At 68.9% G+C, this 115343-nt stretch carries 97 protein-coding genes, 3 pseudogenes and 1 riboswitch (1 of these 101 running past the window's edge); of the genes and pseudogenes, 56 read left to right on the top strand and 44 right to left on the bottom strand.

The window, feature by feature from the left end:
* Window positions 1-1460, top strand: partial view of a phospho-sugar mutase gene (locus tag G6N66_RS04070; protein ID WP_085231527.1) — the 3' portion only. It extends 127 nt beyond the left edge of the window; 1460 of the gene's 1587 nt are visible here — the last part of the coding sequence; the start codon falls outside the window, past its left edge; the stop codon is at window positions 1458-1460.
* Here the strand turns inward: G6N66_RS04070 and upp are convergent.
* A complete protein-coding gene (gene upp / locus G6N66_RS04065; protein ID WP_085231528.1) occupies window positions 1457-2080 on the bottom strand; it encodes a uracil phosphoribosyltransferase in 624 nt (207 codons plus the stop codon). The two genes, G6N66_RS04070 and upp, sit on opposite strands and share 4 nt — an antisense overlap.
* A gap of 102 nt (window positions 2081-2182) precedes the next feature.
* On the opposite strand from upp, the gene G6N66_RS04060 reads away from it, so the two are divergent.
* From G6N66_RS04060 to G6N66_RS04050, 3 genes are all read left to right on the top strand, one after another.
* Window positions 2183-3016, top strand: a complete 834-nt coding sequence (locus tag G6N66_RS04060; RefSeq protein ID WP_232079458.1) for an alkaline phosphatase family protein — start codon at window positions 2183-2185, stop codon at window positions 3014-3016.
* A 62-nt stretch (window positions 3017-3078) separates the two neighbouring features.
* The gene (satS, locus tag G6N66_RS04055) at window positions 3079-4371 is read left to right on the top strand and encodes a protein export chaperone SatS (protein ID WP_085231529.1); all 1293 of its coding nucleotides are present in this window, start codon (window positions 3079-3081) and stop codon (window positions 4369-4371) included.
* Between the two features lie 100 nt (window positions 4372-4471).
* Entirely contained in the window at window positions 4472-5455 is a 984-nt protein-coding gene (locus tag G6N66_RS04050; protein ID WP_085231530.1) for a VWA domain-containing protein, read from the top strand.
* An 11-nt stretch (window positions 5456-5466) separates the two neighbouring features.
* Here the strand turns inward: G6N66_RS04050 and G6N66_RS04045 are convergent, their stop codons facing one another.
* Both G6N66_RS04045 and G6N66_RS04040 read right to left on the bottom strand, forming a co-directional pair.
* On the bottom strand, window positions 5467-6957 hold the full coding sequence (locus G6N66_RS04045) for a MauE/DoxX family redox-associated membrane protein (protein ID WP_332107688.1): 1491 nt from the start codon (window positions 6955-6957) through the stop codon (window positions 5467-5469).
* A gap of 30 nt (window positions 6958-6987) precedes the next feature.
* On the bottom strand, window positions 6988-7995 hold the full coding sequence (locus G6N66_RS04040; protein WP_085231532.1) for a VWA domain-containing protein: 1008 nt from the start codon (window positions 7993-7995) through the stop codon (window positions 6988-6990).
* Window positions 7996-8044: 49 nt separating this feature from the next.
* Between G6N66_RS04040 and G6N66_RS04035 the strand changes: the two genes are divergently transcribed.
* Together G6N66_RS04035 and G6N66_RS04030 are read left to right on the top strand one after the other, a co-directional pair.
* Window positions 8045-9226: a cytochrome P450 gene (locus tag G6N66_RS04035; RefSeq protein WP_085231533.1), complete on the top strand. Its 1182-nt coding sequence runs from the start codon at window positions 8045-8047 to the stop codon at window positions 9224-9226.
* Window positions 9227-9362: 136 nt separating this feature from the next.
* On the top strand, window positions 9363-9755 hold the full coding sequence (locus tag G6N66_RS04030) for a DUF732 domain-containing protein (RefSeq protein WP_085231534.1): 393 nt from the start codon (window positions 9363-9365) through the stop codon (window positions 9753-9755).
* A 3-nt stretch (window positions 9756-9758) separates the two neighbouring features.
* On the opposite strand, the gene G6N66_RS04025 is transcribed toward G6N66_RS04030, so the two are convergent.
* The 3 genes from G6N66_RS04025 to G6N66_RS04015 are packed head-to-tail and all read right to left on the bottom strand — an operon-like array spanning window position 9759 to window position 12537.
* Window positions 9759-10853: an adenosine deaminase gene (locus G6N66_RS04025; RefSeq protein ID WP_085231535.1), complete on the bottom strand. Its 1095-nt coding sequence runs from the start codon at window positions 10851-10853 to the stop codon at window positions 9759-9761.
* Complete coding sequence (locus G6N66_RS04020) at window positions 10853-12136, bottom strand: thymidine phosphorylase (RefSeq protein WP_085231536.1); 1284 nt, start codon at window positions 12134-12136, stop codon at window positions 10853-10855. Before G6N66_RS04020 ends, G6N66_RS04025 begins: the two co-directional genes overlap by 1 nt.
* Window positions 12133-12537: a cytidine deaminase gene (locus G6N66_RS04015; RefSeq protein ID WP_085231537.1), complete on the bottom strand. Its 405-nt coding sequence runs from the start codon at window positions 12535-12537 to the stop codon at window positions 12133-12135. Before G6N66_RS04015 ends, G6N66_RS04020 begins: the two co-directional genes overlap by 4 nt.
* 266 nt (window positions 12538-12803) lie before the next feature.
* Here G6N66_RS04015 and sdhC point away from each other — a divergent pair, with 266 nt between their 5' ends.
* Genes sdhC through G6N66_RS03995 form a run of 4 tightly spaced genes read left to right on the top strand, consistent with a single transcriptional unit; the run spans window position 12804 to window position 16165 of the window.
* Window positions 12804-13142, top strand: coding sequence for a succinate dehydrogenase, cytochrome b556 subunit (sdhC, locus tag G6N66_RS04010; protein WP_232079457.1), 339 nt, complete (start codon window positions 12804-12806; stop codon window positions 13140-13142).
* Entirely contained in the window at window positions 13139-13609 is a 471-nt protein-coding gene (locus tag G6N66_RS04005; RefSeq protein WP_085231539.1) for a succinate dehydrogenase hydrophobic membrane anchor subunit, read from the top strand. Before sdhC ends, G6N66_RS04005 begins: the two co-directional genes overlap by 4 nt.
* 1 nt (window position 13610) lies before the next feature.
* Window positions 13611-15365: a succinate dehydrogenase flavoprotein subunit gene (sdhA, locus tag G6N66_RS04000; RefSeq protein ID WP_085231577.1), complete on the top strand. Its 1755-nt coding sequence runs from the start codon at window positions 13611-13613 to the stop codon at window positions 15363-15365.
* Window positions 15365-16165 carry a succinate dehydrogenase iron-sulfur subunit gene (locus G6N66_RS03995; RefSeq protein ID WP_085231540.1) on the top strand — a complete coding sequence of 267 codons (801 nt, stop codon included), beginning with the start codon at window positions 15365-15367 and terminating at the stop codon, window positions 16163-16165. Before sdhA ends, G6N66_RS03995 begins: the two co-directional genes overlap by 1 nt.
* A gap of 19 nt (window positions 16166-16184) precedes the next feature.
* Here G6N66_RS03995 and G6N66_RS03990 read toward each other — a convergent pair whose 3' ends face one another.
* Entirely contained in the window at window positions 16185-18746 is a 2562-nt protein-coding gene (locus G6N66_RS03990; protein WP_085231541.1) for a serine/threonine-protein kinase PknD, read from the bottom strand.
* Between the two features lie 104 nt (window positions 18747-18850).
* Between G6N66_RS03990 and G6N66_RS03985 the strand changes: the two are divergent.
* The 3 genes and pseudogenes from G6N66_RS03985 to G6N66_RS03975 form a co-directional block, all read left to right on the top strand.
* A pseudogene (locus tag G6N66_RS03985) lies at window positions 18851-19483 on the top strand (carboxymuconolactone decarboxylase family protein); the annotation flags it as partial.
* A gap of 15 nt (window positions 19484-19498) precedes the next feature.
* Window positions 19499-20263 carry a helix-turn-helix transcriptional regulator gene (locus G6N66_RS03980; protein WP_085231543.1) on the top strand — a complete coding sequence of 255 codons (765 nt, stop codon included), beginning with the start codon at window positions 19499-19501 and terminating at the stop codon, window positions 20261-20263.
* A 93-nt stretch (window positions 20264-20356) separates the two neighbouring features.
* Window positions 20357-21418, top strand: a complete 1062-nt coding sequence (locus G6N66_RS03975; RefSeq protein ID WP_085231544.1) for an alpha/beta hydrolase — start codon at window positions 20357-20359, stop codon at window positions 21416-21418.
* Here the strand turns inward: G6N66_RS03975 and G6N66_RS03970 are convergent.
* On the bottom strand, window positions 21390-22292 hold the full coding sequence (locus G6N66_RS03970; RefSeq protein ID WP_085231545.1) for a sigma-70 family RNA polymerase sigma factor: 903 nt from the start codon (window positions 22290-22292) through the stop codon (window positions 21390-21392). The genes G6N66_RS03975 and G6N66_RS03970 overlap by 29 nt on opposite strands.
* An 88-nt stretch (window positions 22293-22380) precedes the next feature.
* Here G6N66_RS03970 and G6N66_RS03965 point away from each other — a divergent pair, with 88 nt between their 5' ends.
* Complete coding sequence (locus tag G6N66_RS03965; RefSeq protein ID WP_085231546.1) at window positions 22381-23706, top strand: aspartate aminotransferase family protein; 1326 nt, start codon at window positions 22381-22383, stop codon at window positions 23704-23706.
* A gap of 2 nt (window positions 23707-23708) precedes the next feature.
* Window positions 23709-24710 carry an SMP-30/gluconolactonase/LRE family protein gene (locus G6N66_RS03960; RefSeq protein WP_085231547.1) on the top strand — a complete coding sequence of 334 codons (1002 nt, stop codon included), beginning with the start codon at window positions 23709-23711 and terminating at the stop codon, window positions 24708-24710.
* Here G6N66_RS03960 and G6N66_RS03955 read toward each other — a convergent pair.
* Complete coding sequence (locus G6N66_RS03955; protein ID WP_232079199.1) at window positions 24661-24978, bottom strand: hypothetical protein; 318 nt, start codon at window positions 24976-24978, stop codon at window positions 24661-24663. The two genes, G6N66_RS03960 and G6N66_RS03955, sit on opposite strands and share 50 nt — an antisense overlap.
* Window positions 24979-25102: 124 nt before the next feature.
* Between G6N66_RS03955 and G6N66_RS03950 the strand changes: the two genes are divergently transcribed.
* The 6 genes from G6N66_RS03950 (at window position 25103) to G6N66_RS03925 (ending at window position 32038) form a co-directional block, all read left to right on the top strand.
* Window positions 25103-26326, top strand: coding sequence for a D-alanyl-D-alanine carboxypeptidase family protein (locus G6N66_RS03950; protein ID WP_085231548.1), 1224 nt, complete (start codon window positions 25103-25105; stop codon window positions 26324-26326).
* A 52-nt stretch (window positions 26327-26378) separates the two neighbouring features.
* Window positions 26379-26687, top strand: coding sequence for a hypothetical protein (locus G6N66_RS03945; RefSeq protein WP_085231549.1), 309 nt, complete (start codon window positions 26379-26381; stop codon window positions 26685-26687).
* The gene (locus tag G6N66_RS03940) at window positions 26681-28042 is read left to right on the top strand and encodes a sugar porter family MFS transporter (RefSeq protein ID WP_372515620.1); all 1362 of its coding nucleotides are present in this window, start codon (window positions 26681-26683) and stop codon (window positions 28040-28042) included. Before G6N66_RS03945 ends, G6N66_RS03940 begins: the two co-directional genes overlap by 7 nt.
* Window positions 28033-29154 carry an N-acetylglucosamine-6-phosphate deacetylase gene (gene nagA / locus G6N66_RS03935; RefSeq protein ID WP_085231550.1) on the top strand — a complete coding sequence of 374 codons (1122 nt, stop codon included), beginning with the start codon at window positions 28033-28035 and terminating at the stop codon, window positions 29152-29154. The genes G6N66_RS03940 and nagA overlap by 10 nt, the downstream gene beginning before the upstream one ends.
* Before the next feature lie 101 nt (window positions 29155-29255).
* Window positions 29256-30551: a triacylglycerol lipase LipY gene (gene lipY / locus G6N66_RS03930; protein WP_085231551.1), complete on the top strand. Its 1296-nt coding sequence runs from the start codon at window positions 29256-29258 to the stop codon at window positions 30549-30551.
* Window positions 30552-30670: 119 nt separating this feature from the next.
* Entirely contained in the window at window positions 30671-32038 is a 1368-nt protein-coding gene (locus G6N66_RS03925; RefSeq protein ID WP_163645777.1) for an HNH endonuclease signature motif containing protein, read from the top strand.
* Here the strand turns inward: G6N66_RS03925 and yhjD are convergent, their stop codons facing one another.
* Window positions 32039-33064 (bottom strand): inner membrane protein YhjD, encoded by a 1026-nt coding sequence (gene yhjD, locus G6N66_RS03920; RefSeq protein ID WP_085234205.1) that lies wholly within the window; start codon window positions 33062-33064, stop codon window positions 32039-32041. It abuts the gene before it with no gap.
* Between the two features lie 6 nt (window positions 33065-33070).
* Window positions 33071-34102, bottom strand: a complete 1032-nt coding sequence (gene trpS / locus G6N66_RS03915; RefSeq protein WP_085234204.1) for a tryptophan--tRNA ligase — start codon at window positions 34100-34102, stop codon at window positions 33071-33073.
* Between the two features lie 129 nt (window positions 34103-34231).
* On the opposite strand from trpS, the gene G6N66_RS03910 reads away from it, so the two are divergent.
* Window positions 34232-35038, top strand: coding sequence for an alpha/beta fold hydrolase (locus G6N66_RS03910; protein WP_085234209.1), 807 nt, complete (start codon window positions 34232-34234; stop codon window positions 35036-35038).
* Here the strand turns inward: G6N66_RS03910 and G6N66_RS03905 are convergent.
* Window positions 35035-36264: an NADP-dependent isocitrate dehydrogenase gene (locus tag G6N66_RS03905; protein ID WP_085234203.1), complete on the bottom strand. Its 1230-nt coding sequence runs from the start codon at window positions 36262-36264 to the stop codon at window positions 35035-35037. The two genes, G6N66_RS03910 and G6N66_RS03905, sit on opposite strands and share 4 nt — an antisense overlap.
* 119 nt (window positions 36265-36383) lie before the next feature.
* Window positions 36384-36502, top strand: a riboswitch (SAM riboswitch).
* Window positions 36503-36543: 41 nt separating this feature from the next.
* On the opposite strand from G6N66_RS03905, the gene G6N66_RS03900 reads away from it, so the two are divergent.
* From G6N66_RS03900 to G6N66_RS03890, 3 genes are read left to right on the top strand one after another with little or no spacing between them, the layout of a single operon-like run.
* Entirely contained in the window at window positions 36544-37899 is a 1356-nt protein-coding gene (locus tag G6N66_RS03900; protein WP_085234202.1) for a bifunctional o-acetylhomoserine/o-acetylserine sulfhydrylase, read from the top strand.
* A 12-nt stretch (window positions 37900-37911) separates the two neighbouring features.
* Window positions 37912-39051: a homoserine O-acetyltransferase MetX gene (metX, locus tag G6N66_RS03895; protein WP_085234201.1), complete on the top strand. Its 1140-nt coding sequence runs from the start codon at window positions 37912-37914 to the stop codon at window positions 39049-39051.
* Window positions 39048-39788: a class I SAM-dependent methyltransferase gene (locus G6N66_RS03890; protein WP_085234208.1), complete on the top strand. Its 741-nt coding sequence runs from the start codon at window positions 39048-39050 to the stop codon at window positions 39786-39788. Before metX ends, G6N66_RS03890 begins: the two co-directional genes overlap by 4 nt.
* Window positions 39789-39850: 62 nt before the next feature.
* Here the strand turns inward: G6N66_RS03890 and G6N66_RS03885 are convergent, their stop codons facing one another.
* Entirely contained in the window at window positions 39851-40525 is a 675-nt protein-coding gene (locus G6N66_RS03885; RefSeq protein WP_232079198.1) for an alpha/beta fold hydrolase, read from the bottom strand.
* A 107-nt stretch (window positions 40526-40632) separates the two neighbouring features.
* Here G6N66_RS03885 and G6N66_RS03880 point away from each other — a divergent pair, with 107 nt between their 5' ends.
* Complete coding sequence (locus tag G6N66_RS03880; protein ID WP_085234200.1) at window positions 40633-41367, top strand: class I SAM-dependent methyltransferase; 735 nt, start codon at window positions 40633-40635, stop codon at window positions 41365-41367.
* Here the strand turns inward: G6N66_RS03880 and G6N66_RS03875 are convergent.
* The gene (locus G6N66_RS03875) at window positions 41364-42797 is read right to left on the bottom strand and encodes an FAD-dependent oxidoreductase (protein ID WP_232079197.1); all 1434 of its coding nucleotides are present in this window, start codon (window positions 42795-42797) and stop codon (window positions 41364-41366) included. The two genes, G6N66_RS03880 and G6N66_RS03875, sit on opposite strands and share 4 nt — an antisense overlap.
* Window positions 42798-42965: 168 nt before the next feature.
* On the opposite strand from G6N66_RS03875, the gene G6N66_RS03870 reads away from it, so the two are divergent.
* Entirely contained in the window at window positions 42966-43409 is a 444-nt protein-coding gene (locus tag G6N66_RS03870; protein ID WP_085234198.1) for a DUF732 domain-containing protein, read from the top strand.
* Here the strand turns inward: G6N66_RS03870 and G6N66_RS03865 are convergent.
* Window positions 43406-43696, bottom strand: a complete 291-nt coding sequence (locus G6N66_RS03865) for a DUF3017 domain-containing protein (RefSeq protein WP_085234197.1) — start codon at window positions 43694-43696, stop codon at window positions 43406-43408. The two genes, G6N66_RS03870 and G6N66_RS03865, sit on opposite strands and share 4 nt — an antisense overlap.
* Entirely contained in the window at window positions 43693-44538 is an 846-nt protein-coding gene (locus G6N66_RS03860; protein WP_085234196.1) for a bifunctional methylenetetrahydrofolate dehydrogenase/methenyltetrahydrofolate cyclohydrolase, read from the bottom strand. Before G6N66_RS03860 ends, G6N66_RS03865 begins: the two co-directional genes overlap by 4 nt.
* A 48-nt stretch (window positions 44539-44586) precedes the next feature.
* Between G6N66_RS03860 and G6N66_RS03855 the strand changes: the two genes are divergently transcribed.
* From G6N66_RS03855 to G6N66_RS03845, 3 genes are read left to right on the top strand one after another with little or no spacing between them, the layout of a single operon-like run.
* Window positions 44587-45789, top strand: coding sequence for an NADH:flavin oxidoreductase (locus G6N66_RS03855; RefSeq protein WP_085234195.1), 1203 nt, complete (start codon window positions 44587-44589; stop codon window positions 45787-45789).
* Between the two features lie 23 nt (window positions 45790-45812).
* Window positions 45813-48428, top strand: coding sequence for an FHA domain-containing protein (locus G6N66_RS03850; RefSeq protein WP_085234194.1), 2616 nt, complete (start codon window positions 45813-45815; stop codon window positions 48426-48428).
* 10 nt (window positions 48429-48438) lie between these two features.
* Window positions 48439-50880, top strand: a complete 2442-nt coding sequence (locus G6N66_RS03845; RefSeq protein WP_085234193.1) for an ATP-binding cassette domain-containing protein — start codon at window positions 48439-48441, stop codon at window positions 50878-50880.
* Between the two features lie 21 nt (window positions 50881-50901).
* Here G6N66_RS03845 and G6N66_RS03840 read toward each other — a convergent pair whose 3' ends face one another.
* From G6N66_RS03840 to G6N66_RS03825, 4 genes are read right to left on the bottom strand one after another with little or no spacing between them, the layout of a single operon-like run.
* Window positions 50902-51492: a GTP-binding protein gene (locus tag G6N66_RS03840; RefSeq protein ID WP_085234192.1), complete on the bottom strand. Its 591-nt coding sequence runs from the start codon at window positions 51490-51492 to the stop codon at window positions 50902-50904.
* Entirely contained in the window at window positions 51473-51847 is a 375-nt protein-coding gene (locus G6N66_RS03835; RefSeq protein ID WP_085234207.1) for a DUF742 domain-containing protein, read from the bottom strand. Before G6N66_RS03835 ends, G6N66_RS03840 begins: the two co-directional genes overlap by 20 nt.
* 6 nt (window positions 51848-51853) lie before the next feature.
* Window positions 51854-52264: a serine protease inhibitor gene (locus tag G6N66_RS03830; RefSeq protein WP_085234191.1), complete on the bottom strand. Its 411-nt coding sequence runs from the start codon at window positions 52262-52264 to the stop codon at window positions 51854-51856.
* Complete coding sequence (locus G6N66_RS03825) at window positions 52261-54900, bottom strand: sensor histidine kinase (RefSeq protein WP_085234190.1); 2640 nt, start codon at window positions 54898-54900, stop codon at window positions 52261-52263. The genes G6N66_RS03830 and G6N66_RS03825 overlap by 4 nt, the downstream gene beginning before the upstream one ends.
* A gap of 283 nt (window positions 54901-55183) precedes the next feature.
* Here G6N66_RS03825 and G6N66_RS03820 point away from each other — a divergent pair, with 283 nt between their 5' ends.
* Window positions 55184-55648, top strand: coding sequence for a tRNA (cytidine(34)-2'-O)-methyltransferase (locus tag G6N66_RS03820; RefSeq protein WP_085234189.1), 465 nt, complete (start codon window positions 55184-55186; stop codon window positions 55646-55648).
* Here G6N66_RS03820 and G6N66_RS03815 read toward each other — a convergent pair whose 3' ends face one another.
* On the bottom strand, window positions 55649-56293 hold the full coding sequence (locus G6N66_RS03815) for a nitroreductase family protein (RefSeq protein ID WP_085234188.1): 645 nt from the start codon (window positions 56291-56293) through the stop codon (window positions 55649-55651).
* 22 nt (window positions 56294-56315) lie between these two features.
* On the opposite strand from G6N66_RS03815, the gene G6N66_RS03810 reads away from it, so the two are divergent.
* On the top strand, window positions 56316-56726 hold the full coding sequence (locus G6N66_RS03810) for a TIGR03667 family PPOX class F420-dependent oxidoreductase (protein WP_085234187.1): 411 nt from the start codon (window positions 56316-56318) through the stop codon (window positions 56724-56726).
* Window positions 56727-56731: 5 nt separating this feature from the next.
* On the opposite strand, the gene G6N66_RS03805 is transcribed toward G6N66_RS03810, so the two are convergent.
* The 3 genes from G6N66_RS03805 to G6N66_RS03800 all read right to left on the bottom strand — a co-directional run bounded on the left by G6N66_RS03805 (window position 56732) and on the right by G6N66_RS03800 (window position 61349).
* On the bottom strand, window positions 56732-57568 hold the full coding sequence (locus G6N66_RS03805) for an oxidoreductase (RefSeq protein ID WP_197747034.1): 837 nt from the start codon (window positions 57566-57568) through the stop codon (window positions 56732-56734).
* Between the two features lie 26 nt (window positions 57569-57594).
* Window positions 57595-57942: a hypothetical protein gene (locus G6N66_RS29090; protein WP_197747033.1), complete on the bottom strand. Its 348-nt coding sequence runs from the start codon at window positions 57940-57942 to the stop codon at window positions 57595-57597.
* A gap of 104 nt (window positions 57943-58046) precedes the next feature.
* Window positions 58047-61349 carry an error-prone DNA polymerase gene (locus G6N66_RS03800; protein WP_085234185.1) on the bottom strand — a complete coding sequence of 1101 codons (3303 nt, stop codon included), beginning with the start codon at window positions 61347-61349 and terminating at the stop codon, window positions 58047-58049.
* Between the two features lie 228 nt (window positions 61350-61577).
* On the opposite strand from G6N66_RS03800, the gene G6N66_RS03795 reads away from it, so the two are divergent.
* From G6N66_RS03795 to G6N66_RS03765, 6 genes and pseudogenes are all read left to right on the top strand, one after another.
* Entirely contained in the window at window positions 61578-62924 is a 1347-nt protein-coding gene (locus G6N66_RS03795; protein ID WP_085234184.1) for a wax ester/triacylglycerol synthase domain-containing protein, read from the top strand.
* Window positions 62925-63045: 121 nt separating this feature from the next.
* Window positions 63046-64152 carry a trehalose-phosphatase gene (gene otsB / locus G6N66_RS03790; RefSeq protein WP_085234206.1) on the top strand — a complete coding sequence of 369 codons (1107 nt, stop codon included), beginning with the start codon at window positions 63046-63048 and terminating at the stop codon, window positions 64150-64152.
* Between the two features lie 202 nt (window positions 64153-64354).
* Window positions 64355-66109 (top strand): PE family protein, encoded by a 1755-nt coding sequence (locus G6N66_RS30325; RefSeq protein WP_163645776.1) that lies wholly within the window; start codon window positions 64355-64357, stop codon window positions 66107-66109.
* A pseudogene (locus G6N66_RS30565) lies at window positions 66016-68061 on the top strand (PE family protein); the annotation flags it as partial. The gene G6N66_RS30325 and the pseudogene G6N66_RS30565, both read left to right, overlap by 94 nt.
* Before the next feature lie 1188 nt (window positions 68062-69249).
* Window positions 69250-70179: a hypothetical protein gene (locus G6N66_RS30560; protein WP_163645773.1), complete on the top strand. Its 930-nt coding sequence runs from the start codon at window positions 69250-69252 to the stop codon at window positions 70177-70179.
* 63 nt (window positions 70180-70242) lie between these two features.
* Window positions 70243-71637, top strand: a complete 1395-nt coding sequence (locus G6N66_RS03765) for an APC family permease (protein WP_085233577.1) — start codon at window positions 70243-70245, stop codon at window positions 71635-71637.
* Here the strand turns inward: G6N66_RS03765 and G6N66_RS03760 are convergent.
* Window positions 71634-72506, bottom strand: a complete 873-nt coding sequence (locus G6N66_RS03760) for a MaoC/PaaZ C-terminal domain-containing protein (RefSeq protein WP_085233576.1) — start codon at window positions 72504-72506, stop codon at window positions 71634-71636. The genes G6N66_RS03765 and G6N66_RS03760 overlap by 4 nt on opposite strands.
* Before the next feature lie 95 nt (window positions 72507-72601).
* Between G6N66_RS03760 and G6N66_RS03755 the strand changes: the two genes are divergently transcribed.
* The 3 genes from G6N66_RS03755 to G6N66_RS03745 all read left to right on the top strand — a co-directional run bounded on the left by G6N66_RS03755 (window position 72602) and on the right by G6N66_RS03745 (window position 76435).
* Window positions 72602-73321: a histidine phosphatase family protein gene (locus tag G6N66_RS03755; protein ID WP_085233575.1), complete on the top strand. Its 720-nt coding sequence runs from the start codon at window positions 72602-72604 to the stop codon at window positions 73319-73321.
* Between the two features lie 44 nt (window positions 73322-73365).
* On the top strand, window positions 73366-75366 hold the full coding sequence (locus G6N66_RS03750) for an SDR family oxidoreductase (protein ID WP_085233574.1): 2001 nt from the start codon (window positions 73366-73368) through the stop codon (window positions 75364-75366).
* Window positions 75367-75442: 76 nt separating this feature from the next.
* Window positions 75443-76435: a nucleoside hydrolase gene (locus G6N66_RS03745; RefSeq protein WP_085233603.1), complete on the top strand. Its 993-nt coding sequence runs from the start codon at window positions 75443-75445 to the stop codon at window positions 76433-76435.
* On the opposite strand, the gene G6N66_RS30315 is transcribed toward G6N66_RS03745, so the two are convergent.
* Entirely contained in the window at window positions 76432-77268 is an 837-nt protein-coding gene (locus G6N66_RS30315) for a PPE family protein (protein WP_085233573.1), read from the bottom strand. The genes G6N66_RS03745 and G6N66_RS30315 overlap by 4 nt on opposite strands.
* Before the next feature lie 221 nt (window positions 77269-77489).
* On the opposite strand from G6N66_RS30315, the gene G6N66_RS03735 reads away from it, so the two are divergent.
* Complete coding sequence (locus G6N66_RS03735) at window positions 77490-77957, top strand: hypothetical protein (protein ID WP_085233572.1); 468 nt, start codon at window positions 77490-77492, stop codon at window positions 77955-77957.
* 36 nt (window positions 77958-77993) lie between these two features.
* Window positions 77994-79163: an alpha-hydroxy-acid oxidizing protein gene (locus G6N66_RS03730; protein ID WP_085233571.1), complete on the top strand. Its 1170-nt coding sequence runs from the start codon at window positions 77994-77996 to the stop codon at window positions 79161-79163.
* A gap of 24 nt (window positions 79164-79187) precedes the next feature.
* On the opposite strand, the gene G6N66_RS03725 is transcribed toward G6N66_RS03730, so the two are convergent.
* Complete coding sequence (locus G6N66_RS03725; RefSeq protein ID WP_163645772.1) at window positions 79188-80765, bottom strand: DNA polymerase Y family protein; 1578 nt, start codon at window positions 80763-80765, stop codon at window positions 79188-79190.
* On the bottom strand, window positions 80762-81436 hold the full coding sequence (locus G6N66_RS03720) for a hypothetical protein (protein ID WP_085233602.1): 675 nt from the start codon (window positions 81434-81436) through the stop codon (window positions 80762-80764). Before G6N66_RS03720 ends, G6N66_RS03725 begins: the two co-directional genes overlap by 4 nt.
* A gap of 135 nt (window positions 81437-81571) precedes the next feature.
* On the opposite strand from G6N66_RS03720, the gene G6N66_RS03715 reads away from it, so the two are divergent.
* Window positions 81572-82147 carry a hypothetical protein gene (locus G6N66_RS03715; RefSeq protein WP_372515884.1) on the top strand — a complete coding sequence of 192 codons (576 nt, stop codon included), beginning with the start codon at window positions 81572-81574 and terminating at the stop codon, window positions 82145-82147.
* A gap of 28 nt (window positions 82148-82175) precedes the next feature.
* On the opposite strand, the gene guaA is transcribed toward G6N66_RS03715, so the two are convergent.
* Window positions 82176-83747, bottom strand: coding sequence for a glutamine-hydrolyzing GMP synthase (guaA, locus tag G6N66_RS03710; RefSeq protein WP_179968250.1), 1572 nt, complete (start codon window positions 83745-83747; stop codon window positions 82176-82178).
* 49 nt (window positions 83748-83796) lie between these two features.
* Window positions 83797-84450, bottom strand: a complete 654-nt coding sequence (locus tag G6N66_RS03705) for a winged helix-turn-helix transcriptional regulator (RefSeq protein WP_085233568.1) — start codon at window positions 84448-84450, stop codon at window positions 83797-83799.
* A gap of 80 nt (window positions 84451-84530) precedes the next feature.
* Here G6N66_RS03705 and G6N66_RS03700 point away from each other — a divergent pair, with 80 nt between their 5' ends.
* The 5 genes and pseudogenes from G6N66_RS03700 to G6N66_RS03680 all read left to right on the top strand — a co-directional run bounded on the left by G6N66_RS03700 (window position 84531) and on the right by G6N66_RS03680 (window position 91042).
* Complete coding sequence (locus G6N66_RS03700) at window positions 84531-86081, top strand: MFS transporter (RefSeq protein WP_232079195.1); 1551 nt, start codon at window positions 84531-84533, stop codon at window positions 86079-86081.
* A gap of 42 nt (window positions 86082-86123) precedes the next feature.
* On the top strand, window positions 86124-86945 hold the full coding sequence (locus G6N66_RS03695; RefSeq protein WP_085233566.1) for a class I SAM-dependent methyltransferase: 822 nt from the start codon (window positions 86124-86126) through the stop codon (window positions 86943-86945).
* Window positions 86930-87751, top strand: a complete 822-nt coding sequence (locus G6N66_RS03690; protein WP_232079194.1) for a class I SAM-dependent methyltransferase — start codon at window positions 86930-86932, stop codon at window positions 87749-87751. Before G6N66_RS03695 ends, G6N66_RS03690 begins: the two co-directional genes overlap by 16 nt.
* A gap of 129 nt (window positions 87752-87880) precedes the next feature.
* Window positions 87881-88673, top strand: a pseudogene (locus tag G6N66_RS03685) (beta-phosphoglucomutase family hydrolase).
* On the top strand, window positions 88670-91042 hold the full coding sequence (locus tag G6N66_RS03680; RefSeq protein ID WP_085233563.1) for a glycoside hydrolase family 65 protein: 2373 nt from the start codon (window positions 88670-88672) through the stop codon (window positions 91040-91042). Before G6N66_RS03685 ends, G6N66_RS03680 begins: the two are co-directional and overlap by 4 nt.
* Before the next feature lie 15 nt (window positions 91043-91057).
* Here G6N66_RS03680 and G6N66_RS03675 read toward each other — a convergent pair whose 3' ends face one another.
* The gene (locus G6N66_RS03675) at window positions 91058-91705 is read right to left on the bottom strand and encodes a C39 family peptidase (protein WP_139825265.1); all 648 of its coding nucleotides are present in this window, start codon (window positions 91703-91705) and stop codon (window positions 91058-91060) included.
* An 84-nt stretch (window positions 91706-91789) separates the two neighbouring features.
* The gene (locus tag G6N66_RS03670; RefSeq protein ID WP_085233561.1) at window positions 91790-92356 is read right to left on the bottom strand and encodes a TetR/AcrR family transcriptional regulator; all 567 of its coding nucleotides are present in this window, start codon (window positions 92354-92356) and stop codon (window positions 91790-91792) included.
* Window positions 92357-92419: 63 nt separating this feature from the next.
* Here G6N66_RS03670 and G6N66_RS03665 point away from each other — a divergent pair, with 63 nt between their 5' ends.
* Entirely contained in the window at window positions 92420-93331 is a 912-nt protein-coding gene (locus G6N66_RS03665) for a TauD/TfdA dioxygenase family protein (RefSeq protein ID WP_085233560.1), read from the top strand.
* A 4-nt stretch (window positions 93332-93335) separates the two neighbouring features.
* Here G6N66_RS03665 and G6N66_RS03660 read toward each other — a convergent pair whose 3' ends face one another.
* Window positions 93336-95072 (bottom strand): FAD-dependent oxidoreductase, encoded by a 1737-nt coding sequence (locus G6N66_RS03660; RefSeq protein ID WP_085233559.1) that lies wholly within the window; start codon window positions 95070-95072, stop codon window positions 93336-93338.
* Window positions 95073-95405: 333 nt separating this feature from the next.
* Between G6N66_RS03660 and pks2 the strand changes: the two genes are divergently transcribed.
* Genes pks2 through G6N66_RS03645 form a run of 3 tightly spaced genes read left to right on the top strand, consistent with a single transcriptional unit; the run spans window position 95406 to window position 103650 of the window.
* Window positions 95406-101570 (top strand): sulfolipid-1 biosynthesis phthioceranic/hydroxyphthioceranic acid synthase, encoded by a 6165-nt coding sequence (gene pks2 / locus G6N66_RS03655; RefSeq protein ID WP_269474923.1) that lies wholly within the window; start codon window positions 95406-95408, stop codon window positions 101568-101570.
* Between the two features lie 22 nt (window positions 101571-101592).
* Entirely contained in the window at window positions 101593-103344 is a 1752-nt protein-coding gene (locus tag G6N66_RS03650) for an AMP-binding protein (protein WP_085233600.1), read from the top strand.
* A gap of 60 nt (window positions 103345-103404) precedes the next feature.
* Window positions 103405-103650, top strand: a complete 246-nt coding sequence (locus G6N66_RS03645; RefSeq protein WP_085233599.1) for a type II toxin-antitoxin system Phd/YefM family antitoxin — start codon at window positions 103405-103407, stop codon at window positions 103648-103650.
* A 222-nt stretch (window positions 103651-103872) separates the two neighbouring features.
* Here the strand turns inward: G6N66_RS03645 and G6N66_RS03635 are convergent, their stop codons facing one another.
* Window positions 103873-105000, bottom strand: a complete 1128-nt coding sequence (locus G6N66_RS03635) for a GuaB3 family IMP dehydrogenase-related protein (protein WP_085233598.1) — start codon at window positions 104998-105000, stop codon at window positions 103873-103875.
* 14 nt (window positions 105001-105014) lie between these two features.
* A complete protein-coding gene (gene guaB / locus G6N66_RS03630) occupies window positions 105015-106610 on the bottom strand; it encodes an IMP dehydrogenase (RefSeq protein WP_085233557.1) in 1596 nt (531 codons plus the stop codon).
* A 125-nt stretch (window positions 106611-106735) separates the two neighbouring features.
* Between guaB and G6N66_RS03625 the strand changes: the two genes are divergently transcribed.
* A complete protein-coding gene (locus G6N66_RS03625) occupies window positions 106736-107149 on the top strand; it encodes a DUF5319 domain-containing protein (RefSeq protein ID WP_085233556.1) in 414 nt (137 codons plus the stop codon).
* Window positions 107150-107158: 9 nt separating this feature from the next.
* Here G6N66_RS03625 and G6N66_RS03620 read toward each other — a convergent pair whose 3' ends face one another.
* From G6N66_RS03620 to G6N66_RS03610, 3 genes are all read right to left on the bottom strand, one after another.
* The gene (locus G6N66_RS03620; RefSeq protein WP_085233555.1) at window positions 107159-107965 is read right to left on the bottom strand and encodes an anti-sigma-D factor RsdA; all 807 of its coding nucleotides are present in this window, start codon (window positions 107963-107965) and stop codon (window positions 107159-107161) included.
* Window positions 107958-108533, bottom strand: a complete 576-nt coding sequence (gene sigD, locus G6N66_RS03615) for an ECF RNA polymerase sigma factor SigD (RefSeq protein WP_085233554.1) — start codon at window positions 108531-108533, stop codon at window positions 107958-107960. The genes G6N66_RS03620 and sigD overlap by 8 nt, the downstream gene beginning before the upstream one ends.
* A 77-nt stretch (window positions 108534-108610) precedes the next feature.
* Window positions 108611-109450: a hypothetical protein gene (locus G6N66_RS03610; RefSeq protein ID WP_085233553.1), complete on the bottom strand. Its 840-nt coding sequence runs from the start codon at window positions 109448-109450 to the stop codon at window positions 108611-108613.
* Window positions 109451-109820: 370 nt separating this feature from the next.
* Here G6N66_RS03610 and G6N66_RS03605 point away from each other — a divergent pair, with 370 nt between their 5' ends.
* Window positions 109821-110117, top strand: a complete 297-nt coding sequence (locus G6N66_RS03605; protein WP_085233552.1) for a WhiB family transcriptional regulator — start codon at window positions 109821-109823, stop codon at window positions 110115-110117.
* Here G6N66_RS03605 and G6N66_RS03600 read toward each other — a convergent pair.
* Together G6N66_RS03600 and G6N66_RS03595 are read right to left on the bottom strand one after the other, a co-directional pair.
* Window positions 110114-110530 carry a Rid family hydrolase gene (locus G6N66_RS03600; RefSeq protein ID WP_085233551.1) on the bottom strand — a complete coding sequence of 139 codons (417 nt, stop codon included), beginning with the start codon at window positions 110528-110530 and terminating at the stop codon, window positions 110114-110116. The genes G6N66_RS03605 and G6N66_RS03600 overlap by 4 nt on opposite strands.
* Window positions 110531-110534: 4 nt before the next feature.
* Entirely contained in the window at window positions 110535-110915 is a 381-nt protein-coding gene (locus G6N66_RS03595) for a hypothetical protein (RefSeq protein ID WP_139825264.1), read from the bottom strand.
* A 177-nt stretch (window positions 110916-111092) separates the two neighbouring features.
* Between G6N66_RS03595 and G6N66_RS03590 the strand changes: the two genes are divergently transcribed.
* Window positions 111093-111494 carry a hydrogenase gene (locus G6N66_RS03590; RefSeq protein WP_085233549.1) on the top strand — a complete coding sequence of 134 codons (402 nt, stop codon included), beginning with the start codon at window positions 111093-111095 and terminating at the stop codon, window positions 111492-111494.
* 370 nt (window positions 111495-111864) lie between these two features.
* Here G6N66_RS03590 and G6N66_RS03585 read toward each other — a convergent pair whose 3' ends face one another.
* The 4 genes from G6N66_RS03585 to G6N66_RS03570 all read right to left on the bottom strand — a co-directional run bounded on the left by G6N66_RS03585 (window position 111865) and on the right by G6N66_RS03570 (window position 115300).
* Window positions 111865-113076 (bottom strand): FAD-dependent oxidoreductase, encoded by a 1212-nt coding sequence (locus G6N66_RS03585; RefSeq protein WP_085233548.1) that lies wholly within the window; start codon window positions 113074-113076, stop codon window positions 111865-111867.
* Window positions 113077-113157: 81 nt separating this feature from the next.
* A complete protein-coding gene (locus tag G6N66_RS03580) occupies window positions 113158-113409 on the bottom strand; it encodes a type II toxin-antitoxin system RelE family toxin (protein WP_085233547.1) in 252 nt (83 codons plus the stop codon).
* The gene (locus G6N66_RS03575; protein ID WP_085233546.1) at window positions 113406-113678 is read right to left on the bottom strand and encodes a type II toxin-antitoxin system Phd/YefM family antitoxin; all 273 of its coding nucleotides are present in this window, start codon (window positions 113676-113678) and stop codon (window positions 113406-113408) included. The genes G6N66_RS03580 and G6N66_RS03575 overlap by 4 nt, the downstream gene beginning before the upstream one ends.
* A gap of 119 nt (window positions 113679-113797) precedes the next feature.
* Window positions 113798-115300, bottom strand: coding sequence for an adenylate/guanylate cyclase domain-containing protein (locus G6N66_RS03570; RefSeq protein ID WP_085233545.1), 1503 nt, complete (start codon window positions 115298-115300; stop codon window positions 113798-113800).
* Window positions 115301-115343 lie beyond the last annotated feature (43 nt).

Genomic DNA, 115343 nt, shown 5'->3' with positions numbered 1-115343 from the left:
GCGGGCCGGTGCGCGGCGGACCGGACGCGATGAACGTCGCGGTGGTGCTGCGGGCGACCTGGGCGGTGGCGCGGGTGCTCGGAGACCGGGTGGGGTCGCTGGTGGTCGTCGGGCGCGATGCCCGGCACGGCTCGGCGGCCTTTGCCACCGCGGCGGCTGAAGTTCTTGCCGCCGAAGGCTTTTCGGTTCTTCTGCTGCCCGGTCCGGTGCCCACGCCGGTGGTGGCCTTCGCGGTTCGTCACACGGGTGCGGCCGCCGGGATACAGATCACCGCCTCGCACAATCCGCGCGGCGACAACGGGTACAAGGTGTACGTCGACGGCGGGCTGCAGATCATCTCCCCCACCGACCGCGAGATCGAAAGCGCAATGGCCGCTGCGCCTTTCGCCGACGAAATCGCTTGCCAGCCCGTTCACCCCGCCGAAGCCACCCTCATCCAGGACTACATCGAGCGCGCAGCCGGGGTGCGACGATCGGACCGGCCGGTGCGCTCGTTGAGGATAGCGCTGACACCGCTGCACGGCGTGGGTGGCGCCGTGGCCGTCGAGGCGTTGCATCGCGCCGGCTTCGAACAGGTCCACACTGTCGGGGCGCAGTTCGCGCCGGACCCCGACTTTCCCACCGTCGCGTTTCCCAACCCGGAAGAACCGGGAGCCACCGACGCGCTGCTGACGCTGGCCGCGGACACCCGCGCCGACGTCGCGATCGCGCTGGATCCCGACGCCGACCGATGCGCGGTCGGGATACCGACGGTGTCGGGTTGGCGGATGCTGTCCGGCGACGAAACCGGTTGGCTGCTCGGCGATTACATCTTGGCGCATGAGAAATCCGAGAACCCCGTCGTGGCCAGCACCGTGGTGTCCTCGCGCATGCTGGCGGCGATCGCCGCACACCACGGCGCCACCCACGTCGAGACGCTCACCGGCTTCAAATGGCTGGCGCGTGCCGATGCAGACCAGCCCGGCACGCTGGTGTACGCCTACGAGGAAGCGATCGGACACTGCGTCGATCCCGCCGCCGTGCGCGACAAGGACGGCATCAGCGCGGCGGTGCTGGTGTGCGACCTGGTGGCGGCGCTCAAGGAGCAGGGCCGTTCGGTGCCCGAGGCGCTCGACGAACTCGCCCGCCGGCACGGCGTGCACGACGTCGCCGCCCTGTCGCGTCGGCTCGCCGACCCGCAGGAGGCCGAGGATGTGATGCGGCGGCTTCGCGCGGCCCCGCCCGAACGCCTGGCGGGCTTCGACGTCGAGACCACCGATATCACCGACGCGTTGATCTTCACCGGCGGCGACGACGACACGTCGGTCAGGGCGGTGGTGCGGCCGTCGGGCACTGAGCCAAAGCTGAAGTGCTACACCGAGGTTCGGTGCGCGGTGACCGGCGAGCTGGGCCGCACCCGGGATCGTGCGGCGGCGCTGCGCGACGAGCTGGTCGCCGAGATGCGGCGCCGGTTGAACTAGCGCGGCCCGAACTGCCGGTCGCCGGCGTCGCCGAGGCCCGGGACGATGTAGAAAATCTCGTTCAGGCCGTCGTCGACGGCGGCGGTGAAAACCCGCACGTTCGGTGCTGTCTTCTCAAGCGCCGCAAGGCCTTCCGGCGCGGCCACCACACAGAGCACGGTGATGTCCGTCGCGCCGCGGCGCAGCAACAGCTCAATGGTGTACGTGATCGACCCGCCGGTGGCCACCATCGGGTCGAGAACCATCACGGGCAGATCGCTCAGATCGTCGGGCAGCGACTCCAGATACGGCACCGGTCGCGCGGTGTCCTCGTCGCGGGCCACGCCGACGAATCCGACGCGGGACTCCGGAATCACGGCATGCGCCTCGTAGACCATGCCCAGGCCGGCGCGCAGCACCGGAACCAGCAAGGGTGGTTTGGCCAGCCGCGATCCGACCGTCTCGGCCATCGGCGTACGGATTGGGACCGGCGCACGCGGGGCGTCCCGGGTGGCCTCGTAGACCAGCATCGACGTCAGTTCCCGCAGCGCGGCCCGGAAGACCGCATTGTCGGTGCGCTCGTCGCGCAGCACAGTGAGCCGCGCGGCGACCAGCGGGTGGTCGATGACGCTCACGTCCATGGGCTTTGACCCTATATAACAATCGGGGCTCGCTGCGCTGACACGCGTGCGCCCGTCCCGCCGGTCGCCGAAATCCGTTCATATACTCCCCCGGTGCGAGGCCTGCGGATCTTCGGAGCGGCGTTGTTGGCGCTGGTTGCGCTGGCCTGCCCCGTGCCCCCTCGGGTGCTGGCCGCGGGGGTGCTGCCGACCCCGTCGCACGTGGTGATCGTGGTCGAGGAGAACCGCGGCAACATCATCGGCAACAAGTCCGCGCCCTTCATCAACGCGCTGGCCGCCGGCGGCGCACTGATGACGCAGTCGTTCGCCGAGGCGCACCCCAGCGAGCCGAACTACCTCGCGCTGTTCGCGGGCGACACCTTCGGCCTGACCAAGGACTCCTGCCCGGTGAACGCCGGCGCCGCACCCAACCTGGCCTCCGAATTGCTTTCTGCCGGTTACACATTCGTTGGCTATGCCGAAGACCTGCCGGCCGTCGGATCGCCGGTGTGCAGCGCGGGCAAGTACGCCCGCAAGCACGTGCCGTGGGCGAACTTCACCAATGTGCCGCCGGCGAACTCGGTGCCGTTCTCGGCGTTTCCGATGGGCAACTACGCCAACCTGCCGACGGTGTCGTTCGTCATTCCCAACAACGACAACAACATGCACGACGGCTCGGTCGCCGCGGGCGACGCCTGGCTGAACCGCCAGCTCGTCGGCTACGCCAACTGGGCCCGCGCCAACAACAGCCTGCTGATCCTGACGTGGGACGAGGACGACGACGGACCCCGCAATCAGATCCCCACGGTGATCTACGGCGCCCACGTGCAGCCGGGCAGCTACAGCGAACCGATCACCCACTACAACGTGCTGTCCACGCTCGAGCAGATGTACGGGCTACCCAAGACGGGCAAGGCGGCGACCGCCTCCCCAATCGCCAGCATTTGGAGCGCGTAACCGCTACCGGACCGGGCGGACCGCATCGTCGCCGGGGCCAAGCCGTCGCTATTGTGTGCCGCATGGCCGACCTCGTACCCATCCGCCTGAGCCTGTCCGCTGGTGACCGCTACACCGTGTGGGCGCCTCGGTGGCGCGACGCCGGGGACGAATGGGAGGCGTTCCTGGGCAAGGATGAGGACCTGTACGGCTTCGAGACCGTCGCTGACCTGGTGGCATTCGTCCGTGTCGATTCCGATAACGATCTCGTCGACCACCCGGCATGGGCCGACCTGACCACCGCCCACGCGCACACCTTCGAACCGGCGAAGGACAAGGAGTTCGACCTCGTCGCCGTTGAGGAGCTGGTGGCCGAGAAGCCGACCGAGGAGTCGGTGAACGCGCTGGCGGGCACGCTGGCGATCGTGGCTTCCATCGGATCGGTATGCGAGCTGTCGGCGGTGTCGAAGTTCTTCAACGGCAATCCGGACCTGGGCACGGTGTCCGGCGGCGTCGACCACTTCACCGGCAAGGCCGGCCAGAAGCGCTGGAATGCGATCGCCGCGATCATCGGGCGAGGCTGGGACGACGTGCTCAGCGCGATCGACGAGATCATCAGCACGCCCGACGTCGACGCCGACGCCGCCGCCAAGGCCGCCGACGAGCTGGCCGAGGAGCGCGAAGAACCCGAAGAGCCCGAAGAGCCCGAAGAGACGGACGCCGCCGAAGCCACGGAGGAGCCCGAGGACACGGCGGACCAAGACGACGAAGACGACCAAGAAGAAGACGACGCCCGCGCCGAGGGCGACACCGTCGTCCTGGGCAGCGAAGAGGACTTCTGGCTGCAGGTGGGCATCGACCCGATCCGGATCATGACCGACTCCGGCACCTTCTACACGCTGCGCTGCTACCTGGACGACGATCCGATCTTTTTGGGCCGCAACGGCCGGATCAGCGTGTTCAGCTCCGAGCGGGCGCTGGCGCGCTACCTCGCCGACGAACACGACCACGACCTGTCGGACCTGAGCACCTACGACGACATCCGCACCGCCGCCACCGACGGCTCACTGACCGTCGACATCACCGACGACAACATCTACGTGCTCAGCGGGCTGGCCGACGATTTCGCCGACGGGCCCGACGCCGTGGATAAGGACCAGCTCGAGCTGGCCGTCGAGCTGCTGCGCGACATCGGCGACTACTCCGAGGAAAGCACCGTGGACAAGACGCTGGAACCGAGTCGGCCGCTGGGCAAGCTGGTGGCCTGCGTGCTGGAGCCCGACTCGGTGAGCAGGCCGTCGCCGCCGTACGCCGCAGCGGTACGCGAGTGGGAGCAGCTGGAACGGTTCGTGGAGTCGCGGCTGCGGCGCGAGTAGGCGCGCGACCGGCCGCGTTTGACGGACCAACGAGACTGCTCTTTACTGGCGGCAGCGTCCGCCGGTCGTAGTCAACGCTGTCAACGGGAAGGTGTGCCGAGTGTCGCTTCCCGGAATCGGCCCACTGCCGCTGTACGGGTTTCAACGCCCGGGCATGCTGCTGTTCGCCGTGGTGCCGCTGGCGCTGCTCGGCGTGTACGTCGCCGTCCAGGCCCGCCGCCGGCGCCGCCTGCACCGGTTCACCGAGGCCCCGGTCCCGCAGTCGCCGTGGCGGCATCTCCCGATCGCCGTGTCGCTGCTCGCCCTGTTACTGCTCACCGTGGCGCTGGCCACCCCCACCCATGACATGCGCATCCCGCGCAACCGCGCCGTCATCATGCTGGTGATCGACATGTCCAATTCCATGCGGTCCACCGACGTCGCCCCCACCCGGCTCAAGGCCGCCGAGGACGCCGCCACCCAATTCGCCAAGCAGCTGACGCCCGGCATCAACCTCGGCCTGGTCGGGTTCGCCGGCACGCCCTACCTGCTGGTCCCCCCGACCCCGCAACACCAGGCGACCACCGAGGCGTTAAAGAACCTGCAATTCGGCGACGGCACCGCGACCGGCGAGGCCATCTTCACCGCCCTGCACGCGATCGAAGCCACCGCCGTGGCCGGTGGCGACACGCCGCCGCCGGCGCGCATCGTGCTGCTGTCCGACGGCGGGGAGAACCGGCCCACCGACCCCAACGATCCGCACGACGGTGTCTTCACGGCGTCGCGCTTGGCCAAGGATCACGGGGTGCCCATCTCGACGATCGCCTTCGGCACCAAGAACGGCGACATCGTCATGAACGGGCAACGCGTCGCCGTCCCGGTGTCGACGGATCAGATGAAGAACGTCGCCAAGCTGTCCGGCGGAAAGTCCTACTCCGCCACCAACATTGACGAACTGAACAAGAGCTACAACGCCATCGAGAACGAGATCGGGTACCGCATCGTGCCGGGCCCCGGGAGCGCGGGATGGCTGCGCCTCGGCGTCATCGCCGCGATCGTCGCCGCGGGGTTGTCGCTGTTGATCAATCGACGGCTGCCGACTTAGCCGCTCTTCCCCTATTTCGCGGGGCAGGGCGGGGGAAAGGTGACCGGCTTGCCCACCCGATCCATCGCCGTTCGGAGCTGCCGCATGCCGGCCTGATACATCTCCGGGCTGGCGGCCGACCAGATCGTCGAGGTGCAGGTGGCGGTGTCGCAGCCGCCGCCGAACGTGATCGACGGGCCGGTTTTCACCGTCACGCACTGGCACTTGGCGCGGGCCGGGTTGCGGGGATCGATCTCGCATTCCACGTCGAGGCAGTTCGCCCAGGGCGCCGCGGACGGGCAGCTGAGCACCGCGAAGTTGGTGTTGATGTTGACCGTCGAGAAGGCCGACCGGATCTTGCTGCCGGATTGCGCCCGTTCGGTGCAGTTTTTCGATCCGATCGAGTTGCCGTTGACGACGACGCAATCGCACACCGAAATGGTGGGATCGGTGGGCGAGGGCACGCACGGCGCGGTGGTGCACAGCGCGAAGGTCTGCTCGCACATCCAAACGTCCTCGACCTGAAGGGCTTTGGCGTTGCTCGGGTGATCTGCTGCGCACGCCGCGGCGACGGGAAGAACGCCGGCCGAGGCCAAGCCGGCCGACGCACGACGCAGCAGGCCGCGCCGGGTGAACGTGCTCTGCGTAGAAAGCCGCACCGCGCGGTCGACGAGTTCGCGGATGGGTCCGGCCCCGCTCGCCGCGTCCAGCCTGCGGCCGGCGTCGATGAGGACCGCGCTGGGCGTAGCGGTGATGTGATAGGCGGCGAACGCGGCCCGACGCTCGTCGACGAGCTCCAGCGGCACCGCGTCGCTCGCCGCACCGGCATTGATCACCGCGACGGTGATGCGCCCGGGCAGGTCGCGCTGCCAGCCGAGGACCTCGGGCAGCAGGGCATCGCAAGCGCCGCATCCCGGTTGGCTGAAGACCAGAACCAGCGGTCGGCGGTCCTCTTGCAGCCGGTCCAGGGTCCAGATGTGCCCCGCCCGGTCGGGCAATGCCAGGTCGGCCGCCGGGGCGCCCGGGCGTGCGGTCCAGCGCGCGTACAACGCCGGCCCCAGCCACAGCGCCAGCATGGCGATCGCGATAGCGGCCAGCGGCCCGCCGAAGTGACCATGCAGCGCGACGAACACGGCCAGCGCCGCGAAGAACGCGTTCCTGGCCAGCGTTGACCAGCCCGCCGGTCCCGATGACAGCCGGCCGAAGCAGTGGCATTCGAGCGCCCGGCCGCGGGCCAGGCTCGCCAGCACCACCGCGCTGAACCCGGTGAGCATGACCAACGCCACCGTGGCGGCGACGGCCGAGTACCCGGTCGCCCGTCCCGCGAGCCACACTCCCGCGAGCAGTGCCAGTGCGACTGCGAACTCGGCGCAGGCCAGCCCCCAACCCACGACCGCCGCGGTCCGGCGCGGAACCCCGACGGCTGCGATTGCCCGCCGCGCCCCGTCACGATCCGCCAGCTTCGAAGCGGCGGCGACAGCGAACATTGCTCCCAGAAGTGCCTGTGCTAGCAGAACTTTCACGAACCTCCGCCTTCGAGTGGTGAGTGAGCGCTAGGCCGGCAGCCTGCGGTTGAGGACCAGGCCGGCCAGCACGGCGCCGGCCAGGACGACCGCGCCGAGCAGCATCCAGGCCGCGCTGGCGTCGCCGCGCACGGTTTCGTAGCCGATCTGCTTCTGCAGCGTCGTGTAGACCTCTTTGAGCGATTCCAGGCTGTCGGCGTGGAAGGACTGGCCGTCGGTGATCTCGCAGATCTTCTGCAGGGTTTGATCGTCGACCGGAACCGGAATGGTGGCGCCGTTGTAGACGACGGTGCCGTACGGCGTCCCAAAGGAAATCGTGGAGATCTGCACGCCCTCGGACTTGGCGGCCCGGGCCGCGGTGAACGCGCCCTGCGGCGCGTTGGGGTCCAGCGGGACGTTCTCGGCGCCGTCGGATTCCAGCACGATGCGGGCCGGCGGCGGGCCTTCGCCGCCGCCCATCACCGCGCCGACGGTGGCGATGGCCTGCAGCGCGGTGAAGAGGCCTTCACCCGTCGCGGTCTTCGGCAGCGGCTGCAGGCCGTCGATCGCCGACTTCACCGCGCCCCGGTTGGTCGTCGGCGGCACCAGCAGCGTGGCGTTGGCGGCGAATTGCACCAATCCGAGGTTGATCGCCGGCGTGAGCTGGTCGGCGAACTGCTTCCCGGCCTCCTTCGCTGCGGCCAGCCGGCTGGGCGGCACGTCGTTGGCCGCCATCGACTCCGAGACGTCGATGACCAGCACCACGACGGCGCGGTTGAGCGGAATCCGGATATCCGACGTCGGCCCGGCCATCGCCGTGGTCAGCAGCACCAGCGAGGTGACCAGCAGGATCGTCGGCACATGCCGCCACCGGCCCGGGCCGGCCGGCGCGACCCGCGCCAGCACCTCCATGTTGGCGAACCGCAGCACCCGCCGCCGGCGGGCAAACTGCAGCGCGACGTAGGCGCCCGTGACCAGCAGCACGATCAGCAGGAACAAGAAGAACCAGGCGTTCTGGAAGCCCGTCAGCGACACGGGCCCCAGCAGGGGCAACTTCACCTCACCAACCTATGGCCGCGCGGCCCGGCGTCAAGCTTCAATAGTCGACATGTTGCGCGGTGGTACTGCGACCGGGGCGCCGACGTTGTCGCTCGATCTCTACGGCAGGGAAGCGCTGGCCAACCCCGTTGAAACCTACCGCCGCATCCGCGACGCCGGCGCCGCCGTGTGGCTGCCCAAAAACCGGCTCTGGGTCATGGGCCGCTATTGCGATGTCCGCCAGGCCCTTGGCGACGATCAGAACTTCGTCAGCGGCCGCGGTGTCGCCGCCAATCCGTTGACCAATGCGCTGACGGCCGGTACCACCCTGGCCAGTGACGGCGAAGCTCACATCAAGCGGCGCCAGCAACTGTGGCATTCGCTTTCGGCCAAGGCGCTGTGTGCCGTCGATCCGCTGCTGCACGCCGAGGCGGCCACGCTCATCGACAAGCTATGCGCGCGCGACGATTTCGACGGCGTTTCCGAATTCGCCGCGCACCTTCCCATCCGGGTTGTGGCCGATCTGGTCGGCGTCGACATCGACCACATCCGGATGCGCAAATACGGCCGCGCCGGGTTCGACACGTTGGGCCCGGCCAACCTGCGCGCCCTGGCGGCGATGCCGGACGGGTTGCGCTTCTGGTATTACGCGCGGTCCATTCGTCCGGGGAACGCGAAGCCCGGCGGCTGGGCGGCAGCCCTGCTCAAGGCGGGCCGGGAGGGCACGGTGAGCCAGGCGGAGGCCAAGGCCATGGTGCTCGACTTCATCGGCCCGAGCCTGGACACCACGATCCTGGGAGCGGCCCAACTGCTGTGGAGCCTGGGCAGCAACCCCCACGCCTGGGAAGAACTCCGCAGCAATCCCGCCCTGGTGCCGGCCGCCACGGTGGAGGCGATTCGGCTCTGCTCGCCGGTGCGCGGATTCACGCGAGTGGTCAAGCAGGACACCGCAATCGACGGCACCACCCTGCGCCGCGGTCAGCGGGTGGCGTTGCTTTACGCGTCGGCCAACATGGACGAAACCCAATTCGACCGACCCGAGGTCTTCTCGCTGCACCGAAAAGGCACCCACCTCGGTTGGGGTTTCGGCGCCCACAGTTGCATCGGCATGCACCTGTCCAAAATGGAAATGCACGCGCTGCTGCACGCGATGATCCCCGAAGTCGCCCGCATCGAGGTCGCCGACCCAGTCCCGTTGCTGAACAACACGCTGCAGGGGTTCGCATCGCTGCGCGCGAAATTCCGCCGCTAGCCCCTCCTTGCGCTAAGCCAGATGTTTTCCAAAATTGCCCGGCGATTTCACCTGACTACGTCTACTGTTTTCGGCGGGCCGGAGAATAGCTGGCCTAGGAATTGACCACATCGTTTCTCGCTAAGGGGCTCTCGGTATGGCAAATGGTGTCGGCATCATCTGGGCGGCGATCGCGCCGCGGAGGGTTGCGACGGTTGGTGCTGCCGTCCTGGCGGTCGCAGCTTCCACGGCCGTCCCCGGCGCGAATGCCGCTCCGCCGCCGGGATGCGTCCCCGTGCCGGGACAGCCCACCCGGGGTTGCGCGATCCGTGCGTTCGTGGCCGACATCAATGCGGCCGGTCTCAGGGACTCCCGGGGTAACACGGTGGCCGTGGATCAGGCCCTGGATATGTGCGGCCTGATGGACGGCGGCCTCACCCCCCAGGAGATGGCGAACAACTTCTTGGCCGACAATCCGGGGCTGGGGCCCGACAGGGCCACGCAGGTCGTCACGATCGCCATCAACGATCTGTGCCCCTGGCACCACTGATAATCAGCCGATCAACACGGCGTAGCGCGGCTTGATCACGTCGTCGATGAGCGCCAACCGTTGGTCGAACGGAATGAACGCCGACTTCATCGCGTTGATGGTGAACCGCTCCAGGTCACTCCAGCCGTAGCCGAACGCCTCGACCAGACGATGCATCTCCACGCTCATCGTGGTGTCGCTCATCAACCGGTTGTCGGTGTTGACGGTCACCCGGAAGCGAGCCCGGGCCAACAGGTCGAACGGATGCTCGGCGATGCTTCTCACCGCGCCGGTCTGCACGTTCGAGCTGGGACACAGCTCCAGCGGAATTCGCTTGTCCCGCAAGATCGATGCCTGCTGACCCAGCCTGATGATCTTGCCCTTGGGGCCGTCGACGACGTCGATGTCGTCGACGATCCGCACCCCATGGCCCAACCGGTCGGCACCGCAGAACGCGATCGCTTCATGAATGGACGGCAGCCCGAATGCCTCCCCCGCATGAATTGTGAAGCGCGCGTTGTGGTCTCGCATGTACTCGAAGGCGTCCAGGTGCCGGGTGGGTGGGTTGCCGGCCTCGGCGCCGGCGATGTCGAACCCGACCACGCCCTTGTCTCTGAATCGGATTGCCAGCTCGGCGATTTCGCGAGACACCGCGGCGTGCCGCATCGCCGTCACCAACAGGCGCACCGTGATGGGACGGCCCGCCGCGGCGCAGGCCTGCTCACCGGCGGCGAAACCCAACAGCACGGAATCGACGATCTCGTCGAAGGACATCCCCCGGTCGATGTGTAGTTCGGGGGCGAACCGCACCTCGGCGTACACCACCGAGTCGGCGGCCAGGTCTTCGACGCATTCGTAGGCGACGCGGTACAGCGACTCGGGCGTCTGCATCACCGCCACGGTGTGCGAGAACGGCTCCAGGTAACGCTCCAGCGAGCCGCTGTGCGACTGGGTGCGAAACCAGGTTGCCAGCTCGTCGGCGTCGGTAGCGGGCAGCCCGTCGTAGCCGAGCTGGTCGGCGATGTCCAGCACGGTGGCCGGCCGCAGCCCGCCGTCGAGGTGATCGTGCAGCAGTGCCTTGGGCGCCTGCTTGATCTGCTCCAGCGACAGCGACGTCATCAGCTGATCCGATCGATGATGAGTGGTCTGGTCCCCGGCGCGCTGTCGCCGGTATCGCCGATGCTCCACCCGCCGTCCAGTTCGGCCAACGCGGCCTCGAAGCGCTCCGGGGTGTCGGTGTACAGGGTGAATACCGGTTCGCCGGCGACGACGGGTTCCCCGGCGCGCCGGTGGATCCGCACACCCGCGCCCGCTTGGACCCGCTCGCCCGGGCGGGACCGGCCCGCGCCGAGCCGCCACGCTGCCAGGCCCACGGCCATCGCGTCGATATCGGCCATCGTCCCGTTACGGTAGGCGATCACGTTCTCCGAGCATGCACCGCGTGGCAACGGCGCCGACGGGTCGCCGCCCTGCGCGCGGACCAGGCGGCGGAATCGGTCCATCGCGGTGCCGTCGCGCAGCGTCTGGGCGGGATCACGGGCCTGCGCGCCGGCCAGCTCGAGCATCGCCTCGGCCAGCCGCAAGGTCAGTTCCACCACGTCCGGCGGCCCGCCCCCGGCCAGCACGTCGATCGCCTCGGCGACTTCCAGCGCATTGCCGACGGCGGCGCCCAGCGGGCCGTTCATGTCGGTCAGGAACGCCTGGGTGGGCACCCCGTGCGCGGCGCCCAGCTCCACCATGGTCTGCGCGAGTTCACGACTGGCCGCCTCGGACTTGAGCAGGGCGCCGGCGCCGACCTTGACGTCGAGCACCAGCGCATCGATGCCCTCCGCCAGCTTCTTGCTCATCACCGAGCTGGCGATCAGCGGCAGCGATTCGACCGTCGCGGTGATATCGCGCAGCGCGTACAACCTCTTGTCGGCGGGCGCCAGCTGCCCCGCGGCGAAGATCGCCGCACCGACGTCGCTCAATTGCTCGCGCACCCGCTGCGGGGACAACTCGGCGCTGAAGCCCGCGATGGCTTCCAGCTTGTCCAGCGTCCCGCCGGTATGGCCCAGCCCCCGGCCGGACGCCTTGGGCACCACCGCGCCGCACGCCGCGACGACGGGTATCAACGCCACCGTGGTCTTGTCCCCCACCCCGCCGGTGGAATGCTTGTCCACGGTGACGAACGGGAAGTCCATCCGCTCCCCCGACGTCAGCATCGCCGTTGTCCACCTGGCGATCTCACCGCCGTCCATGCCGCGCCAAAAGATCGCCATCAACAGCGCCGCCATCTGTTCCTCGGCGATCCGGCCGTCGGTGTAGGCGTCGATGACCCAGTCGATGGCGGCGTCCGATAGCCGGCCGCCGTCCCGCTTGGTCCGGATCACCGTCGGCGCGTCGAACCCCAAGTCGGTCAAGAAGGTTCCCGAGCTAGATCCTCAGGACCGAAGGCGTCGGGCAACAGGTCGTCCAACGGGCGCGCCCCGCTCGGATGGTCGATCAGCAGCTCGGGCCCGCCGTGCTCCAACAGCACCTGACGGCACCGCCCACACGGCATCAGCGCGGCCCCGTCCGGGCCGACGCAGGCCAGCGCCACCAGCCGGCCGCCGCCGGTCGCATGCAGCGCGCACACCACGCCGCACTCGGCGCAGAGACCAAGGCCATATGAGACATTCTCCACATTGCAGCCGGTGACCACCCGGCCGTCGTCGACCAGGGCCGCCGCCCCCACCCGGAACCCCGAATACTTCGCGTATGCACCAGCCGAAGCCTGTATCGCCTTGTCCCGCAGCATCTTCCAATCAATGTCACGCGACATATCGATCACGCCCCGACCCGTTCATCAGGCATCCCGCAACCATAACTCGGCGACAACCCACCGGTTGCCGATCTTTTTCGCTGGTATCGCGTGCATCCGAACAGCATCGTGTCACGTTAAGCTCGATTGCCCGGCTTTAGTTGATAAGGCGGTCCGGGGCGGTCTTAGGCGGTGATAACTCGGTGAGCAATCAGGCCCCAACCGTGGATCCGGCATCAGCACGCAAGCGGCGACCACCGCGCACCCTGTACCGCGGAGACCCCGGCATGTGGTCGTGGGTGTTGCACCGCATCAGCGGTGCGACGATCTTCTTCTTCCTGTTCGTCCACGTCCTGGACGCCGCGATGCTGCGGGTGAGCCCGCAAACGTACGACGCGGTGGTGGGCGACTACAAGACGCCGCTCGTCGGCGTGATGGAGTACGGCCTGATCGCCGCCGTGCTCTTCCACGGGCTGAACGGGATCCGGATCATCCTGATCGACTTCTGGTCGCAGGGCCCGCGCCACCAGCGGCTGATGTTCCTGATCGTCGGCATCGTCTTCCTGTTGCTGATGGTTCCCGCCGGCGTGGTCACCGGCATTCATATCTGGGAGCACGTGCGATGAGCAGCCCCGACCTGCAACTCGGACGGGGCCAGACCGCGCCGGTGCGGCAACGCTTCCACGACCGCCCGGCCAGCCTGGACAATCCCCGCTCGCCGCGCCGGCGTGCCGGCATTCCCAACTTCGAGAAGTTCGCCTGGCTGTTCATGCGCTTTTCCGGGGTGGCGCTGCTTGTCCTGGCGGTCGGACACCTGTTCATCATGCTGATGTGGGACGACGGCGTGTACCGCATCGACTTCAACTATGTGGCGCAGCGCTGGGCGTCGCCGTTCTGGCAATTCTGGGATTTGGCGCTGTTGTGGCTGGCCCAATTCCACGGCGGCAACGGCCTGCGCACCATCATCGACGACTACAGCCGCAAGGACAGCACCCGGTTCTGGCTCAACAGCCTGCTGCTGTTGTCGATGGGGTTCACGCTGGTGCTGGGCACCTATGTGCTGCTGACGTTCGACCCGAATGTCGGAGGCTGACGTGATTCAGCAACACCGGTACGACGTGGTGATCGTCGGCGCGGGCGGCGCCGGGATGCGGGCCGCGGTGGAGGCGGGCCCGCGCGTCCGTACCGCGGTGCTGACCAAGCTGTACCCGACCCGCAGCCACACCGGCGCCGCGCAGGGCGGCATGTGCGCCGCGCTGGCCAACGTCGAAGACGACAACTGGGAATGGCACACCTTCGACACCGTCAAGGGCGGCGACTACCTCGCCGACCAGGACGCGGTGGAGATCATGTGCAAGGAAGCCATCGACGCCGTGCTCGACCTGGAAAAGATGGGGATGCCGTTCAACCGCACCCCCGAGGGCCGCATCGACCAGCGCCGCTTCGGCGGGCACACCCGCGACCACGGCAAGGCGCCGGTGCGCCGGGCCTGCTACGCGGCCGACCGCACCGGCCACATGATTCTGCAGACGCTGTACCAGAACTGCGTGCGCCACGATGTGCAGTTCTTCAACGAGTTCTACGCGCTGGACCTGGTTTTGACGCAGACCCCGACGGGGCCGGTCGCCACCGGCGTGGTCGCCTACGAGCTGGCCACCGGCGAGATCCACGTCTTCCACGCCAAGGCCGTGGTGATCGCGACCGGCGGTTCGGGCCGGATGTACAAGACGACCTCCAACGCGCACACGCTGACGGGAGACGGCATCGGCATCGTGTTCCGTAAGGGACTTCCGTTGGAGGACATGGAGTTTCACCAATTCCATCCGACCGGCCTGGCGGGGCTGGGCATCCTGATCTCCGAGGCCGTGCGCGGCGAGGGGGGCCGGCTGCTCAACGGGGAGGGCGAGCGGTTCATGGAGCGCTACGCGCCGACGATCGTCGACCTGGCGCCACGCGACATCGTCGCCCGCTCAATGGTTTTGGAGGTCCTGGAGGGCCGCGGCGCCGGCCCACACAAGGACTACGTCTACATCGATGTGCGCCACCTCGGCGAGGACGTGCTGGAGGCCAAGCTGCCCGACATCACCGAGTTCGCCCGCACCTACCTCGGCGTGGACCCGGTGCACGAGCTCGTTCCCGTGTACCCCACCTGCCACTACGTGATGGGCGGCATCCCGACCACCGTCACCGGACAGGTGTTGCGGGACAACACCTCCACCGTCCCGGGCCTGTATGCCGCGGGCGAGTGCGCGTGCGTGTCGGTGCACGGCGCCAACCGGCTGGGCACCAACTCGCTGCTGGACATCAACGTCTTCGGCCGCCGGGCCGGCATCGCGGCCGCCGGGTATGCGCGCGGCCACGACTTCGTCGACATGCCGCCGCAGCCGGAGGCGATGGTCGTCGGCTGGGTCGCCGACATCCTGTCCGAGCACGGCACCGAGCGCGTCGCCGATATCCGTGGCGCCCTGCAGCAGTCGATGGACAACAACGCCGCGGTGTTCCGCACCGAGGAGACGTTAAAGCAGGCGCTCACCGACATCCATGCCTTGAAGGAGCGATACGCCCGAATTACGGTGCACGACAAGGGAAAACGGTACAACAGCGACCTGTTGGAGGCGATCGAGCTGGGTTTTCTGCTGGAGCTGGCCGAAGTCACGGTGGTCGGCGCGTTGAACCGCAAGGAATCCCGCGGCGGGCATGCGCGCGAGGACTACCCGAACCGCGACGACGTCAACTACATGCGTCATACCATGGCCTACAAACAGGGCACCGATCTGCTCAGCGACATCGCGCTGGACTTCAAGCCCGTCGTGCAGACTCGCTACGAACCCAAGGAACGGAAGTACTGATGAGCGCCGAGTCCGCCGAGCCAGAGGTCGAAACGTTGGAACCGCCGCTGCCACCGGTCCCGGAGGGCGCGGTGATGGTGACGGTGAAGATCGCCCGGTTTAACCCCGACCAACCCGACGCGTACGCGGAAACCGGTGGCTGGCAAAGCTTTCGGGTGCCGTGTCTGCCCAGTGACCGGCTGCTCAACCTGCTGATCTACATCAAGGGCTACCTCGACGGCACGCTGACGTTCCGGCGGTCCTGCGCCCACGGGGTATGCGGGTCGGACGCCATGCGGATCAACGGCGTCAACCGGTTGGCGTGCAAGGTCCTGATGCGGGACCTGCTTCCCGACAAGCCCGGCAAGCCACTCACCATCGCGGTAGAACCCATCCGCGGGTTGCCGGTGGAGAAGGACCTCGTGGTCGACATGGAGCCGTTCTTCGACGCCTACCGCGCGATCAAGCCGTACCTGATCACCACCGGCAATCCGCCTACGCGCGAACGGATTCAGAGCCCGACCGACCGCGCCCGCTACGACGACACCACCAAATGCATCCTGTGCGCGTGCTGCACCACCAGCTGCCCGGTGTTCTGGCACGAGGGCCAATACTACGGCCCGGCGGCGATCGTCAACGCGCACCGCTTCATCTTCGACAGCCGCGACGAGGCCGCCGCCGAGCGCCTCGACATCCTCAACGAGGTCGACGGGGTGTGGCGTTGCCGAACCACCTTCAACTGCACCGAATCCTGCCCGCGCGGCATCGAGGTCACCAAGGCGATCCAAGAGGTCAAGCGCGCGCTGCTGTTCTCGCGCTGACCTTGCGCGAGCAGACGGCCTAGCTCGGCGGCAGCTTCAGCACGCGGTTGTTGCCCGTGTCGACGACGTAGACATTCCCTGCGGGGTCAACGCTGATGCCCTGGGGATGATTAAGTCCGTTGAACGGCAGTACTTTCGATGTGTGGGAGGCCTTCATAAACGCCATGACGCGGTTGTCGCCGCTGTCGGTTACGTACACGTTTCCGCCGGTGTCGACGGCGACGTCCTCCGGATGCCCGACCACAAAGGGCAACACGGTCGGAACTCTGCCCGCCCAAGGCAGTTTCAGCACCCGCTCGTTGTCCCGATCGATGACGAAGAGGGCGCCGTCGCGAGCCGCCGTCACCGCCGAGGGCCCCGCCAGGCCGACGAACGGCAGCTCCGTCTGCGTGGTGGAATTCCCGAGCAGCTGCACCACCCGGTTGCGCGCGGAGTCGGTGACGACGACGGCGCGTTCGCTGCTGGGCTGGTGCCAATCGAGCGCCACACCCGTGGGTTCGCCGAGGTCGGTGAACGGCAGCACGATCGGGTTGGTCGTCCCGGCCGTCAGCTGTATCACCCGGTGACGAGCGGGCTCGGTGACCTCTAAGTCACCGGCATCGTCGACCGCAATATCGGCGGGCTGCTCCAGGCCGGCCAGCGGTATCACGACCTGGTTGGTCGAGCCCGCGGCCAGTTCCAACACCCGGTTATTGCCGGTGTCGGTGACGTAGACGTCTCCCTTCGCATCCACCGCGACCTCTTGGGGGTTGTCCAGACCGGCAAACGCCAGCACGACCTGATCCGGCGGCGGGGCCGAATGAAACGGGAACCGATGGGTGATTCGCAAGAACGCGGTTACGGCGATTACCGCAACCGCTAGCACCGCGGCGGCGGTCAGAATTCCGCGGCGACGAGTACGCGCCGACGACATCGCGGGTGCGGTGTCCGCCTCCCACGTCGCGGCGTCGCGGATTACGGTTGGCGCGGCCTGAACGGAGCCGTCGGAACAATCGGTGAGGGCGGCGCGGGCAGCGACGGCCAGTTCACGGGCCGACTGGAAGCGGTCCTGCGGTTCCTTGGCCATGCCTCGCGCGATCACCGCGTCGAACCCGACGGGAATCGCGGGGTTGAAGCTGCTGGGCTTCGGCGGCTCGGACCCGCGATGGGCGGCGGCCAACCCCTCCACACCGCCACCGCTGAACGGCAACCGTCCGGTCAGGCACTCGTAGAGCACACAGGCCAGCGAGTACACATCGGCACGGGCGTCGACGTTCTTGCCGGAGCCGAAGCGCTCCGGGGCCATGTACGCCGGGCTTCCCGGGGCGACGTTCGTCATCGTGAGGCGACCGGCATCGGCCTCATGCACCAGCCCGAAATCGATCAGATACACAAAGTCTTCGCCGACCATCAGCAAGTTCGACGGCTTCACGTCGCGGTGCACCAGGCCGGACTTGTGGGCCGCATCCAGCGCCCCGGCCACCTGTTCGACCACCCGCACGGCCCTCTGCGGGCTCATCGCCCCGTCGCGCTTGAGCACCTTGTTCAGATCGACGCCGTCGACGATCGGCATCACGAAATACAGGCGCCCGTCGATCTCACCCGTCTCGTAGATCGGGATGATGTTCGGGTTGGCCAGCCGGCCCGCGCCGTAGGCCTCGCGGCGAAAGCGCTCCTGAAAGCCCGGCTCGGCGGCCAGTTCCGGCTGCAGCAGCTTGACGGCCACGTCCCGGTCCAGCGCGGTGTCGTGGGCCCGATACACCGCGCCCATGCTGCCCTGGCCGAGCTTCTCGAACAGCCGATAGCGACCGAACTCCACCTCGGTTGCCGGCGCCTCCCCGCGCGCGGGGACGGGGAGGGCGGTCAGGGCGTTGTGCGCGGCCGCGGACAACTCGCGGGCCGTTTGATAGCGGTCGTCGGGGTTTTCGGCCATGCCGCGGGCGATCACCTCGTCGAAACCCACCGGAATGGACGGGTCGATATCGGTGGGTTTGGGCGGCCCGTCGTCGCCGGTGACCGCGGGCCGGCCCGTCAGGCACTCGTAGAGCACGGCGGTCAGGGCGTAGATGTCGGTGCGGGCATCGGCGTCGTCGGTGCCAGTCGGTGCCACGCCGAAATCGATCACGTACACGAATGCGCCGCCCACCAACAGGTTCGACGCCTTCACATCGCCGTGCACCAGCCCGGCCACGTGGGCGGCTTCCAGTCCGGAGGCGGCCTGCACGATGACCCGCGCCGCCACCGACGGGTGCATGGGCCCGTCGCGGTCCAGCAGATCCTTCACGGTGATGCCGTCGACGACGGCGGGCATCACCAGATAGAGCCGCCCGTCGATGTCGCCGGCGTCGTAGATCGGGATGATGTTCGGATCGTTGAGCCGGGCCGCAATGGACACTTCCCGCCGGAACCGCTCCTGGTAGCCGGGCTCGGCAACCAACTCGGGCAGCAGGACCTTGACGGCCACGTCGCGGCTCATCATCGTGTCGTGGGCCTGGTACACCGTGCCGGTGCTGCCCGACCGCAGCACCTTGAGCAACCGATAGCGCCCGAAGGTCTCGCCCTCTGAGCCCTCCACCCCGACCGAGCCTCCCACTCCGTCCACCGCAAGCCTCCTTCGAGCAAACGAAGTGGTGCCCGGATGCTATCAATCCGACCGGCGCGGGCCGGCCGGTTTGCGTCGGCGAAATTATCCGCACGACGACGCCGTCACACTGCGCCGAGCTGCGTCGTCTATGGGGCATGACCACCAAAACCCGTATCGAACCCCTACCCCCGAAACGCGCCGGGCTGATGACGCGCGCCATGTACCGGGTCGCCAAGCGGCGCTATGGCCAAGTGCCCGAACCGTTCGCGGTCGTCGCCCATCACCGCGCTCTGCTGATCGCCAGCGCGGTGCACGAGACCATGGTTGAGCGCGCCTCGCGCGCACTGCCGGCCAGCGTGCGTGAGCTGGCGGTGCTGTGGACCGCGCGCCAGATCGGCTGTTCGTGGTGTGTCGACTTCGGATCCATGCTGCAGCGCCTCGACGGCCTCGACGTGGAGCGGCTCACAGAGATCGACAACTACGCCACCTCACCGGCGTTCACCGACGACGAACGCGCCGCCATCGCCTACGCCGACGCGATGACCACCGACCCGCACACCGTCACCGACGAGCAGGTCGCCGACCTGCGGGCCCGGTTCGGCGATGCCGGGGTGATCGAGCTGACCTACCAGATCGGGTTGGAGAACATGCGGGCGCGGATGAACTCGGCGCTGGGCATCACCGAGCAGGGCTTCAATTCCGGTGACGCGTGCCGGGTTCCGTGGGCCAGCGATGCGTCGCCGGCTCCCCGCTAGCGCGACGGTGCCGACATGCGGGTATGGGACCTTGGACCGGGTCGGCTGTTGGTCGCCGGCGCGTTCGCCGACCTAGCGCTTCACCACCACCCCGCGGTTCAGATCACGCTGGCCGGACAGGCGCCGCTCACCCTCACCCGCGCCGACGGCGTGCACGACGAATGCCGACTCGTCGTTATCGGTAGCGGTGTACGCCATGCCGTTCGATCCGATCCGACATCAACCGCCCTGACGCTCTATATCGGCCCTCATGCGCCGCAGGGGGTCGCCCTGAACACACTGTGCCGCAACCACTGTCGGGATACCGGCATCTGGATCGCCGATGACGCAAAGGAACTGGCCGATGCGACGGCCGCAACCCTGGCCACCGACGGCCCACAAGCCGCGGCCGAGTTTCTTGTCGACCAGCTCTGCGGTTCCCATGACAGCCGACCCGATAGGCCGGCATCGGTTCACCCCCAACTGCGCCACGCGATTGACGTCGTGTCGAGCCAGGTGCCGCACCCGGTCGACGTGGCCTCGGTCGCGAGGATCGTTGCGCTGTCGCCGGATTATCTTGGGCGACTGTGCAAACGGCAGACCGGTGTTTCGTTCTCGGCCACCATCCGGTGGGCGCGCCTGGTGACCGCCGTCAACCATTTGGCCGACGGCCGTTCGGTGACCGATGCCGCTCACCTGGCCGGGTTCGCCGACGGCTCGCACGCCAACCGGGTGTGCTGGGAGATGGCGGGGGCGGCTCCGATCGACTTCGCGCGATCGGTTCGAGACTTACGGATCTGACGGTTTCGTTCAAGTAGGCCGGTCGCGGTTGGTCCACGCTGAGGAGATCAGCGTCTGCACAAGACAAACCGACGAAGCGAACGGAGAATTCTCATGACAGCACCGCTAGGCGTGCGAACCAAAGCCGCGGTGGTCCGCTCCCTCTTTGCGTTGCCCGCACCGGTACGCCGGCTGTTGGCGGGGCCGCCGATGCGGATCGACGGGCAGGAACTCGCGCGGGACGCACAATTGGCAATCCGCGTCAAAAACCTTTCGGGCGCTACGGATTCGGGCGCGACTATCGAAAACGCGCGGGCACAGTATGAGAGACTCGCGCTGATCATCGGGTACGAATCGCCCGCTCCCATTGCGGCGCGAGAAGTGCTGATCACCGCCGACCACGGTGACATCCCCGCCACCCTGTACACCACCGCCGATCTGCCGGAGCCGTCGGGGCTGCTGGTGTATTACCACGGGGGCGGATTCACGATGGGATCGCGCGCAAGCCACGACCCGGTCGCCCGCTTCCTGGCCTACCACGCAGGGGTGCGGGTGCTGTCGGTTGAGTACCGACGCGCCCCCGAACACCGGTTCCCCGCCGCCGTCGAGGACGCCATCACCGCGTTCGGACACGCGCATCGCCACGCCGCGGACCTGGGCGCGGACCCCGATCGCATCGCGGTCGGCGGCGACAGCGCGGGTGGCAATCTCGCGGCGGTGACCGCGCAACAGGCGGCGCAACGCTGCGGTGCGGTTCCGGCGTTTCAGTTGCTGATGTATCCACCGACCGACATCGGTACTCGCCGGCCCTCGCGTGAGCTGTTCGGCCAGGGCTCCACTATCACCGAACAGGACCTCGATCAGGTGCTGGCCAATTACCTGCCGCCGGGGACGGACCTGCGCGATCCCCGGCTGTCGCCGTTGCACGGCAAGGTGGGCGACCTGGCGCCGGCGTACATCGCCACCGCCGGTTTCGACCCCCTCCGCGACGACGGCCAGGCATATGCGGACACCCTGCGATCCGCCGGAGTCCCGGTTGTGTTGGGCCACCAGCCCGACCTGCCCCATGGCTACCTCAACCTCGTCGGCCTCGGCGGCCGGTTCGCCGAAGCCGCCGCCGAGGCCGCCGCGGCCCTGCGAGCGGGCCTCAAGACTGCCGCAGCGGGGACCCGGTGAACTTGTCCGGGTTGGCGATATCCCAGATGGCGCAGACCTTTCCGTCGCGCACCGTCATGGCGGTGATCCGCGGCGACATATCGCGATGCCCGTCGGTACCGGCGAAACCTGTTGAGTAAGCACCGAGTTCGCCGTTGATGAATGCCAGCTGATTCCGGGTGAAGAACGCCGGGCCGTAGCGGCGGGCCAGGCCGAACATGAACCGGGCCACCTTGTCGGCCCCGTGGATAACGTTAATTGCCGTGGACGCCTTGCCATTTGCGTCACCGGTCAGCGTCACGTCGGGATGCAGCAACGCCACCACGGCCTCCAGGTCGCCTTCGGCCATGGCGGCCATCAGCCTGCCGACCACCTCGTTGTGGCGGGGATCCGGTTTCGGTGCCGGCTCGGCGGAGACGGCCTTGCGGGCCCGCGATGCAAGCTGACGGGCGGCCGCCTCGCTGGTGCCCAGCACGTCCGCCACTTCGGCGAAGGGCATCGCGAACCCGTCGTGCAACACAAACGCGACCCGTTGGTCCGGGCTGAGCCGCTCCAACACCACCATCGCCGCGAATCGGGCATCCTCGGCGGCCACCACGGCGGAAAGCGGATCATCCTCCCCGAACGACGTGACGACCGGTTCGGGCAGCCAATTGCCGGTGTAAGCCTCCCGCCGGTGCGCCGCCGAGCGCAACCGGTCCAGGCCGAGGCGGCTGACGACGGTGGTCAGCCAGGCCCGCAGGTCGACGATGGCGGCGCGCTCCTGCGCGTCCCAGCGCAGCCACGCCTCCTGGACGATGTCCTCGGCGTCGGCCACGGTCCCGGTCACCCGGTAGGCGACCGCCATCAGATGCGGCCGCAGGGCCTCGAATTCGCTGACCTGGGTGGAGGTCATGCGGCCAGCCTAGCGGTACTCCCGCGAACGTAACCCCACTGCGATTTTCGGCTCGATCTTTCGCAGGGGCGTTACGCTCGCGGACACCATGACTAGAAATCTGTGGCTGCATTTCGCCCGCCAAGGCCCGGGGTTCAGCCCGCCCGTCATCGTTCGCGGCGAGGGCGTCACCATTTACGACGACCGCGGCAAGAGCTACCTGGACGGGTTGTCGGGGTTGTTCACGGTGCAGGTCGGTCACGGCCGCGCCGAGCTCGCCGCCGCGGCCGCCCGGCAGGCCGAAACGCTGGCGTTCTTCCCGCTCTGGGGGTACGCCACCCCGACGGCGGTCGAACTCTCCGAGCGCCTGGCCCGCTACGCACCCGGCGACCTGAATCGGGTGTTCTTCACCACCGGCGGCACCGAGGCCGTCGAAACCGCGTGGAAGGTGTCCAAGCAGTACTTCAAGCTGATCGGCAAACCCGGTAAGCACAAGGTGATTTCGCGCGCGGTCGCCTACCACGGCACCACTCAGGGCGCGCTGGCGATCACCGGCCTGCCGAAGTACAAGGCGCCGTTCGAGCCGGTGACGCCCGGCGGCTTCCGGGTGCCGAACACGAACTTCTACCGCGCGCCCGAACCGTTCCACAACGACCCGAAGGCCTTCGGCCGGTGGGCCGCCGACCGCATCGCCGAGGCGATCGAATTCGAGGGCCCCGACACCGTCGCCGCGGTGTTCTTGGAACCGGTGCAGAACGCCGGCGGGTCCATCCCGCCGCCGCCGGGCTACTTCGAACGAGTCCGCGAGATCTGCGACGAATACGACGTGCTGCTGGTGTCTGACGAGGTGATCTGCGCGTTCGGCCGCATCGGGTCGATGTTCGCCTGCGACGACTTCGGCTACGTGCCCGACATGATCACCTGCGCCAAGGGCCTGACGTCGGGGTACTCGCCGCTGGGCGCGATGATCGCCAGCGACCGGCTGTTCGACGCGTTCCACGACAGCGACACCATGTTCCCGCACGGCTACACCTTCGGCGGTCACCCGGTGTCGACGGCCGTCGCGCTGGCGAACCTGGACATCTTCGAGCGTGAGGGCCTCAACGACCGCGTGCGCCAACAGTCGCCGGCGCTGCGCGCCACCCTGGAGAAGCTGTACGACCTGCCCATCGTCGGCGACGTCCGCGGCGAGGGGTATTTCTTCGGCATCGAACTGGTCAAGGACCAGGCGACCAAACAGACCTTCACCGACGAGGAACGCCGCGCGCTGCTGGGCCGGGTGTCGTCGGGCCTGTTGGAGGCCGGGTTGTATTGCCGCACCGACGATCGCGGCGATTCCGTCATCCAGCTGGCCCCGCCGCTGATCAGCGGTCAGGCCGAGTTCGACGCCATCGAATCGATGGTGCGCGCGGTGCTGAGCCGAGAGAGGGTCTAGCCATGCCGAAGCCACGCATCAACCCGGTCCGGTGGCAGCCGCCGCCGGTCGACCCGCTGCCGCACCTGCCGGCCCCGGCGATCACCGTGGTCCCGGTCCCCGGCAACGGGCCCGAGGACGTCGTCGTCGACGCGGCCGGCCGGCTGTGGACGGGCCTGGAGGACGGGCGCATCGTGCGGCTGCCGGCCGACGGCGGCGAGCCCACCGTGGTGGCCGACACCGGCGGGCGCCCGCTGGGTCTGCACGTCGCCCGCGACGGCCGGGTGCTGGTCTGCGACAGCCATCGCGGCCTGCTGGCGCTGGACCCGGCCAGCGGCGCCCTGGACGTCCTCGTCGAATCGGTCGGCGGAAGACGGCTCAAGTTCTGCTCGAACGTCACCGAAACAGCCGACGGCACAATCTATTTCACCGAATCAACGAGCGACTTTCATTTCGAGCACTACACCGCCCCGATCGTCGAGGCCCGCGCAACCGGCGGCCTGTACCGGCTCGGCACGGACGGCACCGTCACCACGCTGGCCGACGGGCTGTACTTCGCCAACGGGGTGACGCCGACCGCCGACGGGTCGGCGCTGGTGTTCGCCGAGACGCAGGCACGCCGGCTGTCGAAGTTCTGGTTGACCGGGCCGCGGGCCGGATCGGTGACGCCGTTGGCGGTGCACCTGCCCGGAATGCCCGACAACCTGTCCACCGGCGCCGACGGCCGCATCTGGGCCGCGCTGGTCGCCGAGGCGAACCCGGCGCTGGAATCCCTGTTCCCGCGCGCCCCGATCATCCGCAAGGTGGTGTGGCGCCTGCCCGAACGGCTGCAACCGAAGATCAAGCCGGAAATCTGGGCGGTCGCGTTCGATCCCGACAGCGGCGCGGCCGTCGCGGGCCTGCGCACCACGCATCCCGACTTCGGCTCGGCCACCGGTCTCGTCGAGGCGGCCGGCAGGCTGTGGCTGGGCACGATCAGCTTCCCGGCGGTCGCTTCCGTCGACCTGGCAGCCACCTCGCTGTAAAGCGGCGACCGGGCTCGGCGTGCTCGGTCGCCGCGAGTCGCCGTTTGACCGCGTCGCTCGCCACCAGCAGGTCGCCGTTGTGCCCCGGGCCCGGATTGCGCAGGAACCGCGCGACCACCTCGCACAGCCGGTCGAGCGCCGCTCGCAGATCCGGATCGGACGCCGCGTCGCGGTGCTGCGTCAGCTCGGCCAGCACCCCGTCGAGTCCCGGGCGCCGCACCTGGGTCGCCTTCTCCACCTGCTTGAGCAAGCCCTTGACCGATCGCACGGTTGTACTCTGCCCGACTTTGCCGCGCGGGGCGCGTCGGGGCGACTTTGCGACAACATCCGCCTCAGCAGTCACAGCGCGGCTCCGCGCAATCGGGTGCCCGATCGCCTAATCTGCACAGACAATGAGCTTCCTACGTTCGGCATCATGCCTGTTCGCGGCCGCTTTCTTGGCGCTCGGGCCCGGTTTGGCCGCCGCCCGGGCCGAGCCAAGCCCCGGGCCCAACGCGGGCCCACCGAGTTGCCCGTACCGGGAGGCCACGCCGAAGGCGGTGGACTCCTCCGAGGTGCCGACGGCCGGGGACCCGCCGCTGCCGCTGCCGGTGCCGGCCAAGCCGGTCGGCGGGGAGGCGCTGAGTGGCTGCGACGTCATCACCGCGCCCAACACGGCGCCGCCGCCGGGCGATGTCTCCGCCGAGGCCTGGCTGGTGGCGGACCTGGACAGCGGCGCGGTCATCGCCGCGCGCGACCCGCATGGCCGGCACCGCCCCGCCAGCGTCATCAAGGTGCTGGTCGCGATGGCGTCAATCAACGCGCTGCCGCTCAACAAGTCCGTCGTCGGGACCGCCGACGACGCGGCCGCCGAGGGCACCAAGGTCGGCGTCGACGACGGCGGCACGTACACCGTCAATCAGCTGCTGCACGGCCTGCTGATGCACTCCGGCAACGACGCCGCGCACGCGTTGGCCATGCAACTCGGCGGCATCGAGCAAGCGCTGGAGAAGATCAACGTGCTCGCCGCCAAACTGGGCGGGAAGGACACCAGGGCGGCGACGCCGTCGGGACTGGACGGGCCCGGCATGAGCACCTCGGCCTACGACATCGGCCTGTTCTACCGATACGCGTGGCGCAACCCCACCTTCGCCGACATCGTCGCGACCCGCACCTTCGACTTCCCCGGCCACGGCGACCACCCCGGCTATGAGCTGGAAAACGACAACAAGCTGCTCTACAACTATCCCGGCGCGCTGGGCGGCAAGACCGGCTACACCGACGACGCCGGCCAGACCTTCGTCGGCGCCGCCAACCACAACGGGCGACGGCTGATGGCGGTGTTGCTGCATGGCACCCGGCAGCCGATCGCGCCCTGGGAGCAGGCCGCACACCTGCTGGACTACGGCTTCGGCACCCCGCAGGGCACCCAGGTCGGGACGCTGATCGAGCCCGATCCGTCGTTGCTGCCCAAGCCGACGGATCCCGCGGCCCGGCAGGTCAACGTCGACGCCGCGGGCCTGATGTCGTCGGCCGAGGCGCTGCCGGTGCGGGTGGGCGTGGCGGTGGCCGGCACGATCATCGTGTTCGCGTTGATCATGGTCGCGCGCTCGATGAACCGCCGGCCGCAAAACTGAGAAACTTTTCTATTCGTTGACCGGCTCGCGCTGCCTGTGACAGCGTATCGACGTGACCGAAGCCCTGTACGAGGATGCCGGCCTGGTGCTCGACGAGGACGGCATCACCATCCGGCGCTACTACTTCCTGCTTTCCACACCAAAGCGCGTCGCCTACAACAAGATTCGCGGCATCAGGGCCAAGCCGGTGGGCTGGGCGTCGTTCACCCGGCGCATGTCGCGTTACCGGCTGCCGCGGGATGTGCAGCGCGCGACCAAACAGACCCTGCTGATCCTCGAGCTGGGCCGCTGGTTCAAGCCGTGCATAACTCCCGAGGATCCCGCGAAGGTGATCGCGCTGCTGAAGACCCGGGTCTGCTGAGCGCTGAGGTGCGTCGGAGACTGTCGGTCGGCCTCCCGGCGCTGATCGCGGCCAGTATCGGGCTGCTCTATGGTTACGACCTCTCGTGCATCGCCGGGGCGCTGCTGTTCATCACCGACCAATTCGGTCTGACGACATCCCAGCAAGAGCTGTTGACGACGATGGCGGTGCTCGGCCAGATCGGCGGGGCGCTCGTCGGCGGCAGGCTCGCCGATGCGATGGGGCGAAAAAGGTCGACGGTGCTGATTGCCGTGTGCTTTGCGCTGTTCGCGTTGCTCGACGCGCTCTCGGTCTCGATGCCGATGCTGCTGACGGCCCGGCTGTTGATCGGGGTGACCATCGGGGTGTCGGTGGTCGTGATCCCGGTGTACGTCGCCGAACTGGCACCGGCCGCGTTGCGCGGCGCGTTAGGAACCGCCTATCAACTCGCCATCGTCGGCGGGATCATCCTCGGCTACCTGGCCGCCTACCTGCTCGCCGACACGCACAGCTGGCGCTGGATCTTCGGGCTGGCCGCCATCCTCGCGGCGCTGCTGTTGCCGTTGTTGATGCGGCTTCCGGAGACCGCGCGCTGGTATGTGCTCAAGGGCCGGGTCGCCGACGCCCGCCGGGCCCTGCTGCGCGTGTCGTCCGAGGCCGGCGTCGAACCGGAGCTGGCCGAGATCACCGGCGCCCTCGACGCGGCCAAAGGCCCCGCCACGAGCGGGCTGTCGGAGATGCTGCGGCGGCCGTATCTGCGGGCGACGGTTTTCGTGATCACGCTCGGCGTGCTCTCGCAGATCTCGGGCATCAACGCGATCATCTACTACAGCCCGCGGTTGTTCGAAACCATGGGCTTCCAAGGCAATTTCGCGAAGCTGGGGGTGCCGGCACTGCTGCAGATAGGCGCCGTGGTGGCCGTGTGCGCCGCGATATTCCTTGTCGACCGGGTGGGCCGGCGCCCAGTCCTGTTGTGCGGCATCGCCATGATGGTCGTCGCCGACGCGCTGCTGATGGGCGCTTACGCGGGCAGGTTCGCCGTGATGTACGGGGTCGTCGGCGTGTTGGTGTTCCTCGTCGGCTTCAATTTCGGCTTCGGCTCACTGGTTTGGGTGTACGCCGGAGAGGCCTTCCCCACTCGCCTGCGGTCGACCGGGTCGAGCACGATGCTGACGTTCACCCTGACCGCCAACGCGATCATCGCCGCCAGTTTCCTGACGATGACGCATTCACTCGGCGGCGCAGGAACTTTCGCCGTGTTCGGGTGTGTCGCCGTCGCCGCCTTGGTGCTCGTCTACCGGTATGCGCCGGAGACCAAGGGCCGCCAGCTCGAGCAGATCCGGCACTTCTGGGAGAACGGCGGCCGATGGCCGTAGTCAGCGCGGGGACCGTGGTTTTATCCGGACAGGTGTGCCGGCCGGGCTGGCTGGAGATTTCTGGCCGGCGGATCGCCAACTGCGGGGCCGGTGAGCCGCCCGCGCCCGTCGACGCCGCCTTCCCCGATTCCGTTGTGGTGCCAGGGTTTATCGACATGCATGTGCATGGCGGTGGCGGTGCCTCCTACACGTCGGCCGACGGTATCGCGGCCGCTGCGGGGTTCCACCGGCGCCACGGCACCACCACCACGCTGGCCAGCCTGGTCACCGCCGGACCCTCGGAACTGATTGCCGGCGTGCGGGCGTTGGCCGAGGCGACCCGCCATGGCGTCGTCGCGGGCATCCATCTGGAGGGGCCGTGGCTTAGCCCGGGACGTTGTGGCGCACATGACCCTTCGCTTATGCGCGATCCCGACCCGGCCGAGATCGACGCGTTACTAGCCTTGGGCGACGGCACCATTCGGATGGTCACGCTGGCACCCGAACGGCCTGGCAGCGAGTGGGCGATCCGGCGCTTCCTCGACGCGGGAGTCGTTGTCGCCGTGGGACATACCGACGCGACGTACGAACATGCTTGCCGCGCCCTCGATATGGGCGCGACCGTCGGCACGCATCTGTTCAACGCGATGCCGCCGCTGCATCATCGCGACCCCGGGCCCGCGCTGGCGCTGCTGCAAGACCAGCGGGTGACCGTCGAGCTGATCGCCGACGGCGTGCACGTGCATCCCGCGGTGGTGCGCGCGGTGATCGAGGGCGCCGGTCCCGAGCGGGTCGCTTTGGTCACCGATGCGATCGCCGCGGCCGGTTGCGACGATGGAGCGTTTCGGCTCGGCACGGTCGCGATCGACGTCGCGTCCGGCGTGGCGCGGGTGCGTGGAACGTCGACGATCGCCGGCAGCACCGCCACCATGGATGCGCTCTTTCGTCAGGTGGCCGCGCCCGGTTTGGATGCGGCGCTGGCCGCCGCGGTGCGGATGACGTCGGCCACGCCGGCGCGCGCCCTCGGGCTTTCTGCTGTGGGTGAGCTGCGGGCCGGCTACGACGCCAATTTCGTTGTGCTGGACCGTGAACTTCGGGTGACGGCAGTCATGGCCGGCGGCGAGTGGGTCTAAGGCCTCCGCCCCGTCGCTCGAGCGGCTATGCCGAATAGCCACCACCCGGAAGCACGCCGCGATAGGATTCAGCGTCTTTGCGTGACGGCGGGAGGTTTCCCATGTCATATGTCATCGCGGCGCCGGAGTTCATGACGGCGGCGGCAACGGATCTGGCGAATGTCGCCTCGTCGCTCAACGAGGCCACCGCGGCGGCGGCGCCCTCGACCACTGGGGTGGCGGTCGCGGCTGCGGATGAGGTGTCCGCTGCCGTCGCGACGTTGTTCTCCCGGCACGCCGAGGCGTTTCAAGCGGTCAGCGCGCGGGCGGCGGCGTTCCATGCCCAGTTCGTGCGGGCTTTGAACACCGCTGGGGACGCCTATATGGCCGCCGAGGTGGCGAATTCCCAGGCGGCCAACAACCTCGTCACCAATATCTTCGGATCGCCGCCCACCGCATTCCCGGCAACACAGGGAGCGATCTTCACCGGCACACCGTCATTATCGGCCAAGGTTCAAAGCGGTTTCCTGTTTGCGCTGCAAGGTCTCGCGCGCTACCTCCCGCCCAGCCTCACCACTCAACTGAGCCGTCTCACCGGCGCAGTTTTTTCGCTGGAGTTCAGCAACACCCCGCCCAAGCTCTTAACGATGTTGCTGGGGGAAACGGTCCAGCACACCACATTTGACGGGATGCCCGTCCTGCAGATCACGCCAGCTCACCCGTCCGGCCACTACGTAGTGGCCCTGCCCGGCGGCGATTACTCCCTCGAGCCGTCATTCTTCAACTGGCTCGATTACACGCTGATGGCAAACCAGACCGGCGCGACCATCGAGGTGCCGTTCTACCCGTTGGTGCCACAAGGAGGTACCGCCGAGGTGGTCGTACCCGAAATTGCCAGCTTCATCTCCATGCAAATCGCTCAGCACGGTGCCCCCAACGTCAGCGTGACCGGCGACTCCTCGGGCGGCAACCTCGCACTAGCGACCGTCGAATACATGGTGGCCAACAACGAAACCGTACCGGGGTCAATGGTTCTGGTATCTCCATGGCTCGATGTGACTAATAGCAATCCCAACATCGCGCTCACCCACGATCCCCTGGTCAATTCGCCGTTGATTAGTGGGCTGATTGGGGGGAATCAACCAAACGTCCCCTCGGAATGGGCAGGCAACCTTCCCGAGACGGACTATCTGGTGAGTCCGCTGTACGGGTCACTGAAGGGACTGCCGCCAACCTATGTCTACGACGGATCCCTGGATTCGGTGACACCCGACGGGATCGTGCTGCAGCAGGAAGCCGTAGCGCAGGGCGCTCCCATTAGCTTCATATTCGCCAGCGGCCAAGTCCACGACTGGGTTTACCTCACCCCAGACGGTTTCGAGTTGCTTCCGCAGATCTACCGGGAGCTCGGTCTTTAGGCATCGCGGCGGCGAATGCATTAGACGTTGGGCAGCGATAGTTGGTTCCATTTATTTTTCTTTAATTCCATTGCGCCGCTTGGGATTTTCTTGTCGGTGGGTGTTCGTAGAATTCGGGCATGGGTTGCAGCAGCCGCGAGGAGATCGTCGAGGTTCTCGACGCGCTCGATGGTGTGCTGGACCGGTTGTGCGCGTTGAGCTTCGACGCACTGACCACCCCGGAACGGTTGCGCATCCTGCAGCGCCTGGAACGCGGCATGCGCCGCCAACGCACACCCCAGCACGCGCTGATCAACCAACTCGACGCCCAAGCCCGCCCCGAAGAGCTCGGCGGCACACTGTGCGGCGCGCTGGCCGACCGGCTGCGCATCACCAAACCCGAAGCCAGCCGCCGCGTCGCCGAAGCCGAAGACCTCGGACAGCGGCGCGCGCTGACCGGAGAACCGTTGGCGCCGCTGCTCACCCACACCGCCGCCGCCCAACACGACGGCCTCATCGGCGACGCCCACGTGCGCGTCATCCGTGACTTCTTCGCCCACCTACCCGCCGTCGTCGATGTGGGCACCCGCGCCGCCGTCGAACTCGTCCTGGCCGACAAAGCCACCGAGTACCGCCCCGACCAACTCCGCGAACAAGCCCGCCAACTCATGGACTGGCTACACCCCGACGGCGACTATTCCGACGAGGAACGCGCCCGCAAACGCGGCATCATCCTGGGCAAGCCCGACTACGACAAAATGTCGCGCATCAGCGGGCTGATCACCCCCGAGCTACGCGCCTTCCTCGAGCCCGTGCTCGCCAAACTCGCCGCCCCCGGCACCTGCAACCCCGACGACGACACCCCCGTCGTCGACGAGCAACCCGACGACGACGCGGTACGCCGCGATCACCGCTCCAGCGCCCAACGCAACCACGACGCCCTACTGGCCGGCCTGCGCGCCCTGATCGCCTCCGGCGAACTCGGCCAGCACAACGGGCTGCCGGTATCGATCATCGTGACCACCACCCTCAAAGAGCTCGAAGCCGGCGCCGGCCAGGCCCGCACCGGCGGCGGCAGCTTGGTACCGATGTCCGATGTCATCGGCTGGGCCGCCCAGGCGCACCACTACCTGGCCATCTTCGATGGCACCAAGCCCTTAGCACTGCACCACGGGAAACGCTTCGCCTCCCCCGCGCAGCGGATCATGCTGTGCGCCAAAGACCGCGGCTGCACCCGCCCCGGCTGCGACGCGCCGGCCTACCACAGCCAAGCCCACCACGTCAGCGGCTGGACCAACACCCACCGCACCGACATCGAAGACCTCACCCTAGCCTGCGGACCCGACAACCGACTCGCCGAGAAAGGCTGGACCACCCGCAAAAACGCTCACGGCGACACCGAATGGATCCCACCCCCACACCTCGACTACGGCCAACCCCGCACCAACACCTACCACCACCCCGAAAAACTGCTTCGCGATGAAGACGACGACGACGAACCCGGGTGACTATCGACGCCGGTGAGTCAGCCGCGAGAAGGTCAGCGCCCCAACGGCTCCCACGGCCATCGCGGTCAGCGCCTGACGCAGGCTCAAGCCCTCGTCCACCACGCGGGGGGAAATGACCGCTGGCGCAGGGGGTTCGACGGGGATGGCCTTCGGATCTTGCGATGCGGTGGCGGCCCAGGCGGCGGAGAACAGCAGCAGATAGGCGGTGATATTGGCGAACACCATTAAACCCAATACCGGACCGAACGTGGCGCCCGCCGGGCTGCCCAGCACCTTCTGCAGATAGATCGATCCGACCTGCTTGAACAGTTCGAAGCCAACCGCCGCGATCAGGCCCGCCCGCATCGACGCGACCAGGCTGACCGACTTTCGCGGCAGCCTGGCGATCATCCAGGTGAACAGCAGCCACGACACCAGCAGCGACACGAAAATCGAAGCGACCTGAAAGATCACGCCGAACACCGAATAGTTCGGTATATGAAGCCATCTCAGCACGGCGGCCATCGGGCGGGCATGACCCAGCGCGCTCAGGGCGAGCGTGGCCAGCAGCACCAGGAACGTCCCCAGAATCGCCAACGAGTCGGACAGCTTGCCACGCACGTAGCCTTTCGAGTCGACGGGCTGATCCCACCACATCTCGGTCAACGCGGCCCGCAGGTGAGACATCCAGCCAAGCCCCGCCCAGGCCGCGGTCGTCAGGCCGATGACACCGATCGACGTCCGCGCCCGGATCGCCGAGTCGATCAACTCGATCAGCTGTTGCCCGAACTGGCTCGGCACCTCTGCCCGGATGTGGCCGTCGATCTCGTTCAGCAGCTCGGGCCGGCGCGACAACGCGAACCCGACCACCGCGAAACCGACCATCAGCAAAGGGAATAACGCGAAAATCGTGTAATAGGTCAGACCGGCGGCGAAGAACCCGCCGTTGCGATCGTCGAAGCGCCGGTAGGCGCGGATGATGTGGTCGAGCCACCCGAATCGAGCCCGCAGCCGATCAAGGATCCCCGGTTTGGCCGGTTCGCTCATTGGTCATCACTCCCGGTGCGGAAGGAACCCGAGCCGATCGTAGACCCGCTGAACGGTTTTGCTGGCCACCTCGTGGGCGCGCCGCGCGCCGGCCGCGAGCACGGCCTCCAATTCGGTTTCCTCAGCCATCAATTCGTCGACCCGGGCCTTGATCGGGCTGACGAACTCGACGACGGCCTCGGCGGTGTCCTTCTTCAGGTCGCCGTACCCGCGCCCGGCGTAGCCGTCGACCAGGCTGTCGACAGCTACCCCGGTGACCGCCGACTGAATGGTCAGCAGGTTCGACACGCCCGCCTTGGCCTCGGGGTCGTAGCGGATCTCCCGTTCGCTGTCGGTCACGGCGGAGCGAATCTTCTTGGCGGACAAGGCCGGATCGTCGAGCAGGTTGATCAACCCGGCATCGGTGGCCGCCGATTTGCTCATTTTCGAGGTCGGATCGGCGAGGTCGTAGATCTTGGCGGTGGCCTTGGGGATGAGCACATCGGGAACCACGAACGTGTCCGGGAAGCGGCTGTTGAACCGCTGCGCGACGTCGCGCGCCAGCTCCAGATGCTGGCGCTGGTCCTCACCGACCGGCACCAGGTTGGTGTCGTAGGCCAGCACGTCGGCGGCCTGCAGCACCGGGTAGGTGAACAAGCCGACCGTGGTGGAGTCGCTGCCCTGGCGTACCGACTTGTCCTTGAACTGCGTCATCCGCGAGGCCTGCCCGAACCCAGTGAAGCAACCCAGCACCCACGCCAACTGGGTGTGCGCCGGCACGTGGCTTTGCACGAAGACGGTGGAGCGCGCCGGATCGATCCCCAGCGCCAGGTATTGCGCGGCGGTGACCAGCGTCCGGTGTCGCAGCGCAGCGGGGTCCTGCGCGACGGTGATGGCGTGCAGGTCGACCACGCAGAAGAACGCGTCCCAGTCATCCCCCGCCTCGTCCTGCAGCCCGACCCACCGCGCGACGGCGCCCAACGCGTTGCCGAGGTGAAGCGAATCGGAGGTGGGCTGCACGCCGGAGAAAATCCGGCCGGATCCGGTAGCGGTGCTCATGATGCCCCGATCTTGTCATGCGGGCCGTCCAGCACCGTTCGGCATGTGGTTTCGGTACCGGCGGTACCGGGTAATGTCCGGGGCATGACGACGCGCGCCCCGATCCACCTCGGCTCGGGAGAGCCGGTGCTGATGCTGCACGGATTCCTGATGTCGCAGACCGTATGGGACCCGGTGGCGCCACTGCTCGCGGACACGGGCCGCTACGAGGTCTTCGCCCCCACCATGGCCGGTCACAACGGCGGGCCGTATGCGGGCACCTGGCTGCTGAGCTCGTCGGTGCTGGCCGACCACGTCGAGCGACAGCTCGACGAACTCGGCTGGGACAGCGCGCACCTGGTGGGCAACTCGCTGGGCGGCTGGGTGGCGTTCGAGCTCGAGCGGCGCGGGCGGGCGCGCAGCGTGACCGGCATCGGCGCCGCCGGCGGGTGGACCCGGTGGAGCCCCGTCAAGTTCGAGGTGATCAGCAAGTTCGTCGCGGGCATGCCGCTGCTGGCGCTGGCCCGGCTGCTCGGCCCGCGGGTACTTTCGCTGCCGCTCAGCAGGCGGCTGGCGACATTGCCGCTGACGGCCACGCCGGACGGCATCAGCGAGCGCCAATTGTGCGGCGTCGTGGACGACGCCGCGCACTGTCCGGCCTACCTGCAGCTGCTGGCCAAGTCGGTGCTCGATCCCGGCCTGCTGCAGTTGGCGGACACCGCCGTGCCGGTCCAGCTCGTGCTGTGCGAAAAGGACCGTGTGGTCCCCGCGAGCCGGTTCAACCGGCACTTCACCAAGTTCCTGCCACCGGGCACCAAGACCGTCCGGCTGGACGGCGTCGGGCACGTCCCGATGTTCGAGGCGCCCGAGCGGGTCGCCGCCGTCATCTCCGACTTCATCGAGGAGTGCGGCACGCGGCGCGAGGCCGCCAAGCGCGCGGAGCCACCGGCCAGTTAGCTCGCCAGCGCCTGCTGCAAATTCTCGGCGATCGAGTTGAGGAACTCCTCGGTCTGCTGCCACTGCTGGTCCGGGCCGATGAGCAACGCCAGGTCCTTGGTCATCTTCCCGCTCTCCACCGTCCGGATGACGACCTCTTCGAGCGTCTTCGCGAACTCGATCACCTCGCCGGTGCCGTCCAGCTTGCCGCGGTGCTGCAGCCCGCGCGTCCAGGCGAAGATCGAGGCGATCGGGTTGGTGGAGGTCGGCTTGCCGGCCTGGTACTGCCGGTAGTGCCGGGTGACGGTGCCGTGCGCGGCCTCGGCCTCGACGGTCTTGCCGTCGGCCGTCATCAGCACCGACGTCATCAGGCCCAGTGAGCCGTAGCCCTGCGCGACGGTGTCGGACTGCACGTCGCCGTCGTAGTTCTTGCAGGCCCACACGTAACCGCCCTCCCACTTGAGGCAGGCGGCGACCATGTCGTCGATCAGCCGGTGCTCGTACGTCAGCCCCTCGGCCTCGAACTGCTCCTTGAATTCCTCGTCGTAGATCCGCTGGAACTCGTCCTTGAACATGCCGTCGTACGCCTTGAGGATGGTGTTCTTGGTGGACAGGTACACCGGCCATCTGGCGTTGAGGCCGTAGGCGAACGACGCGCGCGCGAAATCGCGGATCGAGTCCTTGAAGTTGTACATCCCCATCACGACGCCGCCGTCTTCGGGGATGGCCACCATTTCGTGCACGATCGGCGCGCTGCCGTCGGCGGGGGTGAAAGTTATTGAGACGCTGCCCGGCCCGTCGACCTTGAAGTTGGTCGCCCGGTATTGATCACCAAAAGCGTGACGGCCGATGACGATTGGCTTGGTCCAGCCCGGAACCAGCCGCGGCACGTTGGATATCACGATCGGCTCGCGGAAAATGGTGCCACCCAGAATGTTTCGGATAGTTCCGTTGGGTGACAGCCACATCTTCTTGAGGTTGAATTCGGCGACCCGGGCCTCGTCGGGCGTGATCGTCGCGCACTTGACGCCCACACCGTGCTTCTTGATGGCGTACGCCGCGTCGATGGTCACCTGGTCGTCGGTGCGGTCGCGATGCTCGATGCCCAGGTCGTAGTAGTCCAGGTGGATGTCGAGATACGGCAGGATCAGCATGTCCTTGATCAGTTTCCAGATGACCCGCGTCATCTCGTCCCCGTCCAGCTCTACGACCGGGCCCTTGACTTTGATCTTGGGTTGGTGGGACATCGAGAGTCCTTCAGCTTCGGCGAGCGGCTACTCGTCGGGCCAACACTACTAGCAGGTCAAACGGCCCGGCAGCGGTCCTCGTTGACATCGAGTCGGGGAAATGAGATAAGCTTTCGATCGGTCATGAGTGCCAGCGTCAAGCCCCGGCTTGCTGGCCGGCAACCCTCCAACCGCGGTGGGGTGCCCCGGGTGATGACCCGGTTGAGTAGCCACCTCGGCTACGCGGCAAGCGCGGGTCCTCCGAGATGGACCCCTGAGTAGACAGGGATAGTTCCGTTCATGACCGCTGACAACTCGGCAAGCAGCACCGAGACCGATCCGACCGCGCATTGGTCCTTTGAGACCAAGCAGATTCACGCCGGCCAGAGCGCCGATGCGGCCACCCACGCGCGTGCGCTGCCGATCTACCAGACCACCTCCTACACCTTCGACGACACCGCGCATGCGGCCGCGCTGTTCGGGCTCGAGGTGCCGGGCAACATCTACACCCGGATCGGCAACCCGACCACCGATGTCGTCGAGCAACGCATCGCCGCGCTCGAAGGGGGCGTGGCGGCGCTGTTCCTGTCCTCCGGGCAGGCCGCGGAGACGTTCGCGATCCTGAACCTGGCCGGCGCGGGTGATCACGTGGTGTCCAGCCCACGGCTCTACGGCGGCACCTATAACCTGTTCCACTACTCGCTGGCCAAGCTCGGCATCGAGGTCAGCTTCGTCGAAGATCCCGACGACCTGGATTCCTGGCAGGCGGCGGTGCGACCGAACACCAAGGCGTTCTTCGGCGAGACCATTTCCAACCCGCAGATCGACATCCTGGACACCCCCGGGGTTTCCGGGGTGGCCCACGCCAACGGTGTCCCGCTGATCGTCGACAACACGATCGCCACGCCGTACCTGATCCAGCCGTTCACCCAGGGCGCCGACATCGTCGTGCACTCGGCGACGAAATACCTCGGCGGGCACGGCTCCGCGATCGCCGGGGTCATCGTCGACGGCGGCACCTTCGACTGGACGCAGGGCCGCTTCCCCGGGTTCACCACCCCCGACCCGAGCTACCACGGCGTGGTGTTCGCCGAACTGGGACCGCCGGCGTTCGCGCTCAAGGCCCGCGTGCAGTTGTTGCGCGACTTGGGTTCTGCGGCATCCCCGTTCAACGCCTTCCTGGTGGCGCAGGGCCTCGAGACGCTGAGCCTGCGCATGGAGCGGCACGTGTCCAACGCGCAACGAGTTGCCGAGTTCTTGGCCGGCCGCGACGACGTGGTGTCGGTGAACTACGCCGGACTGCCCGGTTCACCCTGGCACGAGCGGGCAAAGCGGCTGGCGCCCAAGGGAACCGGAGCCGTGCTGGCCTTCGAGCTGGCCGGCGGCATCGAGGCGGGCAAGGCGTTCGTCAACGCGCTCAAGCTGCACAGCCACGTCGCCAACATCGGCGATGTGCGCTCGCTGGTCATCCACCCGGCCTCGACCACCCACGCTCAGCTCAGCCCGACCGAGCAGCTGGCCACCGGTGTCAGCCCGGGGCTGGTGCGGCTGGCCGTCGGCATCGAGGGCATCGACGACATCCTCGCCGACCTGGAGCTCGGCTTCGCCGCGGCCCGCAAATTCAGCGGCGAGTCACAGACGGTGGCTTCGTTCTGAGGGGGGTTTGACATGACGATCTTCGACGTGCCGACGCAGACGCTGCCCGCCGAGGGCGAGGTCGGGCTGGTCCACATCGGTTCGCTGACCACCGAAAGCGGTGCGGAGATCGACGACGTCTGCATCGCCATCCAGCGCTGGGGCAAGCTGTCGCCGGCGCGGGACAACGTGGTGGTGGTGCTGCACGCGCTGACCGGGGATTCGCACATCACCGGTCCGGCCGGGCCCGGGCACCCCACGCCGGGCTGGTGGGACGGCGTGGCCGGCCCCGGTGCGCCGATCGACACCGACCGCTGGTGCGCGGTGGCCACCAACGTGTTGGGCGGGTGCCGCGGATCCACCGGCCCCAGCTCGCTGGCCCGTGACGGAAAGCCTTGGGGTTCAAGGTTTCCGCTGATATCGGTGCGGGATCAGGTGGAGGCGGACGTCGCCGCGCTGGCGGCGCTGGGCATCACCGAGGTCGCGGCCGTGGTCGGCGGATCGATGGGTGGCGCCCGGGCTTTGGAGTGGATCGTCAGCTACCCGGACCGGGTCCGCGCGGCGCTGCTGCTGGCGGTCGGCGCGCGCGCCACCGCCGACCAGATCGGCACCCAGGCCACCCAGATCGCCGCCATCAAGGCCGACCCGAACTGGCAAGGCGGCGACTATTACGACACCGGCCGCAGCCCGGATGCCGGGCTGAAGATCGCCCGCCGCTTCGCGCATCTGACCTACCGCGGCGAGGTGGAGCTCGACACCCGCTTCGGCAACGACGGCCAGGGCGACGAGGACCCGGTGACCGGCGGCCGCTACGCGGTGCAGAGCTACCTCGAGCACCAGGGCGACAAGCTGGTGGACCGCTTCGACGCCGGCACCTACGTGACCCTGACCGAGACGCTGAGCAGCCACGACGTCGGCCGTGGCCGCGGCGGGGTCGAAGCGGCGCTGCGCGGGTGCCCGGTGCCGGTGGTGGTCGGCGGCATCACCTCCGACCGGCTCTACCCGCTGCGCCTGCAGGAGGAGCTGGCCGAGCTGTTGCCGGGCTGCGCCGGGCTCCAGGTTGTCGACTCCCTGTGTGGACACGACGGGTTCCTGGTGGAATCCGACGCGGTCGGCGAATTGATCCGGCAGACACTGGAATTGGCCGACAACAAGGGCGCGTGTACACGGTGACCCGCTCGAGGCACGACCGCTCCCTATCCTTTGGTTCTGCGGCGGCTGCCTACGAGCGCGGGCGCCCGTCGTATCCGCCGGAGGCGATCGACTGGCTGCTGCCCCCCGGCGCCCGCAGGGTCCTGGACCTGGGCGCCGGCACCGGCAAGCTGACGACCAGGCTGGTCGAGCGCGGCCTGGACGTGGTGGCGGTCGACCCGATTCCCGACATGCTGGAAGTGTTGCGCGCCTCGCTGCCGGACACGCCCGCGCTGGAGGGCACCGCGGAAGAGATTCCGTTGGAGGACAACAGCGTTGACGCTGTGCTGGTCGCCCAGGCCTGGCACTGGGTCGACCCCCAGCGCGCCGTGCCCGAGGTGGCCCGGGTGCTGCGGCCGGGCGGCCGGTTGGGCCTGGTGTGGAACACCCGCGACGAACGGCTCGGCTGGGTACGCGAGCTGGGCAAGATCATCGGTAGCGATGGCGACGGTCGCCGCTTCAACGTGACACTGCCCGAGCCCTTCACCGAGGTGGTGCGCCATCAGGTCGAGTGGACGAATTACCTTACCCCGCAAGCCTTGATCGACCTGGTGTCGTCGCGCAGCTATTGCATCACCTCGCCGGCCGAGGTGCGCACCCGCACCCTCGACCAGGTGCGCGAGCTACTGGCCAGCCATCCGGCGCTGGCGAATTCGGCCGGTTTGGCGCTGCCCTACATCACCGTGTGCATCCGCGCGACGCTGGGCGGGACTGCTTAGCTAGCTGTACAGCCGACACCGGTCCACCAATATTTCGGCGAGCCGTTCCGGCTCGCTCACCATCAGCATGTGGCAGGTCTCGATCTCGACGAGCGTCTGCACTCCCCCCAGTGCGGCAATGTTTTTGCGTTGCAGCTTGGGCGTGATGGCGCGATCGCGCAGGGTGAGAATCCAGGTGGTGGAATGTCGTCAGGCATGCCGCGCCAAGACATCTTCTCCGTGAGCAGGCGGAGCGATTCCGGGTAGAGCTTGCCGGTCATGAATCGGCGACGCTGCGCGGGGACTCCATTCAGATATCCGAATCGAGCCAGCCATCGAGGTGTTTCGCTCGGCACGCCCCTCAACACGAAGCGCCGGGCCGTCGCCGCAAGCAGCCAGGGCAACCCGTCAACGATCGATGCGCCTTCGGGTGGAAGGAAGGAGGCAGCGAAGATCATTTCGCGCACCCGCTGTGCGCCGAGTTTGGTGGCGACCCCGGGCAGCGTCATGCCCCCCATCGAATGACCGACCAGGACGATGTCCTGCAACCCGGCACCCTCGATGCCGCCCACCACCGAGCCGACAAAGTCGGCGTAAGTCAGCTCCCTCAGGTCCCCCGGCTTGTCTCGCCGCCCGGGCAGGTCGAGGGCCAGCACGGTCAACTCCGGTGCCCGACGGTGGATTTCCTCGACGGCGAGGTCCCACGAATCGGCGGCCAGTCCGCCCCCGTGCACTAGAACCAAAGCAGGCAGTGCCACGGTGAGCCTCCTTCAGCGACGTGGGCCCAGGCGGATCCTAAGGCGCGCGACAGACCCCGTGGTAAGTTCCCGGACTGTCATACCTGCTCGTGGTGCGGAGGCTCACGATGGTCACACGGCGATGGAACGAGTCGGACGAGGCCAAAGCCAGCTACGTCAGGGACCTGTTCTCGGCCCTGGCGAAGCGCTACAACGTGATGACCGATTTGTGGACGCTCGGGCTGCACCGCCTGTGGAAGCGCCAGGCCATGGCGCAACTCGCCCTGAAGCCCGGCGAACACGTTTTGGACGTCGCCACCGGGACGGGTGACCTGGCGTTGGCGGAGGCCGCGGCCGTCGGGCCGGAGGGCCAGGTCGTGGGCGTCGACTCCTGCGTGCCGATGCTCGAAGTCGCCCGGCGACGCGAGCATGGCGGCGCCGGCTTCCAGGTCGATTTCCAAGAGGGCGACGCGATGCGCCTGCACTTCCCGGATGCGACGTTCGACGTCGTCACGATCGGCTTCGGGCTGCGCAACGTCGCCGACCGCGGCCAGGCGCTGCGCGAGTTCCGCCGCGTGCTGCGGCCGGGAGGGCGGTTGATGGTGCTCGACTTCAGCACCCCGACCTCCAAGGGGCTCAAAGCCCTGCACAATTTCCTCTACTTCGGGGTGATGCCGAAGGTGGGCCGGGCCGTGGCCTGGCATCGCGACGCCCACCACTACACCGCCGACTCGATCCGCACCTGGTTGACGCGCGACCAGTTGAAGGCGGCGATGACGGAGGCGGGATTCGTTGATGCCCACTACGTCTCGCTGAGCACCGGGTTCGCCACGATCCATTTCGGTTCGCGCGCGGCCAGTTAAAAATCCAGCCCCGAGAACATCACCTTGTTCGGGTCGTACTTCTGCCGCACGGACGTCAACCGCGACAGGTTCGGACCGAAGTACCGGGCCGCCGGGGTGCCGGGCTCCAGGTAATTGACGTAGCCGCCGACCGAATACGGTTGCACCGCTTGGTGTGCGGCGCTGACCCACTCGGTGGCGGTCGAGGTTGGACCGGACGTCTCGACGTACCACTGCGCGACGGCGGACTGCGTGCGCCACGGAAAGGCCGTCGCCGCGGATTCCACGTCGCCGACGGCGCCGCCCAGCGCGTCGACGATCACCGACGCGCCTCCCGCCCCCGACTGCCATTTGCCCATCGCGGCCACAATGGCTTGGGCCGCAGCGGAATTCAGTGTGCCGATGACATCGGAGCCGGCCACGAAGCCGCGCGGTGCACTCGTCGGGCTGCCCCCGGCCAGATACATCACCAGATCCATGCGGCTGAACTTCTTGTTCTCAATTGCGCTGGGCGCCAAGCCAACTGCCGCCTTGATCGCCTCGGCGACGGCTGGGCCGGAGCCCGCCGGACAGGTCGCCAGGATGTGGCAGTCGCTTTGGTCCGCGCTGACCGAGAGATCGGCCAGACCCCAGGTGTTCCGGTCGGCCGCGCTCAGCCACGACTGCCAGCCGGCCAGCACCTGGGCCGCCGCCGACGGGGCGAACGTGATACGGACGACGTCGCTGTCGGCGGTCGGGAAGGTGGCGAACGTCATCGACGTCGTCACGCCAAAGTTGCCGCCCCCGCCGCCGCGCAGCGCCCAGAACAGATCGGGGTGGTCGTTGGCCGACGCGGTGACCACCTCGCCGCTGGGCAGCACCACGGTCGCCGACTGCAGCGCGTCGCAGGAGAGCCCCGCGTGGCGGACGTCGGCGCCCAGCCCGCCGCCGAGCGTCAAGCCCGCGATGCCCACGGTCGGGCAGCTGCCGGCGGGAATCGCCCGGCCGGCTTTGGCCAACGCCTGATGGATGGCATACAGCCCGGTCGCCGCCGGCACGGTGACGTGCCCGCTGGCTGCGTCGAAGCTCACCCCGCCGGGCAGCCCGCGCAGGTCGAGCACCATGGATCCGGGCGCGGTCGAGGCGCCGATGTAGGAGTGCCCGCCGCCGCGCGGGGCGATTTTGAGGTTGTTGGCCGCCGCGAACGCGACCGCCTTCTGCACGTCCTGCTGCGAGGTCACGACGACGACGGCCGCCGGCGACGAGCCGTCGTAGCGGGAGTTGAAGACCCGTTTGCCCGCGGTGAAGGCCGACCCGTCGGAGGGCAACAGGACGCGGCCCCCGATCGTGGACGCCAAGCCGGCCCACCCGCCGGCCGGGTCCGCCGCCGCGCGCACGGCGCCCCACGCGCCCGAACCCGCCAACGCCGCGACGGCACCGCGAAGAAACGTCTGGCGCGAAAAGGTGGTCATGCGGCGCGATTTTCCGCCATTAACCGACATCCCGGGCGCGCGACGCGCACGAAACGCATAGTGCGCAAACCTTTATCCCGCCGTGTTGTGAATGTGACTGTTGTCGATCAGAGTTCCTTGAGTGATCCGAGTGCCCACAGCGCACTCCTAGACAGAGGGGGGCCTGTAATGAAAGCACTCGCAGCGACGCACCGGTGGATCTGGCTTTTCCGGCATCAACCGCTGACCATTCGCCTGCTGGCCGCGACGGCCGCACTGCTCACGGTGGCCGCGGCGTTCGCGGCGCCGGCCGAGGCGAACCAGGTCGACGACGACTTCGTCGCCGCCCTGAACAAAGCCGGCGTGCACTACGGCGATCCGGCCAACGCCGTCGCGTTGGGCCAATCCGTGTGCCCGATGCTGGCCAAACCCGGCGCGAAGTTCGCCGAGGCGGTGGCAAAGGTGGAGGGTGGCGGCATCTCGGCGGGAATGGCCGGCATGTTCGCGCAGATCGCGATCCAGATGTACTGCCCCCAGATGATGGCGCAAGTCGCCCACGGCGAGATCCCCTCGATGCCGGGCATGCCGGGCATGCCGGGCGTGCCGGGCGTGCCGGGCATGCCGGGGATCTAGCCGGTCCCCAACGGGTCGATGGTCCAGGCGATGTAAACCATCGCCGCCGCAACGGTGCTGGTCGTCAAGAAGTCGACGCCCTTGCTGCGCACCACCAACAGGCCGGCGCGCTCCTCGGACAACACCAGCCGCAGCATCGCCGCCACCGCGACGCCGACACCGATCAGCAACGAGCCGCGACGCCAGAAGTTGGCGCCCACCAGGGCCAGCGCGGTCGCGAAGATCAGGCCGACCACCACGATCGGCCATTGGGCCTGAACCCGGGCCGCGGCGGCCCGCCCGCTCATTGCTGTTCGGCCCGCTCTACGACGTTGGTCAGCAGGAACGCCCGGGTCAGCGGGCCGACGCCGCCGGGATTCGGCGACACGTACCCGGCCACCTCCCACACATCCGGGTGCACGTCGCCGGTGAGCTTGCCGTCCACCCGGCTTACCCCCACGTCGACGACCGCGGCGCCGGGACGCACCATGTCGGCGGTCAGCAGGTGCGGCACCCCCACCCCGGCCACGATGATGTCCGCCTGCCTGGTCAGCGCGGCCAGGTCACGAGTTCCGGTGTGGCACAACGTAACCGTGGCGTTTTCCGAGCGCCGCGTCAGCAGCAGGCCCAACGGGCGACCCACCGTCACCCCGCGTCCGATGACCACCACGTGCGCGCCGGCGATCTCGACGCCGTAGCGCCGCAGCAGGTGCACGATGCCGCGCGGGGTGCACGGCAGCGGCGCCGGCTCGTTGAGCACCAGCCGGCCCAGGTTGGTCGGGTGCAACCCGTCGGCGTCCTTGTCCGGGTCGACGCGCTGCAGCGCTGCGTTCTCGTCGAGATGCTTGGGCAGCGGCAACTGCACGATGTAGCCGGTGCATTCGGGGTTGGCGTTGAGCTCGTCGATGGTCTCGTTGAGCTTGGCCGTGGAGATGTCGGCCGGCAGGTCGCGGCGCAGCGAGGTGATCCCCACCTTCGCGCAGTCGGCGTGCTTGCCCCGCACGTACGCCTGCGAACCGGGGTCGTCGCCGACCAGGATGGTGCCCAGCCCCGGCGTGCGGCCCGACTCGGTCAGGGCGGCCACGCGTTGCGTCAGGTCGACGAAGATTTCGTCGCGGGTGGCCTTGCCGTCCAGTGTCTGTGCGCCCACGGCTGACAGTCTTTCATGGCCTTTCCCGCCAGCGCGTACGCTCCTGACATGTCTGCAGCCCCGGACGTGTTCAGCGAGGCCAAGCTCGGCCCGATCACCTTGCGCAACCGCATCATCAAGTCGGCGACCTTCGAGGCGCGCACGCCCGGCGCGCTGGTCAGCGATGACCTGATCGAATATCACCGGCTGCCCGCCGCCGGCGGCGTCGGCATGACGACCGTCGCCTACTGCGCCGTGTCGCCGGGCGGCCGCACCGAAGGCAACGGGATCTGGATGCGACCGGAGGCGGTGCCCGGGTTCCGCCGGCTCACCGACGCGATCCACGCCGAGGGGGCGGCCGTCAGCGCGCAGATCGGCCACGCCGGCCCGGTCGCCAACGCGCGATCCAACAAGGCCACCGCGCTGGCGCCGGTCCGGTTCTTCAATCCGATCGGCATGCGGTTCGCCAAGAAGGCGACCCGGCAGGACATCGACGACGTGATCGCCGGGCACGCCAACGCCGTCCGCCTGGCCATCGAAGCCGGCTTTGACGCCGTCGAAATCCATTTGGGCCACAACTATTTGGCGAGCGCGTTCCTCAGCCCGCTGATCAACCGCCGCGACGACGAGTTCGGCGGATCGCTGCAGAACCGGGCCAAAGTCGCCCGCGCCATGGTCATGGCGGTGCGCCGCGCCGTCGAGAAGGAGGGGACGCCGATCGCGGTAACCGCCAAGCTGAACATGGCCGACGGGGTGCGCGGCGGGATCAGCACCGAAGAGTCCCTGACGACGGCCAAATGGCTGGAGGAAGACGGCGGCCTGGACGCGATCGAGCTCACCGCGGGCAGCTCGCTGGTCAACCCCATGTACCTATTCCGCGGCGACGCGCCGCTGAAGGAATTCTCCGGCGCGTTCAAGCCCCCGCTGCGCTGGGGCATGCGGATGACGGGCACGAAGTTCCTGCGCGAGTACCCCTACCAAGAGGCGTACCTGCTGCGCGACGCCAAGCTGTTCCGGGCCGAACTCAAGATGCCGCTGATCCTGCTCGGCGGCATCACCAACCGGGAGACCATGGACCTGGCCATGGCGGAGGGATTCGAGTTCGTCGCGATGGCCCGCGCGCTGCTGGCGGAGCCCGACCTGATCAACCGGATCAAGGCTGACGGCGCGCAGGTGCGGTCGGCGTGCACGCACTGCAATCGGTGCATGCCAACCATCTACAGCCGGACCACGTGTGTGGTGACCGGCGCGCCGGACACAGCTGCCCCATAGCGCCGAGCGTTAAGGTTGGTGCAATGACTCCGCCAGCCCCACCGGCGCTGACCGTTCGGTATGACGGGTCGGAACGCACATTCGCGGCAGGCCACGACGTCGTGGTCGGACGCGACCTTCGGGCCGACATGCGCATCACCCACCCGTTGATTTCGCGCGCCCACCTGCTGCTGCGCTTCGATCAGGGCCGGTGGCTGGCGATCGACAACGGCTCGCTCAACGGGACCTTCGTCAACGGCCGGCGGGTGCCGGTCGTCGACATCCAGGACGGCCAGAGCATCAACATCGGCAATCCCGACGGGCCGGCGCTGCGGTTCGAGGTCGGACGGCACCGAGGGATGGCCGGGCGCCCGCCCCAAACCGCGTCGATGCCGATTGCCGGATCCGCGACCGCGTGGTCGCAATCGGGTCCACCGGGGCCGCCCGCGCCGCCCGCACGTCCCCCGACGTGGGCCGGGCCGCCGCCGCCGCGGCCCCACGCCGGCCCGCCCGGCGGGCCCCCGCCCGCGCCAGCCGGGCGAGCACCCGCCCCGCCGCCGGCCAATTTCCCGCCGCACCCGCAGCTGTCGGGGGTGGGCCAGGTGGGCTCGGCCCATGCCCCCCAGACCCAGATGGCGCCCAGCAGCAGCACGGCCAAGCCGGGCGAGACGTCGGTGTCCAACCTGGCCACCAAGATGTTTCAGGCGCTGCTGCCGTCCCGCTCCGGGGCGATGCGCAAGCCGACCGGCTCGACCACCATCGGCCGGGCCACCGACAACGACATCGTCATCCAGGACGTCCTGGCGTCGCGGCATCACGCGTTCTTGACCCAGACCCCGCTGGGCACCGAAATCCGCGACGCCCACAGCGTCAACGGCACCTTCGTCAACGGCGTGCGGGTCGGGTCCGCGGTGCTCTCCGAGGGCGACGTGGTCACAATCGGCAACGTCGACCTGGTCTTCACCCGCGACACCCTGGTGCGGCGCACCGAGGCGGCGACCCGCTCCGGCGGCCTGGAGGTCAACTCGGTCTGCTTCACCGTCGAGCGCGGAAAGCAACTGCTGGACCACATTTCGTTGACCGCGCGGCCGGGCACGCTGACCGCGATCATCGGCGGGTCCGGCGCCGGCAAGACCACGCTGTCGCGGCTCATCGCCGGCTACACCACCCCCAGTTCCGGCTCGGTCACGTTCGAGGGCCACAACATCCACACCGAGTACGCATCCATGCGAAGCCGGATCGGGATGGTCCCGCAGGACGACGTCGTGCACCGCCAGCTGACCGTCAACCAGGCGCTCGGCTACGCCGCCGAACTGCGGCTGCCGCCCGACACCAGCAAGGCCGACCGCGACCAGATCGTCGCGCAGGTCCTCGAGGAACTCGAGCTGACCAAGCACGCCGACACCCGGGTCGACAAGCTGTCCGGCGGGCAACGCAAACGCGCCTCGGTGGCCCTGGAGCTGCTCACCGGGCCGTCGCTGCTGATCCTGGACGAGCCGACCACCGGCCTGGACCCGGCGCTGGACCGGCAGGTGATGATGATGCTGCGCCAGCTGGCCGACGCCGGCCGCGTGGTGCTGATCGTCACGCACTCGGTGTCCTACCTCGATGTTTGCGACCAGCTGCTGCTGGTGGCGCCCGGCGGCAAGACGGCGTTCCTGGGTCCGCCCAACCAGATCGGCGCGGCCATGGGGACCACCAACTGGGCCGACATCTTCGCCAACGTGGGCGCCGACCCCGACGAGGCCAACCGCCGCTTTCTGGCCGAAAACAAGCCCCCGGTGTCGGCGCCGTCGCAATCCAGTCCGGGCGACCTCGGCGAGCCGGTGCACACCGACGTCCTGCGCCAGTTCTCCACGGTCGCGCGCCGCCAGATCCGGCTGGTGATCTCCGACCGGGGCTACACGGTGTTCCTGGCGCTGCTGCCGTTTCTCATCGGCATCCTGACGCTGACCGTGCGCGGCAACAGCGGGTACGGCATGAGCGATCCGCTGGGCAACAATCCCGCCCAGCCGGACCAGATCCTGGTGATGCTCAACGTCGGCGCGGTGTTCATGGGTACCGCGTTGACGATCCGCGACCTGATCGGCGAGCGTCCCATCTTCCGCCGCGAGCAGGCCGTCGGACTGTCGACGGCGGCCTACATGGGCGCCAAGATCGTGGTGTTCTCGGTGTTCGCGATCGTGCAGGCGGCGATCGCGACGGCCATTTCGATAATCGGTTGGGGCAAGCCACTTTCGGGCGCGGTGCTGCTCGGCAACGTCGACTTCGAGCTGTTCGTCGACGTCGCCGCGACCTGTGTCGGCGCCGCGCTGCTCGGCATGGCGTTGTCGTCGCTGGCGCAGTCGCAGGACCAGATCATGCCGATGCTGGTGGTGTCGATCATGTCCCAGCTGGTGTTCTCCGGCGGCATGATCTGGGTGACCAACCGGCTGGTGCTCGACCAGTTGTCCTGGGTCACGCCCGCCCGCTGGGGCTTTGCCGCGTCGGCGTCGACGATCGACACCCACCGGCTGATTCCGGGTCCCACCGATCCGAAGGACCAGCACTGGGACCACAAGGCCAGCGCATGGCTGTTCGACATGGCGATGCTGGGGGTGTTGTGCATTTTCTACAGCGCGATCGTGTGGTGGAGGATCCGGCTCAAGCGCCGGCGCTGAGCGGGTGAATATGAACCGACCCGCCCAACCGGTGCTGACGGTTCGCGCGCACCAGTCCGAGGGCAGTTTCGCGCCGGGCCGCGACGTGGTCGTCGGCAGCGACGTGCGCGCCGACCTGCGGGTGGCGCACCCGCTGATTGCGCGCGCCCACCTGCTGCTGCGCTTCGATCAGGGCCGGTGGTTGGCGATCGACAACAACTCGCTGAACGGGATGTTCGTCGGCGGCCGGCGGATGCCGAGGGTCGACATCCAGGACGGCCAGACCATCAACATCGGCAAGCCCGAAGGGCCGCAGCTGACCTTCGCGGTCGGACACCACACCGGGACGGTCGGCCGGCTGCCGCCGGTTCCGGCCGCCGAATCCACCGCACGCATCCGCCGCAGCTTCCGTCAGGGCCCTGTGCCCCAGGTGCCCGACACGGAGCGCACCGCCGCCATCCCGGTCATACCCGCCACGGGGGACTCGGTGTCAGCGTTTCAGACCCGGAAGCTGAATGTCGGCGGGCCGCGGGCGCGACTGCGGGCACCGGCGGGCGCGGCGCGGATCGGCCGGGCGACCGACAACGACATCGTCATCGCCGACGTGCTGGCCTCGCGCCATCACGCGTATCTGGCGCCTCGCACATCCGGGCCGCTGGGCACCGAGATCCGCGACTCCAACAGCATCAACGGCACATTCGTCAACGGGGTACGGGTGCAATCGGCCGTGCTGACCGAGGGCGACGTGGTCACGATCGGCAACGTCGACCTGGTGTTCAGCGGCGGCGAACTGGTTCGCCGCGCCGAGGCGGCGACGCGTACCGGCGGCTTGGAGGTGCGCGACGTCGGCTTCAGCGTCGGCGACAAGACGCTGCTGCAAAACATCACGCTGACCGCGCGGCCCGGCACGGTGACCGCCATCATCGGCGGGTCCGGCGCCGGCAAGACCACGCTGTCGCGGCTGATCGCCGGATACGCCAGCCCCAGCTCCGGCTCGGTGACCTTCGAGGGCCACGACATCCACACCCAGTACGCGTCGCTGCGCACCAGGATCGGGATGGTTCCCCAGGACGACGTGGTGCATCGCCAGCTGACCGTCACCCAGGCGCTGGGCTACGCGGCCGAGCTGCGGCTGCCCCCCGACACCAACCGAGCCGATCGGGAACGCGTCGTGGCCCAGGTGCTCGACGAGCTGGGGCTGACCGAACACGCCGACACCCGCGTCGATCAGCTCTCCGGCGGCCAGCGCAAGCGGGCCTCGGTCGCCCTCGAACTGCTCACCGGCCCGTCGCTGCTGATCCTCGACGAGCCCACCTCGGGGCTGGACCCGGCGCTGGACCTGCAGGTCATGACGATGCTGCGGCAGCTGGCCGACGCCGGTCGGGTGGTGTTGGTGGTGACGCACTCGCTGACCTACCTGGATATCTGCGATCAGGTGCTGCTGATGGCGCCCGGTGGCAAGACGGCGTTTCTGGGCCCGCCCGGCCAGATCGGCGAGGCGATGGGCACCACCAACTGGGCGCACATCTTCGCCAAGGTGGGCGCCGACCCCGACGAAGCCAACCGCCGCTTTCTGGCCCGCAACCGGCCCGGATCGTCGGGACCGGCTCGCGCCGAATCCAGACCCGCCGACCTCGGCGCCCCGGCGCGCACCAGCAGGAGCCGCCAGTTCTCCACGATCGCGCGGCGCCAGGTCCGACTGGTCGTCGCCGATCGCGCCTACTTCGTTTTCCTGGCGTTGTTGCCGTTCATCATGGGCGGCCTGGCGCTGACGGTTCCCGGCAACACCGGGTTCGGGGTCGGCGCGCCGAACAGTGCCACGCCCGACGAGGCGGCGCAGATCTTGACGCTGCTGTCGATCGCCGCGGTGTTCATGGGCACCGCGCTGACGATCCGCGACCTGATCGGCGAGCGCCCGATCTTCCGGCGCGAACAGGCGGTCGGCCTGTCCACCGGGGCCTACCTGAGCGCCAAGATCATGGTGCTGTGCGTGTTCGCCAGCCTGCAGGCGGCGATCACCACCGTCATCGTGGTCCTCGGCAAGGGCGCGCCCACCGAAAGCGTTGTGCTGGTGGGTAATCCGACCTTCGAGCTGTTCGTCACCGTTGCCGCGACGTGCGTGGCCTCGGCGGTCCTCGGGTTGCTGCTGTCATCGATCGCGCGCACCAGCGAGCAGATCATGCCGCTGCTGGTGGTCTCGCTGATGCTGCAGCTGGTGCTCGCCGGCGGCCTGATCCCGGTGACCGGACGGATCTTCCTCGACCAGCTGTCCTGGGCGGTGCCGTCGCGGTGGGGCTACGCGGCGTCGGCGTCCACGGTGGACCTGCGGGCGCTGGTGCCCGGTGCGCTGCTCCCCCAGGACAGCCACTGGGCGCACACGACGGGCGCGTGGCTGGTCGACATGGCGATGCTGTGCGCGCTGACGGTGGCCTATGCCGTCATCGTGCGGTGGCGCCTGCGGCTCAAGCGCTGACGGTTCCCACCGCGAGTCGGGCTATTGGCTGGACGTCAGGCAGTGCATCGCGTATTCGCTCACCGCGATCAGCGCGTCGGTCGCCGACCGGCGGTCCCTGGCATCGACGCTGACGATCGGAATGTGCGGGGGCAGCGTCAGCGCCTGACGCACCTCGCGCATGGGATACCTTGGCGCACCGTCGAATTCGTTGACGGCGATCAAGAACGGCAGCTTGCGGTTCTCGAAGAAGTCCACGGCCGGGAAGCTGTCCTGCAGGCGACGGCAGTCGACCAGCACGATCGCGCCGATGGCCCCGCGCACCAGGTCGTCCCACATGAACCAGAACCGGCGCTGGCCCGGGGTGCCGAACAGGTAGAGCGCCAGGTCGTCGGCCAGGGTGATCCGGCCGAAATCCATTGCCACCGTGGTGGTTTGCTTGTGCGGCGTGGCCTCGAGCATGTCGACGCCGACCGAGGCGTCGGTGACCATCGCCTCGGTGCGCAGCGGCATGATCTCCGACACCGCACCGACGAACGTGGTCTTGCCCGCACCGAACCCGCCCGCGATGATGATCTTCGTCGACGCGGTCGGGGTCGCTTTGGCGCGCGGGTCAGAGTGCCTTAAGGCCACGCAGCGTCCTTCCTATGAGTTCGCGGCGCTCGTCGAGGGTCGAATGGTCGGTCAACGTCGCGTGCACCCGAAGGTAGCCGGACATCACCAGATCTCCGACCAAGACGCGCGCGACACCCACCGGTAAATCCAGCCGGGCCGAGATCTCGGCGACCGAAGGGCTTTCGACACAGAGCTGAATGATCTTGTCTTTCATGTCGTTTGGTGGCCATTTGTGGGCGAGTGCCGCCTGCAGCGTCTGCACCGGCGCCTCGAGCGGAAGGTCGACGCTGGTGTCGGTGCGTCCGGCCGTGAGCGTGTAGGGGCGAACCAGGTTCGCCTCACGCGCGGGGGCGAGCCGCTCGGGTTCGTTCATGGGGGCTCACGACTGCACGCGGGGGGCGGACTGCACGACGCCGCCTACCTGCTCGACAAGGATCGCCATCTCGTAACCGATCTGGCCGATATCGCACGACGAGACGGCCAGCGTCGCCAAATGCGAGCCGTCGCCGACGTGCATCAACAGCAGATATCCCTTCTGCATCTCGACCACCGATTGCAGCACCGGCCCGCCGTCGAACAGCTGCGCGGCGCCGGTCGACAGGCTAGCCAGCCCGGAGGCCACCGCCGCCAACTGGTCGGCCCGTTCCCGCGAGAGCCGCTCACTGGCCGCGATGGGCAAGCCGTCGACCGACACCAGCAGCGCGTGCGCCACCCCGGACACCTCGCGGGCGAACTTCGACACCAGCCAGCCCAGCGAGTTGTTGGCATTGTTCGGCGCGTGCACTGTCATTCCTGCTCGTCCCCGTCGGTTTCGCGGGCATGCGACCGCGCGCTGTGCACGCCGCCGAAATGGCTGCCGATCGAGGCCCGAACCGCCTCGGGGTCGCGCACCGCGGCGGCGTGCTGCGGCTGGCGGGCTCGGTCGGGATCGTCCTCGTCGGGCCGGTCGGCGCCCCGCGCCGCCCCCGCCCCCGGCACCAGCTGGGCTCCGGGTGTGCGCACCGGCAGGCCGTGGTCGGTGTGCGAGTCGACCGGCTTCGTGTCGGTGGCCTCGGCGGCCAGCGACCAACCGCGGTCCCACACCGACTGCCAATCCAGGTCGGGGCTCTGCACCAGATCGTGCGGGTCGCTCAGCCACTCCGCGAGCATGTTTTGGTAGATCACGTCGTCGTCGGCGTCCGGAGTCACGGGCTCGGCCGCTTGCGCCAGTGGCCGGGCGGCAAAGAAGCCCGAGGTGTCCGACGGCGCCTGCGCCGGCTCGGCCGGCTCCTGCTGGACGCCGTTCTTCTCCCACCACGGCGTGGCCAGCTCGCGGCGTTGCCGTTCCTCTTTCGGCTCGGCAGGAACATCGGTGATGCCGCTGGACCCCGGGGTGCGGCGCGGCAGCACCGTGACCGGCGGCTCGTACCCGTTGCGGTGCGCCGCGGCGGGCGCGGGCGACACGGCGTCGGGCGGCTGCACCGGCGCGGGAGGCAGCACCCGGACGCGCGCCTGCGGGACGGCCGCCGGAGCCGGTGCCGCCGCGACGCCCTCGACGAGCACCGACGGCGGCAGGTACACCTCGGCGGTGGTGCCGATGCTCTCCTCGCCGGGTGCGGGGCCGCGCAGACCCACCCGCAGTCCGTGCCGGTCGGCCAACCGGCCCACCACGAAAAGGCCCATGTGGCGGGCATTCTCGGGGACGGGGTCGGGTGCCATCGCGCCGCCCGACTGCAGCCGCATGTTGGCGATGCGCCGATCGCCGTCGTTCATGCCCAGCCCGGAGTCGGACACCCACAGCAGCACCCCGCCGTCGCCGCCGCGCGCGGCCGAAACCCGCACCGGCGTCGTCGGCGGCGAGTAGCGCAGCGCGTTGTCGATCAATTCGGCCAACAGGTGGATGACGCTGCCGACCGCCGAACCCACCACGGTGCTGTCGGGGACGCCGGCGAGTTGGACGCGGCGATAGTCCTCGACCTCGGACACGGCGGCGTTGATCACCGTCGACAGGGCGACCGGCTCGCGCTGATCGCGGGATAGCTGCGCGCCCGCCAGCACCAACAGGTTGGCGCTGTTGCGGCGCAGCCGCGCCGCCAAGTGATCCAACCGGAACAGGCTGTCCAGGCGGTCGGGATCCTCCTCGTCGCGCTCCAGCCGGTCGATCAGCGACAACTGCTGGTCGACCAGCGAACGGCTGCGCCGCGACATGGTCTCGAACATGTCGTTGACCAGCAATCGCAACCGCGCCTCGTCCCCGGCCAGCAGCAGGGCCTGGGCGTGCAGTTCGTCCACGGCGTGGGCCACCTGGCCGATTTCCTCGGTGGTGTAGACCGCCAGCGGCGCGGGCACCGGCTCGCCGCCGGCCCGGATTCGGGTGATCTCGTCCTCGAGGTCGGTGTGGGCGACCTTCAGGGCGCCGTCGCGCAGCACCCGCAGCGGCCGGACCAGCGCACGCGCCACCAGCAGCACGACGACCAGCGCGACCAGGATGACGGCCAGCATCAGACCGGTGTCGCGCATCGCGGCCTCGCGCCGGGCCGTGGCCGCCGCCTGCACCGACTTGGTCACCGAGGCGGTCGCGTCGGTGACGATCTGTTCGGCGATGCCGTCGGTGGTGTGGATCGATTGCAGCAGCTGGGAGTTGTTCACCAGCGCGCTGGCCGGATCCGACATGATCGCCATCCGGGTCACCATCTGCTGCTGCAGCGTCTTGGCTTCCGGAGAGCCGGCGCCCAGCACCTCGCTCATCCCGAACAGCGTCGAGGGCTCGGTGCCGGCCAGGGTGATCATCGAGGTGCGCAGCTCCGGCTCGGGCAGGTCGTTGCCGCGGGTCACCAGGATTTCCTGCATCGTCATCTGTCCGCGGGCCCCGACCGCCCGGCTCAGGCCCTGCGCCTGCGCCCGGATCTGCTCGCTGTCGACGCGCACCGACGCGTTGATCACGTCCTCGGCCGTCAACAGGATCGGCGCATAGGTGGTCACCCGGTCTCGCAAACTGATGTTGTTGGCCAGCACCTTGTCCAACAGCGCCTGCCCGCCGTTGAGCAGGGTGCTCACGCCCGACCGGACGTCGGGGATCACGTTGGTGTCGGCCAGCCGGGTCTGCAGCTCGTACTTGCGCGCCTCGTAGTTCTTCCGGGCGCCCTCGACGTCGTGCCCGGTGGAACTGGCGAGCAGCGCGACGTCGAGCGACGACATGTATTTGGTGATCGCGGGGATCACGTCGGCGCGGGTGGCGGCCAGCCGCAGGCCGCTGGCGCTGGCCATCGCGTTCTCGACCCGCAGCCCGCCGAAAATCGTCGCCAGCACCAGCGGAACCACCACGATTGCCAGGACTTTCGACCCGACGGGCCAGTTGCTCAGCGCCCAGGGCCGGGGGCGTTTCGCCGGCTTGTCAGGCGGAGCCGCGGCCGCGGCCGGAGCGGCCGGCCCGGCAAACATCGTCACCGGACCGCCTCCGCGTGAACGGCCGCAGCGCTGAGTTTTGGTGCCCGGAGAAACGCCCGGAAAAACGACAGAGTCATGAAACTTCCTGCTTTGTTCCGCCCGCACCAGGCGCATGCACTCGAGGAGCGCTCTGGACTTCGCTGCCTGGCAACCCTGCGAGTATGACAGCCCGCGGTCGCGGTCACCACTGCCGTTCCTGGGCGGTTGGACTCAGCAAACCCGGCAGCGATTGCGTCCGCTCTTAGCGGTTGGGGCACGCGCATGCCTGCAAGGATTCCGTGTTGTGTTCCGTCTGCTGTTTTTCACCCCGCGCATCGCGCCCAACACGGGCAACGCCATCAGGACCGCGGCGGCCACCGGGTGTGAGCTGCATCTGGTGGAGCCGTTGGGCTTCGACCTGTCCGAGCCCAAGCTGCGACGGGCCGGGCTGGACTATCACGACCTGGCGTCGGTCACCGTGCACGCGTCGCTGCCCGCCGCGTGGGAGGCGCTGTCGCCGGAGCGGGTGATCGCGTTCACCGCGCACGCGGACACGACGTTCGCCGACGTCGACTACCAGGCCGGCGACGTGCTGATGTTCGGGCCGGAACCCACCGGGCTGGACGCCGCCACCCTGGCCGACGATCACGTCACCCAGCAGGTGCGCATTCCCATGCTGGCGGGCCGGCGGTCGCTGAACCTGTCCAACGCCGCCGCGATCGCGGTGTACGAGGCGTGGCGGCAGCACGGCTATTCCGGCGCCGTGTGATTACCAGCTGTTCCAGTGCGTGAGCTGCTCGGCGGGCAGCCGCTTGGCCGGCCGGAAGTCGGTGCCCTTGGTGTAGGCGATGGGAAACAGGCCGCCCTGACTGAACTTGTCGTAGGGAATCCCGAGCACGTCGGCCACCCGCTTCTCGCCGTCGCCGAGCAGGTGCAGCGTGGTCCAGCAGGAACCCAGCCCCCGCGAGCGCAGCGCCAGGCAGAAACTCCAGACCGCGGGAAACAGCGACGCCCAGAACGACACCCCGCCCAGCGGCTGCTTGTCTTCGCGACCGAAGATGCACGGGATCATCAGGACCGGCGCCTCGTGCATGTGCTCGGCGAGGTAGGTCGCCGAATCGCGGACCAGGCCCATTCGTTCACCGCGCGTGTCACCCTCGGGGTATTCGACTCCGGGCGCGCTCAGGTAGCCGCGGGCGTTGGACAGGTAAACGTCGCCGATCGCCTTCTTCTTGTCGGCGTCCTCGACGAACACCCATTGCCAGCCCTGCGAGTTGGAGCCGGTCGGTGCCTGCAGCGCCAACTCGAGGCATTCCATCAGCACGTCGCGGCCCACCGGCTTGTCGAAGTCGAGGCGTTTGCGTACCGAGCGGGTGGTGGTGAGGACTTCGTCGACGGACAGGTTGAGGGTCATGTGTGGAGGCTACCGTTACGTCATGAGCGTCGAACTGACACAAGAGGTTTCCGACCGGCTGACCGCCGACCACTGCGGGTGGCTGACCACCGTCGCCAAATCGGGGCAACCGGTGCCGCGGCTGGTCTGGTTCTACTTCGACGGCGCCGACCTGTTCGTGTACTCGATGCCGCAGGCGGCCAAGGTGGCGCACATCAAGGAGCACCCGCAGGTGAGCCTGAACCTGGATTCCGACGGCGACGGCGGCGGCGTCATCGTCATCGGCGGGACCGCGACGATCGATGCCACCGGCGTCGATGGTCGCGACGACGGCCCGTACTGGGCGAAATACCGCGCCGACGCCGAGCGGGAGGGCCTGACCGAGATGATGGGCGACTTCACCACCCGCCTGAAGATCACGCCCACGAAAGTCTGGACGACCCCGACCGCGTAGCGCGCTCAGTCGTGGTCGGTCGAGAGCGACACGGCCCGCCAGGTATCGATGTCGGCCTGCAGGTCGGCGATCTTGGCCTCGACCGCGGCGACGCAGTCCGTGCCCAGCAGCAGGTGCACGGGCGGCTCGGCCGCAGCAGCGATGTCGACGATGGCCGCGGCGGCCTTGATCGGATCGCCGGGCTGGGCGTGGTTGACGTCGGCCGCATGCGCGCGCATCGCCCCGGCGGTGGCCTGGTAGTCGGCGATGACGGTCTGCTCGGTGTCGAGGCTGGACGCGTCGAGGAAGTCGGTGCGGAAATAGCCGGGTTCGACGATGGTGACCCAGATGCCGAGGGGCTTGAGTTCCTTGGCGAGCGCCTCGCTGAACCCCTCCACGGCGAACTTGGTCGAGCAGTAGACGCCCCACCCAGGCGAGCCGAGCAACCCACCGACCGAACTGATGTTGATGATGTGGCCGGAGCGCTGGCGACGCATGATCGGCAGCACGGCCCTCTGCATGGTCAGGGTGCCAAATACGTTGACCTCGTAGACGGCTCGGGCCGCCGCGTCGGAGGCCTCCTCGACGGCGCCGAGCAGGCCCCGGCCGGCGTTGTTGACCAGCACGTCGATCCGGCCGAATTTGTCGACGGCGGCCTCGACGGCGGCCTCCGCCTGATCGCCATTGGTGACATCGAGGTCGACGGCAAGCAAGCTGTCGCCGGCGTCGGGAAACTCGGCGGGAATCTGGCCGGCGCGGCGCGCGGTCGCGACCACGCAATCACCCTGACCCAGGATCTTGCGCGCGATCTCCAACCCGAAACCGCGGGACGCCCCGGTGAGGAGCCAAACCTTCTGCGGCACTTCGCTATTCCTTGAAGCCACCGAGGTCAGTTCGGCGGCGGTGGTGGCGGCCCGTCGGGCGGAATCGCGCCGCCGCAGCCGCCGGGCGGGGGCGGTCCGGGCAGAGGTTCGTCGCCGCTGACGCAGTCGTAGTAGAACTGGGGGCCGACTATCCAGGTTTTCATCCACTGGTGCCAATACGACCCGTCGGGGTATTTGTCGCCGTCGCACACGGCCAAGTTGCCGTACCCCCATCGACCACCCGGGCAGAAGCCCTTCGTCATGTCCGGCTGGTGCGGGTCGGGCGGATCCGCGCTGGCAACCGCGGGAGAAAGAACAAGCGCCGCAGCACAACCCAATATCGCAGCGCCACGGCGAGCGAGCTGGAATTTCATGTCGACTCCTTGGTGAAAGCTTGTGGATGAGGCGCGGCAATGAGCCGAAGTCTACGGCGCGCGGACGCCGGAAGTGGACGATCGACGCACGGATTGACGACGGCCTAGCGGAAGTCGCGCGATTTCGAACCGACCGTCAGGCTGATGCGGCCCATCCGCTCGGCCACGACGGTGATCGCGCCGCTGGCGTTTTGGACCTGACCGCGGATCAGCAGCGCGGGCGCGGTGTGCGCGAGCTTGCGGTGTCGCGCCCACACCCCCGGCGTGCAGAGCACGTTGACCATTCCGGTCTCGTCCTCGAGGTTGAGAAACGTCACGCCCTGCGCCGTCCCGGGCCGCTGCCGATGGGTCACCGCGCCGGCGATCAGCACCCGGTCGCCGTCGGGCACCGATCCCAGCGCGTCGGCGGGGACCACGCCCAGCGCGTCCAGGTCGGCCCGCAGGAACTGCGTCGGATAGCTGTCCGGGGAGATGCCGGTGGCCCACACGTCGGCGGCGGCCAACTCCAGCTCGCTCATCCCCGGCAATGCGGGAATGTGCGACGACGAGCCCACGCCCGGTAGCCGGTCCGGGCGTTGGGTGGCCGCGGCCCCGGCCGCCCACAGGGCTTCCCGCCGGGACATCCCGAAGCAGCCCAGCGCCCCGGCGGTCGCGAGCGCCTCGGTCTGTGGCACGGAGAGCTGCAGCCGGGTCGTCAGATCGAGCAGAGAGGCGAAGGCGCCGTTGGCTTTTCGCTCCTCGACCAGCTTTTCGGCCAGGTCATCCCCGATGTGGCGGACGGCGCCCAGGCCGAGTCGCACTTCGGTTCCCGCGTTCTCGAGGGTGGCGTGCGCCTGGCTGGCGTTGACGTCCGGGCCGTGCACTGTCACGCCGTGCCGGCGCGCGTCGGCCACCAGCGACTGGGGCGAATAGAACCCCATCGGTTGCGCACGCAGCAGCGCGGCGCAGAACGCCGCCGGGTGGTGCAGCTTGAACCACGACGAGTAGAACACCAGCGACGCGAAGGACAGCGCGTGGCTTTCCGGAAAGCCGAAGTTGGCGAAGGCCTCCAGCTTTTCGTAGGTCCGGTCGATCACCTCGTCGGCGGCGCCGTGCAACGCGCGCATGCCCTCGTAGAACCGGCCGCGCAGCCGTCGCATTCGTTCGGTGGAACGTTTGGATCCCATCGCGCGGCGCAACTGGTCGGCCTCGGCGGCCGAGAAGCCAGCGCAGTCCACCGCCAGCTGCATCAACTGCTCCTGAAAAAGCGGCACCCCCAACGTCTTTCGCAGCGCCGGCTCCATCGACGGATGGTCGTAGACCACCGGGTCGAGGCCGTTGCGCCGCCGGATGTAGGGGTGCACAGACCCGCCCTGGATGGGTCCGGGCCGAATCAGCGCGACCTCGACCACCAGGTCATAGAAGATTCGCGGCTTGAGCCTGGGCAGCGTGGCCATCTGCGCCCGCGACTCCACCTGGAACACGCCGACCGAATCGGCACGGGCCAGCATCTCGTACACCGCCGGCTCGGACAGGTCGAGCTTGGCCAGGTCCACCTCGATACCTTTGTGCTCGGCCACCAGGTCTATCGCGTAGTGCAGCGCCGAGAGCATGCCCAGCCCGAGCAGGTCGAACTTCACCAAACCGATTGCCGCACAGTCATCTTTGTCCCACTGCAGGACGCTGCGGTTTTCCATGCGCGCCCACTCCACCGGGCACACGTCGGCGATCGGACGGTCGCAGATCACCATCCCGCCGGAATGAATGCCCATGTGCCGCGGAAGATTCCGAATCTGGGTGGCCAGGTCGATCACCTGCTCTGGGATGTCGGCTAGAAGATTCGAGTCGGGCGAGTCGGCCAGCCCGTTCCACTGGCTGATCTGCTTGCTCCACGCGTCCTGCTGGCCCTGCGAGAACCCCAGGGCGCGGGCCATGTCGCGCACCGCGATCCGCCCCCGGTAGGTGATGACGTTGGCGACCTGGGCAGCGTAGTCGCGGCCGTATTTGTCGTAGACGTACTGGATGACCTTTTCACGTTGGTCGGATTCGATGTCCATGTCGATGTCGGGCGGCCCGTCGCGGGCGGGCGACAAGAAGCGTTCGAACAGCAGCTCGTTGGCCACCGGGTCGACGGCGGTGACGCCCAGGGCATAACAGACCGCGGAGTTGGCCGCCGAGCCCCTGCCCTGACACAGGATGTTGTTGTCCCGGCAGAACCGGGCGATGTCGTGGACCACCAGGAAATAGCCCGGAAATTTCAGTTGCGCAATGACTTTCAATTCATGCTCGATCTGGGCGTAAGCGCGAGCCGCCTGGTCGGCGGGCCCGTAGCGGTCCCGCGCGCCGGCCATGGTCAGCCGGCGCAGCCAGCTGTCCTCGGTGTGCCCGTCGGGCACGTCGAACGGCGGCAGCTGCGGCGCGATCAGCGCCAGCCCGAATGCGCACTGCTCGCCGAGCTCGGCGGCGGCGGTCACCGCATCGGGCACATGCGCGAACAGCCGGGCCATCTCCTCGCCGGACCGCAGGTGCGAACCCCCGCGCGGGGCCAGCCACCCGGCGGCGGCGTCCAGGGACTGCCGCGCCCGGATCGCGCCCATCGCCATGGCCAGCCGGCTGCGCGACGGATGCGCGAAATGCGCGGCGGTGGTGGCGACGACGCCGACCCCGAAGCGCGGCGCCAGCCCGGCCAGCGTGGCGTTGCGTTCGTCGTCGAGCGGTTGCCCGTGATGGGTCAGCTCGATGGACACCCGGCCCGGCCCGAACCGGTCCACTAGATCGGCCAGCGCCCGTCCCGCCGCGTCCGGGCCGCCCTCGGAAAGCGCTTGGCGCACATGACCTTTGCGGCATCCGGTGAGGATGTGCCAATGTCCGCCGGCCGCCTCGGTCAGCGCGTCGAAGTCGTAGCGGGGCTTACCCTTTTCGCCGCCGGCCAGATGCGCGGCGGCCAGCTGCCGCGACAACCGACGGTAGCCTTCCGGGCCGCGGGCCAGCACCAGCAGATGCGGGCCTGGCGGATCCGGCTGCTCGGTGCGGGCTTGCGATCCCAGTGACAGCTCGGCGCCGAACACGGTACGCACGTCAAGTTCCGCGGCCGCCTCGGCGAACCGCACCGCGCCGTACAGGCCGTCGTGATCGGTCAGCGCCAGCGCACGCAGATCTAGTCGGGCGGCCTCCTCGACCAGTTCCTCCGGGGTGCTGGCGCCGTCGAGAAAGCTGTACGCCGAATGCGCGTGCAGCTCGGCGTACGAGACGGACGACCGGGCCGCCCTCTCGCCGCCGGGCGGCTCATACCTGCCGCGCTTGCGCGACAAGGGAACATCGTCGTTGAGGTCGTGGGGCGCAATGGGCGGCGCACCGGCGTGGCGCGGCTTGCCGTCGAGCACCCGCTCCATTTCCGCCCAACTCGGCGGGCCGTTGAACCATCCCACGCGCGATAGTCTATCGAAAGTATGTTCGATATAGAAGTACGGGCCGAACGGCCGCATACCTTGGAACGGCCTGAGGGGAATTTGCCGTCGGCGGCGGCCGCGAGACTGTCGCTGCAGTTAAACGCATATTTAACAACAAAACACGTTCTTAACCTGCCAGGCCTATCGCCGGGCGGGCCCTCGCCGGATACTGGTACACATTGAAAAAACGACTTTCGGGGATGGACCGTGGCACAGCTGATGGCACCTGACGCCGGCTATCTCAAGGCTCAGGATCCGGCTCGGCGGGCGAGCTTGGCGATCGCCGCGGTCGCGGTCGTCGACGGTGCAGTCCCCGACTACGATCTGCTCAAAACGACTCTGGCAGAACGAATCCAGGCGATACCGCGGTGCAGGCAGGTGTTGCTGACGCATCCGTTCGATGGTGGCGAGGACTGGACGGACTATCCGGGATTCGACCTCGCCCACCATGTCCGCCGGGTGGCCCTGCCGCAGCCGGGCGACGACGCCGAGTTGTTCCAGGCCATCACCCATGCCCTGGAGCGCCCGCTGGATCTGGACCGTCCGCTGTGGGAGTGCTGGATCATCGAAGGCCTGCGCAACAAGAAGTGGGCGATCCTGATGAAGGTGCACCACCGCATGGCCGACGGCGTCTCGGCCGCACACCTTCTTACCCGGCTCTGCGACGACGCCGACGGCGACATGTTCGCCAATCACGTTGGAGTCAAACCGGTTTCGGAGACGCCCACGCGGACCTGGGCCGAGACCTTGCTGCGGGCTTCGGCCGGCGCGTTCACGCGCGCGGCGGAAGCCGTGATCTGGCCCGGCGCGCAGCTATCGCGTCCGGTGACCACCATGCGGCGGTACGGCACGGTGCGGGTTCCCGTCGCCGCGGTCGACGCGGTCTGCCGCAAGTTCGGCGTGACCGCCAACGACGTCGCCCTCGCCGCGATCACGGAGGGCTTCCGTACCGTCCTGCTGCACCGGGGCGACGAACCGCGCGCGGGGTCGTTGCGCACGTGGGAGACGGTCGGCCATCGCCGGTCGGTCATGCTGCCGTACCTGCCCGTCGAGCACAGCGACCCGGTGCAGCGCCTGCGCACGGTCCACGCCCGGCTGAAGGTGGGGCAGACCGAGCCGCCCAAGCCGCTCACCTACGCGCCATTCATGTTGTGCGCCAAGGCGGTTCACACTCTGCTGACTCGGCCGCCCGAAGCCCGCGTCGTGACGTTGGAAACCAACGGTTCCGGGCCACGGCACCGGTTGGCGCTGATGGGCAGGAAGGTGGACGGCCTGCTGCCCATCCCCCCGACCGCGCCGCAACTGAGCACCGGCGTCGCGGCGCTCAGCTATGGCGATGAGGTGGTGTTCGGGATCACCGCCGGCTACGACGACGGGGCCGAGCTCGAACAGCTCGCGGCCGGTATCGACCGGGGCGTCGCGCAGCTGGTGGCGCTCAGTCAAGACTCCGTGCTGCTGTTCACCAGGGACCGTCGCAAGGCCTCGCCGCCCCCGCTCACCATCAGCGCGCAGCGACGGCACCCGTCGGCGCCGACTACGCGAGCGCGACGCTGACCCACCCAGGCCCACACGGGCCGCGGTGGCCACCGTGAGAAGGTTGGTCGTGGTCACGTTCGAGCCGGTCGTCATCGACCCGCGCCGCCACGACGCTGTCTTGTTCGCCCTCGACGCGGCGATGGCCGACTCCGATGCCGCGGTGACCCTGCTCCGTCGGCTCCAGGGCATCGGTGTCGGCACCGCGCGCGTCGCCGTCCCGGCGTCTGCGAGCGCACTGGTCGAGCTGGCCGATCGACTGAAAATGCGCCCGGGCCGGTGCGTCGTCGTCGCCACACACCCCACCGATGTCGAGTCGGCGCGCGCCGGTGGGTTCGCGTTGGTGATCGGTGTCGACGGTGATGCACTGGGCCGCAGCGGCGCCGATGCGGTAGTCGCCGGCTTGGGAGACATCAGAGTCCGCACCGGAGACCAACGGATGTCCGAGCTGCCCGACGCCCTACAGGCCGCGGGCCTGATCGACGACCTCGCCTCCCGACGGCCGGCGGTGTTTTTCGACTTCGACGGCACACTGTCCGACATCGTGAATGATCCCGACACCGCCACGCTCGTCGCGGGCGCGGCCGAGGCGCTGCGGGAACTGGCCGGGCGTTGTCCTGTCGCGGTGCTGTCCGGCCGTGACCTCGCCGACGTGACCGAGCGCGTCGGCCTGCCCGGCATTTGGTATGCCGGCAGCCATGGTTTCGAGTTGACCGCACCCGACGGAAGACACCACCAGAACGACGACGCGGCGGCGGCCATACCGGTGCTGGAGCGCGCCGCGGCGGAGCTGCGCGACCAACTCGGATCGATTTCCGGTGTTGTGGCGGAACACAAGCGCTTTGGGGTCGCGGTGCACTACCGCAACGCCGCCCGCGACCGTGTCGGCGAAGTGACCGCGGCGGTGCGGGCGGCCGGCCAGCGCGACGTGCTTCGCGTCACCACCGGCCGCGAGGTGATCGAGCTGCGACCGGACATCGACTGGGACAAGGGGAAGACGCTGCGCTGGGTGATCGATCACCTGCAGCGGGCAGGTTCGGGCCCGGTTATGCCGATCTTTCTCGGCGACGACATCACCGATGAGGATGCGTTCGACGCGGTTCGCCCGACCGGTGTGCCAATCGTGGTACGGCATTCCGACGATGGTGACCGCGCCACCGCCGCGTTGTTCGCGCTGGACAGTCCCGCGCGGGTCAGCGAGTTCGCCCGGCGGTTGGCGCAACAGATAGCCCACGCCCGGGCGACATAACGGACGACAACTCGATATCCGGGCCCGTTCTTCCGACGCTCGCGTGAATTAACAGACCGCAATTCCGACCAGTCATCGGTTTCCCTGCGAATAGTCTGGAAACTTGCATCAAAATCTACGTCCAGACATATGAGCTTCGGTATCCTCCCACGGTCGAACGGGAGGTCAAGCCGTGTCATTGGTGTTCGCGAACCCAGAAGTTATGGCAATTGCGGCAACCGAATACGCCGCTGTCCAATCCGCGATCAGCGATGCGACCGCAGCGGCCACCGCCCCGACAACACAGATCGAAGCGGCGGCCTCCGACGAAGTGTCGTTGGCGATCTCGCGACTATTCGGCGCCTACGGCCACGAGTATCAGGCGCTCAGCAAACTGGTGGCAAGCTTTCACCAGCAATTCGTGCGGGCCCTCAACGACGCCGGCAACGCGTATGCCGGCACCGAGGCCGCCAACGGCTCGCCGCTGCAGGCGCTGGCGCTGTTTTCGCCGGTCAAAGACCTGACGGGTCGCCCGCTGTTCGGCAACGGCGCCGCTGGGGCGCCGGGTACTGGGCAGCCCGGCGGCGACGGCGGATGGATTATCGGTAACGGCGGCGACGGCGGGTCCGGCACCACCGGCGCCGACGGCGGGGTCGGCGGGGCGGGCGGATCGGCGGGGCTGTGGGGCCATGGAGGTAATGGCGGCGCTGGCGGAACCGCTACCGGTGTCGGCGGGACCGGTGGGGCCGGCGGGGCCGGCGGGGCCAACGGGTGGATCGGCGGCGGCAACGGCGGGTCCGGCGGAAGCGGGGGAACCGGCGGGACCGGCGGTAACGGGGGGGCCGGAGGTGCCGGTGGCGCCAACCGGCAGCTGTTCTCGCTCACCGGCGTCGGCGGCGTCGGCGGTCCCGGCGGTGTCGGGGGAAGCGGTACCGACGGCGCCTCGAGCCCGACGGCGGGCGTGAGCGGGGCGGCCGGCGGGGACGGCGGAAACGGCGGGATAGGTGGGGCGGGCGGGGCCAACCAGGCGCTGTTGGGCGGGGCCGGCGGCGCTGGCGGCCTGGGCGGTAGGGGCGGCGACGGCGGCGCGGGCGGCAACGGCGGTTCGGGTCTGGGTGCCGGCATGGTCGGCGGCGATGGCGGCGCCGGCGGCCACGGTGGCGACGCGGCGGCCGGCGGCTTGGGTGGCGCGGCGGGAATCTCGGGACACGCCGGTGCCGCCGGCGCGACCGGCGCTGGCGGTAACGGTGGAACCGGCGGCAACGGGGGGGCCGGCGATGCCGGTGCCGTTGGCGGCAACGGCTTCAACGGCGGCGCCGGCGGGGTCGGCGGTGTGGGTGGCTCGGCCGGGGTCGGGGGCACCAACGGCAACGGTGGTCAGGGCGGCAACGGCGGGAGCGGCGGGGCGGGCGGTGCGGGTGCCGATGGCGTGGACAGTGACGGGGGGTCGGGCGGCGCCGGCGGCAATGGCGGTAATGCCGGCGCCGGCGGGGCGGCCGGCGTCGGCGTGGGCGCGGCGGGCAAGGCGGGCGACGGCGGCGTGGGCGGCGACGGCGGCCTGGGCGGCAACGGCGGAGCCGGCGATGCCGGGGGTGCCGGCGCCAACGGCTTCGACGGCGGCACCGGCGGGAGCGGCGGCCAAGGCGGGGCCGGCGGGTCGACCGGCGCCGGCGGCACCAACGGCGTCGGCGGCAACGGTGGCGGCGGCGGCAAGGGCGGCGCGGCGGGCGACGGCGGCAGCGGCTTTGGTGGCAGCGGTGCCGGTGGCATCGGCGGCAACGGGCGGGGGCGGAAGCGGTCACCGGCGGCGCCGGCGGGGCCGCGGGCAACGGCGGCGATGGCGGCAACGCGGGCAACGGCGGCAACGGCGCCAAGGGCTTCCTCCTGCTTGGCAACGGCGGCGACGGCGGCGCAGGCGGCCAGGGTGGGGCCGGCGGGTCCGCCGGTACCGGCGGCACCAACGGCGATGGCGGCCTAGGCGGTGTCGGCGGCACCGGAGGCGGCGGTGGTGGTCTCGGCGGGTTCGGCGGCTTAGGTGGTCACGGCGGCAATGGCGGCAATGCGGGCACCGGCGTCGGCGCGGCTGGTAATGGCGGCAACGCGGGCAATGGTGGCGTGGGCGGCCACGGCGGGGCCGGCGCCACAGGCAGCAATCCGGGTGAGGCCGGCGGCGCCGGCGGCAACGGCGGCGCCGGCGGCGCGGGCGGCCAGGGTGGTGCAACCACCGGCAGTGGCATCAACGGCAACGGCGGCACCGGCGGCACCGGCGGCGACGGCGGCGCCGGCGGCCATGGGAGCTCCGGTGTCGGCTTCGGCCTGTCCGGCGGGGCCGGTGGCAACGGCGGCGACGGCGGCGGCGCCGGCCAGGGCGGCGCCGCCGGTACCGGTGGCGTCGGTGGTAGCGCGGGCAGCGCCGGCACCGGCGGCACCGGCGGTGACGGCGGTGACGGGGGGGCCGGCAGCAACGGCGGCGCCGGGGAGTCCGGTTTTGCCGGCGGGGCCGGCGGACAGGGCGGCCACGGCGGCGCCGGCAATGGCGGCACCAACGGCGACGGCGGCACCGGCGGCAACGGCGGTGCGGGCGGCAACGGCGGAGACGGTGCCGACAGCACCGGCGTCGGTTCGGCCGGCGGCAACGGCGGGACCGGCGGCGCCGGCGGCCAGGCCGGGGCCGGCGGCGTCGCCGGCACCGGCGGCACCGGCGGGGCGGCGGGCAGCGCGGGCAATGGCGGCCAGGGCGGCAGCGGCGGCAACGGTGGGGCCGGCGCGGCGGGTGCTGACGCCACCGGAACCACCGGTGCGGCCGGCGGGGATGGCAGCGCGGGCGGTGACGGCGGCGCCGGCGGGGCCGGCGGCGCCGCCGGGGCGGGCGGCGTCAACGGCAACGGCGGCGCCGGGGGCGTCGGCGGCACCGGCGGCAACGGCGGCACTGGGGAACTGGCGCCGCCGACACCGGGTCCGGCGCGGGCGCTGGCGGCACCGGCGGCACCGGCGGAGCGGCCGGTGCCGGCGGACTGGGCGGAGCCGCCGGCAGCGGCGCCGGCGCCGCGGGCACCGCGGGGCGGTCGGCGACGCGGGCACCGGCGGCAACGGCGGGACCGGCGGCCAAGGCGGCGCCGGCAGGGCCGGCACCGACGCCACCGGAACCACCGGCGCGGCCGGCGGCGACGGCACCGCGGGCGGACAGGGCGGCACCGGCGGACCGGCCGCCGGCGCGGGCGGCGTCAACGGCAACGGCGGCACCGGCGGAACCGGCGGCACCGGCGGCAACGGCGGCACCGGGGGAACCGGGGCCGCCGACAGCGGCGCCGGCGCGGGCAACGGCGGCACCGGCGGCACCGGCGGAGCGGCCGGTGCCGGCGGGCAGGGCGGAGCCGCCGGCAGCGGCGCCGGCGCCGCGGGCACCGCAGGGACAGTCGGCGACGCGGGCACCGGCGGCAACGGCGGGCAAGGCGGCCAAGGCGGCGCCGGCAGGGCCGGCACCGACGCCACCGGAACCACCGGCGCGGCCGGCGGCGACGGCACCGCGGGCGGACAGGGCGGCACCGGCGGGACCGGCGGCGCCGCCGGCGCGGGCGGCGTCAACGGCAACGGCGGCACCGGCGGAAACGGCGGCACCGGCGGAAACGGCGGCACCGGCGGTGCGGGCGCCCCGGACACCGGCAAGGGCGCGGGCACCGGCGGAAACGGCGGCAACGGCGGCAACGCCGGCGCCGGCGGCAGAGGCGGCAACGCCGGTGCGGGCGGCGGGACCGCCGGCACCGCGGGCGCCAACGGCCACTTCGGGGTCGGCGGCAACGGCGGGCAAGGCGGCCAGGGCGGGGACGGGATGTCCGACGTCAGCGGCCTGGCCGGCACCGCCGGCGGGCAAGGCGGCCAAGGTGGCAATGGTGGCAGCGGCGGGCTCACCGGCGTCGGCGGCGACGCCGGTAGCGGCGGCGATGGCGGGGCCGGCGGCAACGGTGGCGCCGACACCGGCACCGGTGGGGTCACCGCCCCGGGTGGCGGTAACGGCGGGAACGGTGGGGATGCCGGCACCGCCGGCACCGGCGCCACCAACGGCAATGCCGGCAACGGCGGTAACGGCGGCAAAGGCGGCAACGGTAGCGACGCGAACACCGCCACCGCCGCCGGCCTGGCCGGCGACAACGGCGGCCAGGGCGGCCAAGGCGGCAATGGCGGCAACGCCGCCGGCGGTGTCGGCGGCAACGCCGGTGACGGCGGCGACGGCGGCAACGGCGCCAACGGCGGCACCGACACCGGCACCGGCGGGGCCAGCGCCCCGGCCGGCGGGAACGGCGGTGACGGCGGGAATTCCGGCACCGCCGGCACCGGCGCCACCACCGGCAGCGGCGGCAACGGCGGCGCGGGTGGCGACGGCGGTGACGGCAGCACCGGGATCGCCAACGGCGCGACCGGTGATGCCGGCGGCAAAGGCGGTTCCGGTGGCAACGGCGGCAACGCCGGGGTGACCGGCAATGGCGGCCAAGGCGGCAACGGCGGCGCCGGCGGCAGTGGCGCGAACGTCACCGGCACCGACAGCGTGGCCGGCAACGGCGGCGACGGCGGCGACGCCGGCGCGGGCGGGCACGGCGGGGAGCAGAGCGGCAACGCCGGGGACGGCGGGACCGGCGGCAACGGCGGCACCGGCGGCGACTCCGGAACAAACAGCACCCCCGCCAGCCAAGGCACCGGCGGCAACGGCGGCAACGCCGGCGCCGGCGGAAACGGCGGGGACGCCGGGCTCGACGGCAACGGCGGCACCGGCGGCCAGGGCGGGACCGGCGGGACGGGCGGAGCGGCCTTTGGAGGGTTTGCCCCGGGACCGAAGGCCAGCGGCAACGGTGGGGCCGGCGGCGACGGCGGGAGCGGCGGCACCGCCGGGGTGAACGCGGGCACCGCGGGCGTCGGCGGCGACGGAGGCGACGGTGGATTCGGCGGGCACCTTAGCGGCAGTGGCGGGACCATCGGCACCGGGGGCGCCGGTGGCACCGGCGGTGACGGCGGCAACGCCGGGCTGGTCGGCGACGGCGGCAACGGCGGCAACGGGGGCGCCCGCCGATAACGGCGGCGGCGGCAATGGCGGCAACGGCGGGGCCGGCGGCACGCAATCCGGCAATGGCGGCAACGGCGGCAACGGCGGCGACGTCAACGTCGCCAGGGGCAGCGGCGGCAACGGCGGCAACGGCGGCAACGGCGGCGACGCCCTGGGCACCGGCAACGGCGGCAACGGCGGTAACGGCGGCGCGGGTCCGCAGCCCAGCGACTTCACCGACCACCCCGGCAACGGCGGCAACGGCGGCAACGGCGGCAACGGCAACGGCGGCACCGGCGGCACCGGCGGGGCCGGCGGGATCAACGCGAACGGCGACGGCACCCCCGGCGGCACCGGCGGCACCGGCGGCAAATCCGGGGACGGCGGCCGGCGCCGGCGGGGCCGGCGGCAACAATAACGGGCCGGCCGGCGGCCAGGGCGGGAACGCCGGAAGCGAAACCGGGGGCCCAGGCCGGGGCGGCAACGGCGGCGCCGGCGGGGCCGGCGGCAGCGGCGGTTCGGCCGAGGGCAGCGGCGGCGACGGCGGGGACGGCGGCAGCGGCGGCAGCCAAACCGCCAAGAACGCCGGCGACGGCGGCCAGGGCGGCGCCGGGGGCAGCGGCGGCGACGCCCCCATCAACGGCGACGGCGGTAACGGCGGCGCCGGCGGCACCGGCGGCAACACCAACAGCACCCAAGCCAGCAGCAACGGCGGCGACGGCGGCCAAGGCGGCAACGGCGGCACGGGCGGGTCATTCCAAGGCAACGGCGGGGGTGGCGGCCAGGGCGGAGACGGCGGCAACAACACCGGGACGGGCACCGGCGGCAGCGGCGCCCTCGGCGGCGACGGCGGCAACGCCCAGTTCATCGGCAACGGCGGCGACGGCGGCGACGGCGGCGACGGCGGCGCGCCCGACGGCACCGGCGCCGCCGGCGGCACGGTCCGCGACCCCGGGACGCTGTCGGGCACGCGGGGAACCGACGGCAACCATGGTTCCGATGGCGGGCCCTAACGGTTAGGCAACTTGTGGCACCGTTGACGTCATCAGTGCTACCGCTGCCCGTGGCGGTACGACCTGCGGACAGGACGGTGCGCGATCAGCAAGCTCGGCTTCTGGAGCGTCGTCCTGCTCGGGATCAACGCGATCATCGGGGCGGGCATCTTCTTGACCCCGGGCACGGTGATCAAGCTCGCCGGACCCTACGCACCGCTGGCCTACATTCTGGCGGGCCTCTTCGCCGGCGTCATGGCACTGGTGTTCGCCACAGCGGCCCGATACGTGAAAACCAATGGCGCGGCCTATGCCTACACGAGGGCCGCATTCGGTGAACGCATCGGCATCTATGTCGGTGTCACGCACGCGATCACGGCCTCGATCGCCTGGGGAGTTTTGGCGTCGCTGTTTGTGTCGACCCTGTTGGATGTGCTCTTCCCCGGCCAACATTGGGCCGAAGGTACCGAGCTGTTCAGCGTCAAGACCCTGACCTTTCTCCTCTTTATCGCGGTGCTGCTGGCCATTAACCTGTTCGGCAACCGGGCGATCCGGTGGGCGAACGGAATTTCAACCATCGGAAAGGTTTTCGCGCTTTCGTTGTTTATCGCCGGCGGGCTGTGGCTCGTCGTCACCCAGCACGTGAACAATTACGCAACGTCGGCGGCGGCCGTCGAAATCCACAGGGACGGCGTCGCCGGATTGACGCTTGCCACCATAGCCGCGCTGTACGCGTTCACCGGTTTCGAATCGATCGCCAATGCCGCCGAGGAAATGCACACACCCGACCGGAACCTGCCGCGCGCCATACCGCTGGCGGTGTTGACCGTCGGCGCCATTTACGTGCTCGCCGTGGTGGTCGCAATGTGCCTCGGAGCCGACAAGATCGTGGCTTCCCGCGACACCGTGCAACTGCCCGCCGCCGTCGCAAACGAGACGTTTCGGACCGTCATCGTCATCGGCGCCTTGGTGTCGATGTTCGGCATCAACGTGGCCGCGTCGTTCGGCGCCCCGCGACTGTGGACCGCGCTGTCCGACCGCGGGATTTTGCCGATCCGCTTGTCAGACAAGAACAAATTCGGCGTACCGATGCTCGCTTTCGGAATCACCGCATCCTTGGCGTTCGCGTTCCCGCTGGCCCTTCGGTTCAACAGCGTGAACCTCACCGGCCTGGCGGTGATCGCCCGGTTCATCCAATTCATCGTCGTGCCCATCGCTCTCATGGCATTGGCACGCGGTCGGTCACCAGAACACGCCGCGGTCAGGCGAAATGCGTTGACCGACAAGGTGTTACCGGTCGTCGCGGTCGTGGTATCGGTGGCGCTGGCGGCGTCCTTCGACTACCGGACCATCCTGCTGACGCCGCAAAAAGGCGTCAACTACTTCTCGATCGCGCTGATCGTGATCACCTTCGTCGTCGTGCCCGCGGCGACCTACCGGCACTATTACCGTCAGCGGCAACGGCTTCCGAGCAACTAACTCTCGGTGTATTCCACCTCGCCGTCGTCGAGCACCACCCGCGTTTCGGCGCCGTCGACGCCGGCGACCTCGGTGCGATACACCGCCTTGCCCGGCCCCGTGCGCCAGATCAGCGTGCTCAACGTCTCCCCGGGAAACACCGGCGAGGTGAACCGTGCGGAGATCGAGGTGATGTTGGCGGCCACGCCCTTGCCCAGCTCGCTGACCAGCGCGCGGCCCGAGACGCCGTAGGTGCACAGCCCGTGCAGGATCGGCTTGGGGAACCCGGCCATCTCCTTGGCGAACCAGGGGTCACTGTGCAACGGATTGCGGTCACCGGACAGGCGATAGATCAGCGCCTGATCCTCGCGGGTGGGCAGGTCGATGCGGGCGTCGGGTGCGCGGTCCGGGAACTCGGGTGCGACGGGTCGCTGGCCGGGCACTCCCCCGAACCCGCCGGCCTGACGGATGACCGCGGTGCTCATCGTCTCCGCGACCAACTCGCCCGTGTCCGGATCGGTGCCGCGGCCCCGCAGCATGACGATGGCGTTCTTGCCCTCGCCCTTGTCCTGGATGTCGGCGACGTCGGAGACCACCGACAGCTTCCCCGAGGGCGGCAGCGGCGCATGCAGCTTGATGGACTGCGAGCCGTGTAACAGCAAGGCCCAGTTGAACTTTCCGATCAGCCCGCCCGCCCCAAACGCCGGGCAGGCGATCACCGCGTAGGTCGGCAGCACCTGCTGGGGAAGGTCGTGGCTGTTCTCGGTGGTGAACGACAAGTCCTCGAGCCCGGCGCCGATACCGAGCGCGTAGAGCATGGTGTCCCGGTCGGTCCATTCGAACAGCATTGGTTCGGTCTTCGCGCCGATGGCTGTCGGGTCGATCGCCATGCGGATCTCCTCTCGATTCCAGAAGGCAAGCTTTCCTGCAGCTAACCACTACCAAACCCTTCACAACGAGGCGGTAGGCAAGGCAGGCTATTGAGATGCGTAACCGCACCGACTGGAAGGCCGCCAAGGTTCTGGCCGTGCTCGCCGCCACGATTCTCGTCGGTGCCTGCGGCGGAACACCGCAGGCGCGCAACATCACCGTGACGTTTGTCCGAAACGCTCAGTCCCAGGCCGACGCGGACGGCGTCCTCGATACCAACGTCCCCGGCCCCAGCCTCACCGACGAGGGCAAGGGGCAGGCCCAGCAGTTGGTGCACCAACTCCGGCACAGCGACTCCAACGGCCCCGCGGATGCCATTTACGCCTCGCCCATGGCCGAAGCGCAGCAGACCGCCGGGCCGCTGGCCAGCGAACTGGGCAAGCAGGTCGAAATCATTCAGGGCCTGCAGCCGCTCAACGCCGGCTGGTACAACGGCAAACCCCAATCGATGGCCAATTCGACCTACATGGTGGCGCCGACGAACTGGTTGAACGGCGACGTCGGCGACAGCATCCCGGGCTCGGTGAGCGGCAAGGACTTCAACGACCAGTTCACCGCCGCCGTCCGCAAAATCTACGACAGCGGCCACAGCAAGCCGGCGGTGTTCTCGCAGGGCACCGCGATCATGGTGTGGACGCTGTTGAACGTGAAGAACCCCAAGGACAGCCTGCTGACCAGCCATCCGCTGCCCAATGCCGGCCGGGTGGTGATCACCGGTAATCCGATGGACGGCTGGACGCTGGTGGATTGGGACGGGATCCGCAGCTTCAACTGACCGGCCCGGTTGACGCGCGGCGTGAGGGCCGCCACGATGGGCGCATGCGGTATGTCGTTACCGGCGGTACCGGGTTTATTGGGGGCCGCGTCGTTTCACGCATCTTGGACACCGAGCCCGACGCGCGGGTGTGGGTGCTGGTTCGCCGCGCGTCGCTGGGGCGATTCGAACGACGGTCGGTGCGCTGGGGCGAACGGGTAAAGCCGCTGGTCGCAGACCTGACTGAACTCGAGTTGACCGACGCGACCATCGCCGAGTTGGGCGAGATCGACCACGTGGTGCACTGCGCGGCGATCTACGACATCACCGCCGGCGACGCCGAACAACGGGCCGCCAACGTCGAGGGGACCCGCGCCGTCATCGAGCTGACCAAGCGGCTAAGTGCGACGTTGCACCACGTCTCGTCGATCGCGGTCGCGGGCGACTTCGCCGGCGAGTTCACCGAGGACGACTTCGACGTCGGCCAGCGGCTCCCGACGCCCTATCACCAGACGAAGTTCGAGGCCGAGCTGCTGGTGCGCTCGACGCCGGGGCTGCGGCACCGCATCTACCGTCCGGCGGTGGTGGTGGGCGACTCCCGCACCGGCGAGATGGACAAGGTCGACGGACCGTATTACTTCTTCGGCGTGCTGTCGAAGCTGGCCGTGCTGCCCCGGCTGACCCCGCTGATGCTGCCCGACACCGGCCGCACCAACATCGTCCCGGTCGACTATGTGGCCGACGCACTCGTCGCGCTCATGCACGCCGAGGGCCGGGACGGTCAGACCTTCAACCTGACGGCGCCGAAAACCATTGGGCTGCGCGGCATCTACCGCGGCATCGCCCCGGCGGCCGGACTGCCGCCGCTGCGCGGGTCGCTGCCGCGGTCGGCGGCCGCACCGGTGCTCAAGGTTCGCGGGCGCGCCAAGGCGCTGCGCAACATGGCCGCGACTCAGGTGGGAGTGCCGCCGCAGATTTTCGACGTCGTCGATCTCAAACCCACGTTCGTCGCCGACCAGACCCGAAAGGCATTGCAGGGTACCGGAATTGAGGTTCCCGAGTTCGCCGACTACGCGACGCGGCTGTGGCGATACTGGGCCGAGCACCTTGACCCCGATCGGGCGCGCCGCGACGACCCGAAGGGCCCACTGCGCGGCCGGCACGTCATCATCACCGGTGCCTCCAGCGGGATCGGCCGGGCGTCGGCGCTGGCCGTGGCGGAGCGAGGTGCGACCGTATTCGCGCTGGCCCGCAACGCCGACGCCCTCGACGAGCTGGTCGTTGAGATCCGCGCCAAAGGTGGTGCGGCGCACGCCTTTACCTGCGACGTCACCGATTCCACCTCGGTGGAGCACACCGTCAAAGACATCCTGGGCCGATTCGGCCACGTCGACTACCTGGTCAACAACGCCGGCCGGTCGATACGCCGCTCGGTGGTCAACTCCACCGACCGGCTGCACGACTACGAACGGGTGATGGCGGTCAACTACTTCGGGGCGGTGCGGATGGTGCTGGCACTGCTGCCGCACTGGCGTGAACGCCGATTCGGCCACGTCGTCAACGTGTCCAGCGCCGGCGTACAAGCGCGAAATCCCAAGTACAGCTCGTATCTGCCGAGCAAGGCCGCGCTGGACGCATTCGCAGACGTGGTCGGATCGGAGACGCTGTCCGACCACATCACGTTCACCAACATACATATGCCCCTGGTGAAGACGCCGATGATCGCACCCTCCCACCGGCTCAACCCGGTGCCGGCCATCAGCCCCGAGCGTGCGGCGGCCATGGTGGTGCGCGCACTGGTGGACAAGCCGGCGCGCATCGACACCCCGATAGGAACGCTGGCCGAGGCCGGCAACTACTTCGCGCCCAGGACGGCCCGGCGGTTCTTGCATCAGCTGTATCTGGGCTATCCGGATTCGGCTGCAGCACTGGGCATTTCGGTGCCAGAGTCGGAGCCAGACCACACCGAGGCTCCCCGGCGTCCCAAACCGCCGGCACGCGCCGGCACCCGCGTGCCCAAGCCGGTCAAGCAGCTGGTCCGGCTGGTGCCCGGCGTGCACTGGTAGTCACGGGCGGATACCCGGGGAGGCTCTCGGCACCCTGCCAGCATGGCCCCCAGGAAGCGGCACTAACGTGGTCGCGGTGAAAGCGCCCGTCTTCGTCGACGTCGACACCGGGGTCGACGATGCCCTGGCGTTGATCTACCTGCTGGCCAGCCCGGACGCGCACGTCGTCGGGATCGCCTCGACCGGCGGAAACGTTGCGGTGGAACAGGTTTGCGAGAACAACTTCGGGCTGCTTGAGCTGTGCCGGATCACCGACGTGCCGGTCTCGAAGGGCTCCAGCGAGACACTGGCGGGCGCGATCCTCGCTTCCTCGGCCGTGCATGGAACGAGGGGCTTGGGGTATGCCGACCTGCCGCCTTCGAAACGCCGACTCACCGACTACGACTCCGCGGCGGCCTGGGTGCACGCCGCGCACGATTTCGCCGGTGAGCTGATCGGCGTGGCGACGGCACCGTTGACCAATCTGGCGCTGGCGCTGCGCGCCGAGCCGGCGCTGCCGACGCTGTTGCGGCGGCTGGTGATCATGGGCGGCGCCTACGATTACCGCGGCAACACCAACCCGGTCACGGAGTGGAACATCGGCTTCGACCCCGAGGCGGCGGCCGAGGTGTTTGCGGCCTGGTCGGTGAATGCCGTTGCACCACAACAACTTCCAATCTTGTGCGGCCTGGATCTGACGCGCCGCATCGCGATGACGCCGGAACATCTCGCGAGGCTGGCGACCGCCGCCGGGTCAAACCCGGCCAATCCGTTGATCCGGGTGATCGAGGACGCGACGCGGTTCTATATGGAGGCCTATCACGGCCTAGGCCACGGGTTTGTGGCGCATCTTCACGATCCGCTGGCCGCCGCGGCCGCGCTGGACCCGCAGCTGATTACAACCCAGGCCGCGACGGTCGACGTCGAGCTGACCGGAACCCTGACCCGCGGCATGACGGTAACCGACTGGTCGGGGCGCTGGGGCCGGGAACCCAACGCGCACATCGGCGTTGGCGTCGACCCCTTGGTGTTCTTCGACCGGTTCATCGAACGGGTAGGCCCGTTCGCGCGGCGCCTGGACGCAAACTAGGGCCCTAACGCGACACCCAACTGACCTATGGACACACCGATCAGCTCCGGAACGAAGGTGGCATTCGCCGATACCAGAGCGAGCGTTGCGCCGACGTTGACAAGCGCCGCGGCGACGACGTCGGTGGCGGCATTGCCAAGTTGGAGCTTGGTCAGGGCGGTCCCCGCCGCGGTGAGGTCGGTCCTGGTTATCTGGCGCGCCGCAGTAGCGGTGTTCCGGTTGAGGTCGATCTGCTGATTGATCGCGACGACGTCGTTGTTTATCACGGCTTGCAGGGCCACCTTGAGCTTGCTGGGCGTTACCGCGGCCGGGTTGGGCAGCGCCTGGTGCGATGAGGCCAGCTGTTCGGCCACCGCCGAAGCCGCGCCGTGGTAGCCGGCCAGCGCGGTGACATTGTCGGCCCACATCCCCTCATAGGCGCCTTCGGTGGCGGCGATCGCCGGGGCGTTGAAGCCGAACAGGTTCGACCGCACCAGGGACACGAATTGGGAGCGGTTGGCCGCCACCGCCGCCGGATGCGTCACCGCCGCCTTGGCCGCCTCGAAGATTCCGGCGATGGATGTGGCGTGCGTGGCCGAGGCCTCGGCGTGACCCGCCGCCGCACTCAGCCATTGCCAATACTGGGTGGCCACGGCCGCCATCGCCGCCGACGCCGCGCCCTGCCACGACCCGTTCACCAGGTCCGAGACCACCGACGAAAACGAGTCCGCGGCCGAACTCAGCTCGCTGCCCAATCCGGCCCAGGCCGCCGCGGCGGTCAGCATCGGCCCCGAGCCCGCGCCGGAATACATCTGCGTCGACGTCACCTCTGGTGGCAACCCCGCAAAACTCATCTGCAGCCGTCCCTTCCTCGCGTTAATCGACGATCAGTTAACAACTCCCGTTACGCGAGACGGCCGGGCCACCAACCGCGCTAGCAAACCGGTGGCATCAATGTAGAACCGATCGGAGCCGCACGCCCGCGTTTTCACCAGTTCGCCAGCGGTTACTCCCCGTCCGTGCAGGTACTCGGTTCATTTCGGGGTGCCGACCGGCTTCAATCGAGCGGCCGGCCATGATCTTTCGCCGCATTGAGCTGCTGCGCGCGGCGTGGGGCGCCGCGCTGTTGGTCGCGCCCGGCCTGGTGCTTGGCCGGGTGCACGGGGTGCGGGTCGACCGCAAGGCATTGGTCGTCGCGCGCATCCTGGGAGCGCGACAACTCCTCCAGGCGGGGCTGTCGGGGATCAATCCCAGCCCGGAAATGCTCGCGGGCGGGGTTTGGGTCGATGCCGTGCACTCGTTGACCGCCCTAGGCCTGGCGGTTGTCGACCGCAGCCGAGCGCGGGCGGGCGTCACCGACTGCGTCGTCGCGGCGGTGTGGGCACTGCTGGGTTGGCACCACCTGAGCGCCGGCAGAGCGGCTCAGGTCGCCATCCGCGGCCGGGACCGGTTAGCGCGCGCCGTGGTGGGCGCCCTTCCCGGCGGTGGCATCCTGATGCGTCAAGCGGACAGCACACGCGCGGAACGGGAGCGAAGCGTTTGACCGTTTCGTGACCCGATCCCCGGGTACCCGCGAGCCATGGCATTCGCCGAGTATCAGAACGAGCTCTATCAGCAAGGCCAGGCCGGCCGGCAGCCGCCGTACCCGATTAGGTTCGCGGAGCTGGAGGCCAAGGCGGCCGCCGCGATGCCGCCGAAAGTGCTGGGGTACGTCGCCGGCGGCGCCGGCGACGAGCTCACCCAGCGGGCCAACGTCGACGCCTTCAAGCGCTGGGGTCTGTTCCCCCGCATGGGGATCGCCCCGGCCGAACGCGAACTCTCCATCGAACTGTTCGGCATCACCTTGCCCTCACCGATTTTCATGGCCCCGATCGGGGTGATCGGCGTGTGTGCCCAGGACGGCCACGGCGATTTGGCGGCGGCCCGCGCGTCGGCCCGCACCGGCGTGCCGTTCTGCGTGGGAACGCTCACCTCAGATCCGTTGGAAGACATCGTCCCCGAACTCGGCGACACCCCGGGCTTCTTCCAGCTGTACACGCCCCCGGACCGAGAGATGGCGGCCAGCCTGGTGCATCGTGCCGAGGCGGCCGGTTTGAAGGGCATCGCGGTCACCCTCGACACCTGGGTCACCGGGTGGCGGCCGCGCGACCTGAGCGCCGGGAATTACCCTCAGGTGCCCAGCGGGTGCCTGGCCACTTACACCTCCGATCCGGTATTCCGCGCCAGCTTGCAACCCGGTGAGGATGCCACCGCGGCCGCCGTGCGCAAGTTGCCGATCTTCGGCGGTCCGTTCAGGTGGGACGATTTGGAGTGGCTACGGTCGGAGACCAGCCTGCCGCTGATGGTCAAGGGCATCTGTCACCCTGACGACGTCCGACGGGCGAAAGACCTTGGCGTTGATGGCATTTACTGTTCCAACCACGGCGGGCGGCAAGCCAACGGCGGCCTACCCGCATTGGATTGCCTGCCGGGAGTCATCGAGGCCGCCGACGGACTGCCGGTGCTGTTCGACTCGGGCATTCGTAGCGGGGCCGACGTCATCAAGGCCCTGGCGATGGGGGCGACCGCGGTGGGGATCGGCCGCCCCTACGCCTACGGTCTGGCGCTCGGCGGTGTCGACGGCATCGTGCACGTGCTACGTTCCCTGCTGGCCGAGGCGGATCTGATCATGGCCGTCGACGGATATCCGTCGCTCAAGGACTTGACACCCGCGGCATTGCGCCGGGTGGAATACGCTATGGCACTTTAACCCATTGCGCCCCAAAAGATTTCGCTACTCGTATCGTCCTTCCAGATACCACCGCCGCTGGCGGTAGCACAGCAGCAGCGCGCGCTCGCCCTCCAGCAACACCTGCGCCCGGGCCGTGCGCCCCTTTGCCAGGTCGGTATCCCACCACCGCTCATCGACCGTCCACGGTCCCGCCCACCAGCGCAGCCGATCCTCACGACCGCGAACAGCCAGTCGCGCGGGGTCGGCGGAGAACATCCCGCGGCTGGTGACACGGATCGGATTTCCTTGGGCGTCAAGCAATTCCACCGGATCGTCGAGCAGCACCGCCGGTGACGGCTGGGGCAGTTGGCCGGGCCAGGGCCGATCCGGGTCGGCCCGCGGTTCCGGCTCGTCACCCAGCGGGGTCAGCGTGATGCGTTCGGCCGGCCCGCGACCGCCGGACAGCACCGGAACCTGCACCGCCTCCGGACCGAGCAGACCCTGCACCCGCACCAGCGCCCGGCGGACCCGCAGCCTGTCCTCCTCGCCGAGGCCGCCCCAAAGCGGCAACTGCAGCGCCTCGGCGGACACCACCTCCACCGCCTGCAGCCGCAGCAGTGTCACCGGCCCCGAGGGCCGGTGCCGAGCGACTCGGTTGTTCAACCACCCGTCCAGTTGCCAGCGCACCCGGTCGGCGGTGGCATCCTCGGTCAACGGCTCGGCGCAACGCCAAACCCTTTCCAGCTCTTCGCCGTTGGCGGTGACGGCGTGAATCGCCAGCCGGGTACATCCCACGCCGGCGGCCATCAGGGTCTGATGCAGACTGCCGGCCAGCGAGCGTCCGGCGAACGCCGCGGCATCGACCCGGTCGATCGGCGGATCGCAGTCCAGCACCGCCTCGAGTTCCGGCGGCGGCTCCCGGCCGGACGGTCCCCGCTCGGGTTCGCCGCGGGCGAACCGGTGGGCGGTTATCCCGTCGGCACCGAACCTGGAAGCCACGTCGGTACGCGACAGCGCGGCGAACTGCCCGATGGTGCGAATCCCCAACCGCCACAACAGATCCGCCAGCTCTTCACGACCCGGGCCGGACAGGCTCGGCTCGGCGGCGAGCTGCCGGATCGAGAGCGTCGACAAAAACTTCGCGTCACCGCCGGCCTGGACGACACGGCCGGCGCGCGCGGCGAAGACCGCGGTGGACAGCTGGTCGGCGATACCGACCTGACACTCGGCGCCGGCCACTGAACTCACGGCGACCGCGTCGATCAGCCGTTCGGCCGCCCGCTCCTCGGACCCGAAATAGCGGGCCGCCCCGCGCACCGGCAACACCAACAGCCCGGGCCGCAGCACCTCGGCGCGGGGAACCAGGTCGTCCACCGCCGCGACCACCCCCTCGAAGAAGCGGGCGTCGCGGTCGGCATCGGCGGTCGCGACGTGCAGTTGCGGACACCGGGCGGCCGCCTCCCGGCGCCGTAGCCCTCGCCGCACCCCCGCCGCGCGGGCGGACGCTGAACAGGCCACCACCCGGTTGGCCAACGTGACCGCGACCGGAGCCGTCGCGGACAGGCCCGCGGCCGCCGCGACCGCGACCGCGGGCCAATCCAGGCACCAGATCGCCAGCACCCGAGAGGAGCTGCCCGTCATCCCGTTCTGGCCCGGCCGATCGTCCGCCCGCCCGCACACACCCCGCTGACCTGCAGCCGCACCCCGCTGATCCGCCCGAATCCGCAGGCCGGCGCGCCCCGGCCGCCCGCGGTGATGGCCGTGATGTCGTAACCGCACACCCGGGCCTGCAGCCGCGTCGGCGCCCCTTCCCAGTCGCCGTCGGTGACCAGCAGGGTGCACCCTTTGGCGCGCGCGCGGGCCACCACCGCCCGCGCGCGGGATCGCGGCACCCGGCGTCCGCCAAGACCCAGCGCCACCAAATCCATGCCGTCGATGAGCACCGCGGCCACCTCCACCGGGTCGGTCCCGGGATCGGGTATCACCGCGAGCCGGCTCAGATCCGCCCCCATCTCCACGGCGGCCAGCAGCCCGATATCGGGCTGGCCGACGATTGCCGCGTTGCCCCCGGCCGCCGTCACCGCGGCCACCATGCCCAGCAGCAGCGACCGGGCCCCCGTCAACACCGCCACCGTCCCCCGGGGCAGGGGGGCCGGCAGCACCTCGGCTAGCCACGGCGGGACGGCCAGCCCGGCTTCCGCCTCGGACGGGGGTACGGCCGCCTCGGCCCGCCTTCCGGAAAGAACGGCCATCTTCCGGCGCAGCGACTCAAGCTGTTCAGCGCGTTGTTCGGAGGCCAAAGCAGCCGTCATTTCGAGCCTCCTACCAGCACTTTTAATAAGACTTTCGAATGCATGTTCGATACTGTTGTCGAGTAAACACCCACCCTCCGACAACCGTCAAGAAACGTGAGAGGCTGCTTTATGCGCTCGGTGCTGGTGGGGCTGATGGTGCTTTCCGGCGGCTTTTTCCTGCCGTCGGCGCCGCCCCCAACCTGTCAACCGGCGGAGCTCTTCATCACCGACAACACGGATCCCCTGTTCGAGATCCGGGCCGACGTGACGATCGCGCTGGCCGGCGCCGCGGCGACGGGATCGACCCCGCTCGACGGCGTGTATTGGTCGACCCGGCTGCAGCAGACCACCGCCGAACGATCGCGCGAATTCCATCTCTGCAGTCCCGACGAGCCCACCTTGCACGCCCTCGCCGAGGCGCTGCGCACGCAGTTCCACCAGGAAGCGGTGCTGACCTTCGACTACCTGCCGCAGGACGCACCCGACGCGCACGCGGTCGCCGTCACCGTGCCCGACGTCGACCTCGCCCACTTCCGCGACGCGCTGGTGTCCGATTCGACCGCGCGGCGTCGTTTGCGGGGCGGATCTGTCGCCCCGGCCGAGCACACCTTGATCCTGATCACCGACACCGCCGATCTCGACGTCGCCCGCCGACTCGTCACCGAGGCCGGCGGGCGCTGGGATGCGGCCACCATCGCCTACGGCAGGCGGGAATTCGTGGAGGGTTGACGGGCGCGACGTTCACCCACGCGCTCAGCTACTCCCACTCGATGGTGCCGGGCGGCTTGCTGGTGATGTCCAACACCACACGGTTGACCTCGGGCACCTCGTTGGTGATGCGGGTCGAGATGCGTTCCAGCACCTCGTAGGGCACCCGGGTCCAGTCGGCGGTCATGGCGTCCTCACTGGACACCGGGCGCAGCACGATCGGGTGCCCGTAGGTGCGGTTGTCGCCCTGCACGCCGACCGAGCGGACATCGCCGAGCAACACCACGGGGCACTGCCAGATCTGGTTGTCCAGGCCCGCCGCGGTGAGCTCCTCACGCGCGATCGAGTCGGCGCGCCGCAGGGTCGCCAACCGCGCCGCGGTGACCTCCCCGACGATCCTGATCCCCAGACCCGGACCCGGAAATGGTTGGCGCGCAACGATTTCCTCGGGCAGCCCCAACTCCCGCCCGACGGCGCGCACCTCGTCCTTGAACAGCAGTCGCAGCGGTTCGACGAGTTTGAACTTCAAATCGCCCGGCAGGCCGCCGACGTTGTGGTGGCTCTTGATGTTCGCGGTGCCGCTGCCCCCGCCGGACTCCACCACATCCGGATACAGCGTGCCCTGCACAAGAAACTCGACTTCTTTGCCGTCCAACACATCCCGCACGGCGCCCTCGAAGGCCCGGATGAACTGCCGTCCGATGATCTTGCGCTTGCCCTCGGGGTTGCTCACCCCGGTGAGCGCCTCGATGAAGGTGTCCGACGCGTCGACGGTGACCAGGTTGGCGCCGGTGGCGGCGACGAAATCGCGCTGCACCTGTGCGCGCTCACCCTCGCGCAGCAGCCCGTGGTCGACGAACACACAGGTCAACCGATCGCCGATGGCGCGCTGCACCAGCGCCGCGGCCACCGCGGAATCCACCCCGCCGGACAGCCCGCAGATCGCATGGCCGTCACCGATCTGCGCCCGCACCTGTTCGACCAGCGCATTGGCGATGTTCGCGGCCGTCCAGTCCGCGCCGAGCCCGGCGAAGTCGTGCAGGAACCGGCTGAGCACCTGCTGCCCGTGCGGGGTGTGCATCACCTCCGGGTGATACTGCACCCCGGCCAGGCTCCGCTCCCGGTTCTCGAAGGCCGCCACCGCCGCGCCCGCGGTGCTGGCGACCACATCGAATCCGTCGGGGGCGGCGGTGACCGCGTCACCGTGGCTCATCCAGACCGGCTGGACCTCAGGAAGTCCCGAATGCAGCTCTCCGCCAAGGACTTTCAGTTCGGTGCGGCCGTACTCACTGGTGCCGGTGTGCGCGACGGTGCCGCCGAGCGCCTGGGCCATGGCCTGAAACCCATAGCAGATCCCGAATACCGGCACGCCGAGCTCGAACACGGCGGGATCGAGCTGCGGGGCCCCGTCGGCGTAGACACTGGACGGTCCGCCGGACAGCACCAGCGCCAAGGGATCACGGGAGCTGATCTCCTCGACCGAGGCGGTGTGCGGGACGACCTCGGAGTAGACCCGCGCCTCCCGTACGCGGCGGGCGATCAGCTGCGCGTACTGCGCGCCGAAGTCGACCACCAACACCGGGCGCGGCGCAGCGGCTTCGGAATCACCAGGTTCTGCCACCCCGCAAGCTTAATGGGCGCAGCATGACTGCTCCTTGTGGGCGACGCTGTTACAGCGAAAGCGCCGTGCGCAGTGCGTCGATGTCGCGTTGCTCGCCGTCGAAATCGATGCGCCGCAGCGCCGCCTTGCGCTTGGCGTCGGTCGGTCCGAAGCGCGACGTGTAAAGGTCTGCCGCGCTGGCGGTGATCGTCACCGCGGGCTCTGCGCGTGCGGCCGCGAGGTGCCCGTGGTCGACCGAGAACTCGAAACGGCGGCCATCGATGTCCACGCGGCAGGTCGTGGTCAAGCCGGCGGCGGCGGCCGGATCGAAGGGCAACAAGACGCCGGCCAGAAATCCGTTCAAGGGCGAGACCGGGCCTGGTTCGCCCGAATCGTCGACGGGCGCCAGCCGGTCCACACCCAGCAGCGCGATACTGCGCAGCACCGGCAACACCTTTCGCCAGCCGAAGTCGCTGAGCGAGTAGACGGTACGTCCGATGGGAGCCGGCAGGTCGGCACGGTCGACGAGCCCGGCGTCCTGCAGTTCCTTGAGTCGTTCGGCGAGCAGGTTGGTGGCGATGCCGGGCAGTTGCGCGCGCAGGTCGCCGTAGCGGCGGGGCCCCCCGACCAGTTCACGCAGGATCAGCAATGTCCACCGCTCGCCCAGGACGTCCAGCCCCAACGCGATGGGGCAGTTCTGGTTGTAGGTCCTGCGAGTGGCCACAGAAAGCCATCATACCTGCTAAGACAACTTTCTCAAGTCCTTACTTGATTTGTTTGTCTAGTGGCTTTAGTGTTTTGTCCATGCGCCTCATCTTCCGCGACAAACCCATCGCCGCACTCGCCGTCATCAGCCTGAGTGTCTTCGTCATCAGCGTCGACGCCACCATCGTCAACGTCGCGCTCCCCACGCTGTCGCGCGAACTTGGCGCCGACACCGCACAGCTGCAGTGGATCGTCGATGCGTACACCCTCGTCATGTCCGGGTTGCTGCTCTCGGCCGGCAGCCTCGGCGACCGCTACGGCAGACGCGGCTGGCTCAGCTCCGGCCTGGCGCTGTTCGCGATCACCTCTGTCATTGCCGCACAGGTGAATTCGGCGGACGCGCTCATCGCGGCACGCGCCGCCATGGGCGTCGGGGCGGCGGTGATCTTCCCCACCACCCTGGGACTGATCACCAACATCTTCACCGAACCGGCGCCGCGCGCCAAGGCGATCGGCGTGTGGGCGGCCATGGTGGGCGTCGGGGTGGCGGTGGGACCGATCAGCGGCGGCTGGCTGCTCGAGCACTTCTGGTGGGGCTCGATCTTTTTGGTCAACCTTCCGGTCGCGGCCCTGGCCATCACCGGTGCGGTCCTCTTCGTGCCCACCTCGCGCGACCCGGCCGCGCCGCGTGTGGACATCCCCGGTTTGATCCTGTCCGCGCTCGGCGTAACCGCCTTGATCTACACCGTCATCGAGGCGCCGACCTGGGGATGGACCAGTGCTCGCGCTGCGATCGGATTCGCTTTGGCCGCAACCATTCTGGTTGGCTTTGCCCGGTGGGAACGCCGCAGCACCCACCCCATGCTGGACATATCGGTGTTCCTCAACCGTCGATTCTCCGGCGGCAGCCTGGCGGTGACCGCGGGCTTTCTGACCCTGTTCGGGTTCATCTTCGTCATCACCCAGTACTTCCAATTCATCAAGAACTACAGCGCATTCGAGAGCGGGGTGCGGTTGCTGCCGGTGGCCGGATCCATCGCATTGGCCAGCGTTCTGGGGCCCCGACTCGTCGAACGGATCGGCACCACCGCCGTCGTCGCCGCCGGATTGACCGTGTTCGCCGCCGGCCTGGCATGGGCATCCACGGCCAGCGCCGTGACTCCCTATGACCAGATCGCCATGCAGATGCTGTTGCTCGGGGGCGGCCTCGGCCTCACCACCGCGCCGGCAACCGAGGCGATCATGGGATCGTTGTCGGCCGACAAGGCCGGGGTCGGCTCGGCCGTCAACGACACCACCCGCGAGTTGGGCGGCACCCTCGGCGTCGCCATTGTCGGCAGCGTCTTCGCGTCGGTGTACTCGGGTCGGATCGGCTCCGCGCCGGCGCTCACCGCGCTGCCGGCCGATGTGCGTTCGGCGATGGGCCGGTCAATGGCGGTGGCGCACAAGGTCGCCGAGCAGCTGCCGACCGCGCAAGCCACCGGTATCCACGACGCGGTCAATGGCGCGTTCCTGGACGGCCTGCAGGTGGGCTCGCTGGTCTGCGCCGGCATCGCGCTGGCCGCGGCGATCATCGTGGCCTGCCTACTGCCCGCCCGGGTGCGTCAGACCGCCGCATTCCCCACGACCCCGTCACCGGCGCGCGCTTGATGCCAAGCGGCCCAGGATAACTCGACAGAAAAGGAAGAACCCATGAGTACATCGACCGGCAGCACCTACGTTCTGGGCCACGCCGACGTGGAGGTGCAACGGCTGCTCCTGCAGGGCCGGCTGTACAACGACTACACCGAGCACGCACTGCGCCTCGCCGGGCTGCGGGCGGGCATGCGAGTCCTCGATATCGGGTCCGGACCCGGTGACGTGTCGTTCGTCGCCGCCCGGCTGGTCGGCCCGACGGGGACCGTCCTGGGTGTGGACGCCGCCCCGGCCATGGTCGAGCTCGCCAGCGCCCGTGCCGCCGAACAGGGGCTGTCCACAGTGCATTTCACGCAGGCCGCGGTCGGCGAGATCGACCTCGACGAACCGGTGGACGCGGTCATCGGCCGACTGATCCTGATGCACCTGCCCGACCCGGTCGGCACGCTTCGGCACCTCAGCTCCTTTGTGCGCCCCGGCGGGGTGGTCGCGTTCTCCGAAAACGACATGAATGGGACGACCAGCATCCCGGCCATGCCGCTGTTCGAGCGGGTGTCGGCGGGCATCATCCGCGCCTTCGAGGCGATGGGGCTCAGCACGCGGTTCGGCACCACGCTGCACCGAGTCTTTGCCGACGCCGGTCTGGGTGCGCCGCGCCTGACCGTGGGCACGCCGATCGGCACCGCCGCCGACACCGACATCCTGGCCTATGCCGCGGAAGTGTGGCGATTGGTCTCCCCCATCGCCGACCGAAATGGCTTCGCCATCGACGAAGTCAGAAATATCGACGAGTTCGTGCCGAGATTCCGCGAAGAGGCGCTGGCGGCCAACGCCCTCATCACGATGCCCCCGATGATCACCGCATGGGTGCAGAAATGAATACCATCGCCGAGCAATACTCGACCGGCCTGTCGCGCGACAACATCGAGCAGGCACTCATCGCCGCCGGCAAGGACCTCGGCCACCTCGCACCCGCGGACCTGGCCATGCTGGAGGACTTCCACACCATGGGCCGCATCGCCACCAGCCAGCTGGTGGACCTGGCCGGGATCACCGCTGCGAGTTCGGTGCTCGACGCCGGCAGCGGCGTCGGCGGCACCGCCCGCTACGTCGCGGACCACTGCGGCTGCTCGGTGACCGCCGTGGACCTCACCGACGAATACAGCGACACGAACCGCTGGCTCAATCGACTCGTCGGACTCGACGACCGGATATCCGTGCGCCAGGCGGACGTTACCGAACTTCCCTTTCCCGACGGCACTTTCGACGTCGCGATCAGCCAGCATGTGCAGATGAACGTGGCCGACAAGGGCCGCCTGTACTCCGAGGCCCGCCGGGTGCTGGTGAGCGGAGGACGACTTGCACTGTGGGACATCGTGATTGGTGACGGAGCCGAACTCGACTACCCCCTGCCGTGGGCCGACCTGCCCGAATACAGCCACCTGGTCGCCGGCGACGAGTTGCGCGGCGCCGTCGATTCCGCCGGCTTCGACGTCGAGCAGTGGAACGACCTCACCGACCAGGCCGGGGCGCTCATGAAAGCCATGCTCTCCCAGCCACCGAGCCCGCTGGGATTGCACGCGTTCGTCACCGACTTCGCGCGCAAGGCCGAAAACCTCACCGTCGCCCTGGCGGACGGACGACTGCGAGTGGTCCAGGGTCTGGCGCGCGCGATCGGCGGCTGAAGCCCACGCGATCCTGACCGCCGTCGGGTACTTGCTGTTCTTGGCCCGAACCTGATTCTCGCGTCGACGCTCCGCGCAGGCCTCGCCGGTCGACTCGACCCCGACATCTCTGGCGACGCGCAGCCAAGCATGGTGGAGTGGTATCGCCCGACTACTCCGCAACCCGAGAGTGAGGTCCCCCGTGCTGGGTCTGCCCGACAAGGTGCGTGCGTGCCTGTTCGACCTCGACGGCGTGCTCACCGACACCGCCAGCGTGCATACCAAGGCATGGAAGGCCATGTTCGACGCCTTCCTGCAGCAGCGGGCCGAGCGCACCGGGGACCAATTCGTCCCGTTCGACGCCGGCGCGGACTACCGCAAATACGTCGACGGCAAGAAACGCGAAGACGGCGTGAAGTCGTTTCTGGACAGCCGGGGAATCGAGCTGCCCGAGGGCAACCCCGACGACTCCGGCGACAAGGAAACGATCTACGGGCTGGGCAACCGCAAGAACGACGCGTTCCAGAAGGTCCTGGAACGAGACGGCGTCGAGGTGTTCGACGGCTCGCGGCGCTACCTGGAGGCGGTCTCGGCCGCGGGTCTGGGGATCGCCGTGGTGTCCTCGAGCGCCAACACCCGCGAGGTCCTCGAGATCACCGGTCTGGACCGGTTCGTCCAACAGCGCGTGGACGGGATCACGTTGCGCGAGGAGCACATCAAGGGCAAGCCGGCCCCCGATTGCTACCTGCGCGGGGCGCAGCTGCTCGACGTGCCCCCCGACGCGGCCGCCGTATTCGAGGACGCGTTATCCGGCGTGCAGGCCGGTCATGCCGGTAACTTCGGCTACGTGGTGGGAGTAGACAGAGTGGGCCAGGCCGAGGACTTGCGCCGCAGCGGCGCCGACGTGGTGGTGACCGACCTGGCCGAATTGCTGCGGTCATGATCACCCAGGACGCGTTCCCCGTCGAACCGTGGCAGGTGCGCGAGACCCGGCTGGATCTGAATCTGATCGCCCAGTCGGAATCGCTGTTCGCCTTGGCCAATGGGCACATCGGGTTGCGCGGCAACCTCGACGAGGGCGAGCCGCACGGCCTGCCGGGCACCTACCTCAACTCGTTCTACGAGATCCGCCCCTTGCCGTACGCCGAGGCCGGCTACGGCTATCCCGAGGCCGGCCAGACCGTCGTCGACGTCACCAACGGCAAGATCATTCGCCTGCTGGTCGGCGACGAGCCGTTCGACGTCCGCTACGGCAAGCTGCTCTCCCACGAGCGCGTCCTGGACATGCGCGCCGGGACGCTGACCCGCAACGCGCACTGGAGTTCGCCGTCGGGCAAGCAGGTCAAAGTGACGTCGACGCGGCTGGTGTCGCTGGCCCAGCGCAGTGTCGCGGCCATCGAGTACTGCGTCGAGGCCGTCGACGAATTCGTTCGCGTCACCGTGCAGTCCGAGCTGGTCACCAACGAGGACCAGCCGGCAACCTCGGCCGATCCGCGGGTGGCGGCGATCCTGGACAACCCGCTGGAAGCCGTCGACCACGAAAACACCGAGACCGGAGCACTTCTCATGCACCGGACCCGGGCCAGCGCCCTGATGATGGCCGCCGCGATGGATCACGAGATCGACGTGCCCGGGCGGGTGGAGTTCAGCACCGACGCCCGCGCCGACCTGGCGCGCACCACGGTGATCTGCGGGCTGCGCCCGGGCCAGAAGCTGCGCATCGTCAAATACATCGCCTACGGCTGGTCGAGCTTGCGCTCCCGCCCGGCCCTGCGCGACCAGGCCGCCGCCGCCCTGCACAGCGCGCGCTACAGCGGATGGCAGGGACTGCTGGACGCGCAACGCAAGTACCTCGACGACTTCTGGGAGAACGCGGACGTCGAGGTCGAGGGGGACGCGGAATCCCAGCAAGCGGTGCGGTTCGGGCTTTTTCACCTGGTTCAGGCCAGCGCCCGCTCCGAAGGCCGGGCGATCCCCAGCAAGGGGCTCACCGGGACGGGCTACGACGGCCACGCCTTCTGGGACACCGAGGGTTTCGTGCTCCCGGTGCTCACCTACACGCTGCCGCACGCGGTGGCCGACGCGCTGCGGTGGAGGGCCTCGACATTGGACCTCGCCAAGGAGCGGGCGGCCGAACTCGGCCTCGATGGCGCGGCCTTCCCGTGGCGCACCATCCGTGGGCAGGAGTGTTCGGCGTACTGGCCGGCCGGCACCGCGGCCTGGCACATCAACGCCGACATCGCGATGGCCTTCGAGCGGTACCGCATCGTGACCGGGGATCAATCCCTCGAAAAGGATTGTGGCCTCAGGGTTTTGGTCGAAACCGCCCGGCTGTGGATGTCGCTGGGGCACCACGATCGCCACGGCGTCTGGCACCTCGACGGCGTCACCGGCCCCGACGAGTACACCGCGATCGTGCGCGACAACGTCTTCACCAACCTGATGGCGGCGCACAACCTGGTCACCGCCGCCGACGCCTGCGTTCGTGATCCGGATGCCGGCGCGGCACTGGGGGTGACCACCGAAGAAATGGCCTGCTGGCGTGACGCGGCCAACGCGGTCCACATCCCCTACGACGAGGGACTGGGTGTCCATCAGCAGTGCGAGGGCTTCACCACCTTCGCGGAGTGGGATTTCGAAACCAACGCCACCTACCCGCTGCTGATGCACGAGGCCTATGTGCGCCTATATCCGGCGCAGGTGATCAAGCAGGCCGACCTGGTGCTGGCCATGCAATGGCAAAGCCACGCGTTCACGGCCGAACAGCGGGCCCGCAACGTCGACTACTACGAGCGGCGCACCGTGCGCGACTCCTCGCTGTCGGCCTGCACCCAGGCGGTGATGTGCGCCGACGTCGGCCACATGGAGCTCGCCCACGACTATGCCTACGAGGCCGCGCTGATCGACCTGCGCGACCTGCACAGCAACACCCGCGACGGCCTGCATATGGCGTCGCTGGCCGGGGCGTGGATGGCGCTGGTCGCGGGCTTCGGCGGCCTGCGCGACGACGACGGCATCCTCGACATCAATCCCCATCTGCCCGACGGCATCTCCTGCCTGCGGTTCCGGTTGCGCTGGCGCGAGTTCCGGCTCACCGTCGACGCCAACCACTCCGACGTCACCTACACCCTGCGCGACGGTCCCGGCACCGAGTTGACCATCCGCCATGCCGGCGAAGAACTCACGCTCTGTACGGATGCGCCGACAACCATTGCGGTGCAACCGCGTAAGCCGTTGCTGCCGCCACCGCCCCAGCCGCCCGGCCGCGAGCCGATGCACCGGCGGGCCCTGTCCGGGACCCCCACGATTTAGGCGGTAGCCAGCGGGCTACCTGGTGACAATGGCGTAGTTACCGCTGGTGGCCCACGATCGCTCGAACACGGCGAGGGGGACCTGCTCGTCGCGGCCGGCATTGTTGCCACTGTCGTTGAGGTGCACCACATCCGCGTTGGTGTCCCCCTTTATTTCGATGCCCGTGACGACGACGAAGTGGTCTTGCTTGGAGCGGTCGCCGCGCTCGTTCCACAGGATCGGGCCGTTGGCGCCGGCGATCACCTTGTGCCCCCGAGCCAGCGCCTGTTCGATTGCCCCGATCGAGCTGGGCGCGGCGTCGGATCCGACGCCGTAGCGTGCCAGCAGCAGCGCGATGTCCATGCTGTTCGTCGAGCCCCCGGGCGTCCAGATCGGCCCGGGGTGCGCGATGCTCTGGGTGCTCTGCGCGGTGGCATTGATCTGCTGCTCGTCGGGCTCACGACCGGTCACCTCGCCGATCACGTCGGCCGCGGCCATCTCCCCGCAGTTGGAACCGTGCTGCCGGCGCCAAAACGGCGCCGCGGCACCGGGATCGCCGTACATCTGGCCGTCGCGGCGTGGGGACGGCGCGGCGTGCGCCGTGGGTGTGACTGTGGTTGTGGCACCGCAGAATCCGATCACTCCGACGATGCCCAGTAGCGCTATCCGCCTTGCCGTTCGCATGGCACGAGAATCCGCGACGGCACTATCCGGGTTCTTGGCTGATGCTTGCGGAATCCTTGCGCCGCAGCTAACGCGCCCGCGCGTTTAGTGGGGTTCGAGAATGCGGCCGACCTCGCCGTCGATCGCCGCGCGCAATTCGTCGTCGGTCAGCTCGTCGAGACCGGTCGACGCCCGCAGGAAGGGCTCGAACAGCCGCCAACCGAATTGCAGGGCAGCGGCATTGGCGAGCGCCAGCCGCGCGCTGCGGTCGTCGGTGTGGCGCGGGCGTATGCCGTCGAGCAGTTGCGACATGCCGGGGAACTGCGTCTGCAGCTGCCCCACCGGATATCCGTCGAGCAACGCGCGCGCGATCACCCGCATGTGCCGGTCGACGGATCGCTGCACCTGCGCGGGCGACGCGTCGGTTCGCCGCAAGCTGTTCGTGGTCGCGCTGAGGTGATCGAGCACGGCGCCGACGAGTTGGTCCTTGGTGCCGAAGTGCCGAAACACCAGTCCATGGTTGACCTTCGAGCGGGCGGCGATGTCGCGGATCGACGTCGCGGCCGGGCCTCGCTCCGCGAACAACCCGGTGGCGGCCTCCAGGATCGCCGCGGCGACCTCTTCCCGCCCGGTGGGAATGTTGCGGGTGGCACTTGCCGAACGCGTAGTCATGTGACTACACTAGCGCATGTAGTCAGCTGACTACATCTAACTGTGGCTAAAAGGACGAGAGCAATGACCGACCAGATCACCGTCACCAAACTGGGCAGCCAGATCGGCGCGCGCATCGACGGGGTGCACCTGGGCGGTGACCTCGATCCGGACACCGTTGAGGAGATCCGGGACGCGTTGCTTTCCTACAAGGTGATCTTCTTCCGTGGCCAGCACCACCTCGACGACGAGCAGCAACTCGCGTTCGCCCGGCTGCTGGGCACGCCGATCGGCCATCCCGCCGCCGGTGTCTTGGCCGCCGCCGATGCCCCGATCATCACGCCGATCAACTCCGACTACGGCAAGGCGACGCGCTGGCACACCGACGTCACCTTTGTGGCGAACTATCCCTCGGCCTCGATCCTGCGCGCGGTCACGCTGCCCAGCTACGGCGGCTCGACGCTCTGGGCCTCCACCGCGGCGGCCTACGACGCCCTGCCCGAGCCGCTCAAGTGGTTCGTCGACAACCTGTGGGCGCTGCACACCAACCGCTACGACTACGTGGATGCTGAAGCCACCACGTCGACGGCTTCGATGACAGAAGCTCAGCGCGCATTCCGGCAGGCCTTCGAGAAGGCGGATTACCGCACCGAGCATCCCGTGGTTCGGGTGCACCCGGAGACCGGTGAGCGCACGCTGGTGGCGGGTAATTTCGTGCGCGGCTTCGTCGGCCTGGACAGCTACGAGTCGACCATGCTGCTGGAACTGCTGCAGCGACGAATCACGATGCCCGAGAACACGATTCGCTGGAATTGGGATCTAGGCGACGTCGCCATCTGGGACAACCAGGCAACTCAGCACCGGGCGATCGACGATTACGACAACCAGCATCGGCTCATGCATCGGGTCACCCTGATGGGCGACGTACCCGTCAACGTGCACGGGCAACGCAGCCGAGTGGTCAGCGGCGCGCCGCTGACGGCGCTCGCGAGCTGAATCGTCACCCGGCGCTGCTGATCGGGTCGATCGGCAGCCAGCGCAGCGCGCCCGGCGCCGTGTCCGGCACCACCGGGTGCGCGGGCGGGATCGGCTCCAGCCTGCGGTAGGTGTCCCCCTGCAGCGGCCGCTGGTCGATCTCGCCCTTGTTCGGCCACAGCGAGGCGGCCCGCTCGGCCTGCGCGGTGATGGACAGCGACGGGTTGACGCCCAGGTTCGCCGAGATCGCGGCCCCGTCCACCACGAACAGCGTCGGGTAGCCGTAGACCCGGTGGTACGGGTCGATGACGCCGTGTTCGGCGCTGTCACCGATCACCGCGCCACCGAGGAAGTGCGCGGTCAGCGGGATGTTGAACAGCTCGCCCCAGGTGCCGCCGGCCACCCCGTCGATCTTGGCGGCGATCCGGCGGGTCACCGCGTTGCCGACGGGGATCCAGGTCGGGTTCGGTGCGCCGTGCCCCTGTTTGCTGGTGTACCAGCGGATGCCCAGCTTCCCGCGCTTGGTGAACGTGGTGATCGAGTTGTCCAGGTGCTGCATCACCAGCGCGATCATCGTCCGCTCGCTCCACTGGCGGGGGTTCAGCAGCCGCAGCGTGGCGCGGGGGTCTTCGCGGGCCTGGTCCAGCAACTGTCGCCAGCGCGGCAGGTCCGTGCCCTCCGGCCCGGGGCCGTCGGTCATCAGGGTTTGCAGCAACCCCATCGCGTTGGATCCCTTGCCGTACCGGACCGGCTCGACGTGCGTGTCCGGCGTCGGGTGGATCGACGAGGTGATCGCCACGCCGTGCGTGAGGTCCAAATCCGGTGCGACGGCCAGCCGACCAGCCCCCACGATCGACTCGGAGTTGGTCCGGGTCAGCATGCCCAACCGCTTCGAAAGCCGGGGCAGCTTGCCCTTGTCGCGCATCTTGAACAGCAGGTGCTGCGTGCCCCAGGTGCCAGCGGCCACGATCAGGTACGTGGCGGTGAACGTGCGCCGCTCCCTGCGCAGCCAGCTGCCGGTGCGGACGGTACGCACCTCCCAAAGTCCGTCGGACCGCTGCTCGAAACCCTTGACCGTTGTCATCGGAATGACTTGTGCGCCTGCCGATTCCGCGAGACCGAGATAGTTCTTCAGCAGCGTGTTCTTAGCGCCGTAGCGGCAGCCCGTCATGCAGGCACCGCATTCCAGGCAGCCGGTCCGCGCCGGTCCGACCCCGCCGAAATACGGGTCGGGCACGGTCTTGCCCGGCGTCTTGGTGCCGTCGGGACCGAAGAACACCCCAACGGGCGTCGGCACCCAGGTGTCCCCGCAACCCATCTCGTCGGCGACCTCTTTGACGATGCGGTCCGCGTCGGTGAAGGTCGGGTTTACCACCACGCCCAACATCCGTTGCGCCTGGTCGTAATGCGGCGCCAGCTCGCTGCGCCAGTCGGTGATGTGCGACCACTGCCGGTCGGCGAAGAACGGCTCGGGGGGCACATACAACGTGTTGGCGTAGTTCAGCGATCCGCCGCCCACCCCGGCGCCGGCCAGGATCATCACGTTGCGCAGCGGGTGGATCCGCTGGATGCCGTAGCAGCCCAGCCGCGGCGCCCACAGGAACTTGCGCAGGTCCCAGGATGTCTTGGCGAACTCCTCGTCCGCGAAGCGCCGGCCGGCTTCCAGGACGCCGACGCGATAGCCCTTTTCCGTCAGCCGCAAAGCGCTGACGCTCCCCCCGAAACCTGAACCGATGATCAGGACGTCGTAATCCGGCTTCATGCGCTGCAGTATGACCTTCCTCACAGGCCGTAAACCATTCAGCCAACCCTACCCCTGGCTACGTTCGGCGGGCCCCGGCGAAGGCCGCGTGAACGGTTCAGAGGCGGTGCGACAGCCATCCCTGGCAAACTTTGGTACGTCCGCACGATTCTTCTTACGCACGTGCAGTTGACGGGTTACGCTGCTGAGGACTTCAGCATTGAAGTTTCGGCTTCGATGCCGGGGGCGGTGGGTCAACCTGCGAAGTTGCGGCGTTCCCATCTCGGATCGAACTCCGGGATGTCTCCTTGAAGCACAGGTGAGAAGAGGTGAGCTGCCGTCAAGAGGAAACCCGTGACCCCGATTGCTGTCATCGGCATGGCGTGCCGGCTCCCCCGCGGCATCGACTCGCCGGAGCAGCTGTGGGACGCATTGTTGGCCGGCGAGGACCTGATCGGCGAAATTCGCGCCGCGCGGTGGGACGCCGACAGCTACTACGACCCTGAGCCTTCAGCGCCCGACCGCTCGGGTGGTTTCCTCGACGACGTCGCGGGCTTCGATCCCGCCTTCTTCGGGATCGGTGAGCCGGAGGCGGCCGCGCTGGATCCGCACCACCGTTTGCTGCTGGAAGTGTCGTGGGAGGCGGTGGAGCACGCCGGTCTGGCGCCCACGTCGTTGACCGGCGCGCAGGGCGGCGTGTTCGTCGGACTGTCCGACCTCTCATCCGGGGGGCCATCCGACACCGGCGGCTCGGCCGCCAGCCTGGCCTCCGGGCGCATCGCCCGCACGCTCGGGCTGCGCGGCCCGGCGCTGACCGTGGACACGGCGGGCTCGTCGAGCCTGCTCGCGGTCCACCTGGCGTGCCGCAGCCTGCACGACGGCGAAAGCGACCTCGCCTTGGCCGGCGGCTGCACCGTGATGCTGGAACCACCCAGCTTCGCGTCGTCGCCCGGCCTGTCGCCAACCGGACGCTGCCGCACGTTCGATGTCGGCGCCGACGGTTCCGTGCCTTCCGAGGGTTGCGCGATGGTGTTGCTCAAGCGACTGCCGGACGCGTTGCGCGACGGTGACCGCATCCTCGCCGTGCTGCGCGGCACGGCCGCCAACCAGGATGGCGGCGGGCCGGACGCTCAGGTCGCGCTGTACCGCACCGCCCTGGCCGCGGCCGGGGTGGACGCCGACACCGTGGGCATGGTCGAGGCGAACGGCGCCGGCGACCCGCGTGGCGACTCGACCGAGTTCACCAGCCTGGCGCGGGTGTACGGCGCCGCCGGCCACGACTGTGCGCTGGCGTCGGTCAAGAGCACTGCCGGCGACACCGGCGCCGCGGCGGGCGCGGTCTCGTTGATCAAGGCGATCCTTTCGCTGCGGCACGCGGCGATACCGCCGCCGCCGCACTTCACCCGGCTGCCCGACGACCTCGCCGCCATCGCAACCGGACTCGTCGTGCCGCAGCAGACGACACCCTGGCCCGCCCGGCGAGCGGCCGTGTCGTCGTACGGGTCGTCGGGCACACACGTGCACGCGATTCTCGAACAAGCCCCGGTGACCGACGCCGCAGCCACCGAAACCGCCTCCGCCCCAATGCTTTTCACGCTATCGTCCACCTCCGCCGATGGGCTGCGCGAGACGTCGCGCCGGCTCGCCGACTGGCTGGAGAGCCGTACGGATCCCGTGCCCCTGACCGACCTGGCCTACACCCTGGCGCGGCGACGCGGCTACCGGCCGGTGCGCACCGCGGTAATCGCCGGAGACCCGGCCGAGCTGACGGGCGCGCTGCGCGAGGTCGCCGAGGGCGACATGCCGTATCGCGCCGCGGTCGGCCACGACGACCGGGGCCCGGTGTGGGTGTTCTCCGGGGCAGGTTCACTCGACGGCTTATGGGCCGGGATGGGCGCCGAGCTGCTGGCCCACGAGCCGGTATTCGCCGCGACCGTCGCGCAGGCCGAACCGCTGATCGCGACGGAATCCGGATTCTCGGTGACCGAGGCGATCACGTCGGGACAACAACCGAGCGGGATCGGCTGGGCCGAGCCGGTCTGGTTCACCATGCAGGTCGCGCTGGCCGCCACGATGGAGCAGGCGTACGGCGTGCGCCCGGGCGCGGTGCTCGGCCATTCGGCGGGCGAGGTGGCGGCCGCCGTCGTCGCGGGGGCCCTGTCGCTGGAGGACGGGGTACGCGTCATCTGCCGCCGCTCCGCGCTGCTGGCCCGGACGGCCGGTGCCGGCGCGATGGCATCGACGGAACTGCCTGCCGACCAAGTGCTTTCGGAGCTGATGACTCGCGACGACGACGACGTCGTCATCGCGGTGGTGACCGCGCCGCGGTCCACGGTGATCGCCGGGCCGGGCGCGGCGGTGCGCGAGCTCGTCGCCGCGTGGGAGCAGCGCGGCGTGGCGGCGCGCGAGCTGGCCGTCGAGGTCGCCGCGAACTCGCCATGCGTCGACCCGATCCTCGATGAGCTGTCCGAGGCGCTGGCCGACCTCACCCCGGCGCCCCCGCGGATACCGTTCTATTCGGCGACCCTGTTCGATCCGCGCGAGCAACCGGTTTGCAATGCCGGCTATTGGGTGGACAACGTGCGCCACACCGTGCGGTTCGCCGCCGCCGCGCAGGCGGCGGTGGACGACGGCCACCGGGTCTTCGCCGCACTGGCGCCGCAACCGCAACTGATCGACGCCGTCGAGCAGATCGCGACCGGCGCCGGCGTGCAGGTCGCCGGCTTCGCTGGTATGCCGTCGACCGGCCCGCGCAGCCTGCTGGCGGAGCTACACAGCGCGGGCGCCGTGGTGGACTTCTCGGTGCTGTATCCCGTTGGGCGCCTGGTGGATGCGCCGCTGCCGGCCTGGACGCACGAGCCGCGCGCGCCGATCGCGCCCGACGGGCAGGACCCGTCGACGACGGGCGGGTACGCGGTCGCCGCCCATCCGCTCCTGGGTGCGCACGTGCGCCTGCCCGAGGAACCGGAGCGCCACGTGTGGCAGGCGCAGTTCGGCGCCTTAGATTCAGCGGCGCAGCCCTGGCTGGCCGACTATCAACTCGACGAAACCGCCGCGGTTCCCGGTGCCGTTTACTGCGAGATGGCTTTGGCCGCGGCCCGCACGGTCCTGGGCGAGGACTGCGAGGTCCGCGATCTCGACTTCGAGCCGACGCTGAGCCTGGACGCCGAGATCCCGTTGACCGCAATCGCTTCGGTGAACCTGCCGGGCACGGTCACGTTCACCATCCAGACCGAGCACCAGGGCGAACGACAGCAGCGGGCCGGCGCCGAGCTGCGCGCCGTTTCCGACGACGACCGGCCACCCGCACTGGACGTCGCCGCGCTGCTGGCGGCGCACCCGTGCCGCGTCGAGGGCGCCGACCTGCGGCAGCAACTGGACGAGCGCGGTGTGCACCTGGGTCCCGCGTTCACCGGCCTGACGGCCGCCCACCTGGCCGAGGGCCCCGACGGGACCGTGAATAGCGTGCTGGCCGAAGTGGTTTCGCCCGGTTCGATCCGGTCCCAACAAGCCGCCTACACCGTGCATCCCGCGCTCCTCGATGCGTGTTTCCAGTCCCTGAGCGCGCATCCCGCCCTGGCCGCCACGGCTAAGCGCGGCACGCTGCTGCCGATCGGCGTGCGCCGGCTGCGGGCCTACGGCCCCACCCGCAACGCCCGCTACTGCCACGCGCGGGTGACCCTCGCGCAAGACCCCGACGGCACCGCTGCGATGGCGCAGGCCGACCTCGATGTCTGCGACGAGCACGGCACGGTGCTGCTCGCGATGCGCGGTCTGCGGCTGGCAACCGCGTTGTCGGAGAAGGAAAGTCGCGACCGCGTGCTCAACGAGCGGCTGCTGTCCATCGAGTGGCAACGGCGCGAGCTGCCGGAGCCAGACTACGTCCACTCGGGCGCCTGGCTGTTGCTCAGCACCTCCGACGCCGCCCACCTGCTGGCGACGGGGTTGACCGATGCGCTGAAGCTGCACGGCGCGGAATGCACGACGATGTTCTGGCCGCAGCAGGGCGACCACGCTCCGGCGGCCGAGGTGCTGCGCGGTCAGCTCGGCGAAGGTGGGTTCGCCGGCGTCGTCGTGGTCACCGCACCGATGAACGGCAACCCCGACGACGAATGCGTCTTGCGCGGCGCGCAATACGCCACGCACGTGGTGCGCATCGCGCGCGAGCTCAGCGAGATCACCGGCGAGTCACCCCGGCTTTACGTCGTGACCCGGGGCGCGCAGGCAGTGCGGGACGGCGACCCGATCAACCTGGAGCAGGGCGGCCTGCGCGGCCTGCTGCGGGTGATCGGCACCGAGCAACCCCACTTGTGGGTCACCCACATCGACATCGACGAACACACCGGCGCCGAGCAGGTGGCGCGCCAGCTGCTGGTCGGCTCCGACGAGGACGAGACGGCCTGGCGCAACGATGAGTGGTACGCCGCCCGCCTGACGCCCACCACGCTGCGCCCCGGCGAGGGACGCCAGACCGTGGTGGACCACGGCCGCGACGGAATGCGCCTACGGCTCAGGACTCCCGGTGACATGGAGACCATGGAGTTCGTCGCGTTCGAGCGCGTCGCGCCGGGCCCGGGACAGATCGAGGTTTCGGTCAGCGCATCCAGCGTCAACTTCCTCGACGTGCTGGCCGCGTTCGGCCGCTATCCGACCTTCGAGGGGCAACGGCCCCAGCCGGGCACCGACTTCGTCGGCGTGGTCACCGCGGTGGGCCCGGGCGTGTCCGAGCACAAGGTCGGTGACCGCGTCGGGGGCATGTCCCCCAACGGGTGTTGGGCCACGTTCGTCACCTGCGATGCCCGCCTGGCCGCCACCCTGCCCGACGGTTTGACCGACGCCCAGGCGGCCGCGGTCACCACGGCGCACGCCACCGCCTGGCACGGCCTGCATGACCTGGCCCGCATCAAGGCCGGCGACAAGGTATTGATCCACTCGGCGACCGGCGGGGTCGGGCAGGCCGCGGTCGGGGTTGCGCGCGCCGCGGGAGCCGAAATTTTCGCCACCGCCGGCAGTCCCGAACGTCGAGAACTGTTGCGCGCCATGGGCATCGAGCATGTCTACGACTCGCGCAGCCTCGAGTTCGCCGAACAGATCCGCCGTGACACCCACGGGTACGGCGTCGACATCGTGCTCAACTCCGTCGCCGGCGCCGCCCAACAGGCCGGCCTGGAGCTGCTGGCCTTCGGCGGCCGGTTCGTCGAGATCGGCAAGCGTGACGTCTACGGCGACACCCGCATGGGGCTCTTCGCGTTTCGGCGCAACCTGACCTTCTCCTATGTGGATTTGGCGTTGATGTCGCTGTACCAACCCGGCCAGGTTCGGCAGCTGCTGGACACCGTATACCGGTCGGTCGCCGACGGAACGCTGCCCACACCGCAGGCCACCCATTACCCACTGGCCCAGGCGGCCACCGCGATTCGGGTGATGTGCGCGGCCGAACACACCGGCAAGCTGGTGCTCGACATACCGCGCGACGGGCAAACCCATGCCGTGGTGCCGCCGGAACATGCTCAGGTCTTCCGCGGCGACGGCGCCTACATCATCACCGGCGGGCTCGGTGAGGTCGGTCTGGTGCTCGCCGAGAGCCTGGCCGCGGCCGGCTGTGGCCGGATCGTGCTGTGCTCGCGGGCGGCGCCCAGCAGCGCCGCACAAGAAACCATCGATCTGATCCGCGCGATCGGGAGCGACGTCGTGGTGGAGCGCGGCGACATCGCCCATCCCGAGACCGCAGACCGGTTGGTCGCGGCGGCGACCGCCACCGGGCTGCCGCTGCGCGGCGTGCTGCACGCGGCCGGGATCATCGAAACCGCCGGCCTGGCCAACATCACCGATGAACTGCTGACGCGCGAGTGGACCCCCAAGGTCTACGGCGCCTGGCACCTGCACCGGGCCAGTTCCGGGCAGCCACTTGACTGGTTCTGCTCGTTCTCCTCGTCGGCGGCGCTGCTGGGCTCGCCGGGGCTGGGCTCCTACGCCGCGGCCAACAGCTGGCTGGACGCCTTCACCCACTGGCGGCGGGCCCAGGGCCTGACGGCCACCTCGATCGCGTGGCAGGCTGATGTCGACAGCAACGGCACCGTGATCACCGTCGAGGAGGGCGCGCACGCGTTGGAGGCGCTGCTGCGCCACGACCGCGCCTACACCGGCTACACCACCATCATCGGCAGCTCGTGGTTGACGGCGCTGGCACAGCACAGCCCGTTCGCCGAGCGATTCCAACACAGCGGCCAAAACCGAATGAGCTCAAGCAAATTCCGGGCCGAGCTGATGGCACTTTCCGTCGACGACCGGTCCGCGCGGCTGCGGGAGCTGGTCGCTGAACAAGTCAGCCTGATTCTGCGCCGTAACGTCGACGCGGACCGTCCACTGCACGAATACGGACTGGACTCGTTGGGCCACACCGAACTTCGCACCCGGATCGAGGCCGAAACCGGGGTGAGCATCAGTCCCGGCGACATCATTACCGTGGGAGGTTTGGCGCAACACCTCGGCGATACGCTGGCCAGCCAAGAGGTTTAAACGGAGGTTAGCAACTGTGCCGGTGACCGAGTCTTCCATTTTGACGGTGCTGCGTGAGCGCGCCAGCCTGAATTCCAACCACACGGCCTTCACATTCGTTGACTATCAACAGGATTGGCTCGGCGTCCCGGATAGCGTCACCTGGTCGCAGCTGTATCGGCGAGTGCTGGACGTGGCCGCGGGGCTGGGCGCGTGTGGCTCGGTTGGTGATCGCGCGGTGATCCTGGCCCCCCAGAGCCTTGACTACGTCGCGGCCTTTCTCGGCGCGCTGCAGGCGGGACTGATCGCGGTTCCCCTGTCGGTCCCGACCGGAGGCGTCGCCGACGACCGGGTCACCTCGGTGCTGCGCGACGCGTCGCCGTCGGTCATCCTCACGACGTCCTCGGTCGTCGGCGACGTCCGTGAATTCGCCAAGCCGCAGGCAGGCGATCCCGCCCCTGCGATCGTCGAAATCGATTCGCTCGAACCGAATCCCAGTGGCGGATCGGCCGCCGGGGCCGATCGGCCGAGCGTCGCGTATTTGCAGTACACCTCGGGGTCGACGCGCCAGCCGGCCGGGGTGATGATCTCCCATAAGAACCTGCGGGCCAACATCAAGCAGGTCATGTCGTGCTACTTCGGGGAATACGGCAGGGTCGCCCCGCCGGACACGACGGTGGTGTCGTGGCTGCCGTTCTTTCACGACATGGGCCTGATCGTGGGGATCTGTCTACCGATCCTGGCCGGCATACCCGCCGTGCTCACCAGTCCGGCATCCTTCCTGCAGCGACCCGCACGCTGGATGCAGATGCTGGCCACCAACAGCAAAGCGTATTCGGGGGCACCGAACTTCGCATTCGACCTGGCGGCCCGCAAAACCTCGGACGACGACATGGCCGGTCTCGATCTCGGCGACGTGCTGCACATCCTCAACGGCAGCGAGCGGGTGCAGCCCGCGACCCTCAAGCGCTTCACCGATCGGTTCGCGCCATTCAACTTGCAGCCCAAGGTGGTTCGGCCCTCGTACGGCCTGGCCGAGGCAACGGTATACGTGGCGACCCGGATGCCCGCAGAGCCGCCGAAGCTCGTCCACTTCGAGTCCGAGCAGCTGTCCGGCGGAACGGCCGCGCGGTGCGCCGACAGCGAGGGCACGCCGTTGGTCAGCTACGGCGCGACCGGGTCACCGCTGGTGCGGGTCGTCGATCGCGACACCGGGACGGAGTGCCCCGCCGAAACGGTCGGCGAGATTTGGGTGCACGGCGCCAACGTGGCGATGGGCTATTGGCAGAACCAGCAATTGACCGAGCGCACGTTCGGCGCCCGGCTCGTCGGCGCGCCCGACGGTGTCCCCGAAGAGCCGTGGCTGCGCACCGGAGACCTCGGCTTCTTCTGCGACGGTGAGCTTTTCATCGTCGGCCGCGACAAGGACCTGCTGGTCGTCTACGGGCGCAACCACTATCCCGATGACATCGAGGCAACGATCCAAGAGATCACCCGCGGCCGGGCCGCGGCGATAGCGGTCCCCGACGGCCACACCGAAAAGCTGGTCGCCATCGTCGAACTCAAGAAGCGAGGCGATTCGCCCGAAGAGGTGGCGGACAAGCTCGGCACCGTGAAACGCGAAGTCACATCGGCCATTTCGCGGTCGCACGGCCTGCGCGTCGCGGACCTCGTGCTCGTGGCCCCCGGCTCGCTGCCCATCACCACCAGCGGCAAGGTCAGGCGCGCGGCCTGCGTCGAGCAGTACCGCAACCGTCAGTTCGCCCGCCTGGACGCCATCGGGAGCAACGCATAGTGCTGCGGTGACGCGAAAAAGTGGCGGGGGCCAAAACTTGAGATGGACCAGACTAAGTCCATGACTAAGTCCACCGTGCTCCGCGTCGGCGTCCATGAGGCGAAGACACGGATGTCGGAGCTGTTGCGGCTGGTCGACAGCGGCCAAGAAATCGAGATCGCACGCGGCGGCGAGCCCGTGGCGAAAATAGTACCGTTTCACCCCCGAGCGGTACGCCGATTGGGCACGGACCATGGCGTATATACCGTGCCCGACGACTTCGACGCCCCGCAGCCCGACGACGTTCTACAAAGCTTCCATCGGTGAGGCGTTACCTGGTCGACACCCAGGTCTGGTTGTGGATGCAGTCCGCTGCCAGCGCGTGGGAGATCGCGATCAAATTCCGGCTCGGCAAGCTACCGTTGCCCGAAGCGCCAGGCTCGTACGTGCCCGACCGAATGCGTCGTTCCGGGACCTCCCCGCTACCGGTCGAGCATGCCCACGCGCTGCGGACCGCCGAGCTTCCGGGTAGCGCGCTGCTCGCGCAGGTCAGCTCCCGACGGCCAGCCCGACCTTCTGGAATTCCTTGAGGTCGCAGTAGCCGGCCTTGGCCATCGATCGGCGCAGGCCCCCGACGAGGTTGAGGGTGCCGAAGGGTTCGTCGGACGGCCCGTTGAGTACCCGCTCCAAAGGAGGGCGTTCGCCGACGGCGATCTGCAGCAGTGCCCCCCGCGGCAACGACGGGTGCGCGGCGGCGGCCGGCCAGAACCAGCCGTCGCCGAGCGCCTCGGCGGCCTCGGCCAGCGGCGTGCCCAGCATCACCGCGTCCGCGCCGCACGCGATGGCCTTGGCCAGCTCGCCCGAGGTGTGGATGTCGCCGTCGGCCAGCACGTGGACGTAGCGGCCGCCGGTCTCGTCGAGGTACTCGCGGCGCGCTGCGGCGGCGTCTGCGATCGCGGTGGCCATCGGCACGCTGATGCCCAACACCTCGTCGCTGGTGGTCACGCCCTGGGTGGAGCCGTAGCCGACGATGACGCCGGCCGCGCCGGTGCGCATCAGGTGCAGCGCGGTGCGGTGGTCGAGCACGCCGCCGGCGACCACCGGCACGTCCAGTTCGGAGATGAAGGTCTTCAGGTTGAGCGGCTCGCCGTCGTTGGCGACCCGCTCGGCCGACACGATCGTGCCGTGGATGACCAGCAGGTCGATCCCGGCTTGCAGCAGCACCGGTGTCAGCGCCTGCGCGTTCTGGGGGCTGACCCGCACCGCGGTGATCACCCCGGCCTCGCGGATCCGGGCCACCGCGGCGCCCAGCAGCTCCGGATCCAGCGGCGCGGCATGCAGCTCCTGCAGCAGCCGGATCGCCGCCGACGGTTCGGGCTCCTTGTGCGCGGCCTCGACGATCTGCGCGATCTTGGCTTCGACGTCGGCGTGCCGGCCGATCAGCCCCTCGCCGTTGAGCACGCCCAGCCCGCCGAGCCGGCCGAGCTCGATGGCGAACTCCGGTGACACCAGGGCGTCGGTGGGGTGCGCCAGCACCGGGATCTCGAACCGGTAGGCGTCCAGCTGCCACGCCGTCGAGACGTCCTTGGACGACCGGGTGCGCCGCGACGGCACGATGCTGATGTCACTGAGCTCGTAGGTGCGCCGGGCGGCGCGGCCCATCCCGATTTCGACCATGGTCAGTTCGCTGTTCACCGGGCGTAGTAGTTGGGCGCTTCGACGGTCATGGCGACGTCGTGCGGGTGGCTCTCCTTGAGGCCAGCCGGCGTGATCCGGACGAACTGCGCCTGCTGCAGCACCTCGATGGTGGGCGCGCCGGTGTAGCCCATCGCGGCGCGCAGGCCGCCGGTCAGCTGGTGAATCACCGACGACAGCGGACCGCGGAACGGCACCCGGCCCTCGATGCCCTCGGGCACCAGCTTGTCTTCGCTCAACGCGTCGTCGGCGAAGTAGCGGTCCTTGGAATACGACTTGCCGCCGCCCGCGCGCCCGGCCATGGCGCCCAGCGATCCCATGCCCCGGTAGCTCTTGAACTGTTTGCCGTTGACGAAGATCAGCTCGCCCGGCGCCTCGGCGGTGCCGGCCAGCAACGAGCCCAGCATCGCCGTCGACGCGCCAGCGGCCAGGGCCTTGGCGATGTCGCCGGAGTATTGCAGCCCGCCGTCGGCGATCACCGGCACGCCCGCCGGGCCGCACGCCGCGACGGCCTCCAAAATCGCCGTGATTTGTGGTGCCCCGACGCCGGCCACCACCCGCGTCGTGCAGATCGAGCCCGGTCCCACGCCGACCTTCACCGCGTCGGCGCCGGCCTCGACCAGCGCCGTGGCGGCCGAGCGGGTGGCGACGTTGCCGCCGACCACCTCGACGCGGTCGCCGACCTCGGCCTTGAGTTCGCGGACCATCTTCAGGACCTGATTGTTGTGCGCGTGCGCGGTGTCCACGATCAGCACGTCCACCCCGGCGTCGACCAGCATCATCGCCCGCACCCAGGCGTCGCCTCCGACGCCGACGGCCGCGCCCACCAGGAGCCGGCCGTCGCTGTCCTTGGTGGCCAGCGGGTGTTGTTCGGTCTTGACGAAGTCCTTGACGGTGATCAATCCGGTCAGCCGCCCGTGACCGTCGACGATGGGCAGCTTCTCAATCTTGTTGCGGCGCAACAGTCCCAGCGCCGCGTCGGCGCTGACGCCCTCCTGCGCCGTGATCAGCGGGGCCTTGGTCATCACCTCGGACACCGGCTTGGTCTGGTCCACCTCGAAGCGCATGTCGCGGTTGGTGATGATGCCGACCAGCGCACCGGAATCGTCGACCACCGGCAGCCCGGAGATCCGGAATTTCGCGCACAGCGCATCGACCTGGGCCAAGGTGTTGTCCGGGCGGCAGGTGACCGGGTCGGTGACCATGCCGGCCTCGGAACGCTTGACCATCTCCACCTGCGCGGCCTGCTCGGCGACGGGCAGGTTGCGGTGCAGCACACCCATGCCGCCGGCCCGGGCCATCGCGATGGCCATCCGCGACTCGGTGACGGTGTCCATCGCGGAGCTGACCAGCGGCACCTTGAGCCGGATCTTCTTGGTGAGCTGGCTGGAGGTGTCCGCTGTGGCGGGCACCACATCGGATGCCGCCGGCAGCAGCAGCACGTCGTCGAAGGTCAGCCCCAGCATCGCGATCTTGTTCGGGTTGTCACCGCCGGTCGGCACCGCGTCCAGGCCGCCAAGGTGCGTGTCGCTCAGATAGGGACTGGCGACCAGGTCGGAGCTATCTTCTAGGCGGGACATGCCACGGGTCATCGGTGAGGCCCTCCAATAGTTGGAGTGAGAAACCCATCCTATCGGCTGATGTACCGCCCGGACCCGCTTGTCTGGGCGTGCCGCCCTGCTGGCGTTTTGACGGCCCCCTTGCGTACTCTGGTGGCGTGCGCGACTACCTCCCGCCGGGATTGCCGCCCGACCCGTTTGCCGACGACCCCTGTGACCCGTCGGCGGCGCTGGACGCCGTCGAGCCGGGCCAGCCGCTCGATCAGCAAGAACGGGTGGCGGTCGAGGCCGACCTGGCCGACCTGGCCGTGTATGAGGCCCTCTTGGCGCACAAGGGAATTCGCGGGCTGGTGGTGTGCTGCGACGAGTGCCAGCAAGACCACTACCACGACTGGGACATGTTGCGCGCGAACCTGCTGCAACTGCTGATCGACGGCACGGTCCGCCCGCACGAGCCCGCCTACGATCCCGAACCCGACGCGTACGTCACCTGGGATTACTGCCGGGGGTACGCCGACGCCTCGCTCAATGAGGCCACGTCGGACGCCGACGGGTTTCACCGGCGGCACTGACGCCTTTCGCTAAGGTCCTGCGCTCGGTGTGACCGGGGGCTCCGTCTGTCCGTGGTGGTGCCGGTGGTGGCCCGGGTGCGGAGGCGCCGACGGGGCCGGGGGGACCGACGCCGGGACCGACGGGGGGATCGAGTCGGCGACCGTCGGCGGGGCCTCGGCCGGGGGCGCGGCGGGCGCTTCCTCGGGTACCGCGGACGCCTTGGGTTTGGTCGCGGGAGCCGGCAGCGCGTTGGGGTTTCGCGACTCCACCCTGGTGTTCAGCAGGTTGACCTCGTCGAGCAGGTTCTGCCTGCTGCTGCTGTCATTCATGGCCTGCACGGTGCTGCTGACCTCGGCCAGTTCATTGTGGGCCTGATCCCATTGGCCCTGGTCGATCATTTGTTGGATCTTGGCCAGATCGGCCTTGGCGGACAGCGTGATGGTGTCGTCGTTGACCCGCGGCGCGTCGAAGAACATCACGTGCAGCCCGTAGAGCGGGTCTCCGCGATGGGCGTCGGCGACGAGTGCGCCGAACCCGCTGAGCATCAGCAGGGTCGCGGCGACCGATCCGATCGCCGCCACGCCCCGATGCGTGCGGCGGCGCTCGGCCAGCCCGGTGCGCAGCGCCTCGACCGCTTCCTCGGGCGAGACCAGCGCGCTGGCCGGCGGCCACCGCAAGTCGTCGCGCCAGTCCCCCATCAGCACGGCCAGCGCGTCGACCTCGGGATCATCGAGGTCGATCCGCTCGCGCTCGGCGAGGGCGTCCAACAGCAGATCGGTGTGGGCTATCTCGTCCAGCGCCGGCTGATCTCCGAAGGCATATCCCTGATTACGCATAGTCACCTGCCGCTACGATTTCGTCTTTGAGTCGCTGAAGTGCCCGGTGCTGGGCCACCCGCACCGCGCCGGTGGTGCTGCCGACGGTGGCGGCGGTCTCCTCGGCGGAGAGCCCCACCACAACGCGCAGGATGAGGATCTCGCGTTGTTTGGCGGGCAGGATCTCGAGCAATTCGTTCATCCGGCTGACCGAGTCGGCCTCGATCGCCAACTGCTCGGGCCCGGCATCCGCCGAGCGGCGTTCGGGAACCGACTCGGCCGGATAGGCGCGGTCGCGGCCGGCGGCGCGATGGGCGTCGGCCACCTTGTGGGCCGCGATGCCGTACAGGAAGGACAGGAATGGCCTTCCGCGATCTCGGTAGCGCGGCAGCGCCGTTATAGCGGCCAAGCAAACCTCCTGTGCCACATCGTCTGCCGATAGGCCGCTGCGCTCGCCGGTGCCGACTCGTGCCCGGCAATAGCGCACGACGATCGGGCGGATGATCTCCAATACTTCCCGAAGTGCATTGCGATCCCCTGCCACCGCTTCCGCGACCACAGCGTCGAGACGTTCCCCTTGCATTGTCATCGACGCGGGTCTCTCCAACGTAACGGTTAGGAAACAGCACGGGCTAATACAGCTACACGTAACGGCCGCAACGCTTTTCAAGCCGTATGCCAGGTTCCTCCGGCGTGCCGAACCTGGCCCGCACAAATATCCCGAATGTCGGTGAGTTCGCGCAATTGATGTACCGAAACCGTGACGCTTGCGATATCGATCAGCAAGCAAGCCAATGCCCAGCGAAGCGGTATCAGCCCGAATTCGCCGGTGGAGGTCAACGCGTTCTGCGCGACGACGCGTGCCCGCTCGGTGGCACCGTCGCTGCACAGCGCGGCGGCCAAAACCACGTCGCTTTTGACCTGGTGTCGCACGGATGCGGTCGTCATCGCCCGCGCCAGCTCGACCCCTTCCTCGGCGCGGCGGACCGCGGTCGCCCCGTCGCCGGACGCCATCGCCAGCTCCGCGCCCACCCAGCGCCGCCGTACCGCCAGCCGCTGCGCCGCGTTCGCGGCCAACTCGGCCGGCTTTAGCGCCGCGTCCGCCCGCGTCAACAACCGGGCCGCGGCGGCAAAGCGGCCGACGCCCAGCGCGTCGGCGGCCAGGCCGATCAGTGCGTCGGCGCGAGCCTCGGGATCGGCGCCGGCCAGCGCCAGCGCGCGGCCGTCCCACCCGCGCGCCAGGGTGTGCCAGCCGAGCTGACGCAGCAGCGAGGCCTGCGTGCTGTGCGCCAGCGACACCAGCCGCGGGCCCGCGCGGGCGCGCCGCAGCGACGCCAGGTCGGCGTAGGCATTGCCATAGCGCCCTTGTCCGCCGGACGCGACGGCCCGCAGCCACAGTTCGTGCGGTGTGCGCGCGGCGGGCAGCGGCCAGGCGCCGGGTTCGTTTCCGAATGCGGCGGCTTCGAGCGTTGAGGGAATCGTCGGATCGTCGGGAGTTTCGCTCACGTTGATGGCGGGGGTTCCATTAGTAAAAAGTCTGTGCTGTCTGCGTTACCGGGATATTACCCACGGCGAGGCCGCTGTCGCCGGGAGCATCCACTCAGACGCTCCTGAGCTGCGCGATCTCGGCGCCGACCGACTTGCGAGTAGCACGCTTCGAGTTTCGGGACCGCGCGATAGATGAACGCGGAGTTAATTCTCTTGCAACGCTTAGACATTCGTCACACAACGGCGGGCAATTGACAGTTTTTTTGAAGCGCCCCTTACGTCTATCGTGACGGTAGTCATCGGTGACGTGAACCCAATTAAGTTGCACGACTCGCGCAGTCGCGAAGCTGAATCCGCTTGAGCGTGCAGTGCGGAGAGGGAATAAGCCATGCCACAGCCGGAACAGCTACCTGGACCGAATGCCGACGTCTGGAATTGGCAACTGCACGGCCTGTGCCGCGGCGTCGATTCATCGATGTTCTTTCATCCCGACGGCGAGCGCGGCCGGGCCCGCATGCAACGCGAACAGCGTGCCAAGGAGATGTGCCGGCGCTGCCCCGTGATCGAGCAGTGCCGGTCCCACGCCCTGGGCGTCGGGGAGCCCTATGGCGTCTGGGGCGGCCTTTCCGAGTCGGAGCGCGATCTGCTGCTCAAGAGCGACATCGGGCGCCGCCGCTCCGCCTAGTCGTCGACGATGGCGGTGACCTGAATCTCGACCCGCATGCGCGGGTTGGCCAGCGCTGCGACGCCGACGCAGGTCCATAGCGGAGCGCGGTCTCCCATCCGGATGCGGAATTGTTCGGCCATGGTGGCCAGCTGGTCTTGCCCGATCGCGCCGTCGGCGTCGGGCAGGTGGTAGGAGTGCACGCTGACCACGTGGCGCCACGACGCGCCGGCGGTGGCCAGCGTCCGCTCGACGTTGTCGAAGGCCCGGATCACTTCGTCGCGGGCCGCGTCCGGGAATCCCCAGTCGTCGTCCCAGCCGCCTTGGCCGGAGATGTCGACCCGGTTGCCGTACCGGACCGCCTGCGAATAGTGCCACTTCTGGCGCTGCCGATCGCCGTATCCCGGGGTGACAAAGAACGCTGCACTGGTCATACCCCTAACGACACCACGGGGCGCACTCGTTGGGCGGGATTATGGCCGGCACCCGCGGGGGAAGGGTCGGCGGCCCAGGAGGATTGGGGCCTTCCCAGATGTTTTGACCGACGTTGCCCTGACCCGAGGGCACGTAGAAATAGGTGTGGCAGACGTTCATGTCCCAATTGATCGGGTTGGCAACGTGGTTTTGGGTCAAATGAAAGAGCGAATCTCCGGGGCACCATTGATTGGGCCCGTAACAGACCGCGCCGACCATCGCGTTGGGCGGACACCAGTTCTCCGCGTGGGCGCTGCCCGGGGTCAGTGCCAGGCCCGTCGTCGCGATGCCGCCGGTCATAAACGTCGCGGCAACGACGTGCCTGAGGCTGTGTGAGGTGTTCATGGTTGATTCCTTCCGCTTCCCGGTATCGGGAGCGCGAAAGTAGTGTGCCGCTGAGCGCTTGCGGAATTCTTGCGCCGGTATGTGGTCGCCGAGTCGCGAAAGCACGGCATTCGCTTCCTATGGGCTTATATCGTTGCGTCATGGCGCTGACCATCCGGATTGGCACGGGTTAACGACATGCAGACGGCGCTTTTCACGCTCGGGCTCGTGCTGTTTTTGCTCGGCCTGCTCACCGGGTTCGCCGTGCCAGCGCTGAAGAACCCGCGCATGGCGCTGTCGAGTCACCTCGAGGCGGTCCTCAACGGGATGTTTTTGGTGCTGCTGGGCCTGCTTTGGCCGCACGTCGACCTGCCGCACGCGTGGGCGGTCACCGCGGTCGCGCTGATCGTCTACTCCGGCTACGCGAACTGGGTGGCGGCGCTGCTGGCGGCGGCGTGGGGCGCCGGCCGAAAATTCGCGCCGATCGCGACCGGCGACCACGAAGCCTCGGCGGTCAAGGAGGGTGTCGTCAGCGTTCTGCTGGTGACGCTGGCGCTGACGATGGTGGTCGGCGTGGGCATCGTCATCGCCGGGCTCTAAGTACCGCAGGCTTGCACCGACGGTAAGTCCCACGTCGAGCCCTCGCACCCCGTCGGTGGTGCTGGGCTGTACGTGATCCGCCATGCCCGCCCCACCATCCAGTCATGCCTTAATGCGGGAAATCCCAAAGGTTTTCGCGCATGGGCGAAACACCCGCGACTCAGACGCCGGGAGTGCTACGTGACGCTACTGCCGTCTCGGTGTGCGAGATGTACGCCAGATGCGCTGATCATGCTGAACGCCTCTGGCGTACAGGGTGTTTCGAACACCAGGGAAATTGGAGCGGGATGCCCGCAGCTCCGTCCCGCACCTGCAGCGGTTGCTGGGTCATCGCGAAACCTTGCTCAAAGGCCTGGCGCGGGCCGTCGGGTTATGACGGAGGGTGCGCGTCAGGGGTGCGGACATGCTCCGGACGAAAGCCCCGCCCGACGAAAATCGGCGGAATCGCCTGCAGCGGACCGAAGCCCACGATCTTGGGGACCTTGATCGGAGACAGGTCGCCGCTCAAATTGGGCGCGACGGCGTTGTTCTGCACGAATACCTGAAATGCCTGGATGATCCGAGTGGGCAGCTCGCGCCGCCGCTGCACCTTCGCGAGCAAATCGTCGGTCAATCGGCCTTCACGCAGCGGCGCGCACAAAATGTTGGCCGCGGCGACCGCGTCGGCGACCGCAAGGTTGATGCCGACCCCACCGGCCGGCGACATCGCATGTGCGGCATCGCCGATGCACAGCAGGCCGCTGCGCCACCACGTCTTGAGTCGGTCCACCCGCACATCGAGCTCGCTGGTGTCGTCCCATGACGTCAAGTCGTTGACGTGCTCACGCAGCCGTGGTTGTGCGATGACGATCCGTTGCTTGAACTCCTCCAATGATCCGCCCCGGGGACTCGAGCCCTTGGACATCAGATACGCGATCTGCCAATAGTCACCGCGGTAAATCATGACCATCATCAGGCCCCTGCGGGCCACTCCGAACAATTCCTCTGGGTCGCCGGGACGCCATTTCAGCCGGAACCACAGCACGTCCATCGGGGAGTACGCCGCAGCGGTCTGCAGCCCCGCGGCTGCGCGTAGCGCGGACTTGCGCCCGTCAGCGGCCACCACCAGCTCCGCACGCACCTCCAGTTCTGGCGTGCGCACCCCGACCACCCGATCGCCGTCGAAGATCAGGTCGGTGGCCTCGGCGTTGCGGATCAAAGTGAATTCCAGATAGGCAGAAGCCTTTTCCGCGATGAAGTCGAGGAAGTCCCACTGCGGCATCATGGCGATATACGGCTGCCCGAAGCCGAGCCGTTTGAGCACCTTGAAGTTTCCGAGGGTGCGAATCGAGCCGTCGGTATCGAAGGCGACGCGGTTGATCTTGGTGTGCGGTAGTCGCAGAAACTCGTCGATGAATCCCAGCTCGTCCATGATCCGCAGGGTGGTCGGGTGCACGGTGTCGCCGCGGAAGTCACGCAGGAAGTCGTTGTGCTTTTCCAAGACGACAACCCGGATCCCAGCGCGGGCGAGCAGCAGGGCGTGCACCATGCCGGCCGGCCCACCACCGGCGACGCACACCTGGGTATGGAGAACTTGCGTCATGGGCTGACACTCCCTCGGGCGGTGGAAGAAGTCCGCAGTCATTATCAAGCGTCATATGACCGCGGCGAAAGCCGCCACGCCTCACCGATACGCGTCGCTGCGCTTGGCCACGTTGAACACCGTTACTTCACCAGCGGCGTCGTCGATAAAGTACACCACCCGATACTGCCCGAAGCGCGCACGCCAATCACGCTGGCTTCCAACAAGTTTCTTCGCACCGACCGGTCGCGGATCGTGGGATAAGGCGATGATCACCCGCAGAACCGTTTCCAGCTCGGTGCGCGGGAGCCGCTGTAACTGCTTGAGTACATCAGGGTGGAACGAGATTCTCATCCGGCCGCGAAAGCGGCCGCGTCGACACCCAGCTCGTCAAGCATCTGCGCCAGAGGGACCGCACGGAACGTGTTGGACCGTAGTTCGCGCAGTCTGAGCGCATCGACGACATCAGCGTGCTCATGCAAACGTTCGTAGTCCGCCAAACTGATGATCACCGCAACCTCGGTACCGCTGTCGGTGATGATGGCCTCCTCGCCGGTCGTGGCGACCGCCCGCACGACCGCCCCGAGGCTCCCGCGAAGATCCCGCAGGCTATGAGTACTCATGTGTACATATGTTACACCGCGCCGGCTGCGGACGCGTGCATCGTGACCGTCGTGCCCTTCCTCCAGCGGGGTATCCGACCACCGCCGTCTCGGCAATTGAAGTTTGCGGCCCTGGCTCGCTACGGATGCAAGCCGAAAACCTGCACCGCAACCGACTTGCCTTTCACGGCATGAGTTCCTCGATCCACCAGTCCGAGGGGCCGCGACGCCAGCAGGTCGACACTTTGCTGAGTAAGAAGGATCGCGTCACCGGTGGACTTCGTGAGCTGCTCGACGCGGGCCGCGACGTTGACGGTGTCGCCGATCAGGGTGAACTCCAGCTTGCCGCCGCCGCCGATGGTGCCGGCGATCACCGCACCGGTGTTGATCCCGATACCGATCCGAAGCGCGCCGCCGAACCGTTCGGCGACCACACGACAAATCAGCGCGGCAGCACCCAGCGCGGCATCGGCATGATCGGCAAGATCGTTCGGGGCGCCGAAGACCGCCAACGCACCGTCGCCGAGGAACTTGTTCACATGTCCGCCGGCATCGACGACGGCGGGCACCACTATCTCAAATAGGGCGTTGAGACGCGCAACCGTGTCCTCGGCACTATTCACCTCGGCGAACGGCGTGAAATCACGAATATCGACGAACATCACGGTGACCTCGCGTCGCTCACCGGTGAACACATCATCACCCTGCTCAAGCAAGCGCGCCGCCAGGCCAGGATCGACATATGTCCCGAACGCCGCCTGAAGTCGTTGCCGCTCAAGCAAACCCGCCTGCATGCGGTTGAACGACGCCGCCAGCGCGCCGAGGTCATCGTCCTGCACCACCGGCAGGCGCTGGCTGTAGTCGCCGGCGCCCACGCGTTCAGTCCCTGCCGCGAGGTCGCGGACGGGACGCAAGGACGGCGAGACGATCGCGGCCAGGGTGATCGGCGCCGCCAATCCAAGGGTCAACACGCCCGCGATCCCAGTGAACAGCAGCGGCGTTCCACCGGCCCGATGCAGCAACGCACCCAGCATCGCGCCCGCGCCGGAAAACGTGAACACGGAGGCCAGCATCGAGAGGTTCAACCACACGGCAAAAGTGGGACGAGAGCGGGGAAGGGTGTCGCCGACGCCCATATCGCCGGCGAGGGCGGCTCTCGCCGGACGCAAAGCTCCTTGCGTAAAGGTGTGCAATCCGATCAGTGCCAGCGCAAAACCCAAGGCGCCGCCCACGATCGCGTACTGAATCAACCGCCATCCGGTACTCCCGGCGACCGCGGCGACACCGACTGATAGCAGCGCGGTCCAAACGGGCAGGAACCCAAAACCCCGAAGGGCCGTCGCGCGACTCCAGGTGTAGGTATCCGCCAGTGCTCGTGCACGATCGACCTCGAAGCCGGCCGCCCAACGTTGCGTCAGCCGAAGCGGACGGCTACCGGGAAGGACGATCACGTACGCCAACACCGCCACAGCAACAACGGTGAAAGCGCTCGCCGCCACGAAGCGACTCGACTTCTCGTAAGCGACTACTAGAAACGACCACAGCAGGAACGTCTCGAGCATCGAGGCGAACACGAATGCGCAGATCGCCCACGAGTACTTCGATCCGTACCGCTCCCACGCCGACTGCCAGATGCGGTCCATCCCGCGAGATTAACGTCCGTACGCTTTGAGCAGCGGCTGTTGG

This window comes from Mycobacterium conspicuum (assembly GCF_010730195.1).
Lineage (GTDB): Bacteria > Actinomycetota > Actinomycetes > Mycobacteriales > Mycobacteriaceae > Mycobacterium > Mycobacterium conspicuum.
This window is presented reverse-complemented; position numbering and strand designations above follow the sequence as displayed.

Bases quoted from the DNA above. Each gene is read 5' to 3' on its own strand.
- G6N66_RS03900 (WP_085234202.1), top strand. From the start codon at position 36,544: ATGACCGCTGACAACTCGGCAAGCAGCACCGAGACCGATCCGACCGCG.
- G6N66_RS03980 (WP_085231543.1), top strand. From the start codon at position 19,499: ATGCGGGTATGGGACCTTGGACCGGGTCGGCTGTTGGTCGCCGGCGCG.
- G6N66_RS03845 (WP_085234193.1), top strand. From the start codon at position 48,439: ATGAACCGACCCGCCCAACCGGTGCTGACGGTTCGCGCGCACCAGTCC.
- sdhC (WP_232079457.1), top strand. From the start codon at position 12,804: ATGTGGTCGTGGGTGTTGCACCGCATCAGCGGTGCGACGATCTTCTTC.
- G6N66_RS03850 (WP_085234194.1), top strand. From the start codon at position 45,813: ATGACTCCGCCAGCCCCACCGGCGCTGACCGTTCGGTATGACGGGTCG.
- G6N66_RS03750 (WP_085233574.1), top strand. From the start codon at position 73,366: ATGCGGTATGTCGTTACCGGCGGTACCGGGTTTATTGGGGGCCGCGTC.
- G6N66_RS03680 (WP_085233563.1), top strand. From the start codon at position 88,670: ATGATCACCCAGGACGCGTTCCCCGTCGAACCGTGGCAGGTGCGCGAG.
- G6N66_RS03645 (WP_085233599.1), top strand. From the start codon at position 103,405: ATGACTAAGTCCACCGTGCTCCGCGTCGGCGTCCATGAGGCGAAGACA.
- G6N66_RS03880 (WP_085234200.1), top strand. From the start codon at position 40,633: ATGGTCACACGGCGATGGAACGAGTCGGACGAGGCCAAAGCCAGCTAC.
- G6N66_RS03720 (WP_085233602.1), bottom strand. From the start codon at position 81,436: ATGACGGCTGCTTTGGCCTCCGAACAACGCGCTGAACAGCTTGAGTCG.
- metX (WP_085234201.1), top strand. From the start codon at position 37,912: ATGACGATCTTCGACGTGCCGACGCAGACGCTGCCCGCCGAGGGCGAG.
- G6N66_RS03965 (WP_085231546.1), top strand. From the start codon at position 22,381: ATGACTAGAAATCTGTGGCTGCATTTCGCCCGCCAAGGCCCGGGGTTC.
- G6N66_RS03760 (WP_085233576.1), bottom strand. From the start codon at position 72,506: ATGGCGATCGACCCGACAGCCATCGGCGCGAAGACCGAACCAATGCTG.
- upp (WP_085231528.1), bottom strand. From the start codon at position 2,080: ATGGACGTGAGCGTCATCGACCACCCGCTGGTCGCCGCGCGGCTCACT.
- G6N66_RS03675 (WP_139825265.1), bottom strand. From the start codon at position 91,705: ATGCGAACGGCAAGGCGGATAGCGCTACTGGGCATCGTCGGAGTGATC.
- G6N66_RS03585 (WP_085233548.1), bottom strand. From the start codon at position 113,076: ATGACGCAAGTTCTCCATACCCAGGTGTGCGTCGCCGGTGGTGGGCCG.
- G6N66_RS03695 (WP_085233566.1), top strand. From the start codon at position 86,124: ATGAGTACATCGACCGGCAGCACCTACGTTCTGGGCCACGCCGACGTG.
- G6N66_RS03810 (WP_085234187.1), top strand. From the start codon at position 56,316: ATGAGCGTCGAACTGACACAAGAGGTTTCCGACCGGCTGACCGCCGAC.
- G6N66_RS03620 (WP_085233555.1), bottom strand. From the start codon at position 107,965: ATGCGTAATCAGGGATATGCCTTCGGAGATCAGCCGGCGCTGGACGAG.
- G6N66_RS03755 (WP_085233575.1), top strand. From the start codon at position 72,602: ATGCGTAACCGCACCGACTGGAAGGCCGCCAAGGTTCTGGCCGTGCTC.
- G6N66_RS03905 (WP_085234203.1), bottom strand. From the start codon at position 36,264: ATGTCCCACCAACCCAAGATCAAAGTCAAGGGCCCGGTCGTAGAGCTG.
- G6N66_RS03815 (WP_085234188.1), bottom strand. From the start codon at position 56,293: ATGACCCTCAACCTGTCCGTCGACGAAGTCCTCACCACCACCCGCTCG.
- G6N66_RS03605 (WP_085233552.1), top strand. From the start codon at position 109,821: ATGCCACAGCCGGAACAGCTACCTGGACCGAATGCCGACGTCTGGAAT.
- G6N66_RS30560 (WP_163645773.1), top strand. From the start codon at position 69,250: ATGGCGGCAACGGCGGCAACGGCGGCGACGTCAACGTCGCCAGGGGCA.
- G6N66_RS03730 (WP_085233571.1), top strand. From the start codon at position 77,994: ATGGCATTCGCCGAGTATCAGAACGAGCTCTATCAGCAAGGCCAGGCC.
- G6N66_RS04035 (WP_085231533.1), top strand. From the start codon at position 8,045: ATGTTGCGCGGTGGTACTGCGACCGGGGCGCCGACGTTGTCGCTCGAT.
- G6N66_RS04015 (WP_085231537.1), bottom strand. From the start codon at position 12,537: ATGTCGCGTGACATTGATTGGAAGATGCTGCGGGACAAGGCGATACAG.
- G6N66_RS03700 (WP_232079195.1), top strand. From the start codon at position 84,531: ATGCGCCTCATCTTCCGCGACAAACCCATCGCCGCACTCGCCGTCATC.
- G6N66_RS03855 (WP_085234195.1), top strand. From the start codon at position 44,587: ATGTCTGCAGCCCCGGACGTGTTCAGCGAGGCCAAGCTCGGCCCGATC.
- satS (WP_085231529.1), top strand. From the start codon at position 3,079: ATGGCCGACCTCGTACCCATCCGCCTGAGCCTGTCCGCTGGTGACCGC.
- G6N66_RS04005 (WP_085231539.1), top strand. From the start codon at position 13,139: ATGAGCAGCCCCGACCTGCAACTCGGACGGGGCCAGACCGCGCCGGTG.
- G6N66_RS03870 (WP_085234198.1), top strand. From the start codon at position 42,966: ATGAAAGCACTCGCAGCGACGCACCGGTGGATCTGGCTTTTCCGGCAT.
- G6N66_RS03725 (WP_163645772.1), bottom strand. From the start codon at position 80,765: ATGACGGGCAGCTCCTCTCGGGTGCTGGCGATCTGGTGCCTGGATTGG.
- lipY (WP_085231551.1), top strand. From the start codon at position 29,256: ATGTCATATGTCATCGCGGCGCCGGAGTTCATGACGGCGGCGGCAACG.
- G6N66_RS03635 (WP_085233598.1), bottom strand. From the start codon at position 105,000: ATGGTCGAAATCGGGATGGGCCGCGCCGCCCGGCGCACCTACGAGCTC.
- G6N66_RS03975 (WP_085231544.1), top strand. From the start codon at position 20,357: ATGACAGCACCGCTAGGCGTGCGAACCAAAGCCGCGGTGGTCCGCTCC.
- G6N66_RS04030 (WP_085231534.1), top strand. From the start codon at position 9,363: ATGGCAAATGGTGTCGGCATCATCTGGGCGGCGATCGCGCCGCGGAGG.
- G6N66_RS03995 (WP_085231540.1), top strand. From the start codon at position 15,365: ATGAGCGCCGAGTCCGCCGAGCCAGAGGTCGAAACGTTGGAACCGCCG.
- G6N66_RS03595 (WP_139825264.1), bottom strand. From the start codon at position 110,915: ATGAACACCTCACACAGCCTCAGGCACGTCGTTGCCGCGACGTTTATG.
- G6N66_RS03690 (WP_232079194.1), top strand. From the start codon at position 86,930: ATGGGTGCAGAAATGAATACCATCGCCGAGCAATACTCGACCGGCCTG.
- G6N66_RS04025 (WP_085231535.1), bottom strand. From the start codon at position 10,853: ATGACGTCGCTGTCGCTGGAGCAGATCAAGCAGGCGCCCAAGGCACTG.
- G6N66_RS03925 (WP_163645777.1), top strand. From the start codon at position 30,671: ATGGGTTGCAGCAGCCGCGAGGAGATCGTCGAGGTTCTCGACGCGCTC.
- G6N66_RS03665 (WP_085233560.1), top strand. From the start codon at position 92,420: ATGACCGACCAGATCACCGTCACCAAACTGGGCAGCCAGATCGGCGCG.
- G6N66_RS03835 (WP_085234207.1), bottom strand. From the start codon at position 51,847: ATGAACGAACCCGAGCGGCTCGCCCCCGCGCGTGAGGCGAACCTGGTT.
- nagA (WP_085231550.1), top strand. From the start codon at position 28,033: ATGGCCGTAGTCAGCGCGGGGACCGTGGTTTTATCCGGACAGGTGTGC.
- otsB (WP_085234206.1), top strand. From the start codon at position 63,046: ATGGCCGACTCCGATGCCGCGGTGACCCTGCTCCGTCGGCTCCAGGGC.
- G6N66_RS03660 (WP_085233559.1), bottom strand. From the start codon at position 95,072: ATGAAGCCGGATTACGACGTCCTGATCATCGGTTCAGGTTTCGGGGGG.
- G6N66_RS03970 (WP_085231545.1), bottom strand. From the start codon at position 22,292: ATGACCTCCACCCAGGTCAGCGAATTCGAGGCCCTGCGGCCGCATCTG.
- G6N66_RS03600 (WP_085233551.1), bottom strand. From the start codon at position 110,530: ATGACCAGTGCAGCGTTCTTTGTCACCCCGGGATACGGCGATCGGCAG.
- G6N66_RS03570 (WP_085233545.1), bottom strand. From the start codon at position 115,300: ATGGACCGCATCTGGCAGTCGGCGTGGGAGCGGTACGGATCGAAGTAC.
- yhjD (WP_085234205.1), bottom strand. From the start codon at position 33,064: ATGAGCGAACCGGCCAAACCGGGGATCCTTGATCGGCTGCGGGCTCGA.
- G6N66_RS03950 (WP_085231548.1), top strand. From the start codon at position 25,103: ATGAGCTTCCTACGTTCGGCATCATGCCTGTTCGCGGCCGCTTTCTTG.
- G6N66_RS03960 (WP_085231547.1), top strand. From the start codon at position 23,709: ATGCCGAAGCCACGCATCAACCCGGTCCGGTGGCAGCCGCCGCCGGTC.
- G6N66_RS03670 (WP_085233561.1), bottom strand. From the start codon at position 92,356: ATGACTACGCGTTCGGCAAGTGCCACCCGCAACATTCCCACCGGGCGG.
- G6N66_RS29090 (WP_197747033.1), bottom strand. From the start codon at position 57,942: ATGAAATTCCAGCTCGCTCGCCGTGGCGCTGCGATATTGGGTTGTGCT.
- G6N66_RS03590 (WP_085233549.1), top strand. From the start codon at position 111,093: ATGCAGACGGCGCTTTTCACGCTCGGGCTCGTGCTGTTTTTGCTCGGC.
- trpS (WP_085234204.1), bottom strand. From the start codon at position 34,102: ATGAGCACCGCTACCGGATCCGGCCGGATTTTCTCCGGCGTGCAGCCC.
- sigD (WP_085233554.1), bottom strand. From the start codon at position 108,533: ATGACAATGCAAGGGGAACGTCTCGACGCTGTGGTCGCGGAAGCGGTG.
- G6N66_RS03735 (WP_085233572.1), top strand. From the start codon at position 77,490: ATGATCTTTCGCCGCATTGAGCTGCTGCGCGCGGCGTGGGGCGCCGCG.
- G6N66_RS03830 (WP_085234191.1), bottom strand. From the start codon at position 52,264: ATGACAGTGCACGCGCCGAACAATGCCAACAACTCGCTGGGCTGGCTG.
- G6N66_RS03875 (WP_232079197.1), bottom strand. From the start codon at position 42,797: ATGACCACCTTTTCGCGCCAGACGTTTCTTCGCGGTGCCGTCGCGGCG.
- G6N66_RS03865 (WP_085234197.1), bottom strand. From the start codon at position 43,696: ATGAGCGGGCGGGCCGCCGCGGCCCGGGTTCAGGCCCAATGGCCGATC.
- G6N66_RS30325 (WP_163645776.1), top strand. From the start codon at position 64,355: ATGGCAATTGCGGCAACCGAATACGCCGCTGTCCAATCCGCGATCAGC.
- G6N66_RS03715 (WP_372515884.1), top strand. From the start codon at position 81,572: ATGGTGCTTTCCGGCGGCTTTTTCCTGCCGTCGGCGCCGCCCCCAACC.
- G6N66_RS03575 (WP_085233546.1), bottom strand. From the start codon at position 113,678: ATGAGTACTCATAGCCTGCGGGATCTTCGCGGGAGCCTCGGGGCGGTC.
- G6N66_RS03580 (WP_085233547.1), bottom strand. From the start codon at position 113,409: ATGAGAATCTCGTTCCACCCTGATGTACTCAAGCAGTTACAGCGGCTC.
- guaB (WP_085233557.1), bottom strand. From the start codon at position 106,610: ATGACCCGTGGCATGTCCCGCCTAGAAGATAGCTCCGACCTGGTCGCC.
- G6N66_RS30315 (WP_085233573.1), bottom strand. From the start codon at position 77,268: ATGAGTTTTGCGGGGTTGCCACCAGAGGTGACGTCGACGCAGATGTAT.